General features: G+C 53.4%; 116 protein-coding genes, 1 tRNA gene and 2 pseudogenes (2 of these 119 only partly in view). 53 read left to right on the top strand and 66 right to left on the bottom strand.

Going from position 1 to position 111150, the window contains the following annotated elements:
* On the top strand, positions 1-318 hold the 3' portion of the coding sequence (locus Q3Y66_RS13180; protein ID WP_008958958.1) for a lipocalin family protein. The gene continues 219 nt to the left of window position 1, outside the view; 318 of the gene's 537 nt are visible here — the last part of the coding sequence; the start codon falls outside the window, past its left edge; its stop codon occupies positions 316-318.
* Here the strand turns inward: Q3Y66_RS13180 and Q3Y66_RS13185 are convergent, their stop codons facing one another.
* Positions 319-1245 (bottom strand): LysR family transcriptional regulator, encoded by a 927-nt coding sequence (locus Q3Y66_RS13185; protein ID WP_008958957.1) that lies wholly within the window; start codon positions 1243-1245, stop codon positions 319-321.
* A 151-nt stretch (positions 1246-1396) separates the two neighbouring features.
* Here Q3Y66_RS13185 and Q3Y66_RS13190 point away from each other — a divergent pair, with 151 nt between their 5' ends.
* Positions 1397-2470, top strand: coding sequence for a tartrate dehydrogenase (locus Q3Y66_RS13190; RefSeq protein WP_008958956.1), 1074 nt, complete (start codon positions 1397-1399; stop codon positions 2468-2470).
* Between the two features lie 159 nt (positions 2471-2629).
* Positions 2630-3658 carry an SMP-30/gluconolactonase/LRE family protein gene (locus tag Q3Y66_RS13195; RefSeq protein ID WP_008958955.1) on the top strand — a complete coding sequence of 343 codons (1029 nt, stop codon included), beginning with the start codon at positions 2630-2632 and terminating at the stop codon, positions 3656-3658.
* Positions 3659-3735: 77 nt separating this feature from the next.
* Here Q3Y66_RS13195 and wrbA read toward each other — a convergent pair whose 3' ends face one another.
* The gene (gene wrbA, locus Q3Y66_RS13200; RefSeq protein ID WP_008958954.1) at positions 3736-4335 is read right to left on the bottom strand and encodes an NAD(P)H:quinone oxidoreductase; all 600 of its coding nucleotides are present in this window, start codon (positions 4333-4335) and stop codon (positions 3736-3738) included.
* A 216-nt stretch (positions 4336-4551) separates the two neighbouring features.
* Here wrbA and Q3Y66_RS13205 point away from each other — a divergent pair, with 216 nt between their 5' ends.
* The 7 genes from Q3Y66_RS13205 (at position 4552) to Q3Y66_RS13235 (ending at position 10491) form a co-directional block, all read left to right on the top strand.
* Positions 4552-4992: a hemerythrin domain-containing protein gene (locus tag Q3Y66_RS13205; protein WP_008958953.1), complete on the top strand. Its 441-nt coding sequence runs from the start codon at positions 4552-4554 to the stop codon at positions 4990-4992.
* A gap of 199 nt (positions 4993-5191) precedes the next feature.
* Complete coding sequence (locus Q3Y66_RS13210; protein WP_008958951.1) at positions 5192-6169, top strand: succinylglutamate desuccinylase; 978 nt, start codon at positions 5192-5194, stop codon at positions 6167-6169.
* Positions 6170-6397: 228 nt separating this feature from the next.
* A complete protein-coding gene (locus Q3Y66_RS13215) occupies positions 6398-7168 on the top strand; it encodes an ABC transporter ATP-binding protein (protein ID WP_008958950.1) in 771 nt (256 codons plus the stop codon).
* A gap of 15 nt (positions 7169-7183) precedes the next feature.
* Entirely contained in the window at positions 7184-7888 is a 705-nt protein-coding gene (locus Q3Y66_RS13220; protein WP_008958949.1) for an ABC transporter permease, read from the top strand.
* Entirely contained in the window at positions 7888-8619 is a 732-nt protein-coding gene (locus Q3Y66_RS13225) for an ABC transporter permease (protein WP_008958948.1), read from the top strand. The genes Q3Y66_RS13220 and Q3Y66_RS13225 overlap by 1 nt, the downstream gene beginning before the upstream one ends.
* Before the next feature lie 162 nt (positions 8620-8781).
* A complete protein-coding gene (locus Q3Y66_RS13230) occupies positions 8782-9549 on the top strand; it encodes a transporter substrate-binding domain-containing protein (RefSeq protein ID WP_008958947.1) in 768 nt (255 codons plus the stop codon).
* Positions 9550-9687: 138 nt separating this feature from the next.
* Positions 9688-10491 (top strand): TraX family protein, encoded by an 804-nt coding sequence (locus Q3Y66_RS13235; RefSeq protein ID WP_008958946.1) that lies wholly within the window; start codon positions 9688-9690, stop codon positions 10489-10491.
* Between the two features lie 20 nt (positions 10492-10511).
* On the opposite strand, the gene Q3Y66_RS13240 is transcribed toward Q3Y66_RS13235, so the two are convergent.
* The 3 genes from Q3Y66_RS13240 to purE all read right to left on the bottom strand — a co-directional run bounded on the left by Q3Y66_RS13240 (position 10512) and on the right by purE (position 13911).
* Positions 10512-12086, bottom strand: coding sequence for a sensor domain-containing diguanylate cyclase (locus Q3Y66_RS13240; RefSeq protein WP_050805314.1), 1575 nt, complete (start codon positions 12084-12086; stop codon positions 10512-10514).
* 176 nt (positions 12087-12262) lie between these two features.
* Positions 12263-13384 (bottom strand): 5-(carboxyamino)imidazole ribonucleotide synthase, encoded by a 1122-nt coding sequence (locus Q3Y66_RS13245; protein ID WP_008958944.1) that lies wholly within the window; start codon positions 13382-13384, stop codon positions 12263-12265.
* Positions 13385-13395: 11 nt separating this feature from the next.
* A complete protein-coding gene (gene purE / locus Q3Y66_RS13250) occupies positions 13396-13911 on the bottom strand; it encodes a 5-(carboxyamino)imidazole ribonucleotide mutase (RefSeq protein ID WP_008958943.1) in 516 nt (171 codons plus the stop codon).
* 219 nt (positions 13912-14130) lie between these two features.
* On the opposite strand from purE, the gene Q3Y66_RS13255 reads away from it, so the two are divergent.
* The gene (locus Q3Y66_RS13255; RefSeq protein WP_008958942.1) at positions 14131-14403 is read left to right on the top strand and encodes an XRE family transcriptional regulator; all 273 of its coding nucleotides are present in this window, start codon (positions 14131-14133) and stop codon (positions 14401-14403) included.
* A gap of 100 nt (positions 14404-14503) precedes the next feature.
* Here Q3Y66_RS13255 and Q3Y66_RS13260 read toward each other — a convergent pair whose 3' ends face one another.
* The 5 genes from Q3Y66_RS13260 to Q3Y66_RS13280 all read right to left on the bottom strand — a co-directional run bounded on the left by Q3Y66_RS13260 (position 14504) and on the right by Q3Y66_RS13280 (position 18580).
* Complete coding sequence (locus Q3Y66_RS13260) at positions 14504-14680, bottom strand: hypothetical protein (protein WP_008958941.1); 177 nt, start codon at positions 14678-14680, stop codon at positions 14504-14506.
* Between the two features lie 43 nt (positions 14681-14723).
* The gene (locus tag Q3Y66_RS13265) at positions 14724-14957 is read right to left on the bottom strand and encodes a hypothetical protein (protein WP_083832267.1); all 234 of its coding nucleotides are present in this window, start codon (positions 14955-14957) and stop codon (positions 14724-14726) included.
* Between the two features lie 137 nt (positions 14958-15094).
* Positions 15095-16291: a chromate efflux transporter gene (gene chrA / locus Q3Y66_RS13270; RefSeq protein ID WP_008958940.1), complete on the bottom strand. Its 1197-nt coding sequence runs from the start codon at positions 16289-16291 to the stop codon at positions 15095-15097.
* 89 nt (positions 16292-16380) lie between these two features.
* Positions 16381-18063, bottom strand: a complete 1683-nt coding sequence (gene ilvD / locus Q3Y66_RS13275) for a dihydroxy-acid dehydratase (protein WP_008958939.1) — start codon at positions 18061-18063, stop codon at positions 16381-16383.
* Positions 18064-18148: 85 nt separating this feature from the next.
* Complete coding sequence (locus Q3Y66_RS13280; RefSeq protein ID WP_008958938.1) at positions 18149-18580, bottom strand: DUF2384 domain-containing protein; 432 nt, start codon at positions 18578-18580, stop codon at positions 18149-18151.
* Positions 18581-18758: 178 nt separating this feature from the next.
* Between Q3Y66_RS13280 and recC the strand changes: the two genes are divergently transcribed.
* On the top strand, positions 18759-22376 hold the full coding sequence (gene recC, locus Q3Y66_RS13285; protein WP_008958937.1) for an exodeoxyribonuclease V subunit gamma: 3618 nt from the start codon (positions 18759-18761) through the stop codon (positions 22374-22376).
* Between the two features lie 5 nt (positions 22377-22381).
* Here the strand turns inward: recC and pncB are convergent, their stop codons facing one another.
* Entirely contained in the window at positions 22382-23563 is a 1182-nt protein-coding gene (gene pncB, locus Q3Y66_RS13290; RefSeq protein WP_008958936.1) for a nicotinate phosphoribosyltransferase, read from the bottom strand.
* Between the two features lie 119 nt (positions 23564-23682).
* Between pncB and Q3Y66_RS13295 the strand changes: the two genes are divergently transcribed.
* The 5 genes from Q3Y66_RS13295 to Q3Y66_RS13315 all read left to right on the top strand — a co-directional run bounded on the left by Q3Y66_RS13295 (position 23683) and on the right by Q3Y66_RS13315 (position 32059).
* Positions 23683-23991 (top strand): nucleotidyltransferase domain-containing protein, encoded by a 309-nt coding sequence (locus Q3Y66_RS13295; protein WP_008958935.1) that lies wholly within the window; start codon positions 23683-23685, stop codon positions 23989-23991.
* Positions 23988-24515: a hypothetical protein gene (locus Q3Y66_RS13300; protein ID WP_008958934.1), complete on the top strand. Its 528-nt coding sequence runs from the start codon at positions 23988-23990 to the stop codon at positions 24513-24515. The genes Q3Y66_RS13295 and Q3Y66_RS13300 overlap by 4 nt, the downstream gene beginning before the upstream one ends.
* Positions 24512-28393 carry an exodeoxyribonuclease V subunit beta gene (recB, locus tag Q3Y66_RS13305; RefSeq protein ID WP_008958933.1) on the top strand — a complete coding sequence of 1294 codons (3882 nt, stop codon included), beginning with the start codon at positions 24512-24514 and terminating at the stop codon, positions 28391-28393. Before Q3Y66_RS13300 ends, recB begins: the two co-directional genes overlap by 4 nt.
* Positions 28394-28403: 10 nt before the next feature.
* Positions 28404-30683, top strand: a complete 2280-nt coding sequence (recD, locus tag Q3Y66_RS13310) for an exodeoxyribonuclease V subunit alpha (protein ID WP_238528568.1) — start codon at positions 28404-28406, stop codon at positions 30681-30683.
* Positions 30684-30793: 110 nt separating this feature from the next.
* Positions 30794-32059 (top strand): N-6 DNA methylase, encoded by a 1266-nt coding sequence (locus tag Q3Y66_RS13315; protein WP_008958931.1) that lies wholly within the window; start codon positions 30794-30796, stop codon positions 32057-32059.
* 12 nt (positions 32060-32071) lie between these two features.
* On the opposite strand, the gene Q3Y66_RS13320 is transcribed toward Q3Y66_RS13315, so the two are convergent.
* Positions 32072-32716: an MAE_28990/MAE_18760 family HEPN-like nuclease gene (locus Q3Y66_RS13320; RefSeq protein WP_008958930.1), complete on the bottom strand. Its 645-nt coding sequence runs from the start codon at positions 32714-32716 to the stop codon at positions 32072-32074.
* Positions 32706-33827 (bottom strand): DUF262 domain-containing protein, encoded by a 1122-nt coding sequence (locus tag Q3Y66_RS13325; RefSeq protein ID WP_008958929.1) that lies wholly within the window; start codon positions 33825-33827, stop codon positions 32706-32708. The genes Q3Y66_RS13320 and Q3Y66_RS13325 overlap by 11 nt, the downstream gene beginning before the upstream one ends.
* A 657-nt stretch (positions 33828-34484) precedes the next feature.
* Here Q3Y66_RS13325 and Q3Y66_RS13330 point away from each other — a divergent pair.
* The gene (locus Q3Y66_RS13330) at positions 34485-35501 is read left to right on the top strand and encodes an IS30 family transposase (protein WP_008958868.1); all 1017 of its coding nucleotides are present in this window, start codon (positions 34485-34487) and stop codon (positions 35499-35501) included.
* Between the two features lie 183 nt (positions 35502-35684).
* On the opposite strand, the gene Q3Y66_RS13335 is transcribed toward Q3Y66_RS13330, so the two are convergent.
* Positions 35685-35846: a hypothetical protein gene (locus Q3Y66_RS13335; RefSeq protein WP_008959955.1), complete on the bottom strand. Its 162-nt coding sequence runs from the start codon at positions 35844-35846 to the stop codon at positions 35685-35687.
* A gap of 206 nt (positions 35847-36052) precedes the next feature.
* Positions 36053-36463 (bottom strand): DMT family transporter, encoded by a 411-nt coding sequence (locus Q3Y66_RS13340; protein ID WP_083832300.1) that lies wholly within the window; start codon positions 36461-36463, stop codon positions 36053-36055.
* A gap of 37 nt (positions 36464-36500) precedes the next feature.
* Between Q3Y66_RS13340 and Q3Y66_RS13345 the strand changes: the two genes are divergently transcribed.
* Together Q3Y66_RS13345 and Q3Y66_RS13350 are read left to right on the top strand one after the other, a co-directional pair.
* Positions 36501-36815, top strand: coding sequence for a LysR family transcriptional regulator (locus Q3Y66_RS13345; protein ID WP_193365468.1), 315 nt, complete (start codon positions 36501-36503; stop codon positions 36813-36815).
* Positions 36816-36958: 143 nt separating this feature from the next.
* On the top strand, positions 36959-37852 hold the full coding sequence (locus Q3Y66_RS13350; protein ID WP_008959958.1) for a DMT family transporter: 894 nt from the start codon (positions 36959-36961) through the stop codon (positions 37850-37852).
* A 19-nt stretch (positions 37853-37871) separates the two neighbouring features.
* On the opposite strand, the gene Q3Y66_RS13355 is transcribed toward Q3Y66_RS13350, so the two are convergent.
* From Q3Y66_RS13355 to Q3Y66_RS13365, 3 genes and pseudogenes are all read right to left on the bottom strand, one after another.
* Positions 37872-38819, bottom strand: a complete 948-nt coding sequence (locus Q3Y66_RS13355) for a LysR family transcriptional regulator (RefSeq protein WP_008959959.1) — start codon at positions 38817-38819, stop codon at positions 37872-37874.
* Between the two features lie 41 nt (positions 38820-38860).
* On the bottom strand, positions 38861-39142 hold the full coding sequence (locus Q3Y66_RS13360) for a DUF427 domain-containing protein (RefSeq protein ID WP_083832302.1): 282 nt from the start codon (positions 39140-39142) through the stop codon (positions 38861-38863).
* A gap of 128 nt (positions 39143-39270) precedes the next feature.
* Positions 39271-39585, bottom strand: a pseudogene (locus Q3Y66_RS13365) (EamA family transporter); the annotation flags it as partial.
* Between the two features lie 45 nt (positions 39586-39630).
* Here Q3Y66_RS13365 and Q3Y66_RS13370 point away from each other — a divergent pair.
* A pseudogene (locus Q3Y66_RS13370) lies at positions 39631-39915 on the top strand (ATP-binding domain-containing protein); the annotation flags it as partial.
* 262 nt (positions 39916-40177) lie between these two features.
* Here Q3Y66_RS13370 and Q3Y66_RS13375 read toward each other — a convergent pair.
* The 11 genes from Q3Y66_RS13375 to Q3Y66_RS13425 all read right to left on the bottom strand — a co-directional run bounded on the left by Q3Y66_RS13375 (position 40178) and on the right by Q3Y66_RS13425 (position 47783).
* Positions 40178-41866 carry a DUF2326 domain-containing protein gene (locus tag Q3Y66_RS13375; protein ID WP_008959962.1) on the bottom strand — a complete coding sequence of 563 codons (1689 nt, stop codon included), beginning with the start codon at positions 41864-41866 and terminating at the stop codon, positions 40178-40180.
* Positions 41853-42089: an ABC-three component system middle component 6 gene (locus Q3Y66_RS13380; protein WP_008959963.1), complete on the bottom strand. Its 237-nt coding sequence runs from the start codon at positions 42087-42089 to the stop codon at positions 41853-41855. Before Q3Y66_RS13380 ends, Q3Y66_RS13375 begins: the two co-directional genes overlap by 14 nt.
* Positions 42076-42624, bottom strand: a complete 549-nt coding sequence (locus Q3Y66_RS13385) for an ABC-three component system protein (RefSeq protein WP_008959964.1) — start codon at positions 42622-42624, stop codon at positions 42076-42078. Before Q3Y66_RS13385 ends, Q3Y66_RS13380 begins: the two co-directional genes overlap by 14 nt.
* Positions 42625-42632: 8 nt before the next feature.
* Positions 42633-42971: a hypothetical protein gene (locus Q3Y66_RS13390; protein WP_008959965.1), complete on the bottom strand. Its 339-nt coding sequence runs from the start codon at positions 42969-42971 to the stop codon at positions 42633-42635.
* Positions 42972-43155: 184 nt separating this feature from the next.
* The gene (locus tag Q3Y66_RS13395) at positions 43156-43284 is read right to left on the bottom strand and encodes a hypothetical protein (RefSeq protein WP_008959966.1); all 129 of its coding nucleotides are present in this window, start codon (positions 43282-43284) and stop codon (positions 43156-43158) included.
* An 84-nt stretch (positions 43285-43368) separates the two neighbouring features.
* Positions 43369-43662, bottom strand: a complete 294-nt coding sequence (locus Q3Y66_RS13400; protein WP_238528599.1) for a hypothetical protein — start codon at positions 43660-43662, stop codon at positions 43369-43371.
* A gap of 147 nt (positions 43663-43809) precedes the next feature.
* Positions 43810-44160 carry a carbon-nitrogen hydrolase family protein gene (locus Q3Y66_RS13405; protein ID WP_238528600.1) on the bottom strand — a complete coding sequence of 117 codons (351 nt, stop codon included), beginning with the start codon at positions 44158-44160 and terminating at the stop codon, positions 43810-43812.
* Positions 44161-44414: 254 nt separating this feature from the next.
* On the bottom strand, positions 44415-45014 hold the full coding sequence (locus Q3Y66_RS13410; RefSeq protein WP_008959968.1) for a glutathione S-transferase N-terminal domain-containing protein: 600 nt from the start codon (positions 45012-45014) through the stop codon (positions 44415-44417).
* Positions 45014-45802 carry a YbfB/YjiJ family MFS transporter gene (locus Q3Y66_RS13415; RefSeq protein ID WP_303319493.1) on the bottom strand — a complete coding sequence of 263 codons (789 nt, stop codon included), beginning with the start codon at positions 45800-45802 and terminating at the stop codon, positions 45014-45016. The genes Q3Y66_RS13410 and Q3Y66_RS13415 overlap by 1 nt, the downstream gene beginning before the upstream one ends.
* The gene (locus Q3Y66_RS13420) at positions 45793-47226 is read right to left on the bottom strand and encodes an IS4 family transposase (RefSeq protein WP_368411715.1); all 1434 of its coding nucleotides are present in this window, start codon (positions 47224-47226) and stop codon (positions 45793-45795) included. Before Q3Y66_RS13420 ends, Q3Y66_RS13415 begins: the two co-directional genes overlap by 10 nt.
* On the bottom strand, positions 47223-47783 hold the full coding sequence (locus tag Q3Y66_RS13425; RefSeq protein ID WP_303319495.1) for a YbfB/YjiJ family MFS transporter: 561 nt from the start codon (positions 47781-47783) through the stop codon (positions 47223-47225). The genes Q3Y66_RS13420 and Q3Y66_RS13425 overlap by 4 nt, the downstream gene beginning before the upstream one ends.
* Positions 47784-47930: 147 nt before the next feature.
* Here Q3Y66_RS13425 and Q3Y66_RS13430 point away from each other — a divergent pair, with 147 nt between their 5' ends.
* Entirely contained in the window at positions 47931-48818 is an 888-nt protein-coding gene (locus Q3Y66_RS13430) for a LysR family transcriptional regulator (RefSeq protein WP_008959971.1), read from the top strand.
* A gap of 32 nt (positions 48819-48850) precedes the next feature.
* On the opposite strand, the gene Q3Y66_RS13435 is transcribed toward Q3Y66_RS13430, so the two are convergent.
* The 4 genes from Q3Y66_RS13435 to Q3Y66_RS13450 all read right to left on the bottom strand — a co-directional run bounded on the left by Q3Y66_RS13435 (position 48851) and on the right by Q3Y66_RS13450 (position 51232).
* Positions 48851-49138 carry a type II toxin-antitoxin system RelE/ParE family toxin gene (locus tag Q3Y66_RS13435; RefSeq protein ID WP_008959972.1) on the bottom strand — a complete coding sequence of 96 codons (288 nt, stop codon included), beginning with the start codon at positions 49136-49138 and terminating at the stop codon, positions 48851-48853.
* A complete protein-coding gene (locus Q3Y66_RS13440) occupies positions 49135-49323 on the bottom strand; it encodes a hypothetical protein (RefSeq protein ID WP_008959973.1) in 189 nt (62 codons plus the stop codon). Before Q3Y66_RS13440 ends, Q3Y66_RS13435 begins: the two co-directional genes overlap by 4 nt.
* A gap of 243 nt (positions 49324-49566) precedes the next feature.
* Positions 49567-50265 carry a haloacid dehalogenase type II gene (locus tag Q3Y66_RS13445; protein WP_008959974.1) on the bottom strand — a complete coding sequence of 233 codons (699 nt, stop codon included), beginning with the start codon at positions 50263-50265 and terminating at the stop codon, positions 49567-49569.
* Positions 50246-51232 (bottom strand): MFS transporter, encoded by a 987-nt coding sequence (locus Q3Y66_RS13450; RefSeq protein ID WP_008959975.1) that lies wholly within the window; start codon positions 51230-51232, stop codon positions 50246-50248. The genes Q3Y66_RS13445 and Q3Y66_RS13450 overlap by 20 nt, the downstream gene beginning before the upstream one ends.
* Positions 51233-51341: 109 nt before the next feature.
* Between Q3Y66_RS13450 and Q3Y66_RS13455 the strand changes: the two genes are divergently transcribed.
* Positions 51342-52268, top strand: coding sequence for a transposase DNA-binding-containing protein (locus tag Q3Y66_RS13455; protein WP_303319496.1), 927 nt, complete (start codon positions 51342-51344; stop codon positions 52266-52268).
* Positions 52172-52756 (top strand): transposase, encoded by a 585-nt coding sequence (locus Q3Y66_RS20975; RefSeq protein ID WP_368411716.1) that lies wholly within the window; start codon positions 52172-52174, stop codon positions 52754-52756. Before Q3Y66_RS13455 ends, Q3Y66_RS20975 begins: the two co-directional genes overlap by 97 nt.
* Here the strand turns inward: Q3Y66_RS20975 and Q3Y66_RS13460 are convergent.
* The 3 genes from Q3Y66_RS13460 to Q3Y66_RS13470 form a co-directional block, all read right to left on the bottom strand.
* The gene (locus Q3Y66_RS13460) at positions 52739-53020 is read right to left on the bottom strand and encodes a hypothetical protein (RefSeq protein WP_303319497.1); all 282 of its coding nucleotides are present in this window, start codon (positions 53018-53020) and stop codon (positions 52739-52741) included. The two genes, Q3Y66_RS20975 and Q3Y66_RS13460, sit on opposite strands and share 18 nt — an antisense overlap.
* A gap of 181 nt (positions 53021-53201) precedes the next feature.
* A complete protein-coding gene (locus Q3Y66_RS13465; protein WP_008958747.1) occupies positions 53202-54140 on the bottom strand; it encodes a LysR family transcriptional regulator in 939 nt (312 codons plus the stop codon).
* Positions 54141-54380: 240 nt separating this feature from the next.
* Positions 54381-54716, bottom strand: coding sequence for a zinc ribbon domain-containing protein YjdM (locus Q3Y66_RS13470; protein ID WP_008958748.1), 336 nt, complete (start codon positions 54714-54716; stop codon positions 54381-54383).
* Positions 54717-54815: 99 nt separating this feature from the next.
* On the opposite strand from Q3Y66_RS13470, the gene Q3Y66_RS13475 reads away from it, so the two are divergent.
* Positions 54816-55205, top strand: coding sequence for an ester cyclase (locus tag Q3Y66_RS13475; protein ID WP_008958749.1), 390 nt, complete (start codon positions 54816-54818; stop codon positions 55203-55205).
* Here Q3Y66_RS13475 and Q3Y66_RS13480 read toward each other — a convergent pair.
* On the bottom strand, positions 55202-55633 hold the full coding sequence (locus tag Q3Y66_RS13480; RefSeq protein WP_008958750.1) for a GNAT family N-acetyltransferase: 432 nt from the start codon (positions 55631-55633) through the stop codon (positions 55202-55204). The genes Q3Y66_RS13475 and Q3Y66_RS13480 overlap by 4 nt on opposite strands.
* A gap of 101 nt (positions 55634-55734) precedes the next feature.
* The gene (locus Q3Y66_RS13485) at positions 55735-56799 is read right to left on the bottom strand and encodes a DUF3541 domain-containing protein (protein WP_008958751.1); all 1065 of its coding nucleotides are present in this window, start codon (positions 56797-56799) and stop codon (positions 55735-55737) included.
* A gap of 139 nt (positions 56800-56938) precedes the next feature.
* On the opposite strand from Q3Y66_RS13485, the gene Q3Y66_RS13490 reads away from it, so the two are divergent.
* Entirely contained in the window at positions 56939-57769 is an 831-nt protein-coding gene (locus Q3Y66_RS13490; RefSeq protein ID WP_008958752.1) for an AraC family transcriptional regulator, read from the top strand.
* A 25-nt stretch (positions 57770-57794) separates the two neighbouring features.
* Positions 57795-58409: a LysE family translocator gene (locus Q3Y66_RS13495; protein WP_008958753.1), complete on the top strand. Its 615-nt coding sequence runs from the start codon at positions 57795-57797 to the stop codon at positions 58407-58409.
* A gap of 61 nt (positions 58410-58470) precedes the next feature.
* Here Q3Y66_RS13495 and Q3Y66_RS13500 read toward each other — a convergent pair whose 3' ends face one another.
* Complete coding sequence (locus Q3Y66_RS13500; protein ID WP_008958754.1) at positions 58471-60147, bottom strand: methyl-accepting chemotaxis protein; 1677 nt, start codon at positions 60145-60147, stop codon at positions 58471-58473.
* Between the two features lie 303 nt (positions 60148-60450).
* Between Q3Y66_RS13500 and phnC the strand changes: the two genes are divergently transcribed.
* From phnC to Q3Y66_RS13525, 5 genes are read left to right on the top strand one after another with little or no spacing between them, the layout of a single operon-like run.
* On the top strand, positions 60451-61296 hold the full coding sequence (gene phnC, locus Q3Y66_RS13505) for a phosphonate ABC transporter ATP-binding protein (RefSeq protein ID WP_008958755.1): 846 nt from the start codon (positions 60451-60453) through the stop codon (positions 61294-61296).
* Positions 61293-62162, top strand: coding sequence for a phosphate/phosphite/phosphonate ABC transporter substrate-binding protein (gene phnD, locus Q3Y66_RS13510; RefSeq protein ID WP_008958756.1), 870 nt, complete (start codon positions 61293-61295; stop codon positions 62160-62162). The genes phnC and phnD overlap by 4 nt, the downstream gene beginning before the upstream one ends.
* A 9-nt stretch (positions 62163-62171) precedes the next feature.
* On the top strand, positions 62172-63002 hold the full coding sequence (phnE, locus tag Q3Y66_RS13515; RefSeq protein ID WP_008958757.1) for a phosphonate ABC transporter, permease protein PhnE: 831 nt from the start codon (positions 62172-62174) through the stop codon (positions 63000-63002).
* Between the two features lie 9 nt (positions 63003-63011).
* Positions 63012-64022, top strand: a complete 1011-nt coding sequence (locus tag Q3Y66_RS13520; protein ID WP_008958758.1) for a phosphonate dehydrogenase — start codon at positions 63012-63014, stop codon at positions 64020-64022.
* Entirely contained in the window at positions 64016-64876 is an 861-nt protein-coding gene (locus tag Q3Y66_RS13525) for a LysR family transcriptional regulator (RefSeq protein ID WP_008958759.1), read from the top strand. Before Q3Y66_RS13520 ends, Q3Y66_RS13525 begins: the two co-directional genes overlap by 7 nt.
* Before the next feature lie 195 nt (positions 64877-65071).
* On the opposite strand, the gene Q3Y66_RS13530 is transcribed toward Q3Y66_RS13525, so the two are convergent.
* On the bottom strand, positions 65072-65446 hold the full coding sequence (locus Q3Y66_RS13530) for a helix-turn-helix domain-containing protein (RefSeq protein ID WP_008958761.1): 375 nt from the start codon (positions 65444-65446) through the stop codon (positions 65072-65074).
* 90 nt (positions 65447-65536) lie between these two features.
* On the opposite strand from Q3Y66_RS13530, the gene Q3Y66_RS13535 reads away from it, so the two are divergent.
* Both Q3Y66_RS13535 and Q3Y66_RS13540 read left to right on the top strand, forming a co-directional pair.
* A complete protein-coding gene (locus Q3Y66_RS13535; protein WP_035587106.1) occupies positions 65537-65863 on the top strand; it encodes a nuclear transport factor 2 family protein in 327 nt (108 codons plus the stop codon).
* A complete protein-coding gene (locus tag Q3Y66_RS13540; RefSeq protein ID WP_008958763.1) occupies positions 65863-66636 on the top strand; it encodes an SDR family oxidoreductase in 774 nt (257 codons plus the stop codon). The genes Q3Y66_RS13535 and Q3Y66_RS13540 overlap by 1 nt, the downstream gene beginning before the upstream one ends.
* 127 nt (positions 66637-66763) lie before the next feature.
* On the opposite strand, the gene Q3Y66_RS13545 is transcribed toward Q3Y66_RS13540, so the two are convergent.
* The 6 genes from Q3Y66_RS13545 to trpB all read right to left on the bottom strand — a co-directional run bounded on the left by Q3Y66_RS13545 (position 66764) and on the right by trpB (position 72835).
* Positions 66764-67486 carry a YrhK family protein gene (locus tag Q3Y66_RS13545; RefSeq protein ID WP_008958764.1) on the bottom strand — a complete coding sequence of 241 codons (723 nt, stop codon included), beginning with the start codon at positions 67484-67486 and terminating at the stop codon, positions 66764-66766.
* Between the two features lie 108 nt (positions 67487-67594).
* Positions 67595-67915: a hypothetical protein gene (locus Q3Y66_RS13550; RefSeq protein ID WP_008958765.1), complete on the bottom strand. Its 321-nt coding sequence runs from the start codon at positions 67913-67915 to the stop codon at positions 67595-67597.
* Positions 67916-68288: 373 nt separating this feature from the next.
* The gene (locus tag Q3Y66_RS13555; protein WP_008958766.1) at positions 68289-69338 is read right to left on the bottom strand and encodes an SDR family oxidoreductase; all 1050 of its coding nucleotides are present in this window, start codon (positions 69336-69338) and stop codon (positions 68289-68291) included.
* A 190-nt stretch (positions 69339-69528) separates the two neighbouring features.
* Positions 69529-70500 (bottom strand): IS30 family transposase, encoded by a 972-nt coding sequence (locus tag Q3Y66_RS13560; RefSeq protein WP_303319548.1) that lies wholly within the window; start codon positions 70498-70500, stop codon positions 69529-69531.
* A 245-nt stretch (positions 70501-70745) separates the two neighbouring features.
* Positions 70746-71585, bottom strand: a complete 840-nt coding sequence (gene trpA / locus Q3Y66_RS13565) for a tryptophan synthase subunit alpha (RefSeq protein ID WP_008956160.1) — start codon at positions 71583-71585, stop codon at positions 70746-70748.
* 20 nt (positions 71586-71605) lie between these two features.
* Positions 71606-72835: a tryptophan synthase subunit beta gene (gene trpB, locus Q3Y66_RS13570; RefSeq protein WP_008956161.1), complete on the bottom strand. Its 1230-nt coding sequence runs from the start codon at positions 72833-72835 to the stop codon at positions 71606-71608.
* A gap of 162 nt (positions 72836-72997) precedes the next feature.
* On the opposite strand from trpB, the gene Q3Y66_RS13575 reads away from it, so the two are divergent.
* The gene (locus tag Q3Y66_RS13575) at positions 72998-73999 is read left to right on the top strand and encodes a LysR family transcriptional regulator (protein WP_008956162.1); all 1002 of its coding nucleotides are present in this window, start codon (positions 72998-73000) and stop codon (positions 73997-73999) included.
* 123 nt (positions 74000-74122) lie between these two features.
* Here Q3Y66_RS13575 and Q3Y66_RS13580 read toward each other — a convergent pair whose 3' ends face one another.
* A complete protein-coding gene (locus tag Q3Y66_RS13580) occupies positions 74123-74722 on the bottom strand; it encodes a trans-aconitate 2-methyltransferase (protein WP_008956163.1) in 600 nt (199 codons plus the stop codon).
* A 42-nt stretch (positions 74723-74764) separates the two neighbouring features.
* Positions 74765-75706, bottom strand: a complete 942-nt coding sequence (locus Q3Y66_RS13585) for a LysR family transcriptional regulator (protein ID WP_008956164.1) — start codon at positions 75704-75706, stop codon at positions 74765-74767.
* A gap of 106 nt (positions 75707-75812) precedes the next feature.
* On the opposite strand from Q3Y66_RS13585, the gene Q3Y66_RS13590 reads away from it, so the two are divergent.
* Positions 75813-76796, top strand: coding sequence for an aldo/keto reductase (locus Q3Y66_RS13590; protein ID WP_008956165.1), 984 nt, complete (start codon positions 75813-75815; stop codon positions 76794-76796).
* 18 nt (positions 76797-76814) lie between these two features.
* On the opposite strand, the gene Q3Y66_RS13595 is transcribed toward Q3Y66_RS13590, so the two are convergent.
* Entirely contained in the window at positions 76815-77444 is a 630-nt protein-coding gene (locus tag Q3Y66_RS13595; RefSeq protein WP_008956166.1) for an SDR family oxidoreductase, read from the bottom strand.
* A 237-nt stretch (positions 77445-77681) separates the two neighbouring features.
* On the opposite strand from Q3Y66_RS13595, the gene Q3Y66_RS13600 reads away from it, so the two are divergent.
* Positions 77682-78062, top strand: a complete 381-nt coding sequence (locus Q3Y66_RS13600; RefSeq protein WP_008956167.1) for a hypothetical protein — start codon at positions 77682-77684, stop codon at positions 78060-78062.
* Positions 78063-78129: 67 nt separating this feature from the next.
* On the opposite strand, the gene Q3Y66_RS13605 is transcribed toward Q3Y66_RS13600, so the two are convergent.
* Positions 78130-78819: a VIT family protein gene (locus Q3Y66_RS13605; RefSeq protein ID WP_008956169.1), complete on the bottom strand. Its 690-nt coding sequence runs from the start codon at positions 78817-78819 to the stop codon at positions 78130-78132.
* A gap of 157 nt (positions 78820-78976) precedes the next feature.
* Here Q3Y66_RS13605 and Q3Y66_RS13610 point away from each other — a divergent pair, with 157 nt between their 5' ends.
* Both Q3Y66_RS13610 and Q3Y66_RS13615 read left to right on the top strand, forming a co-directional pair.
* Positions 78977-79519 (top strand): shikimate kinase, encoded by a 543-nt coding sequence (locus Q3Y66_RS13610; RefSeq protein WP_008956170.1) that lies wholly within the window; start codon positions 78977-78979, stop codon positions 79517-79519.
* 80 nt (positions 79520-79599) lie between these two features.
* Positions 79600-80532, top strand: coding sequence for a glycerophosphodiester phosphodiesterase family protein (locus tag Q3Y66_RS13615; RefSeq protein WP_008956171.1), 933 nt, complete (start codon positions 79600-79602; stop codon positions 80530-80532).
* 58 nt (positions 80533-80590) lie between these two features.
* Here the strand turns inward: Q3Y66_RS13615 and Q3Y66_RS13620 are convergent, their stop codons facing one another.
* Positions 80591-81499 (bottom strand): dihydrodipicolinate synthase family protein, encoded by a 909-nt coding sequence (locus tag Q3Y66_RS13620; RefSeq protein ID WP_008956172.1) that lies wholly within the window; start codon positions 81497-81499, stop codon positions 80591-80593.
* Positions 81500-81928: 429 nt separating this feature from the next.
* Between Q3Y66_RS13620 and Q3Y66_RS13625 the strand changes: the two genes are divergently transcribed.
* The 4 genes from Q3Y66_RS13625 to Q3Y66_RS13640 all read left to right on the top strand — a co-directional run bounded on the left by Q3Y66_RS13625 (position 81929) and on the right by Q3Y66_RS13640 (position 87332).
* Positions 81929-82402: a hypothetical protein gene (locus Q3Y66_RS13625; protein ID WP_008956173.1), complete on the top strand. Its 474-nt coding sequence runs from the start codon at positions 81929-81931 to the stop codon at positions 82400-82402.
* 91 nt (positions 82403-82493) lie between these two features.
* On the top strand, positions 82494-83591 hold the full coding sequence (locus Q3Y66_RS13630; RefSeq protein ID WP_008956174.1) for a hypothetical protein: 1098 nt from the start codon (positions 82494-82496) through the stop codon (positions 83589-83591).
* A 34-nt stretch (positions 83592-83625) separates the two neighbouring features.
* Positions 83626-86466 carry an EAL domain-containing protein gene (locus Q3Y66_RS13635; protein WP_008956175.1) on the top strand — a complete coding sequence of 947 codons (2841 nt, stop codon included), beginning with the start codon at positions 83626-83628 and terminating at the stop codon, positions 86464-86466.
* 47 nt (positions 86467-86513) lie between these two features.
* On the top strand, positions 86514-87332 hold the full coding sequence (locus tag Q3Y66_RS13640; RefSeq protein WP_008956176.1) for a PEP-CTERM/exosortase system-associated acyltransferase: 819 nt from the start codon (positions 86514-86516) through the stop codon (positions 87330-87332).
* A gap of 28 nt (positions 87333-87360) precedes the next feature.
* On the opposite strand, the gene Q3Y66_RS13645 is transcribed toward Q3Y66_RS13640, so the two are convergent.
* The 3 genes from Q3Y66_RS13645 to nfsA form a co-directional block, all read right to left on the bottom strand.
* Positions 87361-88020, bottom strand: a complete 660-nt coding sequence (locus Q3Y66_RS13645) for a hypothetical protein (RefSeq protein WP_008956177.1) — start codon at positions 88018-88020, stop codon at positions 87361-87363.
* 151 nt (positions 88021-88171) lie between these two features.
* Positions 88172-89137, bottom strand: a complete 966-nt coding sequence (locus tag Q3Y66_RS13650) for a putative zinc-binding metallopeptidase (RefSeq protein WP_008956178.1) — start codon at positions 89135-89137, stop codon at positions 88172-88174.
* 158 nt (positions 89138-89295) lie between these two features.
* Positions 89296-90027 carry an oxygen-insensitive NADPH nitroreductase gene (nfsA, locus tag Q3Y66_RS13655; protein WP_008956179.1) on the bottom strand — a complete coding sequence of 244 codons (732 nt, stop codon included), beginning with the start codon at positions 90025-90027 and terminating at the stop codon, positions 89296-89298.
* Between the two features lie 215 nt (positions 90028-90242).
* Between nfsA and Q3Y66_RS13660 the strand changes: the two genes are divergently transcribed.
* Positions 90243-91330, top strand: a protein-coding gene (locus Q3Y66_RS13660) for an IS3 family transposase (protein WP_085942797.1) whose coding sequence is annotated in 2 segments (ribosomal slippage) — positions 90243-90498 and positions 90498-91330 — 1089 coding nt in all. Because the reading frame shifts where the segments join, the coding sequence is not laid out codon by codon here.
* 70 nt (positions 91331-91400) lie between these two features.
* Here the strand turns inward: Q3Y66_RS13660 and Q3Y66_RS13665 are convergent.
* The 4 genes from Q3Y66_RS13665 to Q3Y66_RS13680 all read right to left on the bottom strand — a co-directional run bounded on the left by Q3Y66_RS13665 (position 91401) and on the right by Q3Y66_RS13680 (position 95006).
* Entirely contained in the window at positions 91401-92381 is a 981-nt protein-coding gene (locus tag Q3Y66_RS13665; RefSeq protein WP_008958875.1) for a lysylphosphatidylglycerol synthase domain-containing protein, read from the bottom strand.
* A 5-nt stretch (positions 92382-92386) separates the two neighbouring features.
* Positions 92387-93586, bottom strand: coding sequence for a cardiolipin synthase ClsB (gene clsB / locus Q3Y66_RS13670; RefSeq protein WP_035587152.1), 1200 nt, complete (start codon positions 93584-93586; stop codon positions 92387-92389).
* On the bottom strand, positions 93583-94371 hold the full coding sequence (locus Q3Y66_RS13675) for an endonuclease/exonuclease/phosphatase family protein (protein ID WP_008958873.1): 789 nt from the start codon (positions 94369-94371) through the stop codon (positions 93583-93585). The genes clsB and Q3Y66_RS13675 overlap by 4 nt, the downstream gene beginning before the upstream one ends.
* Positions 94372-94514: 143 nt before the next feature.
* Positions 94515-95006 carry a metallophosphoesterase gene (locus Q3Y66_RS13680; RefSeq protein WP_232774644.1) on the bottom strand — a complete coding sequence of 164 codons (492 nt, stop codon included), beginning with the start codon at positions 95004-95006 and terminating at the stop codon, positions 94515-94517.
* A 243-nt stretch (positions 95007-95249) separates the two neighbouring features.
* Between Q3Y66_RS13680 and Q3Y66_RS13685 the strand changes: the two genes are divergently transcribed.
* Positions 95250-96017 carry a class I SAM-dependent methyltransferase gene (locus Q3Y66_RS13685; protein WP_008958871.1) on the top strand — a complete coding sequence of 256 codons (768 nt, stop codon included), beginning with the start codon at positions 95250-95252 and terminating at the stop codon, positions 96015-96017.
* A 75-nt stretch (positions 96018-96092) separates the two neighbouring features.
* On the opposite strand, the gene Q3Y66_RS13690 is transcribed toward Q3Y66_RS13685, so the two are convergent.
* The 3 genes from Q3Y66_RS13690 to Q3Y66_RS13700 all read right to left on the bottom strand — a co-directional run bounded on the left by Q3Y66_RS13690 (position 96093) and on the right by Q3Y66_RS13700 (position 99404).
* Positions 96093-97772 carry a methyl-accepting chemotaxis protein gene (locus Q3Y66_RS13690; protein WP_008958870.1) on the bottom strand — a complete coding sequence of 560 codons (1680 nt, stop codon included), beginning with the start codon at positions 97770-97772 and terminating at the stop codon, positions 96093-96095.
* 128 nt (positions 97773-97900) lie between these two features.
* Positions 97901-98299, bottom strand: a complete 399-nt coding sequence (locus Q3Y66_RS13695; RefSeq protein WP_303319498.1) for a polymer-forming cytoskeletal protein — start codon at positions 98297-98299, stop codon at positions 97901-97903.
* 91 nt (positions 98300-98390) lie between these two features.
* Positions 98391-99404, bottom strand: coding sequence for an IS630 family transposase (locus tag Q3Y66_RS13700; protein ID WP_303319479.1), 1014 nt, complete (start codon positions 99402-99404; stop codon positions 98391-98393).
* 364 nt (positions 99405-99768) lie between these two features.
* Here Q3Y66_RS13700 and Q3Y66_RS13705 point away from each other — a divergent pair, with 364 nt between their 5' ends.
* Entirely contained in the window at positions 99769-100350 is a 582-nt protein-coding gene (locus tag Q3Y66_RS13705) for a polymer-forming cytoskeletal protein (RefSeq protein ID WP_008957331.1), read from the top strand.
* 34 nt (positions 100351-100384) lie between these two features.
* Here Q3Y66_RS13705 and Q3Y66_RS13710 read toward each other — a convergent pair whose 3' ends face one another.
* From Q3Y66_RS13710 to hemA, 5 genes are all read right to left on the bottom strand, one after another.
* Positions 100385-101140: a molybdopterin-synthase adenylyltransferase MoeB gene (locus Q3Y66_RS13710; RefSeq protein ID WP_008957332.1), complete on the bottom strand. Its 756-nt coding sequence runs from the start codon at positions 101138-101140 to the stop codon at positions 100385-100387.
* Positions 101141-101144: 4 nt separating this feature from the next.
* A complete protein-coding gene (locus Q3Y66_RS13715; RefSeq protein WP_035586613.1) occupies positions 101145-101645 on the bottom strand; it encodes an Lrp/AsnC ligand binding domain-containing protein in 501 nt (166 codons plus the stop codon).
* Between the two features lie 223 nt (positions 101646-101868).
* A complete protein-coding gene (prmC, locus tag Q3Y66_RS13720) occupies positions 101869-102729 on the bottom strand; it encodes a peptide chain release factor N(5)-glutamine methyltransferase (protein WP_008957334.1) in 861 nt (286 codons plus the stop codon).
* A complete protein-coding gene (gene prfA, locus Q3Y66_RS13725) occupies positions 102729-103817 on the bottom strand; it encodes a peptide chain release factor 1 (protein WP_008957335.1) in 1089 nt (362 codons plus the stop codon). Before prfA ends, prmC begins: the two co-directional genes overlap by 1 nt.
* Positions 103814-105127 carry a glutamyl-tRNA reductase gene (hemA, locus tag Q3Y66_RS13730; RefSeq protein WP_008957336.1) on the bottom strand — a complete coding sequence of 438 codons (1314 nt, stop codon included), beginning with the start codon at positions 105125-105127 and terminating at the stop codon, positions 103814-103816. Before hemA ends, prfA begins: the two co-directional genes overlap by 4 nt.
* Before the next feature lie 444 nt (positions 105128-105571).
* Between hemA and Q3Y66_RS13735 the strand changes: the two genes are divergently transcribed.
* From Q3Y66_RS13735 to pth, 7 genes are all read left to right on the top strand, one after another.
* On the top strand, positions 105572-107218 hold the full coding sequence (locus Q3Y66_RS13735) for a tetratricopeptide repeat protein (protein WP_238528483.1): 1647 nt from the start codon (positions 105572-105574) through the stop codon (positions 107216-107218).
* A 72-nt stretch (positions 107219-107290) separates the two neighbouring features.
* Complete coding sequence (gene lolB, locus Q3Y66_RS13740; protein ID WP_008957338.1) at positions 107291-107938, top strand: lipoprotein insertase outer membrane protein LolB; 648 nt, start codon at positions 107291-107293, stop codon at positions 107936-107938.
* A gap of 9 nt (positions 107939-107947) precedes the next feature.
* Positions 107948-108802: a 4-(cytidine 5'-diphospho)-2-C-methyl-D-erythritol kinase gene (ispE, locus tag Q3Y66_RS13745; RefSeq protein WP_008957339.1), complete on the top strand. Its 855-nt coding sequence runs from the start codon at positions 107948-107950 to the stop codon at positions 108800-108802.
* A 93-nt stretch (positions 108803-108895) separates the two neighbouring features.
* Positions 108896-108970: transfer RNA gene (locus Q3Y66_RS13750), tRNA-Gln, on the top strand.
* A 58-nt stretch (positions 108971-109028) separates the two neighbouring features.
* On the top strand, positions 109029-109970 hold the full coding sequence (locus Q3Y66_RS13755) for a ribose-phosphate pyrophosphokinase (RefSeq protein ID WP_008957340.1): 942 nt from the start codon (positions 109029-109031) through the stop codon (positions 109968-109970).
* A 96-nt stretch (positions 109971-110066) separates the two neighbouring features.
* Entirely contained in the window at positions 110067-110708 is a 642-nt protein-coding gene (locus tag Q3Y66_RS13760) for a 50S ribosomal protein L25/general stress protein Ctc (protein ID WP_008957342.1), read from the top strand.
* A 154-nt stretch (positions 110709-110862) separates the two neighbouring features.
* On the top strand, positions 110863-111150 hold the 5' portion of the coding sequence (pth, locus tag Q3Y66_RS13765; protein ID WP_008957343.1) for an aminoacyl-tRNA hydrolase. It continues 300 nt past the right edge of the window; 288 of the gene's 588 nt are visible here — the first part of the coding sequence; it begins with the start codon at positions 110863-110865; its stop codon lies beyond the right edge, outside the window.

Below are 111150 nucleotides of genomic sequence, written 5' to 3' on the forward strand. Positions count from 1 at the left end.
CGTGGCTACAACCTGGAAGAGCAAGCGTGGGATGAAGCCGAAGGCCGCGCCTACTTTATTGATGATAAAAATGTGGGCCGTTTGAAAGTGAGCTTTTTTGGCCCCTTTTACGGCGGCTATAACATTCTTGAACTTGACGATGACTACCAGTGGGCGTTGGTAGCGGGACCTAACCGAGACTACCTATGGATACTCTCGCGTACACCGGAAATGGATAGCGCGACGGAGTCCCGCCTGCGCCAGCGTGCAGCGGAGCTGGACTTTCCTACCGATGAACTGATCGATGTCGCCCAGGGCGAAGCCTGCCCTAATCGCTAGTCAGGAAGACTCCGGTAGCGCCGACACCCGCCCCGCCATCTCCTGCTGAACAAAGGCAATAAAAGCACGCAGCCGGGCGGGCACATGCCTGCGCTGCTCATAGACCGCATAGAAGTCCGCTCGTACACTTTGCCAGCCGGGTAGTAGCTCAACTAACGCGCCGCTGGCAAGGTGCTCGTTTACATCCCACCAAGAGCGCAGCATCACGCCATGGCCGTCCAACGCCAAACGGGTAATCACCTCACCATCATTGCTGGCTAACCGGCCACTGACTTTTACCGTTTGCTCCTTTTTGGACGGCTCGCTACGTTCAAAGCGCCATAGCGGAAAATCACTGTCGTTCTCACGAATGACTAGGCAAGCATGCTGCTGCAAATCAGCCGGTATCTGAAGGGGCGAAGAGTGAGCGATATAGCCAGGCGATGCGCAGAGTATGCGTCGATTCGCTAAAATGCGTCGCGCGACTAAACGCGACTCTGGGGGTTCACCCACACGAATGCCGATATCAAAGCCGTGATCGCTTAGGTTGAGCGGAAAGTTGGTGAGCTCTAGCCAGCCCTCCACCTCAGGATGCTCAGCACAAAAACGCGATAGTAACGGCGCAATATGGCGGCGGCCAAAGCCAAACGTCGCGTTAACACGTAACCGACCACTAAGGGCTTGGTTGGAACGTTCACCCAGCGAGCTTTCCAGCTCGGCAAGCTCATCCAAAATGAGCGTACCACGGGCAAGGTAGCGCTCGCCCTCCGCCGTCAGCGTCAACCGCCGAGTGGTACGGGCGGCCAGCTCAACCCCCAAACGCGCTTCTAAAAGCTTCAGCCGCTTACTCACGGCGGAGAGCGATAGCCCCAATTCACGGGCGGTTGCCGTTAAGCTGCCCGCCCGTGCCAGGTGTTGAAAAAACGCCAAATCATCCAGTTGTGCCATACACCCCTTAGCCACTCTTCACTTTTACGCAACAATAGCTTGAATAGTAGCCTGATTATCTCCACCAAAATAGCCGCTACACTTTACTCAGTATTTGCCAGACCCAGTACTTACCAGCAATTGTCAGCCACTAACAAGAGAAGGAAGCACCATGGCTCATCGTATCGCCATTATCGCCGGCGACGGCATTGGTACCGAAGTCATGCCTGAAGGCATTCGTGCCCTCGAGGCAACCGCCAAGCGTTTTAATATCGACCTTGAGTTCACTACTTTTGAGTTTGGTAGCTGCGACTACTACCTCGAACACGGCAAGATGCTGCCGGATGATTGGTTTGAGCAGTTAAAAGGCTTCGATGCACTGTTTTATGGCGCAGTTGGCTGGCCCGATAAAGTACCCGACCATATTTCCCTATGGGGCTCGCTGCTGCAGTTCCGCCGCCAGTTCGATCAGTACATCAACCTGCGCCCCTGCAAGCTGATGCCCGGCATTAAAAGCCCGTTGGCAGGCCGCGAACCCGGCGATATCGATTTCTATGTAGTGCGTGAGAACACCGAGGGCGAGTACTCAAGCGTTGGCGGCAAAATGTTTGAAGGCACCGACCGTGAAGTGGTGATTCAAGACACGGTTATGACCCGCACCGGCGTGGACCGCGTCCTGAAGTACGCCTTTGAACTGGCTCAAACCCGCCCGCGCAAAAAGCTTACTTCTGCCACCAAGTCCAACGGCATTTCCATCACCATGCCGTACTGGGATGAGCGCGTCGTCGAAATGGCGAAGGGCTACCCTGAGATCGCGGTGGATAAATTCCATATCGATATTCTGACCGCCAATTTCGTCCTTCACCCAGACTGGTTCGATGTGGTCGTGGGCAGCAACCTATTCGGCGATATCCTTTCCGACTTGGGCCCCGCCTGCACCGGCACAATCGGCATTGCCCCATCAGCCAACATCAACCCGGAAGGCCACTTCCCCAGCCTGTTTGAGCCGGTACACGGCAGCGCACCGGATATCGCTGGTAAAGGCATCGCCAACCCTATCGGCCAGATCTGGTCCGGCGCCATGATGCTTGAGCACCTTGGCTACAAGGAAGCCGGTGATGCGCTGGTAAGCGCCATTGAGGAAGTGTTGAGCGCAGGCGACAGCCAAGTCCTCACCCGTGACGTGGGTGGCCAAGGCACAACGGAAAGCTTAGGCAAGGCAATTGCTGACGCCATTACGCGCTGACGTTCATCTACTATAGCGATTGTCTGCCCGGCTGAGTCCAACCGGGCAGACAATGTATGTTTTTTACACGTCTATGTTCTACATTTGTCCTGAAGGTGAAGAAAACGTCAGTTTCTCTTCGCTCATAACAACATCAACAAACAAACTCAGGACAATGCTATGAAACTTGGACGCCGTCAGTTTCTCTCGGCAACGGCCGCTCTAGCCGCAGTCGGCACCACCCCCCAGCTGTTTGCCATGCAGGCCTCGCCAGGGCCCGCTCCCGCTCGCTACCCCATTGATGCCTGGAAAGTTGAGGATCAGCGCTTCAGTGACTACATGATTTTTAATAGCCCGCTGGAGCGCCACTGGAGTGGCGGACTATGGACAGAGGGGCCGGCCTGGAATGCCGTGGGCCGTTACGTTGTGTTCAGCGATATCCCCCGAGCCAAGCAGATGCGTTGGGACGAAGCGACTGGTCAGGTCAGCGTTTTAAGAGACAACGTTGGCCACTCTAACGGTAATACCTTTGATCACCAGGGCCGGCTAATTGCTTGCGAGCACTACCCTTCTCGGGTGTTACGCTACGAATGGGATGGCAGCACCACGGTGCTTGCCGAGCGCTATCAAGGCAAGCCACTCAATGCCCCCAATGACGTGGTGGCGCTCCCGTCGGGTGGTGTGATCTTTACCGATCCCGGTTACGGCGCCCACTTCGACTATGAGGGCAAGAAGCGTGATCTGGAACTTGAAACCGCTATCTATTACGTCGATGACAGCCTTGATGAACCTATCCTGCTGGCCGACGATATTTTTAAACCCAACGGTATTGTACTAACACCGGATGGCAAGGGTTTCTACGCCAGTGACAGTGCCCCCACCCATTTTGACGAGCCCGCGCGAATCATTCGCTGGTCGCTTGGCGAAGATGGCAAAAGCGTCAGTGACCGCCAAGTGGTCGTTACCAGCGAAGATACCATTTTCGACGGTATGGCCTGCGACATGGATGGCAATATCTGGTCGAGCGCCAACGGTGGCGAAGGTATTGATGGCGTCGTGGTTTTCTCGCCGGAAGGCACGCTGCTGGGGCGGGTTTTGTTGCCTGAAGTCTGTTCCAATGTATGTTTTGCTGGTGCGAATCGTAACCGGTTATTTATGACCGCCAGCCAATCCGTTTACACCATTTACACCGCTGCACGCGGCGCCTAGCGGTGTCGATATCACCCATAAAAAAAGCCTCGCTGGTCAATGCCAGCGAGGCTTTTACGTTATGAACTACCACTTCATCAGCTAGCTAGTTTAGCCGCTGTCTTGGCGACTAGCTCACCCTGGAAACGAGCAATTTTGAGTTCGCGCTCATCGGGCTGGCGAGAGCCATCGCCGCCAGCGAGGGTCGCAGCGCCGTAAGGCGTGCCGCCACTCACTTTGGAAATATCGAACTGCTCTTCAAGGCCATAACCAATCGGTACAATGATCATGCCGTGGTGAGCCAACGTGGTCCACGTAGAGGTAATGGTCATTTCATCACCACCGCCCGTACCGGTAGACGTAAACACGCTGGCAACTTTGCCGCGAAGTGCGCCGTTAGCCCATAGGCCGCCGGTTTGATCCAGGAAAGTACGCATTTGCCCGGTCATATTGCCGAAGCGGGTTGGCGTACCGAAGATAATCGCATCGTAATCAGCGAGTTCTTGCGGCGTAGCTTCCGGCGTATCGTAATCCTGCTTGCCGCCTGCGTTTTTAAAGGCTTCCGCGGGCATGGTTTCAGGTACGCGCTTAACGGTGACTTCAACGCCGCTGACGCTTTTTGCGCCCTCTGCAACGGCGTGCGCCATCGTATCGATATGACCGTACATGGAGTAATAAAGTACCAGAACCTTTGTCATGGATATCTCCTTAGCGATGTGTGGCTTATAGGTAACTTAGCAGTGCACTGGGCTTTCTCAATAAACAGTACCAACAACATAGCGCACTCAAGCGTAGATAAAAGCGAATGTTTTCGTCTGCGGGCATCGATTTCATCGACGAACGCCAGCTTGCACTTTACGCAAACCCCCACTAGCTTTGGTCTTGCCTACCTAAACGTATCCAAGGAGTCTGGAATGACGATTTTTGAAGCCCTGCGCAAGGATCATGATATTCAGCGTGATCTGCTTGCCCGCTTGATTGAGACTCATGGAGATAGCGACGAGCGCGACTCACTCTACAAGCAAGTGAAAAAAGAACTGCATGGTCATGCCGCAGCCGAAGAGCGCGCTTTCTACATCCCGCTGATGGAAATGGATTTGACCCAGGAAAAGGCTCGTCACAGCGTGGCCGAACATCATGAAATTGATGAGCTTATAGAACTTCTCGATGAAACCGACTACAGCGCCACTAACTGGTTGACCCATGCTAAACAGCTACAGCATTTAGTGACTCACCACCTTGATGAAGAAGAGCAGGAAGTGTTCCAGTTGGCTGGCCGAGGCCTACCAGAGAACCAAAAAACCTCCCTTGCCAGTGAGTATCAGCAGGAAATGGAGCGCCAGCGCTCAGCGTAACTCGACACGCAGCTTGAAAAAGCGCTCATGCATCGCATGGGCGCTTTTTTTGATGCCAGTTCCCTTATGCTTTTCACGAATACGCTGGGCTTTTACATGCGAACGACCTAGTGTCTTGTGACATACGGTTAGCATGGTAATGCTAGGCTCACTTTTTATAACGACAACGACACTAAAAACAGAGACTAAGGAGCTGACAATGCTAGGCCAATGGCTCGACTGGTCGCTTGACGGGCAGCTCCCGGACAAAAAGCAAGGCGTCTTCCCAAGCGGTAGCTACCACTTGTATGCACCGGGCGTTTTGGAGCTCACACCGAATACGGCAAGCCACGCGGCCCACGCGTGCATTTTTTCAGCGGCTATCCACGGTAATGAAACCGCGCCCGTTGAACTGATCGGTGAATGGCTCAGCCGCCTGGAAGCAGGTAGCGCCATACTTGGCGCGCCCGTGCTGGTCATCCTTGGGAACCTACCCGCGCTTAAAGCACAGCAGCGGTTTATGACCACTAACCTGAACCGGCTGTTTAAGCGTGAATTACGCGCTGAAGGCGAAGAGCCGGAACGCGCCCGAGCATTAATGGCCGCCGTGGATGACTTTTACGCCCGCCATTCAGGGCTACCCAAACTGCACTACGACCTACACACCGCCATCCGGGATAGCCGTTATCCCCGCTTCGTTGTCGAACCATTTGCCGACTCCTCTACCGACGCTGAGCAATGGGGGTGGCTCGCCGCTGCGGATATGCAGGCGGTGCTACACCAACATCAGCACAGCTGGACATTCTCCCACTACAGCAAGCACTATCACGCCGCCCAGGCCTTCACGTTTGAATTGGGCCGCGTGGCGCCCTTCGGTCAAAACGATATGGCGTTTCTAAAACCTATGTGTGCCCTGCTCACAGCGTTAAGTGAAGGGCGCTCCCCGGCCCACCAGCCAGCCTCGCAAATGCAGTTTTTTAAGGTACAGCATGAGGTGATTCGCCACTCAGATGACTTTCAGCTCTGTTTTGCCGAAGACACGGCCAACTTCAACCGTTTTGAGCCTGGCACGCTGCTGGCACAAGATGGAGAAGCTGGAGAATTCCGAGTGGGTGATACGCCCCTTTACGTGGTCTTCCCTAACGCAAATGTAGAAGTGGGTGCCCGTGCGGCACTGTTGGTGGCACCGGTTACGTAGGGTTCAGCGTTAAGGCCCTCCAAAAGATCATCCTAGTGTTAGAGAGATTGACAATAATAATGGTGAGGCGATAACAGGCTGCTCGGCGTTGGTACAACCAACGTCGAGTGTTTAATGTGATAAGTAGGGCGCGCATTATGCGTCCAGCCTGATAGAATCGCCCCTTTTTCGCGCCAGCCGCATCAAACCAACCAGTTGCTGCGGCAACTCTGTACTGGAGCCAATGTTATGGCCGCTACGCCTACTCCCCTTGAAGTGCGTAATATTAAAAAACGCTTTGGCGATACGGAAGTTCTGAAAGGTCTCTCACTGCAAGCCCAAAAGGGCGACGTGATTACCATGATTGGTGCCTCTGGGTCGGGTAAAAGTACTTTTTTGCGCTGCATGAACTTGCTTGAACAGCCCGACGATGGCGACCTCATTGTCCACGGCGACCCCATTCGCTTTAAAACCACTAAGCACGGCCGCGAGCCCGAAGATTGGAAGCAGGTGGTACAAATGCGCGCCAAGCTTTCCATGGTTTTCCAAAGCTTCAACCTGTGGGCTCACATGACGCTGCTGGAAAACATCATTGAAGCGCCGATTCACGTACTGAAAAAACCCAAAAAAGAAGCCCTGGAACACGCCCACGCACTGCTCGACCGCGTGGGATTAAGTGCCCGCGCCAATGCCTATCCGGCGCAGATGTCTGGCGGGCAGCAGCAGCGTGGCGCCATTGCGCGGGCGCTGGCGATGGACCCTGAAGTCATGCTGTTTGATGAACCCACCTCCGCCCTTGATCCTGAGTTGGTAGGCGATGTGCTGAAGGTCATGCACGGGCTGGCCGAAGAGGGCCGCACCATGGTGGTTGTCACCCACGAAATGAGTTTCGCCCGTGATGTCTCCAGCCAAGTCATCTACCTTCACCAGGGTTTGGTAGAAGAAGCGGGCCCGCCGGATCAAGTGCTAGGCAACCCGCAATCTCCGCGCCTGCAGCAATTCCTGGCTCCCAAATACTGATCCGCGAGGCTCACCATGATTGATTTGCAAGGTTATGGCCCCCGGCTGATCGAGGGGGCAGGCGTCACCATCCAATTAGCGGTGTTGTCGCTGATTTTAGCGATTATTTTAGGGCTACTGACCGCCAGCGCGAAGATGTCGCGCAACTGGTTAGCTCATCGTCTTGCCACGCTTTACACCACACTTATTCGCGGTGTGCCCGATCTGGTGTTGATGATGCTGTTTTTTTTCGGCGGCCAAATTGGCGTCAACATGATCACCGACTGGCTTTACTACTCGTTCGATATCGATATTTTTATCAATATTAATGCCTTCGTAGCGGGCGTTGTCACCATTGGGCTAATTTTCGGGGCCTATATGGGGGAAACCTTTCGCGGCGCTTTTATGGCGGTCGATAATGGGCAAATCGAAGCAGGTAAAGCCTATGGCATGAGCGATGGGCTGGTTTTTCGTCGCGTCCGTTTTCCGCAGATGATGCGCCATGCGCTGCCCGGCCTTTCCAACAACTGGATGGTATTGCTCAAAACCACAGCACTGGTCTCGGTAATCGGGCTTTCTGATATGGTGCGTGTCGCCTCAGAAGCCTCTAAAGCGACGCGCGAACCTTTCACTTTCATGATTATTGTCGCGCTTATCTATCTGCTCATCGCCAGCGTTTCGGAGTGGATCTTTGCTCGTCTGCAAAAACGCTACAACATTGGCTATGGGGAGGCAGACTAATGACCGCTTTCATGACATGGCTCGAAAATCAGCTTGCCGAGAACAGTATTTTCACGCTGCAAACGCTTTCCTACTATGGCGATGGGCTGACCACCACGGTGCAACTGGTCTTTTTATCGCTGGTCATTGGCTTAATCGCCGCCGTCCCCCTTGCCATTGGGCGTGGTTCAAAACATGCCTGGATTAAGTGGCCTATTTTTGCTTACACCTATGTTTTTCGTGGCACACCGTTACTCATCCAACTCTACCTGATTTATTACGGCGTGGTGTTTGTGGACGGAATCCAAGAAACCTGGCTATGGGTGATACTTGAAGAACCATTCGTTCCAGCACTCATTGCATTTACCCTCAACACCGCCGCCTATACGACCGAGATTTTTCGCGGCGCGATTAAGTCTACCTCGAAAGGTGAAATTGAAGCGGCTCGCGCCTATGGCATGTCACCTCAGCAAACCATGCGGCGCATTATTATCCCCAGCGCTTTTCGTCGCGCCCTACCGGCCTACGGCAACGAAGTTATTTTCATGCTACATGCCAGCGCTATTGCCAGCGTAGTGACGATTATGGATCTGACCGGCGCGGCACGCTTTGTCTATGCGCGTTTTTATGCACCTTTTGACGCATTCTTGTTTGTGGCAGCGATATACCTGTGTTTAACCTTCACCATCCTATATTTCTTTCGTTATCTAGAGAAAAAGTTGCTCGCACATCTACAGCCACAGAACTCCTAGTGTGAAACAAACGTTGGTTTACGAATCATTAAGCGCTTTTCGTCAACGCCGAGTTAGGATAAGTTATTAATGATCATCACAAAGCAACCTGTGACTAACGTGGTCAACGCCATCATTACGCGGTGCTTGCTTAGATGAACTCTGCTTCCAAGGAGATACATAATGAAAAAACTGCTGTCTGTCTCACTGCTAGGCTTAGCCGTTGCAGCAAGCGCCACCCAGGCGCAAGAAGACCAAGTACGTATCGGGGTTGATGTGCCTTACGAGCCGATGGAATATCGCACGCCGGATGGCGAGCTGACCGGCTTTGATATCGACCTGGGCAACGCCCTCTGCGAGCGTATCGGCGTTGAATGTGAATGGGTGGTACAGGGCTGGGACGGCATTATCCCGGGCCTCATGGCACGCAAATACGACGCTATTATGTCCTCCATGACGATCAATGATGACCGTCGCGAGCAAGTGCTGTTCTCTGACCCCTACATCACCCCGCCGTCCGCCTGGTTTGCTCCTGAAGGCACCGACCTTGATGCAACCAATGAAGAGTCGCTCGCCGGCATGACCATCGGCGTTCAGCGCGGCACGCTGCAGGACAATTACGTCACCGACATGTACGGAGATGTCGCCGACATCAACCGCTATTCTACCGCCGATGACATGGTGCTGGACATGGAATCCGAGCGTTTGGACATCTTGTTCCTCGACTACCCAGTCGGTAAGTCCACGTTACTGGATAGCGAAGAAGGCAACTACGTTGTTGTCGGCGAGATGCTAACCGAACCTAAAGAGTATTTTGGTGATGGCTTTGGTATCGCTTTCCGTCAACGCGACGAAGCACTCGCCGAGCAGTTCAACGAAGCCCTGGCTGAAGTGAAAGAAGACGGCACTTACGACGAGATCTACACCCGTTATTTCGGTGGGCAAGAGTAAGCATCACAGCACGCCTTAATGTCCATCACCCCGGCAATTGCCGGGGTGATGCGTTTCTAGCTAACGCTGAAAATTCAGTGAACTAGGTAAAGCTACCTCTGTCTGTGTATCATCGCGCATGTCCAACACGGAGGTTTTATGGTTCACCCGACTATCCCACATGCAGGCACGCTACCTCGCCCCTCTTCTCACTGGACAGGCTGGGGCCAGTGGCTGGCATTGTTCACCATGACCATTGACCACCTCACTCGCTACATATTGCCCGGCGACTGGGATTTGAGCTGGGCCGGGTCTTCCATTGGCCGTATCGCCTTTCCGCTGTTTGCCGCCATGGTGGCTTGGCACGGGCTGTTTAATACCCGCAATCCGCTACGCTACTCGCGGCGGATTTTGATTATCGGTTTGGTCGCCCAGCTTCCCTATATGATGATGCCGCGGACGTCAGACGCCTTCATTCTGAATGTCTGTTTTACTCTCGCCAGCGGCTTGGCTCTGGGCGCGCTCGTGCGCCAAGGTTGGCAGCACTACCAGCAGCAAACCCTCACCATGCCCTGGCTGTTAGCTGGTGCCGCACTAGGCGTTACGGTGTGGTATCTGCTGGGGTTCTGGGTCGAGTATGGCCATAATGGGCTGTTGCTGATTCCGCTATTGATGTTTGCCATGCATGCCTTGAGCCAAGCGGACAGTGACTTTCAGTCGCGCCTGTGGGCCGGGTTAGCAGCGTTTCCGGCACTTTGGATTGCCGGTCAAATGAATGCGTCTGACATGGCCAAGTCATTTACCGTAGGCACTTGTGTGGTGGTGCTGATACTTGCCGCAGGGGCCGCCCAACGCATTCCTGCCATTAACTTGGCGATGCCGCGGCGTCTATGGTTAGCGTGGTATCCCGGCCACTTTGCATTAATCGCGCTATGGCTATTGCTGAGCGGACAGATAGCGTAAAAGATTCTTTCAACGCCGCTTTAATGCATGGCATCCCGCATCCAGGGCTTATAGCGGCGTAGGCGTGCTCGCCCTTCCGTTTTGGCGCGGTACATCGCAATATCGGCCTGCTTAAGCAATTCTTCATCGTCACAATCAGCGGCCATAAAGCAGGTGTATCCCATGCTGGGCGTTACCTCCACCCAGCGGCTTTCAAGCCGATAAGGTTCAGAGAGTGCCTGCTGAACAGCGCACATATAAGCCTCAGCAGCGGCTTCCATATCTACCTCTGCCTCTTCTTCAAGCAGTGCCAGCAGGACAAACTCGTCGCCGCTAAGCCGTGCGGCCATGTCGCCTTCGCGCAAACAGCCTTCTAGGCGGCGGGCTACTTGCACCAGCAAATCATCCCCGGTGGCATGCCCCCAGGTATCGTTAATCAGCTTGAAGCGATCTAAATCTAAAAACATCAACAACCCGCCCTGCTGTTCAGTTTGCTTCTCATGGCAGAGGGCAGCTAATCGCTCAATAAACAGGCGACGATTGGGCAAATCAGTGAGTGAGTCATAGTAGGCTTGGCGGTAAATAATCGCGTCGGCGCGCTTACGCTCGGTAAAATCTTCGATAATCGCTACACCGCCAACCATCTCGTTACCCGCGCTATGTACGCCATTGAAGAAGGCGCGCAGGGGCGTTCCCGCGCTAGCCTTGGGCAGATAGTAGGTTCCTTCGTAATAGCCAGTGCCTTTGGCCAGTGCGTTGCGCACAGCCTTTGCCACTCTGCTATCCGCCGAATGGGATAACATGCGATAGCCGAGCAGCTGCGCACGGTTAACACCCAGGATATCCAGCAGTTTGCTATTACAGTCCGTTACTTGGCCATGTTCATCAAAATGCAGCACGCCCAGCGGCGAACGTTGAAAGATAGAGCGGTAGCGGTTTTCGCTTTCTTGCAACTGCACTTCGCGAGCAGACATACTCACCCGCAGGGCAATATTGTCGTGAATAATGCGACTTAGGCGTCGGCTGGTAGTAATAATCAGGCCTAAAAACAGGCTTAGCATGGCGCCAATGAGAATTGCCAGTGATGACCCTAACAACAAAAACTGCACCAGCAAGGGCAGTATAATCGGCAACACAAAGCCAAGCGAAACCCACCATACGGCAGAAAGCGTTGTGATGCCGCCAGCGGCAATACCGGCCAGGACAATCGAAAGCGCGGCTACCTGGCCATGGTTTTCGCCGGTAAACAGAAATACCCCACCAGAACCCCACACGCAGCCAGCCGCAATCGCACCAATGCTGAACCGATGTAACCAGCGGCGGCGCTGCTGTTGCTGCGCGGGTAAGCGGCTAAAATAGTAAGCCAAGGCAAGGCGAGCCAACGACACAAAGGTCAAGACGGCAAGCCAGGTCAGCAGTATCCAGCTCGCCACTACCGGCCACATGGCAGCCACTAACAACATGCCTGCCAACACACTGCTAAGCACGGGCTGCCATAAGTTATCGTACAGAAGGCGTACTTTCTCGCTGTGTAAGCGTTTTACGGTGACATGATGATCGCGCTGGAAACCACTACGCATCCCCGACGCAGTCCTCGTAGTTGAGGATTGAGACATACCGACTACCCGCCTAATGAAAAAGTGCTATTGGTTTCAGCCTAGTAAGCTGATTTTTTTGTGATTCCTTTTTAGCGCATTTAGGCAATTTTAGCGATATAAGTTGCGTACTCGGTCAACTACTGACCCATTAAGTAAGCAAAAAAGCCGCTTGCGGGGCAGGCGGCTTTGGAGCACTACTGTTTGATTGAAAAACTGAGATCTGGAGGGGGAGCATCGGGCAACAAAGCGCTACAGGCGCGAACTTTCTCAAGCAGTTCGGCATGGTTGGGTGCCAGGATATTGACGTGGGCGAGTTTGCGCCCGGCACGTTCTGCTTTGTCATAGCGATGCAGGTGCGTGTTTGTAAGCGCCAGGATCGCCGCATTATCCCCCTCACGACCAATTACATTAATCATGCACGTGGGGGCTATCGCCTGGGTATCGCCCAACGGCAAGCCCTGAATAGCACGCAGATGATTCTCAAACTGGCTGGTCACCGCGCCGTCCATCGTCCAGTGGCCGGAGTTATGTACGCGTGGGGCCATTTCATTGGCCAGCAGGCTGCCATCGCGGGTTTGAAACAGCTCAAGCGCCAGCACCCCCACGTAATCCAACTCATCCAACAACGCACGAATATAGCTATCGGCGGTTTGCTGAACGCTAGCATCCAGGTCCGGCAGTGGCGCTACGGAGTAACGCAGAATGCCATCGACATGCTGGTTTTCCGCCATGGGGTAGAACACCACTTCGCCATCACGGCCGCGTACGGCAATCATCGAGACTTCGCGCACGAAATCGACAAATGCTTCAACGACTAGCTGCGAATGGCCAATAGCGGCCCATGCATCTGCCGCCTGCTCAGGCTGTTTCAATACTGCCTGGCCTTTACCGTCGTAGCCTTCCGTGACCGATTTAGCCACTACCGGGCAGCCCAGCTCGCGGGCGGCGGCTTCAAGCTGCTCGGCACTTTCCACCACACGATAAGCAGGCGTCGGAATTCCCAAGCGATCAAATAGGGTCTTCTCTTCGACCCGGTTTTGGCACACTTCAATGGCGCGGCTACTCGGGTAAACCGGCTTATGCTGCTCAATTTCCCGTACCAGTTGCACCGGCAGGTGCTCGAACTCGTAAGTCACCACATCCACCTTGGCTAAAAACTCAGCCAGGTGCTGGTTATTAGGGTCGACAATGACATCGCCAATGCCTGCACTGGGGTTACCCGTGGTATCTAAAAAAGTGAAGCGATTGCCCAGCGGATAACCTGCTAGCGCCAACATACGGCCTAGCTGGCCTGCGCCTAGTACACCGATATTCATAGACAGCCTCCTTATTCTGCTTCTGGATCGGGACGCGGATCCGGATTATCGAGTACTTTCTGGGTCTGCTCAGCGCGAAACGCCTCGACCGCACTGCGCACAGTGGCATCTTGTAAGCCAACAATCTGCGCCGCCAGCAAGCCTGCGTTAGTGGCGCCCGCCTTACCAATCGCCAGCGTCCCCACCGCAATGCCGCCCGGCATCTGCGCAATCGAAAGCAGCGAATCCAAGCCTTTAAGCGCCTTAGACTCCACCGGCACGCCGAGCACGGGCAGCGGCGTTTGCGAGGCCACCATGCCGGGCAAGTGAGCAGCACCACCAGCACCCGCCACAATCACTTGTAAGCCGCGCTCGGCCGCACCCTTGGCATAATCGAACAGCAGGTCCGGCGTACGGTGCGCCGAGACCACGCGGGTTTCATAGGCCACGCCCAAACGCTCCAGCATGGAGACAGCGTGCTCCATGACCGGCCAGTCAGACTTAGAACCCATGATCACGCCCACCTTGGGTGTGCTGTTCGACGACATGCAAAACTCCTCGGCCCAACGGCCTATAAAAGCGAGACTAAATTGAAAAAGCGGCGTGTACCGGCCCAGGTACACAGCAAAATAGGAAGGCGCCTAGTTTACCAGAGCTAGCGCGTTTGCGGGCTTTGCAGAAATCGTGAAATTTTCATCAAAATAGGCATTGAAATGCGCACGAGTTGGCGGCATTGTGTCCTTGTCATTTCAGACTGTTGGAGCCACATGAGCACGGCACGCGCAACTGCCACTGCGGAACAGCTAGATCCTCCGCGAAGCAGCCCTGACCTCGATGTCAGGGAACTAGAAAAACGTACGCGTTTAATGCGTATTATTACACGTCTGATCGCTGTATCAGACTTAGGAAGCCGAGAAATTGCCCGCCGGGCAGGGCTTCCCGTTCAGAAAATTAGCGACCTGCTCGCCGGAAGGCTTGAGCACCTGGGAGTGGATGAACTTCACGCCCTGCGTCGCACCTTAGAGCTGGAGGCGCCATAGCCAATAGCTAATCAACGCCTCGCTCTCGCGAGGCGTTTTTATTTGCTGGGCTAGTTTTGATGGATTAGCTAGCGTTGATGGATTAGCTAGGATGGACTAGTTAGTCTTCGCGCTGCTCTAACGCCTCGGCAGCCTGAATTGCCTCTTTCTTAGAGGTGTGCTCGGAAACAACGACTTCGTTTTCAGGCACTGTTTCATCAATCACCAACCATCCGGTGATGGTTTCTTTAAGATCACTGGCTTCAATGACCGGTTCGATACGAGCTTGTCTAGACATTGTGGTCTCCTTGTCAATGTGGGCAGTTACGCTGTGTCTATGGCTAAAATTGCGCGTTACTGAATCCGTCCATTACCTCTTCACCTGCACTCTCTTCACCCTCGGCTGGGCGGTTAAGCTCACTACAGGGGCACCCTTTATGAACACAATCGCTTCCCCCAGGGTGACCAGCAGCGCAGACCTTACAACAATAGGCGCGACCTTCTGTGATGACCGCCTGCTCGCTGGAGACGTGATGCTCACAGCCAGGACAGGCACAGACTCCCATGTCCGTCATGATGCCCCCTCCCTCGTTAGCCATGATTGGCGACATATTTAGCGTAGAAGAGAATGCCGAGGTAGGGAAAATTCAGCGTTAAGGTTATCGACAAAATAGAAGTGCCGGTTACGTCACACCGCGCGCTGAAGGAGCATTTAATGCAGAGGAATAAAGATTCCCGCTATCGCTACTAGAGCAACCACCAGCCAAGCAGGCAGTTTCCATACGCTAAGCAGCAAAAAGCCCGTAAGTGCCAGAACAAACTCATAAGGGCCAATAATCGCGCTGGTCCATACCGGCTGATAAAGCGCTGCGCCTAAAATACCCACAACCGCCGCATTGGCACCGCGCATTAGCGCCTGAGCGCTGCCCCACCGACGAAATTGGTTCCAAAACGGCAGCACGCCGACCAGCAGCAAGAACCCTGGAATAAAAATTGCCAGCAGTGCCAACAAAGCCCCCACTACCCCGTTCATGCCGGGCAGAAGCGCGCCCAGATAAGCCGCAAATGTGAATAGCGGCCCTGGCACTGCCTGGGCAGCGCCATAGCCTGCCAAGAACTCATCCGGTGTTATCCAGCCCGACTGTACTACCTCGGCTTCTAACAGCGGCAGCACCACATGCCCACCACCAAATACCAGCGCACCTGAACGATAAAAAGCATCGATCACGTTAAGCCAAACAGCACCGCCCGCCATCAGTGGCAGTAGAATCAGCAACCCGCCGAATAGCCCCAACGCGACCACGCCTGCTCGGCGGGAAACCGGAAAATGCAACGGTGCGCTTTCTGCTATGGCGGCACTATTCCGGCACAGCGCCAGCCCCACTAAACCACCCAATACAATCGCGGCGACCTGTCCCAGCGGGCCGCTTACCAGCACCACCGTGGACACAGCGGCCAAGGCGATTCCTGAACGGGTTTTATCTGGGCAGAGGTTGCGTGCCATCCCCCATACTGCATGGGCCACGATCGCTACCGCGACCACTTTTAAGCCGTGGATGATACCGCTGGCGATCGGGCCATCCAGCACCGCAGCCCCCAATGCGAACAACAGCAGAATAATCGCCGAAGGCAGCGTAAAGGCCAGCCACGCCATGGCCGCGCCCCAAGGGCCAGCGCGCAGTAAGCCGAGCGCAAACCCCACCTGGCTACTCGCCGGGCCCGGCAGAAACTGGCACAGTGCCACCAAATCAGCGTAGGCACTTTCGCTTAACCACTGACGCCGCTCCACAAAGGCAGTACGAAAATACCCCAGATGTGCCACCGGTCCGCCAAAAGACGTTAATCCCAGCGCTAAGAATGCCCAAAACACCTCGCCTATGCGCCTGCTTGTCTGCGTTTGCTCCACCATCCATCCTCACCGTTTACCCAATAAAAAAGCGCAAGGCTTATATGCTAAGCCTTGCGCTTGACGTCTTGATGACACCCGCCGATAAATCGTTACTCTTGGTCTGTTACCGCACCGGTACTGGCAGAGCTAACGAGACGTGCATATTTGGCGAGCACGCCGCGGGTATAACGGGGTTCTGGCTGCTTCCACGCCTCGCGACGGCGCATCAACTCTTCGTCAGACAGATCCACCTCAATGGTATCGGCCTCCGCATCAATGGTGATGGTATCGCCATTCTCTACCAATGCCAGCGGGCCACCGTCGAACGCTTCCGGCGACACATGGCCGACCACAAAACCATGGCTGCCACCCGAGAAACGGCCGTCGGTAATCAGCGCCACGTCGTTACCCAAACCGCGGCCCATAATCGCCGAGGTAGGCGTGAGCATTTCGCGCATGCCGGGGCCGCCTTTAGGTCCTTCATAGCGAATCACCACCACATCACCCGCGACGACCGTGCCATCGTTAATGCGCGCCTGGGCTTCTTCTTCCGAGCCAAAGACCCGCGCCGAGCCTGAGAAGCGCGTGCCCTCTTTACCGGTAATTTTCGCGACTGCGCCTTCCGGTGCCAAGTTGCCGTAAAGCATGCGCAAATGGCTTTCCGTTTTGATCGGGTTACCGAGAGAAGCGATGATCGGTGGCTCGGCAGGGTAAGGAGCTACATTGGCCAGGTTCTCTTCCAACGTTTTGCCGGTAACGGTCAAGCAGTTGCCGTTGAGCAGGCCTGCGTCCAGCAGCATTTTCATCAGCGGCTGAATACCGCCAATCGCCACCAGCTCGCTCATCATGTAGTGGCCGCTAGGGCGCAAATCGGCCAGTACCGGCACGCGTTTACCAATCTCGGTAAAGTCCGCCAGGGTCAGTTCCACACCAATGGTGCGCGCCATACCAATCAAGTGCAGCACCGCATTGGTAGAACCACCCAGCGCGATGGTCACCGTAATGGCGTTCTCGAACGCCTCACGGGTCATGATATCGGAAGGCTTAATATCGTTCGCCAGCAGCGCCAGCACGGCTTCGCCTGCGGCTTTGCAGTCGTCGCGTTTCTCCTGAGAGATCGCATTCTGCGCGGAACTGCCCGGCAAGCTCATGCCCAATGCCTCAATCGCAGAGGCCATGGTGTTAGCGGTGTACATACCGCCACAGGAACCGGGGCCAGGGATCGCCGTTTCTTCGATGTTTTTAAGCTCGATCAGGTCGATATCACCGCGGGAGTGTGCGCCCATCGCCTCGAACACCGAGACGATATCGGTATGTCCTTTGCCGGGCATAATGGTGCCGCCATAGACGAACACGCTGGGGCGATTCAAGCGCGCCAGCCCCATCAGGCAACCGGGCATATTCTTATCGCAGCCACCAATGGCCACCAGGCCATCAAAGCCTTCGCAGCCCGCCACCGTCTCGATGGAGTCAGCAATCACTTCCCGCGACACCAGCGAATACTTCATACCCTCGGTGCCGTTAGCAATACCATCGGAAATCGTGATGGTATTGAAAATCACACCTTTACCACCGCCAGCATCGGCGCCATCGCGGGCAAACTCGGCCAGCTCATTAATGTGGCTGTTGCAGGGCGTCACCATGCTCCAGGTAGAGGCAATGCCCACCTGAGGCTTTTTGAAATCGGCATCCGTAAAGCCCACCGCGCGCAGCATGGCGCGGCTAGCGGCTTTACCTGGGCCATCAACCACAGGCGCAGAGTGGCGGCGGGAGTTTTGCGATGAATCTGACATTAGAAATCTCTCTTAGCGTTGTTCACGGTATCCGCATAGCTTGGCGATGCCACGGCGTTCGCGCAAGGGAAGAGGACGCAAAAAATCATCCCACGACACCTGCTTGCAGCGCCTGAACATAGCGCAGAAGATCATCTGCGCGACCTTCACTGACTAGCTGCTCGGGTGTTTTATAGTCAAATGCGCTAAGCGGCTCGTTGCGAAACCAAAACAGAGCATCATGGAAATCACCATTAATATCCGCCGCTGCACCGAGCACTCGAAGTGCATCACGCAAATAACGTTGAAGTTTTTCTGCCCCTTGGGCACGTGAGATCGTCGTACGATGAACATGCGCTTGGCTGGCCAGCGTTTGGATATCGATGCTCAATGCACTGGCAAATAACTTCGGGTTAATCAACGGGTGGCGCTCTTGTCGAGCAACACCCTTTAAGTCAGCCAAAAACCGCTCGAACGAATCAGGTACCAGATACCGGTTAGGCTCATTCAATGACTCTTTTACATTGCCCACTGCCATTGGCAACCTCCTGCTACGCTTATACAGCCGATATACAACCCATATGCATCATATTTTCATCATAGCAGCTATAAAACTGGACGCTAGGGTTTCAAGCTTAAGAACTAAACTTATGGCACCATACACTTAGCCGCTCCGCCCTGGCCGTGAAGGAAACATCCATTAAGGAACACCGTGCATGTCTGCAAACTCGCTGCTCTCACAAACGCCGTTAACGCCGGGCTTTATGGTCGTGCACGCCAATCGCCTGGAAGACCTGCGCGGTTTGGCGGTGGAGTGGATGCGCCTACACCCGCTCTCGCCGCTGGAGAACGAGACTATTCTGGTGCAGAGCAACGGCATTGGGCAGTGGCTAAAGCTGGCGCTGGCGGAAGACCCGGCCCAGGGCGGTGCGGGCATAGCGGCGGCATTGAACGTCACGCTGCCCGCGCGCTTTCTATGGCAGGCTTATCGCACGGTGTTGACGCACTTAACCCACGACGAGCACGCGGTACCGGAAACGTCGCCGTTTGATAAGTCGCGGTTGATATGGCGCTTATTGCGCCTGCTGCCCAGCCTTGCCGAGCAGGAAGCCTTTGCGCCGCTGGCGCGCTTTTTAGAGGTCGATCGCGACCAGCGTAAACACTACCAACTGGCCGAGCGATTGGCGGATCTGTTCGATCAGTATCAGGTGTATCGCGCCGATTGGCTGGACGCCTGGGCCAAGGGTAACGACGTGCTGATCACCGCCCGTGGCGAAACCCGCCCGCTGGAAGCGCACCAACTGTGGCAGCCAGCATTATGGCGCGCGCTGCGCGACGATGTGGCAATGACGCAAGGCGACGCAGGCCTTAACAGCAGCCGAGCCCAGGTACACAGCCGCTTTCTGGAAGCCGCCGAACAGCTTGAAGGCCAAGCGTGCCCAAACGGCTTGCCCCGACGGTTGATCATTTTCGGTATTTCGTCACTGCCGCAGCAAACCCTTGAAGCCCTGGCGGCGCTGTCGCGCTGCTGCCAAATTGTGCTCTGCGTGCACAACCCCTGCCAGTACTACTGGGCGGATATCATCGAGCACAAAGACCTGCTCCGCGCCAGCCGTTATCGCCAGCGGCGCAAGGCAGGCATGCCCGACGCCCTGGATGTGCTCGGCACCGGCGATGCCGACGACGCACTACACCTCCACGCACAGCCGCTGCTGGCCGCCTGGGGCAAACAGGGCCGCGACTACCTGCGCCTGCTCGACGAACACGACGACTCCGGCAACTACCAAACGCTATTCGAGCAGCAGGCGCTGCGCATCGACATGTTCGAGCCCTTCAGTGGCGAAGAGCGCCACTGCCTGCTCAGCCAACTGCAGGACGATATCCGCGAGCTGCGGCCGGTAGCGGAAACCCAAACCCACTGGCCCGCGCTAAACCCGGCCAGTGACGACTCCATCGTGTTCCATATCGCCCACGGCCCCCAGCGGGAAGTGGAGATTCTTCACGATCAGCTACTGGCAGCTTTCAGCGCCGACCCGGATCTTCGCCCGCGAGATATCATTGTCATGGTGCCGGATATCGACCGCTACGCGCCGCATATTGAAGCCGTGTTCGGCCAGTACCGCTCCGCTTTCGGTGGCTATAACGCGAACGCTAGACCCGATGACCCGCGTTACATTCCTTACACGCTTTCAGATCAGGCCAGCCGCCACCGCCTGCCAATGATGATCGCGCTGGAAAAACTGCTGCGCCTGCCGAAACTGCGCCTTTCGGTAAGCGACCTGCTGGATCTGCTTGAAGTGCCCGCGCTGCGCGCACGCTTTGGCATCGATGAATATGACCTGCCCACCCTGAGCCGCTGGATTGAGGGCGCGGGCATTCGCTGGGGGCTCAATGCAGAGCAGCGCACCCGGCTGGATCTCCCCGATGGCCTGACCCAGAACACCTGGGCCTTTGGTCTGCGTCGCCTGCTGCTGGGTTACACCGTAGGCAGTGCTGAGGCGTGGCAAGGCATCGAGCCATTCGATGATATTGGCGGGCTGGAAGCCTCCCTGGCAGGCCCCCTGGCAAATCTGCTGGAGAAGCTGGAAAGCACCTGGGAGACCTTCTGCCAGCCCACCGATACCGCCACCTGGGTGGCCCGGCTGCGCGAGCTGCTGGAAACCTACTTCCTGACCGACGACGCTCAAGAGAGCGTGATGCTCACCAAGCTGGAAACCGCGCTACAGCAGTTGCTGGACAGCACCGAAGAGGCCGCGCTTTATGATCCCCTGCCGCTCTCCATGGTGCGCGAGCACTGGCTGGGGCAAATCGACGAACACAGCCTTTCCCAGCGCTTTCTCGCGGGGGCGGTCAACTTCGCCACGTTGATGCCCATGCGGGCCATTCCCTTCAAGCACGTATGCCTGCTGGGTATGAACGACGGCGAGTACCCGCGCTCACAGCCGCCGCTGGATTTTGACCTGATGGGCAGCGACTACCGCCCCGGCGACCGCTCGCGGCGTGAAGACGACCGCTACCTGTTTCTGGAAGCACTGCTCTCCGCCCGCCAACAGCTCTATATCAGCTGGGTCGGCCGCAGCCAGATCGACAACAACCCCATGCCGCCCTCGGTGCTGGTCGGCCAGTTGCGGGACCACCTGGAAGCGGGCTGGCACACGCAAAACGGCGAGCCGCTGCTGGAAGCGTTAACCACCGAGCACCCGCTGCAGCCGTTCAGTCGCCGCTACTTCTCTTCCCAAGCCAGCGATTCCCCCGCCCAAGCACGGCTGTTTACATACGCCCACGAGTGGCACGCCCTGCACACCCCCAGTGGCGAAAGCTCCCAAGGCTCAACGTCACCAGCGCTTAAGGCGGACAGCGAACAGCAGAGCACGTTAACCCTGGCCCAGCTAGGCAGCTTTCTACGCGACCCCGCGAGGGCCTTTTTCAACACCCGCTTAGGGGTCTATTTCGAGCAGGAAGCGCTGACCCAACTGGACGTCGAGCCCTTCACGCTGGATGGGCTACAGAACTGGCAACTACAGGATCAGTTAATCGCCGCCCAGCGCCACGCCGTGGATAACGGCCAACCGCGCATGGAAGCACTGCATGCCGCGCTGGAACGCTTCAAGGGCCAGGGGGTACTGGCCGTAGGAGCGTTTGGCGAGCGGATGCGCGAAGCGCTGGCGGAGCCGATGGACGCCCTGTTTGGTGCCTACGAAGAGGCGCTGCAAGAGTGGCCACTCGTGGTAGCAACACCACAGGAAGTGCATGTCGTTGAGAGAACTGAAGAAAAGGTAGCGCTGGAGGATTGGCTGGGGGAACTGCGCCAAGATGAAGCGGGCAACCGCTGCCGCCTGTTACTGCTCAGCAGCAGCCTAGTCAGCCAGGGGCGCGGCCGTGGTCAATACCGCTGGCAGCACCTGTTACGTCCCTGGGTCGCGCATCTTGCGGGTAATAGTGAGCGCCCGATGACCACCCAACTACTCTCCAAAGCGGGCCATGTGCGGCTGGAACCACTAGAAGCCGAGAACGCCCGCTACCAGCTACAAAACCTGCTAAGCGCCTGGTGCGATGGCATGCAGGCCCCGCTACCGCTGGCGCCACAGTCCGCTTTCGCCTGGCTGGCGAAGCTAGGCACACCGGCATCCGAACCGGATAGCGATGCCTACGCCGCCGCCGAAACCGCCTACGAAGGGGGGCGCTTCCAGACCGGCGAAGTCGCGCAAAGCGCCTACCTTTCGCACCAGTGGCCGAGCTTCGAACGGCTGGTCAGCGAACAAGCGCTAGGCCACCGTTTCGCCACGCTAACCGAAACGCTCTATTCGCCGCTGCATCGTGCCATTAAAGGCTGACAAGCCTAATGGCTCTTCCAGCCCAGGGTTAACACCCGCTTCGCCAGCGAGATCATCTCCGGATCGCCGGTGTGCTTGTCCGGCACATCGGAGAGCTTGATCACCGGCAGCCACTGCTGCCCTTCCGGGCGCGCCTCGACCATCTTGATCACCATGTTCATTGGCTCGACGCCCACATCATTGGTGAAGTTGGTGCCGATGCCGAACGCCATGCCAATCCGGTCTTTGCAAAACGCGTGAATATGCTCGACCTTCTCCGGCGTCAGCGCATCGGAAAAGATGATCGTCTTGCTCAACGGATTGATGCCCAGTCGCTCGTAATGAGCGATAGTCTGGGAGGCAAAATCAATCGGGTCGCCGCTGTCATGGCGCACGCCATCGAACAGCTTGGCGAACTTCTTATCGAAGCTATCGAAGAAGGCCCGCGAGGTAAACGTATCGGTCAGGGCAATGCCCAGATCGCCGCGATACACATCCACCCAATGCTCGAGGGCAAGGCTGTTGGCCATCTTGAAACCAAAGCGGGCGCCGTGGAACATGAACCACTCATGGGCGTGGGTGCCAATCGGCTTAACCCCATGGCGCATGGCCAGCAGCACATTGCTGGTGCCGCTGAACGCCTCGCCGCCATTGTGGCAAAGTGCGCCCACCACACGGTCATGAACATCGAACGAGAAGCGCCGACGGGTGCCGAACTCGGCAATCTTCAACCCAAGACGGCGGTAGAGTTCGATCTTCTCCTGGGCGCGCTGTTCGATCATCGCATCGGCCTCATGGGTGACCGACACACCACGCAGCCGATACCAAAGCTCGCTGATCAGCGCCATCAACGGCACTTCCCACAGAATGGTGCGGTACCAGGGCCCTTCGATAATCACCGAAAGGTCACTGCCCTGCTGCTCGATGATCACCTCGGCAGGGTCGTAATGAAACCCGGCCAGGAAATCGAGGTAGGTAGGGTCGAGATAGGGGCAAGTCGTTTCGAGATAGCGCTTTTCCTCATCACTCAGGCGCAGCGTCGCCATCTGATCCACTTCGCGACGCAGCGCAGCACCGAAACCATCAGGAAATTCGTGCTCGCCACGATTGATAAACGCGTAGCGCGCCTGGGCATAGGGAAAGCGTTTGATCACGGCGTTCTGCATCGTGATCTTGTAAAAGTCATTATCCAGCAGCGATGTCAGCATGAGATCCCATCGTTAGAGTGAACCGAAGCCGCCGGTAGCGTAAACTCATTGCACCAAGAGTGGCTCGGCGACAAGATTATCAGGTGGCGGGGCTCTCATACAGTCTAGGAGCTGTCTTGATGCGTCTTACTCAATCACAGCGTGACACGATTCTTTCGAGCGTACGTGAGTTCATTAAGCCTTCTGTGCAAGTCCAGGTGTTTGGCTCGCGGCTGGATGATACCAAGCGGGGCGGCGATGTTGACCTGCTACTGATCTCCCAGACCGCAATACCACTACTTACCCGTGCCGAACTCAAAATGGCACTTGAAGAGCGCCTCCAACTGCCTGTGGATATAGTGGCCTATGCCTCGACGGCTGAACCCACGCCCTTCCAAGCAATCGCCTTGGCGCAGTCACGCCCGATTGATAGTGAGGAAGCAGCATGAGTCATGATGTTCTCAGCGAGCAGCAACGCTATCTTGCGCAACTGCTGGAAGCGATCCAACGCTGCGCTTGGTTTCTGCAACAGTCACGCAACAAAATCACTTGGCCGATTGACGGTGAGTGGTTGGCCGAACACAAAAAAGATGTCGATTATTTCGAAACTCTTGCCGCCATTAATGAGCGGTTTGCCAAGCTGCAAGACTCGATAGCATCGACTATGCGGCACAGTGCTTTGCTTGCCGGTGAATCCACTGACAGCTTTCTCAAGGTACTGGCTCTCTTTGAAAAGCAAGGCGTAATTAACGCGACAAGTGATTGGCAACGCTGCCGCGCCATCCGCAATATCGCGGCACATGACTACTCGACCGACTACGAACAGATAGCCGAACACTTCAATTTGCTGAACGAGCTTGCCGACATACTCTTAGTGACGTCTCAACGTCTTATGGCCTGGAACGCTGAGCAACTCAGTATCTACCCCGCCAGCCCTGACTTTTCAGCTGAGTTTGACAGCCTTTTCTTATGAGCCAGCCTGCACAACTCAATCCACTAAGCCTCCCGCTCCACGGCAGCCGACTGATAGAGGCAAGCGCAGGCACCGGCAAAACCTTCACCATCGCCCTGCTTTACGTGCGATTGGTACTCGGCGGCCACAGCGTTGACGACGACACCGCGTTTATCCGCCCGCTTACGCCGCCGGAAATTCTGGTCGTCACCTTCACCAACGCCGCCACTCAAGAGCTACGCGAACGGATCCGCAATCGGCTGGTAGAAGCAGCAGACGTATTTCGTGAGACTCCAGATGCTAAGGAAGCAGGTCACGAAGAGGGTCTTTTTCCAGGGATGGAAAAAGTAGCGCCCAAGGACGGGTTCACAGCGCCCTCGCAGTGGCCTGCTTCCGTGCCACTTGCTCATGATCCGCTGCTGCTCCAGCTCCGCGACCAATACGACCCAGCCACCTGGCCCGCCTGCTCCCGGCGCCTGGCGCTGGCTGCCGAATGGATGGACGAAGCCGCGGTTTCCACCATCCACAGCTGGTGCTACCGCATGCTGCGCGAACACGCCTTCGACAGCGGCAGCCTGTTCTCCCTCAACCTGGAAAACGACCAGCGCGAACTGGAACAGGAAGTGGTGCGCGACTACTGGCGCAGCTTCTACTACCCGCTGGACAGCGACGCCCTCGGAATCGTCACCCGCTACTGGAAATCACCGGACGACCTGCACGTTCCGCTACAACGGCTACTGCCAGAAAGCGAAGCGCTGGGCGACGAAAAACCCCAACCCAGCGAGACCCTGGCCGCCACTCAGGCCGAACGCAGCGCCCAACTCAGCGAACTCAAAGCCCCCTGGCCCGCCTGGCTGGACGAACTGGTGCCCGCCCTGGAAGACGCCGCCACGCGCAAAGCCTTCAAGGGCCAAAGCTTCAACGCCAAAAGCCGCGCCAACTGGTTAGGCGCACTACGCGAGTGGTGCGAAACAGAGGCCGACCGCCCCGCGCTCACCGACGCCGCCTGGAAACGCATGACGCCCGACGGCATGGCCGATATCTGGAAAGAAGGCGCACCACCCTGCCCGCAGGCCTGGGAAGCGCTGGCTCAGCTACCGCAAGCACTGGATGCCCTGCCCGAGCCACGCAACGACCTGCTGATTCACGCCGTGCAGTGGTGCCGCGCCCGGTTAGAGCGCGAACAGGAACGCCGCGCCGAGATGGGCCCCAACGATCTGCTCACCCATCTGGATCGCGCCCTGAAAGGCCCCAACAAAGAGGCCCTGGCCGCGCAGATCCAGCGCCAGTTCCCCGTGGCACTGATCGACGAGTTCCAGGATACCGACCCGATCCAGTACCGCATCTTCAACGCCGTGTATGACGTCGCCACGCCCCGCCGCGACAGCGCCATCCTACTGATTGGCGACCCCAAGCAGGCGATCTACGCCTTTCGCGGCGCGGATATCTTCACCTACCTGCAGGCCCGGTACGACACCGATGGCCGCCACGTCACGCTGGGCACCAACTTTCGCTCCAGCCAAGCCATGGTGGCAGCGGTCAACCACTGCTTCAGCTACGCCGACCAACACGATGCCGGCGCTTTCCTGTTCCGTGCCGATGGCGGCGACAACCCGCTGCCGTTCAACCCCGTCAACGCCAAAGGCACCAAGGAAACACTGGTACTCAACGGCCAACCGCTACCCGCAATGACCCTGTGGCCGCTGGAAAGTGACGACCCGCTCTCCAAAACCGCCTACCAAACCGAGATGGCCGAGCGCTGCGCATCGCACATGGCCGCGCTACTGGAAGCAGGCCGCCAACAACAAGCGGGCTTTTCAAAAGCGGCTGATGACAGCGACGATAACGGAGAGCAATCACTCACTCCGCTGGCCCCCTCGGACATGGCAGTGCTGGTCAACGGCCTGCAGGAAGCGCGGGCGATTCGACTGGCGTTGGCCAGCCGAGGCATCAAGAGCGTCTACCTTTCCGATCACGACAAGGTGTTCAGTTCCCCCATTGCCCCCCAGCTGGCCATTTGGCTGCGCGCCTGCGCCGAGCCCCAGGCCAACTCCCGCCAAGCAGAAGCCAAGCTGCGCGCCGCCCTGGCAACCCCGGTACTTGGGCTGAGCCTTGAAGCACTCGACCACCTCAACCAGAGCGAGCTGGCCTGGGAGCAACGGGTCGAGCAGTTCAGTGACTACCACCGCCTGTGGCAACGCCAGGGTGTGCTGCCGCTGGTGCGCCGATTGATGGTCGATTTTGATATCGCCGCTCGGCTGTTGGGGGAGTTCGCCGAGGGTGAGCGTTTGCTAACCGACCTGCTCCACCTGGGCGAAATGCTGCAGCACGCCAGCCAGGAACTGGATGGCGAACACGCGCTGATTCGCTTTCTAGCGGAAGCCATTGCCGACCCGGATAGCCACGGCGACAGCCACAAGCTGCGCCTGGAAAGCGACGCCGATCTGGTCAAGGTAGTGACCATTCACAAATCCAAGGGGCTGGAGTACCCGCTGGTGTTCCTGCCGTTTATCGCCAACCACCGCCCGGTCAGCGACACCGACCTGCCGCTGCGCTGGCACGATAGCGACGGTACGCTACAACTCAGCCTGAGCGCCGATGAAGCCACGCTTACCACCGCCGACCGCGAACGCCTGGGCGAAGACCTGCGCAAGCTCTACGTCGCGCTCACCCGTGCCCGTCACGCCACTTGGCTCGGGCTGGCGCCGCTGAAAGGCAGCGAGAACAGCGCCATCGGCCACCTGATCAACGGCGGCAAGGCCATTGCCCCCAGCGCGTTCACCCACGCGCTAGGCGAACTGGTGAAAGGCAGCGATATCGATTTAAGTACCGCCCCGGAACCCACCGCGCTGCGCTTCATCCCAGCGCCGGAACAGCAGGCACTGGGCCACGCCCGCACCCCGCTGCGCCCCGCCCGTGAACAGTGGTGGATTGCCAGCTACTCGGCGCTGCGCACCTCTGGGGCTATCTCAGAAGCAATTCCAGGGGCGGCGCAGCCAACGCCCGTGCCGGAACCCACCACCCCCCAGGAAGCCACCACCCTGGAAGTGCTGGATGAACCCCACGACAACGCCATTAACACCGAAGCGTTTCACCTGCACCGGTTTCCGCGAGGCCCTGGCCCCGGCACCTTCCTGCATGGATTGCTGGAGTGGGCAGGCCAGCTCGGCTTTAATAACGCGCTAAAAGACCCCGCCGCCCGGGAAGACATGCTGCGGCGGCGCGTGCAGCTGCGCGGCTGGCAGGCATGGCACGACACCCTGGCGGGCTGGCTGGAAGAACTGCTCGCCACGCCGCTTCCCCTGCCTCACTCTCTGTCACAGGCCCCGTCCCCGTCCCTGACAGAGCCCAGCGAAGGCAGCCAAGTGGCGCTATGTGAACTCGAAAGTTATCAGGTGGAACTGGAGTTCTGGTTTGCTGCGCACCAGGTACAAACGCGCAAGCTGGATGAGCTGGTCAGTGACCACTTACTGCCTGGGGTATCACGCCCCGTGCTGGATGCCGACACCCTCAACGGCATGCTCAAGGGCTTTATCGACCTCGCCTTTGAGCATGAAGGCCGCTTCTATGTGCTCGACTGGAAATCCAACTACCTGGGTAGCGACGACAGCGCCTATACCGCTGACGCCCTGCGCGATGCCATGCTCGAAAAACGCTACGACCTGCAAGCGGCGCTGTACCTGCTCGCCCTCCACCGGCTGCTGAAAGCGCGCCTCCCCGACTACGACCCGCACCAACACTTGGGCGGCTCGATGACGGTATTTCTGCGCGGCAGCCGCACCACCGCCCGCGGCGTACACGCCGTGCCTGCGCCGGTCGCGCTGATCGAAGCGCTGGATGCACTGTTTACAGGCTCAGCAACAGCGTCAGCAGCAAGTAACCAGGAGGCCCTGGTATGAGGAAACAGTTATGAGTAAGCGAGACACGGCTTCCAAGAACGAGTCCATGAACCTTGACCTGTTCGCAGATGACGCGCCGCCCGCTGCATCTGATTCAACCGCATCGGCAACACCACCGACAGAATCAGCCGCCAGTGCCACCCAGCCGCACTCCGCGCTAAGCGATACCGCCGCGCTATTCCTACTGTGTGAGCGCTGGGTTTCCCGTGGCTGGCTGCGGGATCTGGATCTGGCCCTGGTGCGCTTTCTCGACCGCGAAACCCAGAACGCACCGCCGCTGCTGTTGCTAGGCGCGGCGTTGGCCAGCCACCAGCTTGGCCGTGGCCATGTGTGCTTGGATATAGCTGCGACGCTGGAAGCGCCGGATTTTGCGCTTTCGCTGCCGCCGGAAGGTGACGACCTAAACGACCCGCCGCCGCTACCCAGCCACGTGCTGGCCACGCTAACGCTGCCCGAATGGCAGGCCGCGCTCAGCCACCCCACGCTAATCAGCGACGGCCCCGGCAATACGCCGCTGGTAGTGAGCCACAGCGTCAATACCAGTAAACTCTACCTGCGCCGCTACTGGCAGTTCGAGCAAACCCTGCACCAGGAAATAGCGCACCGGGTTAGTACTGGCAGCACGGCTGCTAGCCCACTACTTAAAAGCGCGTTAGAAACATTATTCCCCGCCAGCAACACCCTAGATTGGCAAAAAGCCGCCTGCGCCCTCGCCGCCCGCAGCCCCTTCGCGATCATCACCGGCGGCCCCGGCACCGGCAAAACCACCACCGTGGTGCGCCTGCTGGCCCTGCTGCAAACCCTACAGCTAGCAGAGCCCAACGCCCACCCGCTGCGCATTCGCCTAGCCGCCCCCACCGGCAAAGCCGCCGCACGGCTAAATGAATCCATCGCCGGGCAGGTGAAAGACCTACCCCTTAGCGGGTTGGAATCTCTATTAGATGAGCAGTCAGCCTCCTCATCAAATGCAATAGAAATTCCCACGGAAGTGACCACGATCCACAGGCTACTTGGCGCCCGCGCCGACACCCGCCACTTCCGCCATAACGCCGCCAACCCGCTGGCGTTGGATGTGCTGGTGGTGGATGAAGCCTCGATGGTGGATATCGAAATGATGACGGCGCTGCTCAGCGCCCTGCCCGCCAGCGCCAAGCTGGTGCTGCTGGGGGATAAAGACCAGCTGGCATCCGTAGAAGCAGGCGCCGTGCTGGGCGACCTATGCCGCCGCGCCGACGCCGCCCACTACACACCCACCACGGCGCAGTGGCTAGCCGAACTCACCGACCACCCGCTGCCGGAGGCATTAATCGACCCGGACGGCCAGCCGCTGGATCAAGCCATTACCATGCTGCGGGTAAGCCACCGCTTTACTGAAACAAGCGGCATCGGCCAACTCGCCCAGGCGATTAACCAGCCGCTAAGCGATGAACTAAGTGAACGGGATAAACACCAAGCCGTGCATGGCGTACTGAATAACGGCTACGCCGACCTGCACCACTTGGTACTGAAACCAGACGCACAAAACGAAGACAGCGCCCTGGAGCGCCTGGTGATCACCGGCAGCCCAGAACGTTTTCCCAATGCAGGCGAAGGGCGCACCGACCACAAAGGCAAGCCCATCGCCCCGCCCACCGGCTACCAGCACTACCTGAATACCCTAGCTAGTGAACGGCCTGATACGGCCCTGACGTTTGAAGAAAACGGCGACGCTTACGATGCCTGGGCGAAGGAAGTACTTAAGGCTTATAGCCTCTTTCAGCTGCTATGCGCGCTACGCAAAGGCCCCTGGGGAGTAGAAGGCTTAAACCTGCGCATCGCCAAAACCCTGCGCCGCGAAAAACTGCTGTTTGGCAACGACCACACGCTAGAGAAAGGCTGGTTCGAAGGCCGCCCGGTGCTGGTCACCCAAAACGACTACGGCCTGAAACTGATGAACGGCGATATCGGCATCACAATGGCGGTGCCAGATCCCCGCACGCCTGGTAGATCACTTTTACGTGTAGCCTTCGCTACCAGCGATTCAGAACACCCCATCCACTGGGTGCTGCCTTCCCGCCTGCACGCGGTAGAAACCGTATTCGCGATGACGGTACACAAATCTCAAGGCTCAGAGTTCCAGCACACCGCCCTGCTGCTACCGCAAACGCCCAACCCAATCCTCACCCGCGAGCTGGTCTACACCGGCATCACCCGCGCCCGCGACTGGCTCACGGTGATTGAGGCCAAGCGGGGGATGTTGAATGAGGCTGTAGTAAGGGAAGTGGTTAGGGTTAGTGGGGTTAAAATTTAAAACATCAAACCATAAAACTAGTACGCAGCTAAAAAAAGAAATACAATGATAGCTTTACCAGCCCTAAAACTATTTACCTCAGCCAAACAAAAGCAGCTTTAAACTACCGAATGAATCAATTCAGAAACCATAATCAAAATTTAATTAGAGCCATCGAAAACATTGTGGATAGCGGAGATTCAAACCAACTATCTGATCTAATTGACTTAGATGGTATAGATTTAATTGCTCGTCAACTGTTAACAGCTGAGGAAATGAAGAATGCTGGTAGTTTTTTCACAGGACAAGCTTTATCCAGTAGATTAATAGCTGACATAAAAAACACTATCACAGAAAACTCGGTAATACTTGACCCAACCTGTGGCACTGGAAATTTACTTATTGAAGCATCACGTCAATTAGCTATACAAAAAGGGCTCAAAGATACTCTTTCAAAATGGGGAGAGCAACTATCTGGTTATGATATAAACCCATCTTTTGTCGATGCTGCAAAACTAAGAATTATTCTTGAGGCTATCAACCGTGGTGCAAATAAAGATTGCAGCATTGACGAAGCCATGTTGTTACTTAAAAAAATATTGGCAAAAAACACATTAGAAACCACCAAAAAAGATCTAAAAAAAGTAACTCATATATTAATGAATCCTCCTTTCTCCAACTGGCAACTAGATGCTCCAGACTACTTTAGTAGTGGAAAAACTAACGCTGCAAGTGTGCTTTTGATTCATTTCATAAGAGCGATGAGGGAAGGCTGTTATATTAACGCAATTCTTCCAGATGTTATCAGATCTGGAAGTCGTTATGTAAAAACTCGACAATTTAGCAATGATAACATTGCTGCTGATTGTACTGTATGGGGAAGGTTTAACAAAAAAACGAATGTTGATGTATTTATTTTAGCAGGTAAAAAAGTTAATAAGAAGACGGGAATCAAGTGGCAGAAGGAAAGCCATGAACGCCCCGCGGTGTCTTCACGTTATTTAATAAAAATAGGACCTCTCGTTTCATATCGAGATAAAGAGGAAGGGCCGTTAGCGCCTTATATACATCAAAAAAACTCCCCGCATGGTAAAGCTATATCCTATATCTCTGAAAAGAGAAGGTTTAAGGGAAAATTATATACACCACCTTTTGTCGTAGTCAAAAGAACGTCTAGCCCAAAAGATAATCCAAGAGCTTCAGCAACATTGGTACTAGGCAAAAAACCTATCGCGGTTGAAAATCACATGGTCATAATCAAGCCTTTTAGTGGTTGTTTAGATGAGTGCTTAAAGCTACTCCATATTTTAGATAAAGAAACCACCACCGACTTCTTAAATGAGAGAATCCGTCTTAGACATTTAACAGTCAAAGCCATTGGAGAAATCCCACTTTGAAGCACCTAAACACTATTTAAGATACTCTTTATTAGAAGCGGCATTTATAACAATATTTTGAAATGTCATTATCATAGCCAGCAGGTCATCTTCAAGTTCACCGTAAATTCGCTCCAAATCATCATTACTTAGCTTTTCACCATGTGCTACTTTATTTCTATTATCAACCATCACTACATCAATAAAATTTTCTTTTAGTGAAAATGGTTTTGTATCTAATGCTAACTGATGCATTATATTAAACAAAACGCCAGTCTTTAGGTTAGACTCAGTATCAACAACTCTTTTTTCATTTATTTTTAAATTATCATTATCAGCATATATAATATATTCAAATATTTCTTTTTGCGAGGGGTGTTTTTTAAGCGAAAACCCCTTTGAAAATCTATCAGCCAAGCTTGACTGTAGAAAATTTTCTTTTAAATCTCTGTATTTAGGAGATATATGATTCAAATAACATACGTAGGCTTGTGATCCGCATTTTAAATAGCCTTCCCAATGAGAATAAAGTAACGCTACAGCTGACTTATACAATATAAGCTTTTCATTTTTACTTGCTTTCTCTATCATAAACTTAATAGTTGTAAACTCACGTTTTCGCCACGCTAAATCTTCATCTAAAGTAGACTCTAACTCATATAACGACCTAACCTTCATTAAAAACCTCAACACCTAACTGGTTCATCTTAACCATCCTATCAAGGGGTCTTACACGCCGTGTTAAGGTATTAACAAACTCCTCTTCAGCTGTAAGCTTTTTAGATTTTTCATTTACTTTGCTTATAATATATTCCTCATTTTGTCCATTTTCAAGCGCACTGGAAACCCCCTTAGTTAGCGCCTCATATACAGGTAAAGAAACAGCCCCCTCACGTTTATCCTTGGCGTGATTAAACTTTTTAAAAGAATCCTCACCTAGAGACTTATTAAATATAGCGAATGTTTTCTTAAAAATATCAGCCTCTAAATCATAATCAAAATCACTTTCTTTTTTGAACATATTATTCAACTGTTCATCTAAATACGGTCCGACATCGACATGATCGCCTCTAGTCTCAGGTGAAGAGTATCTATGTACAAAGAACCTTAAAGCAAGTTCTTCACCATAACATTCCTCTTGCTGTTTTTCTGAGATTGGAATAGTAGCCTTAAAATCATCTAATTGCGAAATACTCTGCAACCAAGAAAAGGCTTCACTATTAATCATCAGCAGCATACAGTTCCTCACTTCCTGATCTGAAAGCTTTGACCCACCAGTATTCAGCCTCTGAAATAACTCAAATTTAGTATCGCCTTCGCTTTCTTTTTTTATGATTTTTATATCTACTTTCTCTCTTTTGAATATCCGTTTTATCTCAACATGAATTTCATTATCAAGGTCTTCTTCATCACTCCATTTTTTACCTTCCAAAGCTGGAAGGTATCTTGTCTTTTTCAGCTGTAATGGAGGCAGAACTGCACCATCTTCTCCCTTTAACTTCCCTAAAAAAGAGAAGATAGTGGATAATCTTTGAAGCCCATCTACTACATCCCAAATACCATCATCCCTTTGAGCCACAAAGATAGAAGGCAAAGGTATACCAAGTAATATTGACTCGATTAATTTACTTTTTTGCTCCTCACTCCATCTATAAACACGCTGAAATTCGGGGTGTATATCTAACTCACCATCTTCATATAAATTGGCAAGCTCTCCAATAGACATCGGATAGGCATCAGTATGCACCTGTACACGAGCGACATCAATTTGACTTCTCAAATCTTCCATATTCTCTCCTTAATAATAAACAACCTTATCATACCACTGCAATATTATTTACTTCGAAAGAAAACCACTCTCCATAAAAAGGGGTTATCGTATTTTTTCGCATACCGCTTTCTCATAATTTTTGTATATAGCTATTTAACCCGTGACCAGAAGTAGCAACCCTTTTCATTTTATTAATACTAGCGACGCCAGCACTTAGATCTGTATAAAGGTAAAATTATCTATCTCTAGACTGGACGTCAACTTCTCCATCTGTCACATTATAAGCAAGGACACTGGAGTTACCATTTACATTTTTATATATTTCCATTACTTCTTTATAGCCTTATACAGTCACAACAACAACCTAACACTAGCAATAGAGTATTGTATATATTGATAGATTATTAATTTCCATTTACCTTAATTTCTACACTGGCACTGTGTATCGCATACCCATTCTTATTTATTTGTCGCTGTACATCTATTTGATCTAGGGCGATTCGGGAGTTATTTAGATCAAGAAAAATCGAAGTTTTAAAGGGGGATAATGACAAAACATCAGGATCAATGTCTTTAGGTAATTTCAAACTAGCAACATCAGTTCCGGAAGGTACAGAAAGCTTGGCCGCAGAAACTGAGTGCAACACCTAAGAATTTTAGTAAGGTGTTGGATTTATGTCCTATTCAGAACTCAGCATCGAAGAACGTGCCACCATACAGGTAAGCCTCAGGCAAGGCATGAGTCTCCGCCAGATTGCTCACATGTTGAGACGTTCTCCGTCTACCCTCAGCCGTGAAGTACGGCGCAACCAAACTCAGTCAGGTGCCTACTGTGCTCATAGTGCGCAGACGCACCGCTGCGCTCGACGCATGGTTTGTCGCCCAAAACGTAAGCTGCTGTTGGGTAGTGAACGCTTTGAGCTGGTCATTCATATGCTTCGCAACCGCTTGTCTCCAGAACAAATAGCAGGCAAGCTCAAACGCATGATGACGCCCAGTTTTGAAGATGCTTACGTCTGCCGTGAGACGGTCTACAACGCCATTTACGCCTTGCCTGTGGGCCAGCTTAAGAAAGAGTTGATTCACTGCCTGCGCCAAGGAAAATCGACCCGTAAGCCTCGCCGTGGTCAGGTCGATCGCCGTGGCCAAATACCCGACATGGTGAGCATTCACCTTCGGCCACCGGAGATAGAGAAGCGCGAAATGCCAGGCCACTGGGAGGGCGATTTAATCAAAGGTAAGAACAATGCCTCTGCAGTCGGCACGTTAGTTGAACTCAGCAGTGGCTACGTCATCCTCGCCAAATTACATGACGCCACAGCGACCTCAGCTGTTGAGGGATTTAGCGCAGCACTCAACCGAATGCCACTAGCCGCACGCAAGAGCATGACGTATGACCAAGGCCGAGAAATGGCTAAGCATGCACAGATTACCCAAGCAACGGGTGTTGCAATCTACTTTTGTGACCCTCACAGCCCATGGCAACGCGGTAGCAATGAAAACATCAATGGCTTGATACGGCAGTATTTACCGAAAGGGACGGATCTGTCGCACCACACCCAAGAGGAACTTGATGCCATTGCATTACAGCTGAATATGCGGCCTCGAAAGCGCTTTGACTTCAGGTGCCCAGTTGAAGTGCTGGGCGAAATATTGGCGAAACACCAAGAAAGCCCACCAGCCATTCATTAAGTAGCGTTGCACTCAGAGACAGCATCCACCAAGATATTTATCGCCGTTCATAGTACTTTTATAGATATCAATCTTCATCTTTAAACTCTCTTAATGTTTCGGAAGAATTTTCAATATTGGCTATTATTCAGTTCATAATACAACTTTATCACTACTTACCATCTCATCACATACATAATATGATCAAACCACTTCCACTAAGCCAAACCTCTGCACGCCTCCACGTTGAATATAGTGCCGTGGCGGGTAGCGCAGTTGGATGGAGTCAGCAAGTAGCTTGCCATCCACATGCACCCGCACGCGCTGGTTAACGGGGTGGAGCTCGATGCGAGGTGCTTGTGGCATTAGGTTGTTCCCTGCGGCGATTTTTCGCTCTAGTAAAATTAGCCTAGCAGCAAAGTTCATTGAAGCCCATGCTCGGTTCATAAAACTTTAGGATGCGGCGGTAATTTGCGTCATGCCCATACTACCCTCTATTCCATACAACCGCCCCGCTAGTGCCTTTCTTTACCAGGCATGGTGGCGCTTTGCCCATGAGCCGGTCTTGGTAGTTAGCTCTGCCTTACCCTCCCGCTTGCCTGGGTGGTGAGGAGCAAGCCGCTCACAATCAGCCCAGCCCCAATGAAATCCCCCATGCGCAACGGCTCCCCTAGTATTAGATAAGCGAGTAGTACGCCGAAGAACGGATTAAGAAGATGATAGCTTGATGCCGTCGAGGCGCCGCTGATGCGGATCAGTACTAGCCAGGACTCATTCCGCCGATCGTCATGACAAGTACAAGATATGCAATCGCTATCATCGTAGCGGTAGAAGGCACGGCAAGCGGCTGCCCAAATACCATGGCCATAGGAAGAAGCGCGATGGATTGCCAGAGATTGGCCTGCAAGACGGGAAGGCCAACTCCTTGGCCGCGGAAGAACACGGTGCCACTGGCAAAAAGCGAGCATGCCCCCAGTTGCCATAAGCACTCCCCAAATATCAACCTGCAGCCCGCTAGCAATGCCAGAGATGACACAAAGCCTGAAACGGCTGGAGGAAATACTTGGTTGTAAGTTGCTTGAATGCCATCCAGGTCACTTCTTTAGTTTGCCGACAGACGGCGAGCGTATTCTTTCCGCCGTCAATGAGATACTTGCTCGTACGTCTGAGGCGGTGAGTGCCATGCAACAACTGGAAATTGCCGGACGCCTGCTGATTGGTGTTCCCGATGATTTCAAGGTGGTGGATCTACATGGCGCTATTCCCCGGTGCGCCGAGCTAAACCGCAATCTGCGCCAGGAAGTTGTCTCTGCGCTTTCCCGAGGCTCGCAGTAGATCACTTAGTTGTTAATGAGCCGCCAATACTGCCCCTCATTCATTACGTTTCGTAAAGTGTCCCTGACCAAATCTTCATTATTCATAATCATTGTATCTCGCTAGCCTTTCCTTAGTAACAAACCCACTAAGGAGAGATTCCAATGACATCAAATACAACCACGATCCCTCGTTTTCGCCCAGGCGTGGCCGCCCTAGGGTTGCCTTTGCTTTTCATCGTTATGTGGAGTTCTGGCTACGTGGCTGGCAAAGCAGCCCTGCCATTTGTCGGCCCATACACCATGATCTTTCTGCGCTTCGCTAGTGCCGCCCTGGTTCTACTCATGGTCGCCGTTGCAACACGCGCACCGTGGCCAAAAACGTGGAAGGAGGTTGGCCACATTGCGGTTGTCGGGCTGCTGATTCAAGCAATGCAGTTCTCAGGGCTCTATACCGGGATCAATCTCGGCGTGAGTGCGGGGGTTTCGGCGCTCATCGTAGGCACAATGCCTATCTTCGTTGCACTTGGTGCCAGTGTTTTTCTTGCTGAACGTATAAAGCAACATCAATGGGTTGGGCTTCTGATTGGTCTAGCAGGTGTTGTATTGGTCGTTTCTGAAAAGTTCTCTTTTGGAGAAGCGACGCTCGGGGGATATATCGCGATTCTCTTCGCCCTGCTTGGTATCACGTTGGGCACGCTTTACCAGAAGAAATTTTGTACAAGCATGGACCTACGTACGGGTGGATTCATTCAACTGAGTGTCGCAGCAACATTTGCTTTTGCTGCAGCTCATACACTTGAAGACCTGTACTTCCAAGTCACACCTACTTTCTTATTCGCAACAAGCTGGATGAGTCTTGTGAACTCGATTGGAGCCATCAGCGTGCTTTACGTCATGATTCGTCGCGGCGAGGCAAGCAAAGTGGCCAGCCTCTTCTACCTCATACCCGGCATGACCGCCCTTATGGCCTTTGTGATACTCGGCGAAACACTTCACCCGTTAGCCATGATTGGCTTTGCAGTCACCGCCTGCGGGGTTTATCTGAATAACCGCTAGCGGCCCCCCCTTGCCCCAATCACATAGCGCATGGCACTTGGAGAGGCGCAACTCCTGCTTTCTGTTGTTCAGAAGAGTCCCAGCAGCGACGAATAAACTGAATCAGCCACTCTACTTGGTCGGACTCAACGGTGGCCGCGGTTTTAATGCTGATTCGTACATCCGGCAGCGCGGGGAGTTGTTGCAAATTTATCGGTGAGGCGAGCCCATACTGCGAAGGGATAAAAGGTAGAGCGCTCACACCCAGGCCCGCCTTGACCGCTGCTAGTAAATCGCCTAAATCACGCGCCTCGTAAACTATGCGCCATTGCAGTTGACTGTGCTTGAGCCTGTTGATTTGCAGGTCTCGTAGTATGCACGGAGGAGAAAAAGCAACTAGAGGAATCTCATTACAGGAATCTAGTAAAGAGTGTTGGGCTCCTACCCAGGAAAGGCGTCGGTCTGCCACACGTACGCCTTCTAGTAAATTCGGACGCGATGTGTCAGCAATGTCGACAGCGATGACCATATCAAGCTTTCCATCATTGAGCTTATGTTGCAGTACCGTTGAGCGTCCTAGCTGAGGAATAATACGAATTCCCTCTTGCTCAAAAGGCAAGGAGGCCAGCATGATCGGCAAGTAGTCTTGAGCAAAATATTCAGATACTCCCAAGCGAATCTCTTTTGCAACTCCACGATACTGCCCGATCTTATCGAAAGCTTCGTCGTTGAGGGCAAGAATTTGCCGCGCGTACCATAGAAAGAGTTCACCTGCCTCTGTAAGACGCCTTCGACGCCCATAGGTCTCAAAAAAAGTATTTCCAAGCTGTTCCTCAAGCCGACGCACATGGTGAGAAACAGCCGATTGAGTTAGGTGTAAGGCCTGCGCCGCTTCCGAGAAGCCACCGTAGTCGCTTATCGATACCAACGTACGCAACAGTGTTGTGTCTAAATTAGCCTTACGTGCGGTCTTTATTATGTCAGTCATGAGACCCCCTTAGCCCTCAGATACACATTCTCTTATACGCTTTAGAAAGAATTAAATACAACTAGACTCCTGAACCGACCCGGGATTCCCGGAGGCTCCAACCCTCGAGAGGATGAAGCTATGAACAAATCAAATCGATGGCAGGGGGTCGTGGTTTCAGAAAGGGTAAGCAAATTCATCCGCACGTCTTCTCGTGGGAAATATTGGCGTGCCGGGTAGCGGTGTTCGAGGGCTTGGTTGGAGTCAGCTAGCAGTTTACCATCAACATACACCTGCACTCGCTGGTTAACGTGGTGGAGCGTAATGCGAGATGCCTGTGACATTAGGTTTTCCCTGCGGCGTTATTCGCTCTAGTAAAATTAGCCTAGCAGTTGTCTCTGTTGAATCCCACGTCTTCCTCATTAAACTTTAGGCTACAGCCATGACCTGTGTCATGTTTAAGACATCAGGTCTATTTCTCTACCAGAGCCTTACCCGTTCCCTGCCTGAATTGTTTCAGGATCAGGCCAATTACAATCAGCCCAGCCCCAATGGAGTTCGCCATGCGCAACGGCTCCCCTAGTATTAGATAAGAGAGTAGTACGCCTAAGAACGGATTAAGTAGTTGATAGCTCAATCCCGTCGAGGCGCCGCTGATGCGAATCAGCACAAGCCAGAGGCTCATTCCGTCGATGGTGACCACAAGTACCAGATGAGTGATCAATATCATCGTATCGATAGAAGGCACAGCATGCGGCTGACCAAACGTCATTGCCATGGGTAGTAACTCGACAGCGACAGCAACCGATTACCAGAGAAATCGCAGAATAACCCGATTTACTGAGTGCTGCCTTCCTATCTAAACACGGTTGAAACCGTGTTCGCGATGACGGTACACTAATCTCAAGGCTCAGAGTTTCAGCACACCGCCCTGCTGCTACCGCAAACGCCCAACCCAATCATCACCCGCTAACTGGTCTACACTGGCATCACCCGCGCCCGCGATTGGCTCACGGTGGTGGAAGCCAAACGCGGGGTGTTGAATGAGGCGGTGGTGAGGAAGGTTTTGAGGGTTAGTGGTGTGTGGGGTAAGAAAAAGATACATTCCAATTTCTAATAGTGTCAGTTCTCGGACAGAAACAGTACTTTAGATGGTGTTTATAGAATACCCAAAACACTGGAAGAGCTTTACTTTTCCCGCGTGCTTCATTTTTTATGCAACGCCCTTAATTCTTGCGATTCGATCTTCTATGTATTGCACCTCAGCAACATTCCAACTGCTATGCTCGCTGCGTAAAGACTCCTGGGTAGAAGGATTAAACTAGTGTATAGCAAGCACGTTACACGTAACGTAGCGGAAAGCTTTCATTCGGCAGCGACTATACTTTAAAAAATTTATCGCGTTGGGAAAGCTCTAATATCATATGCTTTTTATATTTCTGATACTGATCATCCGGTAACTTATCTGAGAGCATTGATAAAATATGCTGTCCAGCTAACTTACAAGATTCTTCAAACAATTTTTTAATATAATTAATATGAATATCATCGATGGAATCATGAAGCACAAAATTAGGTCTATACACTTCCTCAGCAGCTACAGTTTTTATATAAGACAAATCAAAAAGCACAACTTCTAGTCTTTTCAAACCTCCCTCACTATTAGACTGTACCTCATCAACAGTAGGAGAGCATTCACCCTTAATTTCATCCACATTCAAACTGAAATTGTAACCAACTTCATAAAAGCTTTTTGTATATGCTTTAAAAGTATCAACAAAGACCTTCTCAAAACTCCTTACACTTTCCAGCTCTTTCTCTAACTGCCGGGAAATATTTTCTAACCTCTCACTTTCATCAAAATACTTTTCCTCAATTGTTTCTTTTTGTTCGACTATTGCATTAAGCTTTAAAAGTTCCTTATTCAGCTCACCTATCCTTTTGACTGTATCAGACAACTCTTCAACTTCCTTCTTAGATTTCATTTCTTTGTAAAGAAGATTTCTTCTTTCTTTCAGCCCATTCATCTCCTCTTTATATCGTCGTTTTTTTATTTGGATATCTTCGAGCCCATCTGAAACAAATTCTTTTTTTGCATTTACAAGCTGTTTATGAAAAATTAATGACTCGCTATAATCAACAAGAACGGAATCTACTTTAGCTGAAGCATAGCCATAAACCGCGCGCAGCTCTTCAATCAAATAATATTGATCTTCGCTAATAAGAAGCTCATTAGTTTTAGAAATATTTCTCAATTTCAAATCTAATTCGAGAACTTTATCTGACAACGAGTTTTGCATATCATCGACATCATTTATCTTGCTAACGATTTCAAACTTATCTATACCTCTGTCTGTAGAAAAAAATGAATTCTCGAGCTTCTCAACTTGTTTTTTAATATTATTTATAGAGCTTAGGATTTTTTGCTCAGAAATAACGCCTTTAAAAGAAATCACTTGCCGATCATATCTTTTAACAGCATTCTTTAACTTATGCCTTTTACTAAGAATCTCTGTATTACTGAAATTAAAAAGATACAAAAAAACTGTACTTACATCAGACTTAGAAACGCTTCTTCCATTATCAAACTTCACAGTATGCAACATACGATATTGATTAGTTCTAAAAAACTTGGGGGCTAGCTTTCGAATAGTTGGCTTTTCTGAGAAAACATTAAAAACAGTTTTCATAATGTGTAAGATATAATCTTTTCTATCCACTTCCACGTCATTTATATAGTAGCTTTGACAAATAGTAATAGTGGATAAACGACGCTTGATTGTGCTTAAAGACCCTTTAAGCCCTTTATACTCCAAAGAGACGTAAACGATTTTATCAGTAAGTAGCAACTCTATTTCGCTATTAGGTGTACCAAACTCTTCGTCGATATATATTGGAGCAATTGGGCCATCAAAAAGGTAATCAAGGACCCTGCCGAGCGTGGATTTTCCAACGCTATTCCCTGGAGCGCTATCTTTCAGGTTTGTAATTATATTCAAGCCATCAAGAAATGGGATTTCTCTAACCATTTCCCCGTCAACTTCTAAAACAAACTTATTCAGTCTCATTAACAATCACCTCACTACCATTGCATCTAATCGCTGATAAAATATAAAGCCAATCTAAGGTGATTATAATATAATCAACAGATATAAATAACTCACTCTCTCCAATCTCAAAAACTTTCTTTATCTCCATCCGTTTATTTTTTTGTCTTCTTATTTTTCTTAATATATATGCACCTATGTACAAAACATTAATCTCTGGATCACCTCCTTTAATTGGTAACATTAGGGCTCTCCAGAATAAGGCATTCCACAAATGCATGAGCAACAACAATATTAACACCGAGTTCAACTTGCTCTTTATATGACGGTAAGTTTGAAGATTTATAAACAAACTTCTTTAACTGACTCACCACACTATCAACAATGCAATCCGCATGCTTTCTAATTTCAACAATGTCTACATCATATGGATCAATCTCAAATTTAGTTAACGCCTTATTATACATATCGTTCAACAAGATCATTGCAGTTTGTTTGCCATTAATTATTTGCTTATCTACAACAGCATAAGCCCTTTCAATATTTGAAGAATATGACTTGTACTGTTGTACAATAATTCTTTGCCTTTTTAAATGATTATGTTCTATTTTTTTTAAAACTGTTGATGGGAAATTTCGATTTTTTAAATCCATTTCAACTGAAGCTGTAACAATATCACTAATAATAATATTAATTATTGAGTCAACCTTAGACTCTGGCGATTCAGTCGTGTTAAAATCACCTTCAACAACACCTATCGAAACTTGTGTTCCACACATAAAACCCCTTACTTCAGCTCAAGGTTAACATCGCCTTTAACCACACCTTGATTGACATTATTTTTGCCTTTTTGACTTACTTTATGGCAATCAACGCTAATCTCACTGTTTTCAATTTCAACGATTTTTTGCTCCAGGTTAGTATTTACGATACGCAATTCGCTATTAGTCAAATCAAGACTTTTATTTTCGATTTTTAAATTATTATATGAAACTTTCAGCGCAGCAAAATACTTATTTATTTTAGCGGCCTCATTTCTTTTCACTATAGAATATATAAACCCAAAAACAGTAAACACCCAGGCAACAGCTGCACCAAAAGGTGAGGAGAAAAAACTTAAATCCACGACAACCTCCAAAATCTAGCACCATAAAAAAATTAAATTAAAAAGACATGCTCAGAGTAGTTTGGCCAAGTAACTGCATATTCTCAAAGCATCCTAAACAATTATTGTCTATAGAAATATTTTATTACTATTTAGAATGCAATACGAAATTAAGTAAACCTACCAGAGTACCTTCACTAGAAAATTAGTAACGTGGCGGATAGCCGTGTTCACGTAAATGAAGCATATTCGTGGAGTCGACTGGCAAAATGCCATTTACCTGCACTTGCATACGCAGCTTGGTAAAGTGAAGCGTTATACGGGCATCCTGCATCGTATATTCCCTGCGGCGTTGTTCGCTCTAGTGCTTCGAGACTAGCAGCAAACATAAATTAAGACTACCTCGGAAGCTTGGCTTTTAGTCGATAACTGATTCTTTGTAATGAGTGTGAGTCATCACTTCCACGCTACCGCTTATGGCACCGTGATTAATTTGGCACAGCACTAAGCTGGGCTGGGTAACGTTAGACTTAATGCTTAGCTCGCCTGCTGCGTTCCAGCCGCCGCTGTTACCGCAGGTTTGCCACCCGCCCGTGGTGGAAACGTGGTTAGTGAGCAGTACCGGTAGTTGGTGGCGTTGAGCTATAGCAGCAAGTAGCTCGGCATCGTGGGTGTAACCGCCTGGGGAGATCAGCGCGCTGGCTAGGTACACGTCCGCTTGATGGGCAGCGGCGGTAGCGGCGTGGCTGGAGTGGGTGAAGTCGGCGCAAACGGCCAGGGCAATGCGGGTGCCGTTAACGTTGATAAGGCCGCTTTCGTGGCCTGGGGTGCAGTAAGCACCCTCCCCTTCGTGAAGGTGCTATTTTAGGTAGAATGTGTGTTCGCCGTTGGGGAAACAGATCACCGCTGCGATGTAGGGTTTGCCGTTGGGGTTGTGCAGCGGGCAGCCTGCGATCACTACTATGTTGGTGGCCACGGCAGCGGCGGTGAGTGCGGCAAACGTTTTATCGTTACGGGGCATGGCCAGCTGGCTGAGTAGCGCCAGCTCGTAACCGGTGAGCGAGAGTTCGGGAAAGGCCACCACGTTGGCCCCTAGCGAGGCGGCGCGTTCTATGTAGGCCAGGTGCGTTTGCAGGTTTTCGTCTACCGCCGCTTTGATGATGGGCAGTTGGGCGAGTGCGATGGTGATGGGGGCTTGGGTAGTGATCATTTTTATCGCTTTGCTGGCTGGGTGCTGGAATGGTCGCGGGCTAAAGCCACCTCCCACAGTGCTGGCTCACTCTAGGGGCGGTTCGGTCGCGGGCTTAAACCGCCTCCCACTGTGCATTTATAATGCTTTTTGCCATACAAGGTTAGTACCGCTTCTCAGCAAAAGACAAAAGCGGCTAGGTGATGTTTGACCAGACGATAACACCCCGCAGTAGCGAGGCGATACTGGCAGCCAAGGTATAAGCGCAGGCTTTGCTAAACGAATGCAGTCTGCTCAAAGCTTGCCCGTGCGATCACCCCAGAATGCCATGACTGCAACTGTGGATACTCTTCTTTCCAGCTCACCTCTGGCAACCTGAAAGCTAAGTAATCTAGCGCAACGGCTACAGCGATTTCACCGAGATTAACTGACGAGGCAAATGGTTTTTTAAGCTCGCTGTCCAGTTGCTTGAAGATTCGCTGTATGGCTCGTTGGCGCCTTAGCCCGAGTTCACTCTCTTCAACCTCATGGCCATAATGCTTTCTTGAAATCACGATCGTGAAAGCGGCATCCATCAGGTTTTGGCCCAACCCAGCCAAGTGCAACACATCACCCAAACACGTTGAGGGAATCATTGGCTTGTTGGGACTGATGCCATCCAGATAAACGGCAATCAGCATCGACTCGCTTAGCGTGGTGCCGTCCTCCGTTATCAGCGCCGGAATACGCCCCGCAGGGTTGGTCTTTAATAGAGCGGTATCGTCTACCCAGGGGTCGCACCACTTCAGCGTAACGGCCTCATCTAGCCCTTTTTCAATTAAAACGATGCGCGCCAGGCGCGCATAAGGTGACGTTGCGTTCAGGTAGAGTTCCATTATTGCCTCCTATTTTGAACAGTGAGATGGCTGTGGCGCTGTTGCTGCACACCACGGCTTCGAAGCACCAGCAAAAAGCCTCCCGCTAGCATGAGGCCGCCGATGGCAAACAGTGGTGCGTAGGTGCCCCAGAGCTCGTAGAGCGCTGACATGGCATAACCTGCAACCGCTTGGGCGGCGGCAAAGGCGGCGGTGGCTTGCCCCCAGAGCTTCTTGTGGGCGATTGGCCCTACCAACTCAGCAAGGCGGCCAGAGGTGAGAGCGACAATGCCGGGGATCATCGCCCCCACCATGAACGAGGAAACCGACTGGCTGAGCAGTGCGAGTGAGAACACCGGCAGCAAGACGGCGGCAGCCTTCGCTGCAAAGGCGATCATTAAGCCACCCTGCCAGCCCACTCGATGCGCCAGTGCACCTACCATGAACGGCCCACACAAGGCGCCCAACCCGAAGATACCCCACTGCAATGAAGCCGCTTGATTGCCCAGGGCGTTTTCCCTGGCAAGGTAGTCCACCCAGAACACGGTATGGGGCACAAAACCAATCGCATCCAGGGCGTAAGCGCCAACCACCAACATCACGATTACCTTTACACCCGCACCCCCTGAGGGGTTATTCCCCCTTGGGCTAGCCGTGATCGGTGAGGCTAAGTGTGCCACGCCCTGTTGTTGCAAAAAATAGTCGCACAAAAGGCCAGCGGCAATACACAGCAACCCAAGCGTGCCCCAGGTGACGGAGAGGCTTAACCCTAAAAGTAACGGTACGATAAAGCTTGCAATTACCCACAAGTCGATGATGCATCTGGATTGGCAGCTTGGAATCCAGCAACGAGATCTGCTAAGCGGATGAAGCCTCGCCATAGAACGGTGGATCCTGGGAGAGGATCACTTGAGCGATCCAGATAACCACCCAGGCGAGCGACAGCGGTCATATAAAAAGCTGTATCGCGTCGTGTGCCTTGTCTGTTTGACGGCATTGATCGGTCGAGAAGAGCTCTTTCAATATCAGTAAAAACAGCTGCAGGAGAGGTCGTTGAGGATTGGCGCCGCAGTATAGTCAACCATGATATTCGCCAGGACACGACACAGCAGAGCGCAATGCAGTTGGCAAGTCGATCTGCGGTAGCGAGACGTATATCCTCAATGCGGCAACCCGTTTTCAGCGTCTTGAAGAATGTCTCGATATTCCAACGCCGTGAATACCAAATAAGCTTTTGCACTGCGTCGGCGTGAGTGGCAACGGGAAGGTTAGTGGCCAACTTCCAGATTATAGGGGAACGCCCTTCGGGCGGGTTTTTCTCTTCTGCAAAAATAATACCAAGCTTCTGTTTTGGGTATTTTTTCTGTTTTCCAATCGGTGGACAAACTGTCATCTTTGCATGCTTGACCGATAGGGTCGCCTGCTGTTGATTGCCTCGCTTGTCACGAAAGTGAATATCGTGTGTTCCACTGACCTGAGTCTCGGCCATCACTTGAGAAATCGTAGTGCCTCCCTCCTCGGCGAGACGATCAACGCAACTGCGGATCAAAAAGTAAGTGCCAAGATCTTGAGCCAGACAAAAGAGTTCAAAAATGTCACTCTCGCGATCACCGATATGCACGCACCGTTCAGGTGAACCTGCAAGCTCAGTAGAACGCTGCAGGTTGTCGAGCCAACGCATGCTTTCTTTCTGCTCGATGGGTACGCGGGTCGGATTAACTTTGCGCTTGAGAGCTTCTGTGCCTTTGAATTTATTCCGCGTCCAGAATTTGGCAGCTGTCAGGCCCAAGGGCAGCCCTTCCGTTGTGATAGCCAGACTAGCGTGCATTAAAAGCCCGCAGACGGTATGTTTAAGGTGCCGTCCTTCTTTCATCTTGCGCCCGGTTGATTCATTGATGAAACCAATCTTCTCAGGTGACGAGCGCTTGAAGGAAAATTCGGTTGTATCCTGCAGGATCAATATGGGGCCATCGGTGGCTTGGATGCGCAAAGCAGAGGCGGCAAAATGTCCCTCCAAAATCTTGTCCTCGCTGACATTCTCATTCGCGAAGAAGCGATAGGCGGCCTTGGTATTGGCCCAGTCCTGGAATGCGGTGGGTAGTGATTTGTCTGGCCGATCACCGAGTGCTTCCAGCATGACAGCCAACCTTTGATTCAGTCGCGCGTCCCCCAAGTCGCAGCCAGTCATTTCCTCGTTCACCCAGTGTTGTCCCATATTGATACCTCTTATCATATCGAACGAACTGAGAAGCCAAAAAACACATCGGGCTTTACTTTATCAACGGTATGCTTATGTAGCTGATGACTTGTGGGTAATTGCAAGACGATAAAGGCCGAAAGCAGTGCGCCAAAGCCAATACCGGTAAACACCATGGCGCCGACACGCGTTCGCCTTTCAGGGGGCGTGGCCGCCAGCGCCAGCGAAGGGCCAACGACCATTAAGATGGCCCCGGCAATGCCGGAGATTAGTCGCCAGAAGAAAAACCACAGGAAACCACCCGCCCCGGCGCAGAGCACAAAACTGAGCGCGATACCCGCGAAGCTTGCGGCCATCACCATGCGAGGAGAAAAGCGCTCACTCAGCGAGTGGGCGGCGAGTGCGCCGATAAAGTAGCCCAGCAGGTTGGCGGCCCCCAGGTAGGCGCCTTGGCTCGCGGTGAACCAACCCTCTTGAATAATCGCAGGCAATAGCGGCGTATAGGCGAAGCGTGCGATGCCAATCGCCGCCAGGGTCGCCATTATGCCTGTCATCAGGGCGGGCAGATCGTGGGTAGTGAGTGTTCGCTTCATCACGCCAATTCCTTTTTGTGACACCCTTTGGTGGGGTCGGCAGCACGTTGGTACATCGTCAGACTACGCGCGAGGAATTATTTCTAGAAACGATTAGTTTTGATCGCTACTATCTTGTTTATAGATAACCTGACAGGGAGACGGCGCGTGCAACTTAAATCGCTGCGACTGCTCGTGGCCGTGGCCGACACCGGCAGCTTTGGGGCGGCGGCCAAACGGCTGCACACGGTGCAATCCAATGTGACCACCCACATTAAAAAGCTCGAGGAGGAGTTAGGCGTACAGCTGATTCACCGTGCGGGGCGGGTTCGCCCTACGAGTGCCGGGTTGGCGCTGGTGGAGTACGCCGAGCGCATGCTGACGGCCCACGATGAAGCGGTGTCGCTGTTCAAAGGCCAGGAGAAGGCGTGTGGGCGGCTACGCATAGGCGCCATGGAGACCACGACGGCGTTGCGCCTTCCGCCGATACTGGCGGCGTACCACGCAGCGCAGCCTGACGTTGATATCCAGATCAAGACCGGGCCCACGGCTGAGCTGGTTGAGTTGTTGCTTAACGGGCAGGTGGACTGTGTTTTCGTGGCCGGGCGGCTCGAGCATGGCCGCTACCACTCGCTCAAAGCGTTTAGCGAGCAGCTTGTCTTAGTCAGCTCAACGCCTATGACGAAGATGCCCTCTTCACAAGCGCTGCTGACGTCCGCTTTCTTGGCGTTTCGTCAGGGGTGCAGCTACCGCCAGCGTATTGAGCTGTTACTGGCGTCCCAAGGAGTTAATGCGGGCAGGATCTTCGAGTTTGGTTCACTGGATGCGATGCTTGGCTGCGTTGCTGCCGGGATGGGTTACACGGTGCTCCCCCGTGGCACGGTTGACGCCCATCAGCACCGGTTCGGAATTCACACGCTGGCACTGCCCACCTCCATCGCCAATATCGATACCTATTTTGTCGCCCCCGAAACCTGGACACCCGCCCTGGCAAGCTTCGCTGACACCTTGCGTGACGCGGTGGTGGTGAATGAGCCTCAGTTGACTGCGTCGTGAGGTGGGCGCCGACACTACGCTATAACGTTGCCCTATTCGCTTTTCAGTCGGTTCATAGATGCGTGTAAAACGGCGAGAACGTCAATTTGATCTGGTTTGATGTAGTAAATAATGCGATAAGCGCCACACAAGACTTCCCTTATTTGAGCGATATCGTACTCCGGCACCTTACGTCCTGAAGCGGGGAAATCACCAATCTGTTGTGACCTTCGGGTGATTTTATCAACGGTGCTCAACGCATAAGCTTCTGAGTCCTGCGCGATATAGGCATAAATCGCGTCCAAATGGGCTTCTGCTGTTGCTGTCCAAAACACATTCATTCAGGCAAGCCGTATTTCTTGCGAATATCCGCCACACTCGTAATGTTACCCGCTTGGCTATCTGCCATGCCCTTTTCGATGGTCTCCCGAACGTAGATCTCATGCATAAGGTCTTCCCAAGTGGCATTCACAGGAAGTTGCTCAATTAGCTTGTGCGCGTCGTCTTTGCTCATCGTAGCTGACATGGTGACTACCTTTTTTAGGTACGTAGAAAATACTTTTAGAGGATACCTTAGGTTACCGAGAGTGTTGCGGTTTATGCCATTTTCTGCAAATACATCGCGTGTGTCCTTTTAAATACTTTTGATTGGCTCCGCTATCTGCTTGCGCGTGTGCTTGGCAATAAACTCACTGCTCAAATACTTAATACCTATAGCTGCCACTCTTTTAACAACGGCTAACCAGCCCTAACAGCATGTATTGTTGGCTCACTCTATTAGTAGATGCTCGCTCAGCGCGACGAGGTCTTCAGCCACAAAATCCCACGCTTTTTCTGCTTCTAAATCTTTGCTCTGGTGGGGCCCATACTCTGTACGCCGGGGGATAAACGCCGTTTTCATTCCCAATGCTCGGGCAGCCCCCAGATCGTAATTGTGGGCCGCGCATAACATTACCTCTTCAGGCGGCAGGCGCAGCAGGCCGCAAGCCCCTAAATAGACCTCTGGGTCAGGTTTATAGTGTTGGAATAACTCGGCGCAAAACACCATATCCCAGGGCAGTTTGGCGTGACGGGCAATGTCCACCATTAGCGACAAATTGCCGTTGGTCAGCGTGCCGATAATATAGTGCTCTTTTAAGCGCTGTAGGCCGTTCTGAACATCCGGCCAGGGCTCTAATTGGTGCCAAAAGTGATTGACGCGATCAATGGTCGCCTCGTCTAGCATAATGCCATGTTGATTGAGTAGTTTGACGAGGCTTTCTCGGTGCAGGTCATCCAACCCCATCCAAGGCACGTCACCTTGCCGTACTCGGTTCATCGAAGGCGCATAGTGCTGACGCCATTGATCCGTTATCACTTCACTGGGTAGTTCAATCCCCAGCTCTTTCTGCAGCTCATTGAACTGATGAATCAAACTGGAGCGCCAATCAACAATAGTGCCAAATACGTCAAACACGATCGCTTTCATTATTTTCTCCTTGCCGCTGGATAGTCATTAATAGCCCCAATAACGTCATGGCGATCAGCAAACTCCAGCCAAGCATAAAACTGCCACTGATATCTAACAGCCACCCAAGGAGTGGTGGTATCGATACAATCGCCAGTTGGTTAATCGCCATGGCCAGGCCTAGTACAAAGCCGGTTTTATCAGCAGGTGCAGACTCAGCCACATACGCTACCCAAGGGCCGTACCAACCAAAACCAAAAAAGCCCAGCCAGGCCATCAAGCAACCCAGCATGAGCGTTGAGTGTAGCGGCAGCCAAACCAATACCAGCAGCCCTACGATTACCGCCACCATGCACACCATGACCGGGAAATAGCGCGAGCGACAGCGATCACTCCAGGCCGCCAGCAAAATACGCCCTGCAACCCCGGCCCCTTGGGCTACGAATAGCAACGTCGCCGCCTGAAGTACCTCCATCTGCAAACGGCTATGCAGATAGAGCACGGTAAAAATCAAAATGCCGTACTGAACCGAGATCAAACTAATACCGGACGCCATGATCTGTTTCATGGCCGGTTCACGAATCATTGCCAATCGCGATAAGACGACTTTTTTTACGCCACCTTCAGAGGCTCTTGCAACCGGCAACACGCTACCAGGGGCACGGTAAAAAAGCATAAAGACCAACGCCCCGAAGATCGCAATCAGCCCGCCCACTAGAAAAGAGGCGCGCCAACCCCAGGTGATCGCGACGGTTGGCAGTATAATCGCCGCCAGCGCCCCACCCAGCGGCAAGCCCGCCTGACGAATCCCCATGGCAAAGCCTCGCTGAGATTTATCAAACCAAGCGGCTACCGATTTGCTACCGCCGGGTTGGGCGGTACTGTAGCCTGCCCCTACGATGACCAAAAACAACAACATGGCCCAGTAACTCTCAGCCAGCACGGCAGCGCTAAGCGAAATGCCCACAACAAGGGTGCCTACTCCCACCCTTGCAATTACCCACAAGTCATCAGCTACATAAGCATACCGTTGATAAAGTAAAGCCCGATGTGTTTTTTGGCTTCTCAGTTCGTTCGATATGATAAGAGGTATCAATATGGGACAACACTGGGTGAACGAGGAAATGACTGGCTGCGACTTGGGGGACGCGCGACTGAATCAAAGGTTGGCTGTCATGCTGGAAGCACTCGGTGATCGGCCAGACAAATCACTACCCACCGCATTCCAGGACTGGGCCAATACCAAGGCCGCCTATCGCTTCTTCGCGAATGAGAATGTCAGCGAGGACAAGATTTTGGAGGGACATTTTGCCGCCTCTGCTTTGCGCATCCAAGCCACCGATGGCCCCATATTGATCCTGCAGGATACAACCGAATTTTCCTTCAAGCGCTCGTCACCTGAGAAGATTGGTTTCATCAATGAATCAACCGGGCGCAAGATGAAAGAAGGACGGCACCTTAAACATACCGTCTGCGGGCTTTTAATGCACGCTAGTCTGGCTATCACAACGGAAGGGCTGCCCTTGGGCCTGACAGCTGCCAAATTCTGGACGCGGAATAAATTCAAAGGCACAGAAGCTCTCAAGCGCAAAGTTAATCCGACCCGCGTACCCATCGAGCAGAAAGAAAGCATGCGTTGGCTCGACAACCTGCAGCGTTCTACTGAGCTTGCAGGTTCACCTGAACGGTGCGTGCATATCGGTGATCGCGAGAGTGACATTTTTGAACTCTTTTGTCTGGCTCAAGATCTTGGCACTTACTTTTTGATCCGCAGTTGCGTTGATCGTCTCGCCGAGGAGGGAGGCACTACGATTTCTCAAGTGATGGCCGAGACTCAGGTCAGTGGAACACACGATATTCACTTTCGTGACAAGCGAGGCAATCAACAGCAGGCGACCCTATCGGTCAAGCATGCAAAGATGACAGTTTGTCCACCGATTGGAAAACAGAAAAAATACCCAAAACAGAAGCTTGGTATTATTTTTGCAGAAGAGAAAAACCCGCCCGAAGGGCGTTCCCTATAATCTGGAAGTTGGCCACTAACCTTCCCGTTGCCACTCACGCCGACGCAGTGCAAAAGCTTATTTGGTATTCACGGCGTTGGAATATCGAGACATTCTTCAAGACGCTGAAAACGGGTTGCCGCATTGAGGATATACGTCTCGCTACCGCAGATCGACTTGCCAACTGCATTGCGCTCTGCTGTGTCGTGTCCTGGCGAATATCATGGTTGACTATACTGCGGCGCCAATCCTCAACGACCTCTCCTGCAGCTGTTTTTACTGATATTGAAAGAGCTCTTCTCGACCGATCAATGCCGTCAAACAGACAAGGCACACGACGCGATACAGCTTTTTATATGACCGCTGTCGCTCGCCTGGGTGGTTATCTGGATCGCTCAAGTGATCCTCTCCCAGGATCCACCGTTCTATGGCGAGGCTTCATCCGCTTAGCAGATCTCGTTGCTGGATTCCAAGCTGCCAATCCAGATGCATCATCGACTTGTGGGTAATTGCAAGACTCCCACCACCAAACGTTCACTGAACCTATCCAGCAGCTCCCCGGCAACCAACAGCCCGACCAAAGGCACCAACTGAGCCGCCGAAACCAGTACCCCAATCTGAAATGCAGAGAGTGCCATATCTGCCTGTATATAAACGCTGATGGCCCCGATACCTTGAACGAAAAAGCATGCCGCTGCTTGAGAAAGGGTGGCTATTAACAAAATGACCCAGCGGTAGTTTTGAGTAGAAGCCATCGGTAGCAGCATCGTCATAGGGGGTCTCAGCGCATTGAGCCTTTACTTAGCATTACCCATTTCTTAGCGTTAAACCATGACGATATCGCAACGCCTGTTGCCAAATCAGCAAGCACCACGACTTTTCTGGTTAGGTTGCGATACCGGATAAAAGAGACGAAAAAGTTGCCAACGTTGCAACGCAAGATCGGTATACCGTTCAAACCACGTCAGAGAAGGTTCTCACATTCTTCATTTCCAGCAGCCCATCCCATAGCCGCTGAGCTTCTGCTGCTAGGGGCGCTGTTCGTCTCAGCAGGATAATTTTTAATGGCACATCGAAAGCGCTACCTCCTGCTCGAACAAGCCGCTTAGCCCCGAGGTCTTCTCGCACTAGCGAATAGGGAAGCCACGCAACACCCAGTTTTGATAACGTCATATGACGCAAACTATCCGCAAGACCAGCATCATGGTGTTGCTGTAAATTCAACCCTTGATTCACAAGCATCGCACTCAGCGACCAGCCCAAATGGCACTCTTGGGAATAATTCAAAAATGAGAGCGGGGAGCCACCTGCAGCATGTAAATTAAACAGTGGCTGACCTGCGGCATTTGGCGCGCTAACAGGGATGAGAGACTCGGTATCCAACTCAATTGAAGTGTAACTATCACTCTCTACTCCCAAGCGCCTTGCAATAAGGTGTTCACCATCGAATAGCGCCGCTACATAGTCGGCCTCTCCCTGATCGAGAGCGGCCAGGCACTCCGGCAATGTATTGGCATCAATGCTAAATTTTGCCTGTGTGAACTGCTCTTGTAAGCGGGGCATCCAGAGGGGAAAAAATATCGCAGCCATAATGTGTGGTGAGCAAAATCGTATCCGCCTTTTCTGATCGTTAATATCATCAGCAACGGAGTGGCGAAATCGATCAAAAGCACTAAGCGCTTGTGAAGCTACCATTTGCAGGCTTTGCCCTGCTTCCGTCAGCACTAGCTCCCCTTTACGCCGCTCAAACAGCGCGCTGCCTGCCCACTCTTCAAGACCTTGAATACGACGACTCAATCCTGACACCGAAACATGCCGGTGCTCAGCCGTGCGGCTAAAACTCTTGGTTTCACAAAGGGCCAGGAAATCTCTCAGGATTATCAAATCAGTCATTGAAGGCCTTCCGGCAGATAAGCTTTAGTCTTACTTTAGCTAAATCATTCGAAAGGAAATAGCGCTTTTGAATACTTTCCAACCCCGCTGTCAAAGGCCTTAGAGCTGATTTTGTCGCCCCAGCACCAGATACCCGAACACACGCTTCGCTTAAACGCTGAGTGAAGTGGTGGTGGGTGAGCCTCAGCTTACTGCGTCGTGAGGTGGAGCGAAGAATTCCGGGAGTTATGACAGCCTTATTCAGGCTTTTTTCACAAAGTGGGCGGTCACCATCATGTCGCCGACGCCGTCGACCTTGCAGTCCAGCTGGTGATCCTTGCTATCCATGAGCCGCTTGATAACGGCTTTGGTGCCCACCTTGAGTACCAGTGAGCTGCCTTTGACCTTGAGGTCTTTGATCATCGTTACCTTGTCGCCTTCCGCTAGCAGCGTGCCATGAGCATCTTTTACCGTCACGGTGTCTTCCGCCTCAGTCTCAGCAGGGTTCCATTCGTGGGCGCATTCGGGGCAGATGAACAGGCTTTGATCTTGATAGACGAGTTCGGATTGGCAATGGGGGCAAGGTGGGCACGACATGAATGATGACTTCTGTGGTTTGGTTTAGGCTGCTTATGATACTGAGCCTGTATACCCTTGGCGAATGCCTTCACACCTGCCCAGGAAAGGAGAACCAGGATGAACAAACGTGACCTGGAAGCAACCTACCGTGATTACATCACCTGCCTCAATAATCAGGATTGGACGAGCCTTGACCAATTCGTGCATAACGATGCCCACCACAACGGTAAGCGCCTAGGCGTTGATGGCTATCGCGCCATGCTGGAGGCCGATTACGAGCAGATACCTGATCTTCACTTCAACATTGTGCTTTTGGCCGTTGACTCACCCCATGTCGCGTGCAGGCTTCGGTTCGATGTAACCCCGAAAGGTAGCTTTCTCGGCCTTGCGGTGGGTGGCAAAAAAGTGACGTTTTGCGAGAACGCGTTCTACCTCTTTAGCGATAACAAAATTAGGGAGGTCTGGTCGGTGATTGATAAAGCCGCGATTGAGGCTCAGCTTGGTTAAACGTTGTGGTTATCTCCATTAACAAACGAATAGAGCAGAATATCGGATCGGTACGCCCAGCCTTGGCTTGCCCAAAACGTCTGGGCGGCTTCGTTCTCGGGAAGAATCATCAAGTGTGATTTTTGGATACCTTCGTTCTTCAATGCTTCCAGGCAAAGGCTAACCAGCCGTGTGGCGATGCCTAACCGGCGATGGGCGTTTGATACCGACAAGTGCTGCACATAGCCGCGCTTGCCATCGTGGCCCGCCATGATCGTGCCCACCAGCTCCCCTTCTACTTCGGCCACAAAACTCAGGCCGGGATTGCGCAGCAGGTACTTCTCGATACCTTCCCGTGAATCGGCGTCTCGAATCCTCACGCCTTCACTCTCGCTCCATAGGGCAATGGCGGCGTCATAGTCGTTGATGGTCATGGTGCGGTAGTGCATTAATGGGGTCTCGCTGGGTAATCGTTAGTTAACGCGCTGGTGGCCTTGATCGCTCACTTCGCACAGAGCTCATTCGTTATTCTCCCACAGCTGATTAGCAATTATGTACAGCATTCGGCTGAGCGCCCGCCAAGCGCGTCAGAGAGGTCGGGGCCGGGATGCAGGCGGCCCGGCCAGCGCAACACCATGATCGCCAGAACGTTGCGGTGTTCACCACCCGCCAGCCCCTTTTCCCCAGAGGACGAGGGGATGATGCCGCTGGCCGGGTCCACTGCCGCCACCAGCGCCTCGCGCACCCGTCCCACCAGCGGGTGATCCTCGCGGTCGGCAAGCAGGAAGGCCAATGCCACCTCGGCTTGGATGTCGGCCGTGGCCCGAGCCAGGATGTTGGCCGTCTCCCGCTCTAGCGCTTCCAGCACCCAAGCGTGCACCTCCGGGTCCACCTTCCGCTGATAGTAGCGGCTGTCAGCGATGACGAAGTGGGTCAGGCCATAGAGCCAGTTACGGTACTCGGCGTCGTCGAGCCCGGCGACTCGATCAGGCGGGTAGTGGCGTCGGAAGGCCGACTCCACCTCCCGGCGCAGGTCCATCACGCCGAGCTGGTGCAGGAAGTACGCTTGGTTGGACACCTGAGCGGCATAGATCCCGATCACCGCGGGGTCGGTCAGGAAGGCCGCCCAGTCAACTTCTGCCTGGTAGTCCAGCGCCCGCTCTTGGTTCTCAATGGTCGGCAGCAGGCCGTGGTACTCGGCCTGGACCAGCCTGAACAGCAGCCCCCGGGCGAAGGCGATCTCCCCCCACTCACCCAGCATGGCGCGCCGGGCACGCTGCTTGGCCGTGCGCTGCGAATAGTCGGCAACGATCGCCCGGCTGCGGGCAGCCGCGTACCCGGGCTCGGCCAGGCCGACGATGTCCTCCTCGAGTCGCGCCAGTAGACGCTTGCCGTAAACGTGATTGAGGGCCCGCCAGCGCTGCTCGCCAGTCAGGCGGTAAAGCCGCTGAGCAAAGTGGCGCTGCTTGTCCTCGGACAGCGTCGGCAGCGCCTGCTCGTAGATCTCCTGGATGGCCAGACCGGCCTCGCGCTGGACGTCACGCTCCGCATGCGGCTCCATGGCGGCGCAGCCAGCCAACACCAGCACAACCACCAGCGAAAAGAGCTTTTTCATGACGGCCCCTTGGTGGTGTTCACTATCGATAGGCCATCATTGCACAGTTGATGAGCAATTATGTACAAGCATCCGTGGCGCTGACGGCCTAATCTAGGGTTGTGTTTCGAGGTGTTGGGTTTCATCAGAAGAGGTAGGCATGAGCAACGCCAGCCGGTTTGAGTTCTTCAAAAGTCATCATGTGCCGACACTGACGGTGCTGAAGGCGGCCATTGCGGATTTCAGCTACGCTCCCCACGCCCATGAGGAATATGCCTTTGGCGTGACGCTGGCCGGGCGTCAGGACTTTTTCAGCGGCGGCCAGTTTCACCGTAGCCCACCGGGCAACGTGATTCTATTCAACCCGGAAGAAGTCCACGACGGGCATTCGGGTGGCGAGCGAGCGCTGGATTATTTGATGGTGTACGCCCATCCGGAACAGGTGAAGCCGCTGTTTGCCGATGCCCTGGGGCACACGCGTGGCGCTGATTTCCGCTCCCATCAAACGCTGATTCAGGATGCGCCGCTGCGCCAGGCCATTGTCGAACTGGCACGTTTGGTGACCTCCCAGGTCGGCAGCTGCATCGATCAGGAGAACGCGCTTTATCGGGTAGTAGAGCGCACGGCGCAGCTGGGCGGCCATGTGCAACCCAGCCAGGTTACGCACCGGCCGGATGCCCTGCTGGGCTTGGCGCGGGAGTATATCCACGCGCATCTGGAAGCGGATATGTCGCTGGACGACATCAGCCAGGCCGCACACCTGTCCAAGTACCATTTCTTGCGTCTGTTCCGTCAGCATTTCGGCATGACGCCGCACCAATACGTGATGAATGGCCGGGTCAATGCGGCCCGCGCCGCGCTCGACCAGGGCACTTCGTTGACCGAGGTAGCACTCCGCTTTGGCTTTGCCGACCTGAGCCATTTCAATCGCCGCTTCAAGCGTATTTATGGTATGACGCCCCACCAATATCAGCGCGATATCGCCCGCTAGTCCCACCACGCATAGAGGTTTTACCATGTTAGCAATCATCGCCTATGCCCTGGGCGTCATGTATACCCCTGGGCCTGTGAATCTGCTCGGCCTGAACGTGGGCATCAATGGCCAGGCCAGACAGTCGGTGGGATTTTGCCTTGGCGTGGGCACGGCGATGCTGGCGTATTTATTGGTGTTAGGCTGGGCGGGCGCTGCCTGGATCAATGATGACGCACTGGTGGTCGTAAGCGCCCTGGGGTGTAGTTATATCATTTATCTGGCCTGCAAAATTGCCCGCTCCAACGCCGATTTCAGCACGCCCGCTAACGTCCCTCGGCTGGTTAGTTATCGCGATGGGTTAGTCATGCAGTTACTGAACCCCAAAGCCATTGTCGCCACCCTTCCGATTACTACACTGCAATTTCCTGCCGCTGGCATTCATGGGCTTAGCCTAGTGATGTGGGCGTTCGGGCTTGCCATGCTAGCCGCGGGCGCGCCTGGCAGTTACGTAGTGATGGGCAGTTTGGTCGGCCAGCGGATTAAAAACCCAGCCGTTGTGAGGCGCTTTAATGGGCTAATGGCCGGGCTGTTGGTCGCCGTGGCGTTTTCGATCGGGTTTGAGCATGTATGGCTGCCGCTTACCTCTTCTGCCAGTTAGGACGTTAGCTGATTGCTCAGAAAAAAAGCGCCCTGAGGGCGCTTTTCATAACGGCTAGCGGTTAGAAGGAGGTCCATTTCTCGGTGTCTTGCTTGCCACCAATCACATGAGTCGGCAAGCTTTTAGTGGCTCGAGGCTGGCTGTCACGCGGTTTTGGCGTAGCAGGTAGCGCGCGTTGGTTTTGGCCGGTGGTCGCTCCTCTAAAGAACGACACCTCGTTCAACAACGACTCTGCTTGGCTTTGCAGTGAACGCCCTGCCGCGCTGGACTCTTCCACCAAACTCGCGTTCTGCTGGGTGACACTGTCCATTTGCGAGACAGCGGTATTGACCTGATCAATGCCTTGGGCCTGCTCTCGGCTGGCGGTGGCAATCTCACCCATCAATACCGAAACACGCTTAACGCCATGAACGATACCTTCAAGCGACTTGCCTGCTTGGTTGACCAGGTTTGAGCCGGTGTCGACTTGGCCGATACTGTCCTCGACGAGTTTCTTGATGTCTTTCGCGGCATCAGCACTGCGCCCTGCCAGGTTACGTACTTCGTTGGCCACCACCGCAAAGCCACGCCCTTGCTCGCCCGCGCGGGCGGCTTCCACTGAAGCGTTCAGCGCCAGCAGATTCGTCTGGAAGGCGATTTCATCGATCAAGCCGACGATACCGGCAATCTTGCGGCTTGAGGCATTGATACCTTCCATCGCTTTGACGGCTTGACCTGCGATCTCGCCCCCGGCGTTGGCTTGCTGGCTGACTTCATGCACGAGCTTGTCTGCTTCGGAAGCATTGTCTGCATTCTGACGCACGGTCGAGGTGATTTCGTCCATCGAGGCCGCGGTCTCTTCGATATTTGAGGCCTGCTCCTGAGTACGGCGGCTGAGATCGTCGGTGCCTAGCACGATTTCATCGGCGGCGACATTCACGGACTCGGCGTTATTACGAACGGACATGACCACCTGCGAGAACTTGGTTTCCATGCTCTTTAACGCCCTAAGCATCACGCCAAACTCGTCCTTGGCTGAAGCGTCGACGTTGTTATCGAGCCTGCCTTCAGCCATGGCATTGGCGAGTGCTTGCGCCTTGCCCAGCGGCGTCATGATGCCGCGAATCAACCACATTGAGAGCAGGATGCCGAAGATGATTGCCGCCACCATAACGCCTATAACGAAGTTGCGCGTCCAAGCATAGTCACTTGCTGACTGCTGGTTATTGGCGGCGGCTTGGGTGCTGTTGTGGGTCATGAGGTCCTGGATCGCCTTAAGCACTTTGGCATATTCAGAACGTAGCGTGGTGGTGGCAATCTCTCTTGCGGCATCATAATCATTGCCGATCATTGCCGCGTTAATCTCGTCAATACCAGCGCGCAAACTGGCTAACGACACGACAAAGCTTTCGGCTATCGCACGCTCTCGATCATCAGAAACTCGCTCGGGGAAGTAATCATCCCAAGCGGCGTCGATAATGGCGTCGTTCTCCGCGACCTCTTGTTGCGTCGTGATGGCAGATGCTGGATTCCGATCACGCTGTTCGGCCGTCACTTTTACCCGGTTGCCGAGCAGTGCTTGGTTGACCTTACTAAGATTAGTCAAGGTGATCACGTTCCCCTCATAAGTCCTATTGAGGGCATCGTTGGTTTTGCTGAGACTGGAAAGACCGATAATACCGACGACGATTAACATCAGGATGCACGCGCCTAAACTTACGGCTAGCCGCAGTTTAACGCTTCGATTTAGAAGTAGCATGGGAAGGTCTCGTGAAAGCCCGCAGCGCGCTGCATTGGGTAGGTGGAAGCAATCTCAGTAACCGCATGCGCTCAGGTAAAAGCGCATATTACGAGTAACGTTGATGCATTATCGGCACGCGCAAATAAAAGTTTAATTTTTTTTAATTTATAAATCGCCAATTTCTTATGTCATTACATGCTACCCACCCCTTTGATGGTCATTAACTTATCATCTGCATGACACAGCTTTGTCACCTAGGAGCGCTAACGTTGCATTGTAAGTCACAATAAAGTGAGCTTATACATTGCAGAAGGTGATCCAATGGAGCCTGTTCAATCCTCTGACTTAATGCTCCGCATCGAGAAAATGGGGGTGACATATCCTGGGAATGTTCTCGCACTTCGACCCACCACCGTCGATTTCCACAAAGGCGAGTTTACGGTTCTACTCGGTCTTTCCGGTGCAGGTAAATCTACGTTACTGCGCTCCCTCAACCACTTGGTGCGGCCCAGCACCGGCAAAGTGATCTCGGCCGAACTAGGTGCGCTCGAAACCATTACTACGGTACGCCGCCATCGGTGCAAAACCGCCATGGTTTTCCAGCACCATCAGCTCATTGAACGCCACACTGCGCTCCAGAATGTGCTGACGGGTCGGCTTGCTTACCACAGCACCTGGCGCAGTTTGTTTCCGCTACCCAGGCAGGAACAGGAGCTTGCCCTGCACTGCCTGGATCGCGTAGGCCTGGCTGAGAAGGCGCTTACCAGGGTCGATCAGCTTTCCGGAGGGCAGCAGCAGCGCGTGGGTATTGCTCGTGCCTTGGCGCAGCAGCCCGCCATGATCTTGGCGGACGAGCCAGTGGCCAGCCTTGACCCAGCCACGTCGGAGCGAGTGCTAACGTTACTGCGAGACATATGCCGTGAAGATGGTATTACCGCCATTATTTCGCTGCACCAGTTGGAATACGCCCAGCGGTTCGCTGACCGCATTATCGGTTTAGCGAATGCCCAGATCGTTTTCGATGCGGCCCCCTCCCAGCTAAAGCAATGCCACCTTAATGAGATCTACCACGGTGCGAAAGGGACTGCGTCCGAAGCCGCTGACACCCCTGAACCCAACCTTTCATCTACACATCCTTCCCCGATAAAACTGGAGATTGCCCAATGAAACCGCTATTCAGCTTTTTCTTCGCCATCTGTCTTATGATTGGAATTGTGATGCCAGCCATGGCGGCGGACGCTGATCCAAATCCGGATCTGTTAAAAGTCGCGCTACTCCCCGATGAAAATGCCTCCGAACTGATCAAACGCAACCAGCCATTGAAAGACTATCTTGAAAGCACGCTTGGCAAAGAAATTGAGCTAATCGTCACTACAGATTATTCCTCCATGATCGAAGCCATGCGCTTTGGTCGCATCGACCTCGCCTACTTCGGGCCCCTCTCCTATGTGATGGCAAAAAGCAAAAGCGAGATCGAGCCCTTTGCGGCCATGATTGTGGATGGCAAGCCCACCTACCGCTCCATCATCATTGCCAATGTCGATTCCGGCGTTGAGTCCTATGCCGATATCGAGGGCATGAAGATGGCCTATGGCGACCGAGCCTCCACTTCAAGCCACCTGATTCCCAAAACCGTGTTGCTTGAATCGGCTGGTTTGGAAGCAGGCGAGGACTATGAAGCCCATTTCGTTGGCTCCCATGATGCCGTGGCGGTGAACGTTGCCAATGGTAATGCAGATGCTGGGGGACTATCGGAAGTAATCTTTGAACATGTGATGGACCGCGGCCTGATAGATCGCAGCAAGGTTAGGGTGTTGGGTCACAGTGGGGAGTATCCGCAGTACCCCTGGGCGATGCGTTCCAACTTGAACCCGGAACTCAAGCAGGAGATACAAGACGCTTTCATTAGCATTGATGATGAAGAAATCCTGAGCAACCTAAAAGCCGAAGGTTTCGCCGTTATCACTGACTCCGATTACGATGTGATCCGGGAAATGGGTAGTCTGCTCGACCTTGACTTCGCCAAGATGTAAGGGGGCATTATGAATCAGACCAAAACGGATCCGCCGGCCCTTTCAGCATTCTCTCCTGACGCGGTGCTGGCCGAACACGCGCGCGGCTGGCGGAGTAAGCTCTTCCAAGTGGGCTCGTTACTGGCAGTGGTTCTCCTGGCGAGTTGGTACGTGGGCTTGCTGGATTTTCGCACCCTAGCCAACGGGGTTCCTGCCATCGCCACCCTGCTGGGTGAATCGCTACCGCCCGATTTCACCAATGCCAGGGATTGGATGTCTCCGCTGGTCGATACGCTCGCCATGAGCATTGCTGGCACGGCGATAGCGGTCATCGTTTCCGTGCCCCTGGCGTTCCTGGCCGCTCGCAATACCTCGCCCCATCCCGTGGTCTTCCACGTGACCCGCACGTTACTAAACGCTCTGCGCTCGGTGCCCGAGTTGATTATGGGCATTATCTTCGTTGCGGCAGTGGGTTTTGGCGCCTTGCCGGGCGTGCTAGCGCTCGGCCTTCATTCCATCGGCATGGTGGGTAAATTCTTTGCCGAAGCGATTGAGCATGTCGACCCAGCCCCAGTGGAAGCCGCCAATGCCGCTGGCGCGACTCGCTTACAGGTTCACTGGCACGCGGTGCTGCCGCAGGTTCTTCCGCAGTTTGCCGATGTCTCCATCTATCGCTGGGAATACAATTTTCGCGCCTCGACGGTCATGGGCATGGTGGGGGCCGGCGGGATCGGCTTCGAGCTAATGGGCTCTTTACGCGTCATGCAGTACCAGGAAGTCAGCGCCATCCTGATTGTCATACTCGTTATGGTGACGATGGTGGATAGCCTTAGCGGCCATCTTCGTAAGAAATTTAAGTAAGGAAATCAGATGAAACCAAGGGTTTTCATTACCCACCGGGTACACAACAGTGTGCTGGAAAGGCTGGAACAGAGCTGTGAATTAATCACCAACCAGTCAGACACTACCTTACCCGCCGCCGAGGTAAAGGCCCGCGCGGCAACCGCAGACGGCATGATGGTGTTTATGCCGGACCAGGTCAGCGAGGAATTTCTAGCTGGCTGCCCCAAGCTGAAAGTCATTGGCGCTGCCCTGAAGGGATACGATAATTTCGATGTGGAGGCCTGTACGCGTCATGGTGTTTGGCTGACCTTCGTACCGGATTTGCTGACAGTGCCAACGGCTGAACTCACCATAGGGCTAACCATCAGCCTAATCCGACATGTTCGGGCGGCCGACGAGTATGTTCGTTCTGGCCAGTTCAGGGGGTGGCAGCCAACGTTCTATGGGCTTGGGATTGCAGACGCCACCGTGGGTATCGTCGGCATGGGGCCCATCGGCAAGGCTGTGGCAACGCGGCTCAAAGGCTGGGGGGCAACCTTGCTGTATTCTCAGCCAGACGCCTTGCCCGCTGCGGAGGAGGAAACCCTCGGCGTGGCGCGCAAGTCGCTTGAAGAGCTGCTCGGGCAAGCCGACATTGTCATTTTGGCCCTGCCGCTCAATAAACAAACCCTGCATACCATGAACTCTGCGCGCTTGGCCCTGATGAAACCAGGCGCCTTTTTGATCAACCCATGCCGGGGGTCTGTAGTGCAGGAAGCTGCCGTTTTGGAAGCACTGGAATCCGGGCAGTTAGGCGGCTACGCAGCGGATGTTTTTGAAATGGAAGATTGGGCTCGAGAGGATCGCCCGCAAGAGATTTGCCCCACCTTGCGAGCACATCCCAACACGCTATTCACGGCACACATTGGCTCTGCCGTCCAGGATGTGCGGCTGATGATTGAACAGCGTGCTGCCGACAACATTCTTCAAGCGTTACAAGGAGAACGCCCTCAGGATGCGGCTAATTCGCCCACTATCACTGAGACAACTCCATGCTGAACTTGGTCTGGCTGAAAAGTTTTACCACACTGGTTCAGCACCGACGTTTTCAGGCCGCCGCCCAAGCTCTCGGTATCGCACAACCCACGCTTTCACAGCACATTCAAAAGCTCGAAGAACAGCTAGGTGCCCTGTTGATACGCCGCAGTAAAACTGGATGCGAGCCCACCAAAGCAGCCCTGGCGCTTATGCCTCTAGCGCTTAGTATGTTGCAACTGGACGAGCGTGCTCGAGAAGTCGTTAGCGGTACGCGTTTACGCGTAGGGGCAAGTTCCAACATCGGTATTTACATGCTCCAGCCCTACGTGAGCACGTTCAAGAACATTCCGGCGGTACCTGAGCTGGATCTTGTGATTGATAATAATCCTAACATTGCTAGACAACTGACTAGCGGCGAGCTGGATATAGCGGTGATGGAGTGGTGGCACCCGAAACCTGGCTTCCAGGCAATGGATTGGCGACAGGAACCCGTGGTTTTAATTACCCGACCAGACCACCCCTATGCGGGCTGGCATGAAATAGACCGGGAAACCCTTGCCGGAATGAGCTTGCTTGGTGGTGAACCCGGAACAGGTACTGGCCGGTTGCTGGCGAATTTCTTTGGCGAGAGAGGGCCGTTCCCGAAGGTTTCAATGCAACTGGGCAGTACCGAAGCGGTTAAACAGGCTGTCAAAGCTGGCCTGGGCGTATCACTGGTGCTGGCGGCTTGCGTCGAAGCGGAGATTCACGCGGGCTCCTTGTGTGCCATCCCGGTCAGTGATGCCGCATTGGCAAAAAAACTGATGGTCATTTGCCCTGAGACTCTAGCAAGGCAGCCGCCAGTATCCACTTTCGTCAGCCATATATGTCAGTGAAAATTGAGTGACATCTTTAGAGCCAGGGAAGGCGTGTGGGTGGCTAAGAATAGGTGCCATTGAGACCCACCCCCGCAAGCTTCACTGAAGCGTTAATCGGCATCGCGCAGCCGCACGCCTTCACTTTCGCTCCACAGGGCAATGGCGGCGTCATAGTCGTTGATGGTCATGGTGCGGTCGTGCATCAGTGGGCTCTCAGAGGGCGGCGGCATCGTCTTGTTCGTTCTGCTCGGCAGGGTCGTTGAAGTGGTCTTTCTGCTCTGCCCATTTCAGCAAGGCATCCAGCGCCGGGCAGAGCGTTTGCCCCCATTCGGTCAGGCGGTACTCCACTTTCGGCGGCACCTGGGGATAGACCTTTCGGGCCACGATGCCATCCGCTTCCAGTTGGCGCAGCTGTTGGGCCAGCATTTTCTGGGAGATGTCAGGGATAAGTTTTCCAAAATCGGAGTAGCGCTGCACTTTTCCATCGAAGAGATGAAAGAGAATAATGAGCTTCCAGCGCCCTTCCAGCATTTTTAATACATTTTCCACATCGCCTGCGGCGGTAGTGGGCGTATAAATCTTTCTCATGGGTAAGCCACTTACCTTTTTGTGCGTTCTTGATAACGCGTCAGTCTAGGCAGAATATTCTCTCACATTAACTTACGAGAGATGACCATCATGAGCTTGTCACTGCCAGACGCGATCACTACTTACTTCAGCATCAGCAACGGTGCGGATGCCTCCCACATTGCGGATTGCTTCACTCAAGATGCCTGTGTGTTTGACGAAGGAGAGACGCATCGCGGGCACACCGCTATTCAAGCTTGGATGCGCGCCACCCGTGACAAGATTGAGTATAGCGTCGAGCCGGTCAGTGTTTCCCAACAAGGCAACACGATGGTGGTTACCGCCACTGTGACCGGTAACTTCCCCGGCAGCCCGGTGCAACTGGACCACAAGTTTGAGCTTGCCGAGTCGCAAATCCAGTCATTGGAGATCCACTAATGAACCTGAACTTGAACGGGCGACGCGTATTGATCACCGGGGGCAGCAAAGGGGTTGGTGCGGCCGCGGTGGCTCTCTTTCGCGAGGAAGGCGCGCAAGTGCTAACAACCGCCCGTACTCGCCCCGGCGACCTGCCCGATGAGCTGTTTGTAACTGCTGACCTGACGACAGCCGAAGGCTGTGCCACGGTGGCCGATGCGGTCAACGATCGCTTGGGCGGCGTCGATATTATCGTTCACGTACTGGGTGGTTCATCCGCCCCCGGCGGCGGGTTCGCTGCCCTTGGGGAGGAGGAGTGGCAGCGCGAGCTCGACATCAACCTGTTTCCCGCCGTGCGGCTGGATCGCGCCCTGCTGCCCGGCATGCTGGCCCAGGGCGATGGAGTGATTATCCACGTGACCTCCATTCAGCGTGAGCTCCCCCTGCCCGAATCGACCACGGCTTATGCGGCGGCCAAGGCGGCGCTCTCCACCTATAGCAAGAGCTTGTCAAAAGAGGTGTCACCCAAAGGGGTGCGTGTGGTTCGGGTGTCGCCAGGCTGGATCGAGACAGAAGCCGCCGTTGCGCTAGCCGAGCGGATTGCCCAAGAGGCAGGCACCGATTACGCAGGCGGCAAGCAGATCATCATGAATTCGCTGGGCGGCATCCCGATTGGCCGGCCATCAAAACCTGCGGAAGTGGCCAACCTGATTGGGTTTCTGGCATCACCGCTGGCAGCCACCATCACGGGCACGGAGTATGTGATCGATGGGGGTACCGTGCCTGTTGTTTGAGGGCGGTTTGAGGGCGGTTTATACCGCCCCCTTAATAGCTTCCCGGTCTGCGATGACGGCTAGCAATTGTCCGTAAGCTGCATTGCCCTACTGACGATTAGCCATTAAAACCAGTGTTCAATAAACCTTATTCGGTGAGGCACTGGTTCTTTACGTCTGGGTTTTGTTGATGGTCTTGGTGAGCCCGATAGGCTCTGTAGAAATTGACGACTCCTCCGGCGAGAAACAGCAGGCTGGCGAAAATAAACTGAGCACCCAAGTAGGTGTGCAGTGCATGGGCAAGCGGTGTCTGATAGCTCGGCCAGAGATAAGGAATCGAGGCGGCCAAAAACAGGATGGAGCCGATGACAAACGAGATGGCAACGGCATTGAGTAGCTGTAAGACCACTAAGGTTCCCGCCTGAGTGATCTGCGTCACGTTGACCGTCGCACCAATCGTGAACAGAACACTGCCAACGATAAAGCACCAGGCGCCCCCACTTTCCAAGCCTACGCTGGGCAGAAACAAGGCGCTGCCTATCAGGAACAGTACACTGCCGATGATATAGCCTGCCGACATTATAAACTCGAGCATGGTCTTCTTGCCGTGCGAGGGGTGACGGCGGTAATAGGTGATGATTTCTATGCAATCGTTTGCCGTCACCGCTAGATAGATTAACGAGCCCAAAATGAACAACCCGGCCCCCGCCGCCATGTAGTTCTCAAAGGCTGGCAGGAAAAAGACACTGCCTACCACAAAGGCAGCGGCACCCGCGATATAGGCTAAAGCATTCAGCCCTTCCCAGAAAAAACTATCTTTGGGTAACGACGTTCGATAACTGCGTTTTCGGTTAGTGATGTGATGTGGCATATCACGTCCTTACGTTTACACGAGCTAACAGAATGGCCGTTCCAGCGCTGATTTAAACACTCATTAAGCTTGCCCACGCCACTCGGCAGTTTAGTAGGCTATTGCATTTTACTGCCCGAAGCTGATGCCCAGCTGTAGTGCCTGTAGGCCATCAAATTCGACCGTGACTTCATCAGAAAACAGGGGGTGGCCCTGCACTGCCAAATCCAGCGTTGCTTGCGAGCCACGATAAGTGACCGTGACAGCGATTTCAGCTGAGGTACTAACGGGCGCCAGCACATCATACTCAACGTTATCAATGCTAACAGCGGAGAGGCCACGGTCATCCAGCTGTTCTTGGATCTCCCGCTCAACGACAACGCCGTAATAGAAGTAAATGCCAGTGTAGCCAAGCGCTACTATTACGATTAGTGAAAAGAGCTTTCCCATTATTTCTCTCTAGTTTGTAAACGCTTTAATGGTTATTGCCTGCCATTAATAGGCGGCGTAACCATTGATAAGTTCTGTTTTATATCGACTATATTTAAGCCATTTCCTGCCCATGTGACACAGCGTAAATGCTTCATATATCGTCGTGCTCTAACTGCTCCGCTTTGTCTTTTAAGTTTACGAGCATAAAGCACGATAGCACGGAATCCACGCTATCAAATATTCTTGAGAAAGAGAGAATTGGCGCCCGCCTCTATTCCAAGAACCGAGCAGCCACTGCAAGGGCCTGAAGCATTGAAGGTCAGGCCCGAAAAAAGCAGGGTAGTAAAAAAAGATTAGTAAAAGCAGATTAGTAAAAACCCGTTAGAAAAGCTTAGGGATCGCCAGCGCCACCGCCCGCGCCGTGAATATTACCGGTGGTAAAGCTGGATTCTGACGAGGCCAGTAGTACGTATGTACCGGCCAGCTCTACCGGCTGGCCGGGGCGACCAAGCGGCGTGCTTTCGCCAAACGTTTCCACGGCGTCTTGTGGCTGGCCACCGCTGGGCTGAAGCGGGGTCCAGAACGGGCCGGGTGCGACGCCGTTGACGCGAATGCCTTTCTCGGCCAGTTGCTTCGCCAGCGCTTTGGTGAACGCGACAATGGCCGCTTTGGTCATGGAGTAATCGAGTAGGATTTTAGGCGGATCGTAAGCTACCACTGAGGTGGTATTAATGATCACTGACCCAGGCTCCATATGGGGTATCGCCGCCTGGGTGATCCAATACATGGCGTAGAGGTTGGTCTTCATGGTGTCGTCGAAGGCTTCATGGCTAATATCCATAATCGACGGCTGCCACTGCTGGCGACCAGCGTTATTGACCAAAATATCTAACCCGCCTAATTGTTCAACGGCCTTTTCCACTAACTCGCTACAAAACGATGCATCACGGATATCACCTGGAATAGCCGCCGCGGCACGCCCTTCGGCTTCAATAAGCTCAATGACTTCGCGCGCGTCTGACTCTTCCGCGGGCAGGTAGTTAATCGCCACATCAGCACCTTCGCGCGCATAGGCAATAGCGGCCGCACGGCCAATGCCGGAATCTCCACCGGTAATCAGTGCCCTTCTTCCGGTTAAACGACCACTGCCGCGATAACTCTGTTCGCCGTGGTCTGGGCGCGGTGTCATGTCACTGGCAAGCCCAGGCCACTCTAGCGGCTGGCGTTCAAAGGGGGGGTTGGGGTACTTGCTTTTGGGATCCTGCATTTGGTTTAACGTGCCTCCTGACTCATTGGTGTTTGAGGTATTACCTGCACCACCGGACGGCGATGTCGAAGATGACTGGGCGAATGCGGGTGCGGCCATAGCAGCGGCCATACCGGTAGCAAGGCCGCCCACCACTTGACGGCGCGTAGGGTCAAATGTGTTGTCGGGCTTCATAATAGTTTCCCATAAGTAACCATTGCGAATAACAACTTGATGCGTGGCCTAAGCCAAGAGCTTTTCCCTGAAAAGCATGCAATAGGGAAAGGCGTCAGCTCGCTTAAAACCCTATTGACCCTAGTTGGGATAACGGCGATTACCAAGCGGAGTACCGAAAGAAGGGCGGCCTCAAGTTCCAAGTGCAACACTATTGAAGAGTGCTCGGGCCGGCGACGGATTTCTTGAGCACCTCGGCGTAGACTTCCAGTGGCGAGCGCCAATCCAGTGTCTTGCGCGGCCGTGTATTGAGTGAGTCGGCGATCTCGTCGAGTTCTTCCTGGCTGTAGACCGACAGATCCGTGCCCTTTGGCAAGTACTGTCTCAACAGCCCGTTGGTGTTCTCATTGGAACCCCGCTGCCATGGGCTATGCGGGTCGGCAAAGTAGATCGCTGTCCCCGTCTTCTGAGTGATCTCGGCATGTTTCACCATCTCTTTGCCCTGGTCATAGGTCATGGACAGGCGCAGGGAGCGCGGCACCTCATTGAGCTTGTCGCTGAAGCCGACAGCCGCCGCTGTGGCCGTGGTGCCATCCACTTTCGCCAGAATCACTAAACGCGTCGTGCGCTCCACCAATGTACCAACGGCAGAGCGATTGTTAGCGCCCATGATGAGATCCCCTTCCCAGTGGCCGGGCATCAGGCGATCTTCGATTTCAGGCGGCCGCAGATGGATGCTCACCAAGTCTGGAATCTGTTGTCGCCTATCCTTGCCACGGCTGCGAGGGCGTCGTTTACCTTTACCCTGGCGCAAACAGGCAATCAGCTCTTTCTTGAGCGAGCCGCGCGGCATGAGATAGAGCGCATTGTAGATGGCTTCGTGCGAGACGTGGCGGTCAGTATTATCAGGAAACATACGCTTTAGTGTGCGGGCTATTTGCTCTGGTGACCAGTACTTGCGCAGCAGGTAGACCACCAGTTCGAACAGCTCACCGTCGAGAGGAAGCTTCAAGCTACGGCGAGGCCGACAGCGGGTCAGTCGGGCGCGATGTCCAGCGAGGCTGGCGTCATACGCTCTGTTAGGGCTAACAGTATGACGCACCAGTTCTCGTGAAATAGTACTGGGCGAACGCCCTAACTGACGGGCGATAGCGCGAATCGAGTGGTTAGCCCGCATCAGCATGATGGCGGCTCGGTCTTCGGCAGAAAGATGGCGATAACAGTGAGTCATGGCAATACCCTACCTGATAGGTTAGGTGTTGCACTTGGTCATTGAGACCGCCAAGCCATAAACTTAAAAAATGATAGTTATAAATCCAAATTAAAGTAAGCAACTTTAAAAGTAGTACCGGATGCATAATTAAAGCAGGCGCGTTGGCCTGCTCTCATACCTGTTCTCACAACAACTCGCTCTTTACTGACCTTTTATCAACAGGCTTGCGGTTCTCTCACTTCCCGACACGCCCTGACGCTTTCTGCCAGTTCACTGACTAGGCCATGCACACGCTCTACGGCTTCATCGGGCGTATTGGCGTGTTCAATACAGTCGACCAACGCAGAACCTACCACCACGGCATCGCTATAACGGCCGATGGCGGCGGCCTGCTCGGCGGTGCGAATGCCAAAGCCCACGGCAATAGGTAGTTCGGTGTGTTCGCGCAGTTGATTTACTGCGCCTTCCAACCGCTCTGGCGTGGGCGCACTGCCGCCGGAGACGCCCGCCACGGAAACGTAGTAGATAAACCCCGAGGCGTTGGCCAGCACTTTGGGCAGGCGCTTGGCATCGGTGGTCGGCGTGGCTAGGCGAATAAAATCAATGCCGTGCTGGGCCGCTGGCGTACAGAGCTCTTCGTCATGTTCTGGAGGCAAGTCCACGACAATCAGGCCATCGACCCCGGCCTTGGCAGCATCGGTCAAGAAGCGCTCGACGCCGTAGCAGAAAATCGGGTTGTAGTAGCCCATCAGCACAATGGGCGTGGTGCTGTCTTCTTCACGGAAGCGGCGCACCATTTCCAACGTTTTGGCTTGGGTCTGGCCGTTATTCAAGGCACGCAACGCGGCTTTCTGAATGGCGGGGCCATCGGCCATGGGGTCACTGAACGGCATACCGAGTTCGATGATATCCACCCCCGCTTTTGGCAACCCGTGCAACAGGCGGCGGGATGTCTCGGCATCCGGATCGCCAGCGGTGAGGTAACTCACCAGCGCTGGGCGGTTTTGCTGTTTGAGTGCAGCAAAGCAGTGTTCAAGACGAGAGGTATGGGTCATGACGTTCTCCTGTGTCGCGCTCATAGCTGTTTAACCCCGAATTTTTCGCCAAGGTGATGGGCGACGCTCATCATGTCTTTGTCACCACGGCCGCTAAGGTTGACCACCATTAAATGCTCGCGGGGCAGGCTGGGTGCGCGCTTGGCCACTTCGGCCAGGGCATGAGCGGTCTCTAGGGCGGGGATGATACCTTCCTGTTGACAGCAAATTTGAAAGGCTTCCAGCGCTTCGTCGTCGGTGGCAGAGACGTACTCGACCCGCCCCTGCTCGTGCAACCAGGCGTGCTCTGGCCCAATGCCGGGGTAATCCAGTCCGGCGGAAATCGAGTGGGCGTCGATAATCTGGCCATCTTCGTTTTGCAGCAAGTAGGTGCGATTGCCGTGCAGCACGCCGGGGGTGCCGCCGTTCAGGCTGGCTGCATGCAGGCCGCTTTTCACGCCCTTGCCACCCGCTTCTACGCCAATCATCTTCACGTCGAGGTCATCAAGGAAGGGGTGAAACAGCCCCAAGGCGTTTGAACCGCCGCCAATGCAGGCCACCAGCGAATCCGGCAGGCGACCTTTCTTTTCCAGCATTTGGGCGCGGGTTTCATGGCCGATCACGGCCTGAAAGTCACGTACCATGGCCGGGTACGGGTGTGGCCCCGCCACGGTGCCAATGATGTAGAAGGTGTCGTCGACATTCGTTACCCAGTCGCGCAGCGCTTCGTTCATGGCGTCTTTTAGCGTGCCGGTGCCCGAGGTAACGGGGATGACTTCCGCGCCCAGCAGCTTCATGCGGAATACGTTGGGCTGCTGACGCTCGATGTCGGTGGCGCCCATGTAAATGACACAAGGCAAACCAAAGCGCGCCGCAACGGTTGCGGTGGCAACGCCGTGCATGCCCGCACCGGTTTCCGCGATGATGCGTTTTTTACCCATCTGCTTGGCCAACAACACCTGACCAATGCAGTTGTTGATCTTGTGCGCGCCAGTGTGATTCAGCTCTTCGCGCTTTAAGTAAATACTCGCACCGCCAAAGTGCTCGGTCAGCCGCTCGGCAAAGTAGAGCGGGCTTGGCCGACCCACATAATCACCCTGAAAATAGGCCAATTGGCGCTGGAATTCGGGGTCGTTCTTGGCAGTGGTGTATTCGTCTTGTAGCTCTAAAATCAGTGGCATCAGCGTTTCAGCGACAAAGCGGCCACCGAAGCTGCCAAATAGGCCATTGGCATCGGGCAGGCTCTTGGATACGTCTACAGGTTGATTCATCGCGACCTCTGAATGCGTTATCGAACTGTTCAGTTAAAACAGTTCAGTGAAAAACAGTTCAGTGAAAAACAATGAAATGAAAGTAGCGCAAGCAGGGGGAGATAAAAATCGATAAGATGTCAGCAACACGTGAGTTAAAATCAACTATCAGCAGGATAGCCCATGCAACACAGCATGCCGCCGCTTAGCGCCTTGCGCGCCTTTGAAGCCACCGCCCGTTTGGGTAGCGTGACCGCCGCTGCCGATGAGCTAAACGTGACTCACGGCGCGGTCAGCCGCCAGTTAAAGAGCCTGGATGACCATTTTGGTATCGCGCTTTTTGCCAAAGCGGGCCGAGGCATTGCGCTTACGCCACATGGCGAAAAGCTGCAAATCGGTGTGGGAGAGGCGTTCGACCGCCTCAAGGATAGTTGCGCAGCGCTCAAACGTGATGTGGAAGAAGCCCCCTTTACTCTCGCCTGCCCTGGCAGCCTGCTAGCACGCTGGTTGATTCCCCGCCTGGATCGCCTGCACCGCGAGCTGCCTGAGCTCAAGCTAAAAGTCGTGGTGAGCGAAAGCGAACAGCCGGGTACGCAAACGGATGCCAGCGCCACCCTGGCGTTTGCCGAGCCTCCCTGGCCTGCGGGTGTGGAGGTATTCGAGCTGATGGCGGAGCAGATATGTGCAGTGGCGAGCCCGCAGCTGGCGGCCCAGTGCGATGCGACCAAGCCCGAATCGCTGCTTGCCAATAAGCTTTTATATACATCTTCCCGCCCCCAGGCGTGGCCGCAGTGGGCCACTGCCAAAGGGCTGGATCTGGCACAGCTTGAAACGGCGCTAAGCAAAGGCCAGGGGTTCGATCACCTTTATTACTTGATGGAAGCGGCGGTGGCGGGCTTGGGCGTGGCGATCGCCCCCAAGTTGTTGGTAGAAGACGACCTGAAGAGTGGCAGGCTGGTGGCCCCCTGGGGGAGTATTCAGACTCCCGCGCGTCTGTGCCTGTGGTTGCCCAGCCAAGCCAACGTTCTCACTCAACCCCGCCGCAGCGAGCCGCTGGCGGAGTGGCTCAAGCGGGAGTTGATAGTGCCTAGAGCAGAAGCTGAAAAAGAAACGCTGCAAGTTCTTCAAAACCAAGATTTAATGCAGCAAATCATGGCTTCCTCCGATACTCACCATCGGGGCTAAAGCTGCCAATTTTGCTCATTAAACAGACTGTTCTACCGATGCGATGACAAAACTATTTATATTTTGCCATCGGCGGGCATGACGATCAGTCCTGATGTTATTTATTTGATAAAAAGCAACATGCTACCCCTTCTGCACTATCAAATAAGTATGCAACTCTGGATACTGGTCATACTCCAGATGTCTGCACACCGCGCCTAGCGTAATCAGCAGGGACAAGAAGCCGCTGATCCCAAGCGTAGAGTAGTAGACCTCGGGCCCCATGAAGCTATCGGTGTGCTCACCGGGTTCGTCGGTACCACCGAAAGAGAAGATCAGTACCCCACCCTTATTCAGGCTTCCGATGAGTTTGGTCATCACGCTTTCCTGCTGCGCTAGCGGAATATGCCAAATGCTGTCCCAGGCGGTGATAAAGTCGTATTTTTCCGGCGGCTGCCATTGGCAAATATCCTGGTGGTGAAAGGCCACGTCAGGGTGCTTCTGCTTCGCCAAACGTAACATTTCATCGGATATATCCACGCCTTCAGGCGTAAAACCTTCTTGTTGCAAGAAGTCGATAAAGCGGCCGGTACAGCCGCAACCGATATCCAGCGCCCTGCCCCGATTTTTTACAAACGAAAGCGCCCTTTTGTGCGCCTCTATCCCGTTAGTGAGATTGAATTTTTCGCGTTGCCAAAGGTGAGTGATCTGATCGTAGGCGCTGCCAATATCAGTAGGTGTCATGGGTGGCCTATAGGATAAAAAAGTGCAGACTTAGAGACTCTATCACCCACTCAAGCGTTCGCGGTTATTGGCCACCATTTCAGCCAGAAAGTCTGCCACGGCCCGAATGCGGCCTGACTGGGTAAGATCCGTCTGGATAACGAGATAGATGGGCTGATCTACGCCAATATCCGTAGCAACACAGACAAGCCCGGCCTCCCTGGCCAAAAAATGTGGCAATACCGCTATCCCCAGCCCCGCTTTCGCCGCCGCTAGCTGGGTCGCCAACGAGGTGGTGGTTAGCGCCGGTTCCCGCCCTTGCAGAACCCGCTCAACCCACTGGGCGGCAGGCAGGTGCGCTTGCATGTCTCCCCAGGTAATAAAGGCATCGCTGTCGTAATCGCCCGCGTCTGGATGAGCCTCACGCTGGGCCTCATAATCGGAGCTCGCATAAAGCCCAAACCCCAGCGAGCCAAGGCGCCGAAGGGTGACATTGCCTCGCTCGGGCTTGACCATTCTAAGCGCCAAGTCAGCGTCACGACGGTGCAGATTGACGGTGGTGATATCGGTCACCAGCTCAAGTGTGATGCCGGGGTACTGAGCATAAAATTGTGGCAATGCAGGCAGAATCAAAGACGTGGCCAGGTTTTCAGCGGTGGCCAAGCGCACCCTGCCGCTCAGTTCCGTAGCGAGTGCGCCCCCGCTAGAGAAGGCCGCTGCGGCGGCTTCCAGCGCTTCGGCTTTTTCGATTAGCCCGGCCCCTTCCTTGGTAAGCTGATAGCCCGACTGCTGACGAACAAACAACGGCAGCTTTAAGGCTTTTTCCAGCCGCTCAATACGCCGGGAGAGCGTCGCGATACCGAGATGGAGTTCCGCTGCCGCGCCGCTCAAAGTGCCGTGGCGGGCCACCGCCAGAAAAGTGCGCGTGTCATCCCAGACCCACCCCCGGGGCATCTGGTTTTCAAAACTGGAAAACGGCTTACCGAACTCGTTCATTTTTTTCATTATTGGATAGTGCCACGCTGTTATTGCGCGTTTCAACAAGCGCTCGATAACGGCTAACGCACACTTGATGGGCCATGGTTTAGTAAGTCATTACAGGAGACATAGCATGAAAAAACGTACACTCGGCACCGACCTGACCCTCTCTGCCATTGGCTTAGGCTGCATGGGAATGAGCGAGTTCTACGGCCCCCGAGACGATAGCGAGTCTCTTCGAGTGTTGGCCCGGGCGGTGGAGCTGGGTATCGACTTTTTTGACACGGCGGATATGTACGGGCCACACCATAACGAGGAGCTGATTGGCCGTTTTCTTGCCAGCCATAAGCCAAACGTACGTATCGCCACCAAGTTTGGCATTGTTCGTAACCCTGGTGAGTATCAGCGTCGCCTGGATAGCAGCGCCCTGTATGCTCGCAAAGCTTGCGAGGCGTCGCTGAAGCGGCTGGGCATCGAACAAATCGATCTCTACTACGTTCACCGTGTTAACCCGGCAACCCCTATCGAAGAGACCATGGAGGGCTTGGCACAACTGGTTAAAGAGGGAAAAATTGCCCATATTGGCCTCTGCGAGGTTAGCGACGAGACCCTGCGCCGCGCACACGCCGTGCACCCTGTGACGGCGGTTCAAACCGAATACTCGCTCTGGACACGGGACGTGGAGCAAGCGGTACTGCCCACCTGCAAGGAGCTCGGTATCGGCTTTGTGCCCTACTCTCCTCTCGGTCGAGGGTTTTTAACGGGCAGGTTTCAAGAGAACGCTGATTTCGGAGAAGGTGATTTTCGTTCTAACCTGCCCCGCTTCTCTGAACAGGCCATGGACACTAACCGCCGAATCGTGGAGGTGATTGGTGACATGGCAGCACTCAAAGGCTGCACCCCTGCGCAGCTCTCGCTGGCTTGGCTACTTTCCAAAGGCGACAACATCGTACCGATCCCGGGCACCAAACGGTTGCGCTACCTTGAAGAGAATGCAGCAGCTGCGTCCATCACCCTAACCGATGATGAGCAGCAACAGCTCGAAGCGGCCACTGCACGCCTTCCGGTCATCGGCGAGCGCTATACACCGGAAGGCATGAAGGGGGTGAATGCGTAAGGAGCAGCTTGGGCCTGGCTACTGAATGATCTCGCCAATCGAACGTTTGCCATCCAGCAGCAGATACTCCTGATTGACCAAATCGGGCTTTTGCACAGCGTGAAGTAGCGCATGGGCAACGTTGGCGCGGGAGATTTGATTGTCGCCTGCTTCCTCCAGTGAACTGGCGAACCGCTGACTGGCGGTTTCGTCGGTCAAACGCCCCGGCTTGAGAATGACGTAGGGAAGACCGCTGTTGCGCAGGTGGGCATCAGCAGCAAATTTCGCGGCCATGTAGGGGCGCATTTTTTCGGGCGCCTCTAGTGGTTTTTCTGCACGCATGGCGCTAATCATGATGTAGCGGGAGAGACCTTTTTCCTTGGCGATATCGGCGGTGCGTATGGCACCGTAAAGATCAATCATCAGCGTTTTGTCTGGCCCGGTGTAAGGCCCTGAACCCGCCGTAAAGACCACTTGGTCGCAGCCGTCAAAAGCGTGCTCAAATTCGCCTTCTAAATCAGCCACCACGGTATCAATGCCGTGCTCTTTGAACCAGGCTGCCTGCTCGTCACTGCGGATCATCGCCTTGATGGGCGTGCCCGCTTTTTGGGCCAGTTCGCAAAACTGTTTGCCAATCTGTCCGTTCGCGCCAATCACTAACGTTGTCATAACGGCTCCATGTGAATTAGTTACTTATTAGTAAGTGCAGGCATCTAGGCGTAATTCAACCTACTGCTGATTAATTCTCCCCTGCACCGGCACTTTAACAAGGACTAGTGGCCTCTCTAACGGCTTTTTAAACCGGCAGCGAGACGCCGACAGAATGGCTTAAGCGTGAACTTGAAGTGGTAAAGCTATAATGAATCAGTGAGCGCTTTGCGCCTAGTCGTTACCAGGAGAAGCCCTATGACTGAGGCAGAACGGAGTGCCGGTGTTGATGTGAGTAACGATGCTCATACCCGAGCACGTTATATATCGCAAATTCAGCGTATTTCTTCGACTGCTAAAGCAGACATCTCAGCAGGCAGAGCCAGTTATCTTGAAGCAGCAGAGTACTGCCATGCAATGCGCAACCAAGTCATGGAGGAGTATAGGAAACTGACAAGCGAGCAGGGGCTGGCGAGAGCAGAGCAGATAAAAAAAACACCACCTAGTCTTGCTGCTCTTTTCGAGCGATACGCGCAGCAACTGTTTGACTGTCCGTATGAAAACCTCTCAGCTGAGCAGCAGCAACGCATACACCACGAGGTTATTGAAGCTTCTGGCCGCAGTAATGCTGAACTCTGACCCAAGCACTTCAGCATCGATAATTGCCAGCTCTTCGTTGCGAACGCTAAATTCGGCGCTCACGCATTCAAGCCACGACTCCAAACACACGACCGATGGCCGAGGTTAGCGCCATTGCGAGCGCGCCCCAGAACATCACTCGTGCTGCAGCTTTCAAGATAGGTGCACCGCCGACTCGAGCCGCAACAGCGCCCAACAAAGCCAGGAAAAGCAGTGAAAACAGTGCTACCAGAGGCGTCAATAATGTTGATGGTGCCCACCAGGCGACCAACAATGGCAAAAGCGCGCCCGCGGTAAAGGTCGCTGCTGATGAGAGAGCGGCCTGGAGGGGGCGAGCCTGACCAGTATCGGTGATACCAATCTCATCTCTTGCATGAGCGCCTAGAGCGTCGTTCGTCATTAATTGCTCTGCGACTTGACGTGCCAATTCAGGCTCTAAGCCACGAGTGACGTATATGTCGGCAAGTTCTTCCTGCTCAAGTTCGTAATGTTCCGCCAGTGCTTTACGCTCAATGTTGAGATCGGCGTGCTCGGTGTCGGATTGCGAGCTCACCGACACATACTCCCCAGCGGCCATCGACATAGCGCCAGCCACCAAGCCCGCAACGCCTGCCAGCATGATATCGCTCTGCGTTGTGCTTGCCGCTGCAACGCCGAGGATGAGGCTACTGGTGGACACAATGCCGTCATTGGCGCCGAGCACTGCAGCACGAAGCCAGCCTGAACGGTGAGACCGATGATGCTCTGTATGGATCATGGAATTAATACCATCCTAGGTGTGCCTAATCGCTGACGTTTAAATGCACTTAGCTCCTTCTGAGCCTAGCAGGTATTGGACATTGGCGTTGGGCACTTGTTGTCTAACCACTCGGCAATTCATAAAATGCCTCGCCGTTCTTGAAGAGTGCTTTGTTATGAAGATTAATGTGGTCGGCACGAGTGGCAGTGGCAAGAGCACACTTGCAAAGCAGCTTGCAGACGTATTGAACACCCCATGCATTCAGCTTGATCAATTATTCTGGCGTGCTAATTGGCAAGGCTCTCCAGACGACGTATTTTTCGCCAAACTGGAAGAAGCCTTGGTTGCCTCATCTGAAGGCTGGGTACTGGATGGTAACTTTAACCGAACACGCCCTATCAAGTGGCACGATGTCGATATGGTGGTGTGGATCGACTACCCTTTTTGGCGGGTATTTACCCAAGCCATCTTTCGAGCTACCAAACGCATCATCAGCCAAGACGAGCTTTGGCCCGGCACCGGCAATCGTGAATCTCTCCGCAAAACTTTTTTAAGCCGCGAGTCTGTGTTGCTATGGTCTCTCAAGACTTGGCGACAGAATCGGCAACGTTATTTTGCCGATATGATTGATCCGCGCTATGCGCATATTCAGTTTGTCCGGCTGACTTCTAGGAAAGAGGCAAAGTCATTGGTAAAGCGCCTATCTAGGTTGGATTAGGCGACGTTGAATGCCTGTTTGGCTTTCATTATGCAATCCCTGTAGGGTTATTAACCAGGCATTCAACGAAAGGAATTCCCATGCAACGCCGTTTACTGGTTACATCAATAACCCTGGGCCTTTTCGGTGGTGCTGCCACCTCGGCGCTGGCGGAGTCCACGCCGCTGGAAAAGCAGCTCAAAGAGCTTGAGTCATTTCAGGTCATTGCTCACCGAGGCGCCAGCGGCCATGCACCGGAAAGCACAATGGCAGCCTATGAGTTGGCCCACGAATGGGACGTCGATTACTTGGAACTCGACGCTCAAATCACTTCGGACGGCGAGGTGGTGGTGTTTCATGATGACACCATCGATCGCACCAGTGACGGCGAAGGCGAGATCAATGATTACACGCTGGAAGAACTGAAAGCACTGGATACCGGCACGTGGTTCAACGAGCAAAACCCTGACAGTGCCGACACAGCCTTTGAAGGCGCTCTAATACTTACTTTGGATGAGTTATTGGAGCACTTTGGGCACGATGCACGCTACTACATAGAAACCAAGTCGCCGCAGTTGAACCCTGGCCTGGAAGAAGCGTTGGTAGCGCTGCTGGAAGAGCATGACTTGATCGAGAGTGGTCGGGTCCTGGTCCAGTCTTTCGAGCAAGATAGCCTGCTGAAAGTGCACGAATTAAACGAGAACATCCCGCTCATTCAACTGGTCTGGTATTACCCCAGCGAAGAGGAGGATGGGCGATTGGTGGAGTGGACGGACGTGACACCGGGGCCAGAAGAGATCACCGATGAGGACTTCCAGGCAGTGGCGGATTATGCGGTCGGTTTGGGCACCAATTTCATTTACGAAGGCGAGGAAGTGATTGACGCCGACTTCATCCGTCAGGCGAACGACAACGGCCTACCGGTCCATGTCTACACCATCAATGAAGCTGATGAAATGGAGCGTTTGATGGAAATGGGCGTCAACGGTCTTTTCACCAACTATCCTGATCGTCTGCTCGAACTCGTAGAGTAAGACCGCCTATAAACACTCAGCACGCCCAGCCTTGGCTGGGCGTTTTTGGTGAATCGCTTTACGCTCTGAAGTCAGCGGCCAGGTCGAGCTGCGCCACTACCTGCTCCACTCGTTTACGGTCATCCCCTTGTAGTGCTTTAAGTGGTTGAGGCAAGCAGGGTTGGCTGACCTTGCCGGTTAACTCTGCAATGGTGGCGGCTACCCGCAAGCTGCCACCATATTCACGATAAAGCGCCCATAACGGCTCAAGCGCACTGGAAAGCGCATTGGCCTGCTGGGTATCTCCCGCTTGGGCAGCCCGAGTCAGCGCCAGTGCTGTGCGGGGATAGAGCCCGCCGATAACGGAGTACCACGCATCGCAGCCGGCGTTTAGCCCTGTAGCGGCGGCCGGGTCGCCGCTGATGCCTATGGTGACCTCTGAAGGAATGAGCGCACGCAGCCGCACCACACGCTCGCGCGCTTTCTCGATATCATTCACTACTGGCGAGATCTTGATAGAGCGCACCTGTGGCAATTGAGCAATACGCCCGTGCAGCTCATCGCTGAAATCAAAATGGGTGGTGCCGGGATTGTCATACACGCATAGCGGAACGCTCAATGAACGGCTGACGGTGGCATAGAGGTCGTACACTTCATCGTCGGTCAGCTTTTGATAGGACACCGGTGCCAATAATAGCCCACTGGCACCGGCTTGCTGGGCACGTTCCGCATTAGCCAGCACATCGCGGGTACGTAATGCACCTATGCCTACGACTACAGGCACAGTCCCGGCGTTTTCGACACTAAGACTGGCCACACGGGCGCGCTCTGCAACGCTTAAATAGGCGTAGTTGCCGGTCGATCCCAGCACGCCAATGGAGTCCACACCAGCTGCGGCCAAGTGTTCCACTAAGTGAATAAACTCACGCTCTTGAATGCCGTGCTCGTTCATGGGAGTTAGCGGGAATGCACTCAGGCCGGTGAACATGGCGGATGATCCTTTTAGGATGGCAGAGGAAGATTTTCAAACGAACTTAATGCAATGAGTATCGCACAGACGCTTAGCCATTAAGTACAAGCTCTCATCAGCGACGGGAAGTATAAGCCAATCAAAATGGACAAAGTTGAATGGAAAAAAATCAAAAAACAACCGCCACCAAGAGCCCTCGCTCTTCTTTAACATAGCTACCTGTTATTTTTTTTGAATTGATGTAGTGTTTGTGTCCGTGCCGTATCGATACGGCACAGTTTTTTTGGTGCTTATCCCTTAGTTAAACAAAGGGCACTGAATATAAAAAACAACACCGATAGACCGCGAGGGAGAACACGTCATTAACTCATACACCGATAAAGTCCAAGATAGAACTGCATCGTGCATGAACCTGGCGTTCATCAATCAACCAGTAAGATACCGCCCATGCCTTCACCTGTCTTGAGCGGTTCTCTCATGCGATTGGCGTTACTGGCAATGGTCACCCTCATGTTGCTGGTGATGCTCACTTTCACATGCACAAATGCCATCGCTAGAGAAGCCCCTCTTTTTTTAGTCGCCCATCCTGACGTCGCCACCCGCTGGTTGAATCGCGATACTACCCGCGCGATTTTTGCGATGCGTCAACGCACATGGCCGGATGGCCAAGCGGTCAGGGTCTACGTTTTAAATAATAGTGATTCCGTGCATGCTCGCTTCACCAAAGAGCAGTTAGCGGTATATCCGCACCAGCTTCAGTTAGCCTGGGATCGCATGGTCTTCTCGGGAACCGGCCAAGCCCCTGACCGCGTCGCTGACCAGGCAGAGATGCGCGAGCACGTTGCCACGACACCCGGCGCCATTGGCTACCTAGAAAGGGAGTATCTGGATGATAGTATCCAAGTTATCTCAATGGAGTGAATACCGTGCTGTTGCCGCTCTGTTAGGCGTTGTTATATTAGGAGCTTCTACCCAAGCCCGTAGCGATGAAAACGTTAGGGATACTCTGCAGATGCATGGCTTTCTTAGTCAGGCGTTAGTCGTTACTGATGATAACGACTTTTTTGGCCCCAGCAGCCAAGATGAAGGTAGTTTCGAGTTCACCGAAATCGGTCTCAACGTCTCATTACGCCCTCACCAGGATGTGTTACTGGCCGCACAAATGTTAAGCCGACGTGCAGGTGGCGATAGCAGCGACGCTTATCCAGAGCTTGACTATGGCCTGATTGATTACCAAATGGTTTCCGATCAGCAGCGCACCTTTGGTATTCAGCTAGGCAGGATTAAAAATCCGTTTGGGTTCTATAATCAAACACGCGATGTGGCGTTTACACGCCCTAGCATACTGTTACCTCAATCACTTTATTTTGACCGGACACGTTCATTGGCTCTAACAGGAGATGGACTAACGTTATATCTGGAAGAACGATTGGATAACGGCGTTATAAGAGGTCAGCTTGGTTTAGGAAAACCCCAGGCAGACAAAGACTTAAATCAGACGCTTCAGTTGCATCGTATACGGGGCTCTTTCGATCCGCAGCAATCTGCTATTGCACAAGTACGCTATGAGCATGACGCAGGACGTATCGTTGCGGCTCTCAACCATGCCAATGTCAGATCCCAAATAGATACCTATTCCCCCAACGTGAGTGATGGAGATTTTTATTTCAGGCCCTGGGTTTTTTCGTTGCAGTATAATCAAGAACTCTGGAGCGTAACGGCCGAGTATGCACTGCGCCGCTCAGGGTTAAAAAATTTCAATCAACCGGCTTTAAATTTCGATACGACCGGTGAAAGTTGGTATGTGCAGTATACACGGCGCTTTTATAACGATTGGCAGTGGCTAATCCGTTACGACAGCTTAGTCAGTAACCGTGATGATGCTTCTGGAAAAGCCTTTGAAGCTAGTGGCCTGGGGCCTGCTCACGCTCAGTTTGCAGATGATTTAACCTTTGGCTTGCAGTGGACACCGCATCCTCAGGTAATGCTGGCAGGCGAATACCATCATGTGGATGGTACTGGCTGGCTGCCTGCTCAGGACAACCCGGATTCATCAGCAACCAGCCGACGCTGGAACATGTGGCTGTTCCAGTTATCGCTGCGTTTCTGATCTATTACTCGATCCTGGCTAGGATACTACTGCGATGAAGATACCCGCCCTTTTTCAAATCCCACAGCGCCTTAGCCTGACTTGGCGTGTTATCGCATTGAGTAGCCTACTGCTTTTAGCATTAGTTAGCCTATTTACTTGGTTGGGTCACGAAAATCTCACCCGCCAGTTTCAGGAAAGCCGAAGCCAACACCATGAACGTCAACAGCGTGAAATTCATTTAGCGTTAACGCGTTCCTCCGAGAATTTACGTCAATTAGCCGGATTGACCGCTGCTTCAGCAAGTTTAGGCTCACCTTTACAAGCAGGAAATACCATTGATGTGGAGCAAGCGCTGGATTCCCAGTGGCCTGCACTCCAGCTTGAGGCGGGAATCGATGAGATTCTAATCGTTAATTCACGTGGTCAAGTCTTGGGGAAATGGGGCTCCGGCAATGCAGAAGCACAGCTACCCATACTCAGTTGGGCGCAACGAGTCATGAATACAGAACGGCCACTAACCACGCTTCGCTGTGCCGTTAGCTGCCAACAATTTGCTGCAGTGCCGGTATTGGTAGAGGGAGAAAGTGTCGGTATGGTCGTGCTATCCCGCTCATTAGCGGATGTCACTCGACAGGCGAAGGAAGTCTCTGGCAGCGAAGTCGCTTTACTGGTCACAGGCGCGGCTGAAGACAGTAATGTAACCGTCCCACGACAACTGAAGGCATGGAATGGGTATCTATTAGCGCTCACCAGTGAAGAACAAAGCTTGGCACCGTTGCAGCGAGCAGCAGAAGCCGCGACAGTGGACCATTTGATAGAAGCACCGTTACGCTTTGAGCATACTGGCAGGTATTTGGAGCTTAGTGCTGTCCGCATGGAGGAGAGCAGCGAGCAAAGCAACAGTGGTTACTTCTTGCTGATATCGGATATTACCGAGCAAATTAATGCCATCCATAACGATACACGCACCCTATTGTTCGTTGGTGTGCTTGGCTGGATTGCCGCTGAATTACTACTGCTCGTCATACTGCTTGGCCCCATGGCACGGCTGCGTAGAGTCGCAGGCTTGCTACCCATACTGGCGAGTGGGCAATTTAGCGATATTCGCTCCGCCCTTCCCAATCACCGCCATCGCATTGCAGACGAGATAGATATACTCGAAGTCACCACGCTTGAGCTTTCTCATCAACTCGAAAGGTTGGAAAGCGAAGTACAAGAGCGCGGTAGCCAATTAGCTGAGCGTATTGATGAACTGGCCCAAGAGCGTGATTTCGTCAATAGCTTACTGGATACCGCTCAAGTATTTATCGTTGCCCAAGACAGCACAGGACGCATAAGCCTAGTCAATGAGTATACTCAATTGATGCTAGGAATAAGGGAGGCCTCCCTGCTAGGACGTTATTTTGTAGATGTCTTCGAGACTGGCGTCTTTACCACAGCGAATGCAATTACCCTTCCTCAACAAGAGGAGAAAACGCTGCGCACCCCCGATCATCATCTCCACACTATCGCTTGGTATCATGCGCCTTTGCATACAGGTAACGAGGAACCGGTATCGCGCATTTCCGTTGGCCTTGATATCACCGAACGCAAGGCCGCCGAAGCGCGGCTAACTTGGCTTGCCGAACGAGATCCGCTGACCGAGCTATACAACCGGCGCTACTTCCAACATGCACTGCAAATCGCCATTGAACGCTCTGCCACTGCTAAAGGGGCGGTACTGCTGCTGGACTTAGATCAGTTCAAGGAGATTAACGAGCTGAGTGGCCACCACGTGGGCGACAAATTGTTGCGTGAAGTGGCCGATACACTCTTCCATAAGCTAGGTCGGCGTGGCGTCATCGCCCGCTTAGGGGGCGATGAATTTTCACTGTTACTCGAAGATACCAGTGCCGACCAAGCAGTGACAGTCGCGCAGTATATCGTTCAGCTGCTCGACGATATCGGCTTTGTGGTCGGAGAGCGGCGGCATCGCGTGACGGCGAGTATTGGTATTGCGCTGTTCCCCACCCACGGCAATACGCCTGCCGATCTGATGGCGAGCGCCGATGTGGCTATGTACAAAGCGAAGGAGAGTGGCTTCCAGCACTGGCACCTCCTTTCTAAAGCTGAGAATGCCAAAGACGAGCTGCAGGATCGCGTCTACTGGGTTGAGCGGATACGCAGTTCGCTGGAAGAAGACAGCTTTGAGCTTATGGTTCAACCTATCATTAGATTAGAAGATCAAGATATAAAACATTACGAAGTGCTGCTACGAATGCGCAACGCAGATGGCAGCTTAGTTTCTCCCGCAAACTTTATTCCTATCGCCGAACAGAGCGGCCAAATCGTGTTGATTGATCGCTGGGTAGTGCGGCACAGTTTAAAAGCACTCAGCCAACTGCAGGATCGAGGCATTACGTTTGCAGTTAACCTTTCCGGCCAGTCCTTACATGATGAGGGGCTAAAGCAATATTTAGCCGAGGAAATAACCGCCAGCGGCGCTGACCCTCACCATTTGATACTGGAAGTGACAGAGACCGCAGCGGTTACCGATTTCTCTGCTGCACGCGGTGTATTACAAGCCGTGCGCAGCCTAGGGTGCCGCACCGCTCTGGATGACTTTGGTGTTGGTTTTAGTAGTTTTCACTACCTTGGGCAGTTACCCGTTGATTACATTAAGATAGACGGCTCTTTTATTCGCAGTTTGTTAATTAGCCCTGACAGCCGCGTTATCGTTCGCGCTATTGCGGATATAGCCAAAGGCTTTGGTAAGCAAACCATTGCCGAGTTCGTTGACCAAGAAGCATTGTTGCCTATATTAAAGGGCTATGGAATAACGTATGGGCAGGGGTACCATTTAGGCAAGCCCACCAAGCTTACCGAAGCATTTTTTGGAATCAGTTACTTATAATAGAAGCAGTTTCAATTTCATTCTTGGACTGAAAAGGATAGCGCGTGATGTCTTCACCTCGTATAGCAACAAATAGGGAAGCACCTTCAGCATTACTGGAAAGGTTTATTCAAGAATTTAAATTTAAACTGTGTATCACTGAGCAGGAAAAACATAAAGTTTATCGTTTAAGGCATGACGTTTACTGCGAAGAGCTGCAATATGAAGAACCGACTGACCCTTACAACAAGCTCGAATATGATATTCATGACCAAAATTCTATTCATTGCTTGATTGAACATCGCAGAACCGGCCTAGTGGCCGGATGTGTGCGAGTCGTCATTCCAAAGCCTTCTAGCCCTCAGCCGCTAAACCAGCTTCCTTTACAGACATATGGCAGCCAGAGCCTAACTCATCCAGAGTTCCATCCCGAAAAGCTGGCTATAAACAGTTACTATGAAATTTCTCGTCTTGCCGTTAATCCTCTCTTCAGAACCAAAGCAAAAGAAAAAGAAAAAGACATTTTAGCAAACACAAGCACTAGTACCTTTTTTTCCGTAGAGGAAAGGCAGCTATTCTCATTGCTGGCAAGCGGGCTATTCATCACAGGTTATTCATTAGGAAAACAGCTAGGTAAAATACAGGTGTTTGCCATGATGGAACCTAGCCTGCCTCGGCTACTCGCGCTAACAGGGTTTCACTTCACCAAGGTAGGAGAAACCATTAACTTTCATGGCAGAAGAAGCGCCTACTACATAGATAAGCAAAAAGCAGAAAGTGGTTTAAAGAAAACGTTGCTACCCTTATATCTGCACATACAACAAACTCTCGCCCCTCAGTTAGAAGAAATGCTGGCCCAAGAAGCCAGCATTTCTCTTACCATGTAAATAAAAATGCCTGTTATAAACATAGAGCCTAGGCTTCGGCGGTTGAGCTCCCACGATCATCCAAAGTGTTCGAACGCTTAAAATCATTAACCGTAACGCTGGTAAATTTCTCCAAGAAAAATACTAGCGTTTCGGGATATCGAAAGCGCTCTACAAAGCGCTCTTGACCTTCTTGCGAACGCCGCGTCACGCTTGCTTGATAGCCGCTGTTAGATTTTGTCACTTTAACGCTATTTTCTCGAGCACCATCACTGGTAACAGCGGTTAGGGAAGAATTACTCGTTAGTAAGGCATCAAGCTGCTGGGCAGCCGTGTGTTCTTCTTCAGTCGCCCATAGAGGTTGATCGCGATCCCCGTAGTGGAAAAGCATAATTACCAACATGACGGAAAAAATACTGCTGGTAAGCATCCAGGTTAATAAAACGCTCGATAACGGTGTGGTGAGCATTACGACTAACTGAATCACAATACCCACCGCTAGTATTCCCGCCAACGGCCTCCACATACGCGGGTTCATAAACCGCCGCTTCAGGGTATACCCCCACAGCCCAATCACTGCTATTGCGCCCACCAGCAAATACACGGGAGAGAGCAGTGTCCCGCCACCTGCTAATAAGGCGATGACACCGATGATAAGCATCACTGTGTAGAAAGCTGCTAATAGGCGGTAAGCGCGGTCTAGATTCATCAGTCAATCTCCATGCTTAATGGCCGGTGTCATGAGTGGTGTACCGGCCTTTGTTTTTATCGGCTATGGTTCTCGTCATACTTTATGCAGTATAGGCAATGTTGTGACTTCTACACGCCACGCGGCGTCAATGGCTTAATTTAAATTTGCATTAAAGTCCCTGGGCGCCACGACGCAGCCAATCATGCACAAATGCCAGCTTGCGACGAGCGTTTTCAGAAAGCACAAAGGGATAGAGGTCCGGCAAGCCCATAGAGCGGTTAACATGATTAACACCCACAGTGAGCGCCGCTGCCACGTAAATCAAGCGATCGGCATCTGGCTCCGCATACGGCTCCCACTGATGACTGGGCAGCTCTGGTGAAGAGAGATCGGATGCTGCAAAGCTATCGGCGATATCGGTTAAATGCAGCAAGTGGGCAGCCGTCTCGGCCCAATCCTCATGGGGATGGGCAGATGCGTAAGTGGTTAAATAACGCTCTTTCCAATCGGCGGGCGGTCCGTTTTGATAGTGGCGCTGGAGCGCGGCGGCATAATCCTGACGCTCGTCACCAAACATTTCCCGGAAAGCGTCAAGAAAATCTTCCCGCAGGCTAAGCCGCCACCAAAGCATATGCGATATTTCATGGCGCATGTGGCCAATCATGGTGCGATAAGGCTCTTCTAACGCTTCACGCCGCGTTGTCACCAGTACAGGATCGACCTCGGCAACGCTGATGGTAACGACACCTTCAATGTGGCCCATGGGCACGGGCTTTTTGCCTTCCGCTAGAAGATGAAAAACCGGCGGCGCGCCTGGGTCTTCGGGGCGGAACCAGTGCCAGCGGCCCAGGTTATCCAGCACCCAGCGCTTCGCCGCTTCGGTTTGGGCCCAGTTCGGAATCGCGTTAGGAAGGCTGGGATCGGGCGCCAGCGCAGTCATCGCACAAGAGCGGCAAAAAGCGCCTTGTTCGGGGGCTATCCAATTACAACCGATGATGTCTCGATTAATACAGAACGGCGGCATAGGCACAAAAGCCCGGGCCTGGGGATCATAGGCGACGGGGACACCGCCAGCCGTTGTAAGATTGTCGAACCAAAGAGAGCCGGAACCGACGGGGTTAGCAAATACGCGCATGCGGTGGAGCTCCTGAAAACGAGGAAAAGAGATCATCAAATAAACCGTTGAGCTTTCTCTTTTCCAAAATCCTAATAAAAAATGTGCTGCGCCTATTTCTTCATTGCAATACTGTTCATTTCAAAGCCATTTCATTTCAAAGCCATTTCATTTCAACGCTACTTCATTTCAAAGCCACGCTTGATCAAGAAATCACGCATATGCGGGCGCAGCTTGGTATCGAAAAGTGGCTTGAGATTGTGCGACCAATCGGTATTTTTATTACTACTGCTACGCGCTTGGTAGTAAGCCTGCATTGTGGCATCAAAACGTTTCACCTGCTCACCGTCTTCAGTGTAGTAGTCTTCTTTTAGAACCGCTTCCACTGGTAACCGCGGTTTTACTTCAGGATCATGATCCGGGTAGCCAAGACACATACCAAACACGGGATAAACATGCTCAGGCAGGCGTAATAGATCACTAATTGCTTGGGGATTATTACGTATGCCGCCGATATAGCAGATACCCAGCCCTTCAGACTCAGCCGCCACTGCAACGTTTTGCGCCATCAGCGCCGTATCTACCGTCGCTACTAACAGTTGTTCCGTCATGCCGCGCACTACGTTCGCCCCCGTCTGCTCAGATGCCTCAGTAGGCCGTTTCATATCGGCGCAAAACACTAGAAAGTCGGCACAGGTCGCAATGTATCCTTGCCCACCCGCCAGCTCCGCAATCTGTTCGCGATTAGCCTGATTTTTAACATGGATAACGGTATACGCCTGGACATGGCTGGACGTAGCAGCCCCCTGCCCGGCCTGGATAAGCTCAATGAGCAGCTCCCGTGGGATCTGGCGGTCACTGAATTTACGGATCGAACGGTGGGATTTAAGTAACTCAATAACGTCGTTCATGGTACCTCGTCTTGGCATATTGGCTGTCGCTAGTAAGCGCTAGAACCACCTAGCATAACTCCCTTATCCTATCGGCTATGCCGAAACCTCACCAGCTTCTGCCAGCATCGAATGCCAATCGCTCTTCTGCCGGTGGTTGCACCATGGTAATCCCCCCGAAAAATAATCGCGGTGATAAGTGGAATTTTGTACTCTGAACAGACAGGAGATTCCACATGCGAAAATCACGTTTTACCGACAGCCAGATCATGGCGATTCTGAAGCAAGCCGAATCTGGCGTGCCGGTTCCTGAACTTTGCCGCGAGCACGGTATGAGCAGTGCCACGTTTTATAAATGGCGTTCGAAGTATGGCGGTATGGACGCGTCCATGATGAAGCGCCTCAAGGACCTGGAAGACGAAAACCGTCGACTCAAGAAGATGTACGCCGAAGAGCGCTTGAAATCCGAGCTTCGCCAGGAGGCCCTTGAGGGAAAGTGGTAAAGCCATCTCAACGCCGAGAGATGGCAAAAAATGCAGTTGATGCCGATCGCTGCAGTGTACGGCTGGCCTGTGTGGCCTTTGGTATCAGTGAGACCTGTTATCGCTACCGGGCAAAGCTGAGCCATGAGAACGCGGTGATTGCCGACTGGCTGGTGCGTTTAACCCATAACCAGCGTAACTGGGGGTTTGGGCTGTGTTACCTGTATCTGCGCAACGTGAAGGGCTTCGGCTGGAACCATAAGCGCATCTACCGGATTTACCGGGAGCTGGAGCTTAACCTGCGGATCAAGCCCAAGAAGCGACTGGTGCGGAAAAAGCCGGAACCCTTGTCGGTACCGCAGGTTCTGAACGGCTGTTGGTCTATGGACTTCATGCACGACCAGTTGGCAGACGGCCGAACGTATCGATTGTTCAACGTGCTCGATGACTACAACCGGGAAGGTCTGATCATCGATGCAGACTTCTCGCTGCCGGCAGAGCGCGTAATACGCTCTCTCACGCAGTTGATCGAATGGCGCGGCAAGCCAAAAGCCATTCGCTGTGACAACGGCCCGGAATACATCAGCGGTAAGCTCGTTACCTGGGCAAGGCAGGAAGGCATTGAACTTCGATATATCCAGCCGGGGAATCCGCAGCAGAATGCTTATGTTGAACGCTACAACCGAACAGTCCGTTATGATTGGTTGAGCCATTATCTTTTCGACTCGATCGCTGAAGTACAGGATTTTGCCACACGCTGGCTCTGGACGTACAACCACGAGCGACCGAACATGGCATTGGGTGGGATAACACCGAAACAGAAGGTGGCCATGGCGGCCTAACCAACTCTACTTATCGCTTCGGTTATAAATGGGGGGATTACCCCATGGCTATCTTTTAAGTGCCCTCTTTTTAGTGCCGTGGCTCCGATTCTCTTTGTTGTTTTTTGCTCCAGCGCTCCAGCAGTAGATACACCATGCACGCCAGCCCCAGGGGGAACAAAAAATAGAGCGCGCGATAGCCGATCAAAGCAGCGAGAATGTCGCTCGTGGACACTTGATGTTGCAACAAAGCGATGAACACAGCTTCAAGCACACCCAGGCCCGCGGGAATATGAGTCACCACACCCGCAATACTGCTGACAAGAAGAATACCGAGGATAGTAGGGTAGAAAACGCCCTGGGGTAGCAGTAGGTAGACAAGCGCGGCCATCAAGGACCAATTAACCGCGCCAAGCAACATCTGAAGCAGAGCTAGTCGTAGCGAAGGGAGAACGATTTCATGACCCCGCCATTGCCAGGTGCGTCGCCGTGAATAACGACACGCTAACAGATAGAAAAGGCAAACAAGCAATAACCCCGCCCCAATAAACTGCAACCCTAGCGTGCCAACTTGCCAATGTTCAGGCAACTCAATCAGCCTAAGCGTAAATAGCGTTCCGGCAAGCAGCATATAGCCCAGCCAATTGGTGGTTAAGCTCACACTCAGCACACGCGTCACGGTCGCCACATTCAGGCCAAACTTTGTGTATAGCCGATAGCGCAAGGCAATGCCGCCAACCCAGGCGCCCAGATTGAGGTTAAAGGCGTAGCATACGAAGGCTAACGGCAGCACCTGCTTGATCGGCAACTCATGGCCGGTATAAAACTTGCCCAGCAGATCGTAACTGCTGAAGACGGCAAAGCTTGCGGCAGTAATGCCAAGCCCCATCATGACCAGGGCGGGACTATAGCCGCGCAGCGTTTCGATAACGGCCTGCCAGTCCATATTCTGGACCAGTGAAAATAACAAGATCGCGACCACCATAAAGAGCAGCAAAGTGACGCCGTGCTTCAGCCAACGACCCCAGGCACTGCGCAGTTTAGCGCTCGCTTTTTTGCTGTTTGACTGCATCCGGCTCACTCCTGTGCACGCTTGTGCTTCCGCGACCTAGGCGCCAACGTTTCCATTCGAGCCACATGAGCGGGTAACCACCCCATTCGCCTAGGGAAATGACGCAGGAAATGAAAACTCGCGAACATAAGCGGCGCCCGCCACCAACGACCTTTTTCCGCGGCTTCGGTTGTTATCCTCTTACAACTGCTCTCGATAAGCTCAGATAGGTGTTGATGGATCTGTTGGTTGAGCCTAGCGTCGCGAACGAACAGATTGGCTTCCAGGTTCAGTGACAGGCTGAGTGGATCGAGATTGCTTGATCCCACCGTTGACCATTCATGATCAACGATCGCGATCTTTCCATGTAAAGGATGCTCGGTATACTCAAAAATGCTAATGCCCTGCTGCAACATATAGCTGTAAAGCGAGCTGGAGAACATTCTAGCCCAGGGCATATCAGGGCGGCCCTGCAAAATCAGCGTGACGTTAACGCCCCGTCGCGCCGCGTTTCGCAATTCATGAAAGAGACGATAACTGGGAAAGAAATAGGCATTGGCAATGACTAGATGTGACTGCGCCGAACGAAATGCTTGGAGATAATGCTCTTCGATATCATTACGATGAAGGCTGTTATCACGAATAGCCAGCCTTATAGCGGCGCTGCCAGTGGGGGGAGGCAACGCCCGGATCTGCGGTAGTTCCTGTACCGCCTGATGCTCTACCAGAAGCGCTCCAGCAGCATCACGAATGTCCTTTACAATAGGGCCCCTTACTCGCAAGCCATAATCTTGCTTGCCCATGGCATATTTATCGGGCAGGTGATCGGCGCCGAAGTTGATACCGCCGATAAAAGCCACATCGCCATCTACCACGACGATCTTACGGTGAAGACGGCGAAACAGGTTAGTACGCATACCGAACAAGCGCGGTTTGGGGTCATAAACATGCAGGTGAATACCAGCGTCTGTCAGCTCTGTTATATAGTCGTTGTCCAGATCCGCTGTCCCATAGCCGTCTACCGTGACGTCTATACGTACTTGCCTAGCGGCAGCGTCGAGTAGGGCCTCCTTTAGCTCCCGCCCCACTTCATCGTTGAAAATGATGAAGGTTTCAATCAACACTTCTTCGCGAGCCGAACGAATGCAGTCAAATACGCTATTAAAATACTGACTTCCATTGATTAGCAATTCGGCTTCGTTACTTTCCGTCCATTGGAAATTCACAAGCATATCTCGGCAATGAGGGGGACATGATCCGACAGGTGAGTCCAGGGCTTTCGAGACAATGCGCGGGGGTTACGCACTGAAACGTTACGCACATAGATACGATCAAGACGCAGCAGCGGCCAGCGCGCCGGAAACGACTTCGCTGGGTGACCATAATGGTGTACGAATGCTTCAAACAGCCCACATTCCGCCAGCACATGGTCTGCCTGACGCCGCCAGTCATTGAAGTCTCCTGCCACAATAACCGGCTCGTCATTTGGTAGGGTGTCGAGCAGTTCACACAGTAGCTTCATTTGCGCTAAGCGATGCCCTTGCCGTAGACCGAGATGAACGCAAACGGCATGTACTCCACTGTGGCCGGGCACATCCAATTGGCAATGCAGCAGGCCACGTTTTTCGGTGTCCTGAATGGAGACATCCTTATTGTCGTACTGCAGTATCGGGTAGTGGGATAACAGCGCGTTGCCATGATCGCCATTAGGGTAAACAGCGTTACGACCATAGGCAAAATCTGGCCATAACGTGTCAGCGAGGTATTCGTATTGAGGCACGCTGGGCCAGTCGTGAAAGCGAACTGCATGTTTTCGGTGCTCGCCTATCACTTCCTGGAGAAAGACCAAGTCTGCGGATAGGGTCGTTACCGCCTCTCGAAGCTCCGGCAGGATATGACGTCGATTAAATACATTGAATCCCTTATGCACATTGAGCGTCATGACCTGTAACGACGCGACAGGCGTAATAAGTCGTGTCCCCTTTGTTGCAGACTGTTCCTTGGCATTCACCTAACGCTCCCTTTCCGCTCCATGACATGGCCCATTTGGCAACCCACCAAGAAAAAGCTTAGCAGGAGAGCCTTGGTCTTGCCTTTTACCGGCCTCTTCTTGGTGCCAATGGCAATCGCTGGAGAGCAACGCGACAGAACACATTACAACAAATGTATTATCGCCCCGCGTATACCGCGTTGATCAATCCATAATTTGCCTAACGTAATGGGAAGCTTAAACCGACGCTTTCCCGCCGCACCTGGATTAAAGAGCAATATTCCTGCCTGGGTTTCGTTGCGAGGTTTGTGAGAATGGCCGTGCAGAACGGCATCGCAAGGAGTCGATGGGTCAAAATCCGCTAAACGATGAACAAGGTGCAGATGATGGTCATTTACCATAATGTCCTGATGCACGGGCAAGCTCCCCGCCCATGCTGCCGTGTCGATATTTCCCTGCACGCAGTGAACCGGCGCCAGAGTTTCCAGGTGTTCCAAGATCGCTTTGTCCTCCTCTTTGTTGCCCACGTCTCCCAAGTGCAGGATTAGCTCGCATCCCTGCAGCAGGACAAGTGCTTCACCACGCAACAACCCGTGAGTATCGGCAATAATTCCGACGGGAGAAGCAATGTTGTAACTCGCCATTGATGAGTTCATTAATACGGGTTTCTCGCTTTTTTTGCACTTTGTTGTAGTAACAATTTCGTCGCTTTTATTGATAGAACGCTACGTAACATTACTCAAATAGATCATATTTTTAAATAAACAGAAATGTCGTGATGTAATTGTTTTAGATTTTCGTTATCTATCTAATAAGTTAAGCAACAGCGAGCTATACTATGCTGGCTATCATTATATGACTGCCCCTTGATGGAATAATAACGACGCCAGGAAGCCGACATGACGAATATTTCTCCAAACGCACCCGGGCAAGAGTGGAATGCCAATGGCTACGCCCAGAATGCTAATTTTGTACCTAAGCTAGGCAGCGAAGTCGTCAAACTGTTAGCGCCTCAACCTGGTGAACGCATTTTGGATCTTGGCTGTGGCGATGGCGCGTTGACAGAGCGCCTAGTGCAATTAGGGGCTGATGTACTAGGGATTGATGCTTCAGAAGAGATGGTGGAGGCCGCACGACAGCGTGGCATTACCGCGCGCGTGGTCGATGGCCATCAGTTGCCCTTTGATCATGAATTTGACGCAGTGTTTAGCAACGCGGCGCTGCACTGGATGCTTGATCCCCAGGCTGTTTTGGCAGGTGTTAAGCGGGCGTTGAAGCCAGGGGGCCGGTTTGTGGCCGAGTTTGGTGGCCATGGCAACGTAGCCGCCATTTGCACCGCGCTGGTTGCAGCCCTGCAGTTTCGGGGCATTAGCGCGCGCGGGCGCCATCCCTGGTACTTTCCTACAACGCAAGAATACGGCCGGATACTGGAAACAGTAGGCTTCAAGGTAGAAAGCATTGAGCTGATTCCTCGCCCCACTCCTTTGCCTACGGGCATGATTGGTTGGCTTGAAACGTTTGCCAGCCCGTTTTTACATGGGCTTGATGAAGATGTGCGAGAGGCCGTGCTGGAAAATACCTTATCGCTTTTAGGCCACAGCCTGCGGGATGAGCAAGGAAACTGGACAGCCGATTATGTACGTTTGCGCGTTTCAGCCCGCGCATAAAACTTAACAAGCTTCTAAACAAAAAAGCCGCCGATAGAGAACGTTAACATCGGCGGCTTTTACTTAAACCAAGACCTAGAATTCATCCCACTCGTCAGCGGTAGCCTTTTTGCTTTGCGTTGCTTGCTGGCGTGGCGCTGCTTCAATGTGACGGTTAGTGTCTTGCTCTTGCGTAACATGAGGGTGGATTAGCACACCATTGCTACTGGCACTCTCATCAATGCGGAAAGTAGCCATCAAATCGGCTAGTTCGCGGGCCTGTCCCTCTAAAGAGCTTGCGGCGGAGCTGGTTTGTTGAACGAGAGCAGCATTTTGCTGGGTCCCCGAGTCCATTTCAGTAAGTGCTGCGTTGATCTGTTCAATGCCACTATTCTGCTCTCGCGTCGCGGTCGAAATTTCACCCATCAATGTGGTGACTTGGCGAATTGCATCCACTGTTTGATGAATGGTCTGCCCACTGCGCTCCGCCTGTTCGGCGCCACCGTTAATTTTCGTGGTGGTTTGCTCAATCAAGCTACGGATCTCTTTTGCCGAGTCTGCACTGCGAGTTGCTAACGAACGCACCTCGCTGGCCACCACGGCAAAGCCACGGCCTTGCTCCCCGGCACGAGCCGCCTCAACTGAGGCATTAAGTGCCAAGATGTTAGTTTGGAAGGCAATTGAATCAATCACGCCGATAATATCGTTGACTTGGCTTGCGCTAGCGGCAATCTCACGCATTAGTTGCACTGTGCGTTCTACTTCTTCACCACCTGACTCCGCAGATTGTGATGCCGTCACCGAAAGCTTATCCGCCTCTTGGGCCGTTTCAGCATTTTTACTCACCGTCGTCGACATCTCTTCCATGCTGGAAGCGGTTTGCTGAAGAGCTGAAGCCTGCTGTTCTGTTCGTGAAGAGAGATCCTGGCTTCCCGCCGAAATATCACCCGCACCACTGAAGACACGCTCGCTGCTGCCTCGTAATGCTATCACCAGCTGTTTTAATTTCTCCTGCATAGCCGCTAACCCACTGAACAGCTGGCCAATTTCATTGCGGCCACGGTCCTCTATGTGCCCCGTTAGATCGCCATCGGCAATCCGAGCAAAATGCGCACTGGCGTCGCGTAGTGGCCTGACAACGCTACGCATCATTGCCCACCTAATGACCACCGCTGCCACGAGTGAAATCACTAGCAAGGTAATGGCAATGACACCAATAACAGTGGCTAAGTGGTTCACTTGTTGAAGGACACTAGCGCCGCGTCCTTCGGTATAGGCAATAAATCCACTCATGGCCGCATCAAGCTCAGCGCTTAAAGCCCCCAGTTCTTCTTGGCGGCGCTGAATTTGAAAAGGAGCGGCCTCGAGCAATGGGGAAATCCCCTCTGTCACAAAGGCTTCATAAGCGCTGATAATGGCATCACGATGTGGCGCCAAAGTGCCTTCAGGGTTGATTGGCACAGCACGAAACTCATTAAATCGCGCCTCTGCTTCAGCGACTGCCTCTACCGCCCTTGCAAGACTTTCCTGCCCTTTTTCGGGGTTGCCTTGCGTGCTAAAGCTCGCCGAGCGGTCTAAGAAGGTTTGCGCTCTTAATGAGTGTACTTGTGTGCGGTTGGCTAAGTTGGTGAGTCGTACGTTGGTGGCTGTCAGTTCTTCAAGTGCTTGAGAGCTGTTGTGATTCGCGTAGAACCCAAGCCCGCTGATCAACCCAATCATCAGCACCAGCAAGGCTAACGCAGCAGTCAGACTCCATTTAATAGAGAGGTGCTTCATCCGGTGATCCCTTTTTCATTTATAAGTCATTCAATTAGGTATCGGCGAAGCTCAAGACAACTGAAACGATCTGGAGTGATTTTAGACGTTTGTATAATACGTAGCATGAAAGGGAGCGGTGGTTGCCTTTAAGACACCATAGCAACTTTCGGCCGATTTCGACGGTCTTGCTCAGCGACTTCCACTTGTAGCCAAGCGCCCGGCATACACGCTAACCGAGGTGCTTCGATCACACCTTGGATGTGTGCACGTGCTAGCAGCGTGGCTTTCGTATTGGCTTTCAGTGTCCCCACCACGTGACCATCAATCTCGACACGACTGCCTTCCACATAAGACGTTACATAGCCAGTCGCCGTCACCGACACAGTGTGATTAGGCGCAATGACCGTTCCCGTTACGTGCCCTTTAATGTGCACTGGCTCGTCGGCGATTACTTTGCCTGTAATACGAGTCGCCGCTCCAATTCGGCTCCCGCCAAGGGAAGGCTCTAAGGCGGCCTCTACCCCGGTAGCGTCAGCCGTTTCCAATGGTGGTACCTCTTCAAGAGGTTCGCTAAGAGTAGGTGAAGCACTGACAGTAGATAGATGTTGCAGACGATCAGATAAACCAGCTAAGTGGTTATGCAAAAGTTATTGAGTAATCAGTGCCGTAACCATTACATACTTTTTTGACCGCTTCACAAAGCTTATCGAACGAACTGTAGGCTGTTAACGGTAGCCACCGGTATTTGATTTCGCGCCAAAGGATTTCGATCAGATTCAGCTCCGGCGAATATGGCGACAAGTAGACCAGGTGAATGCGATGTGCCATCCAATCAATAAGTTTGCGCTGGAACGCCTTGGAACGGTGCATCCTGGCATTATCCAGTATCACGACGGCGAATGCGTCAGGGTCTTTATGTGCCGCAAACTGATCAAAGGCTTCTATAACGGTTTCAGTGGTCACTGAGTCGGTGGTCATATGGTGAAAAAACTCACCTTTTCTGGTGAGAAAGCCCAGTACATTCAGCCGTTTGCTGTGTGGGTAGGCCGTGACTTCCCAGGGCTTGGCTATCGGGCTCCATGCATAAGGAAGTGACGATGATTGCGAGAAACCGGCTTCATCAAAGAAATAGAGATCGCACTCACCATCATCTTCCCACTCCTTCAATACATTGATTATCTCTTGCGTATGGCGGAAATCCGCTTCGTCACGATGTGCCCTCAATGAGCGGCGTATCCGCTTACAGCTATAGCCTTTTTTTAACGCGCGCCGCAACGTGTCCTGGCTGACGACGTTACCTGTCTGCTCCTGAAACTTGGCATGGAGGACAGGCAATTGATGGGGATACTCTTCAACCAGTTGTTCTAACACAGCAAGATCGCTCTCGCTGAGAAGGTGCGGGCGTCCTTCGCGAGGCTTGTCTTGAAGACCTTCAATACCGTCTGCTTCCCATTGGGATAACCAAGTCGATACCGTATCGCGCTTAACCCCAATAATATCGCGAATCTGGTTAATCGTATGGCCCTTGTGGTTGAGCAGAATGGCGTGGGCCCGACGACGTAGTGCTCTCTTTTCGCCGTACTGGTAGGCTTCATTTAAGATACGTTGCTGGTCAGGTGTTAAAGAAACGAAACGTAAGCGCCGAGACATGGTTCTGTATTTTACTCTGATGGATCTTTGTTCTTTATACGCGATAATTTATGCAGAATCACTTATACGCTGCGTACTCTTACCACGTTTGCCATCCAATACAATCAGCGTCATGGCACCAACGCCTAGAATAATAAACCATGCTTGAATACCCATACCGCTACCCTGTCACCTTAAATGTGGTTATCCCAGTTAACGTTATACGCGCTCTAATGAGATATCGGCAGCGCGAATAGGCACCCTCACTTGGCTTAACTCTAGGCTTTGTTAAGTGAACAAGCAGATTAAAGTGCTAGATGGAATTTTTTTTAGATTAACGTGCGCCCATAAGGCGCTCTGCCGACAATTTAACAGGAGTCAATCGATGTTTAATAAAGCTAAGAATTCCTCATCAGAGAATAAATCTGCGACGCTGATCGCGGCCAAGCCCCATTCATCGCCTCAGCACTCACCAGTCAATAATGCGCGCTCAAGCCTCTCTGTCATCGGTAGCAACACTCAAGTGGAAGGCGATATCAATAGTGACGAAGATTTGACAGTAGAAGGACGCGTCAGCGGCATTATTACCTGCAAACAGCACACTGTGACGCTGGGCGCCAATGGCTATATTAAAGGTGATGTTTTTGCCCATACCTTGCATGTGTCAGGCGAAGTAAAAGGGAATCTCGTGGTCCTCCACCGAGCAACAATCCATAAAGGCGCTCATGTTTCAGGCACCATTATCGCCCCTTGCCTAGTATTGGAAGATGGTAGCGCTTTTCACGGCACTATCGATATGAACCCTGACAACGAGATATTAAAAAGTACTTTTAATGACAGTTCAGTCAGCGCTAAAAAGTCCTCACCTCTGAGCAGTACTGACGGTGCCCCTCCTAAAAAATCAACTATCGACAAACCTGCCGCTACTAAGAGCCAAGCTGTCCAGCACGATCAAACTGAAGCGTAAACGGGTGATAGGAGCCTTGTTGTTAACTGCATTCCTAGCGGTACTGGGCACATACGCTACAAGCGGGATCACGGCGAACTTGAAAATGCCGCCATTGTCCGCTTAAACCGTCAAAAGTGGACAGCCCCTGGTGAGCAGTGCCTGCGCCGCTTAGTAGCTTGAAGGCTTCAACTGCTTGAAAGCTGCCGATCAAGCCTACCAGTGGCGCCATGACCCCACTCTCTGCGCAACTAAGAGCTTCGTCACCACTGTCATCGGGTGGATATAAGCAAGCGTAGCAAGGGCACTCGGCATTGCGAGGGTCAAAGACGGCCAGCTGGCCTGAAAAACGAATGGCTGCGCCGGAAATCAATGGAACTCCGGCCTTTTGTGACGCCGCATTGACTGCATAACGGCTTGAAAAACGGTCGGTACAGTCCAGCACCACATCCGCTGAAGCCACTACGCGCTCAAGCGCTGCGCCTTCTACATGCTGGTCTATCGCCACGATGTCACAGTACGGATTAAGCGCTTGCATGCTGGCCTGGGCGGATTGTGCTTTATTTACTCCTACGCTTGCCTGCTGATGGGCTATTTGGCGCTGAAGATTAGAAAGTTCGACGTGATCGGCATCCGCGATGGTGATCCGCCCTACCCCAGCAGCCGCTAAATAAAGCGCCGCTGGCGAGCCCAAGCCGCCTGCCCCAATAATCACGGCGTGAGCAGATAGCAGGCGCTCTTGGCCCTCGATATCCACTTCGGGCAGCATGATTTGACGGCTATAGCGCAGCAGTGCCTGATCATCCATCATCGGCTTATTTATCCTCAAATTCCTCGAAGGCGGGGATGTGCAAATTGAAGCTCTCTTTCACCTCTTCCATCACCACATAGCTTTTTGACTCTTTCACCCCAGGAAGCGTTAACACCACATCGCCCAACAGTTGGCGATAGGCCGACATTTCGGGGATACGGCACTTTAAAATGTAGTCAAACTGCCCTGACACAAGATGACACTCTTGAATCTGGGGTAGTTTCTCGACCGCGCGGCGGAATTCATCAAATACGGCGGGCGATTGTGTTTCTAAACTGATTTCGACAAAGACTAATAAATTGGCCTTCAAGGCACGCGGATCGAGAATCGCCTGATAGCCACGGATAATGCCAGCCTTCTCCAAGCGTTTAACGCGCTCAAGACAAGGGGTTGTGGATAACCCTACTTCCGAGGCCAAATCAACATACGAAATACGCGCATTGTCCTGCAAGCAGCGCAGGATTTTAAGATCGATACGGTCCAGCGTTCTATTTTTAGGTTTCATGCCAGAGTCCTTCATGCCAGTGTCCTTCATGCCAGTGTCCTTCATGCCAGAGCCCTTCATGCGAGCCCCTTGCTAAGGGTTGTACTAAATGGCGCTGAGTGGGCAGACCATTTATATACAAATTCTAATCAATCAGTTAGTTATTAAAATAGCCTCTCAACATCAGCGCTTGAGGATTTGCAGCGGTTGTTGACATTAGCGCTGTCGTTTTAACCCGCTGAGTTTAAGTGGCTGTTATTAGGCGCCCTAGGGTAACCCGATCATGCCCTCCCAGGTCTCGAACACTTTCAACGTTCTGATAGCCAGCACTGCTCAGTGCCATGCGTACCTTTTCCGCCTGTGTATAACCGTGTTCAAGAAGCAGCCAGCCGGACGCTGTCAAATAGTGCCGAGCGGACTGCGCCAAGTGCAACAAATCCGCCATGCCATCAGCGTTTGCCACCAGCGCCGAGCGAGGCTCAAAACGCACATCGCCTTCTGCAAGATGAGGATCGTCGGCCGCAATATAAGGCGGGTTACTAACGATAATATCGAAAAGCGTACCGGCCTCAGCATAGCTTTCCAGCGCGCCAAACCAATCACTCTGCAGAAAATGGGCGTTGGTAATACCCAAGGCTTTCGCGTTGCTTGCTGCCAGCTCGACCGCCTCATCGCGCACATCGACGCCTAGCACTTGCCAGTCGGGCTGCTCACTGGCAAACGCCAGCGCAATGGCGCCAGTGCCGGTTCCAAGGTCAAGCAGACGGCCAGCGGGCAAAGTTGCTCGACTAAGTGCAAGCTCAACTAACGTTTCAGTATCGGGACGGGGAATTAACGTATTGGGAGAGGTCGTTAAGCGCAGTCCCCAAAATTCACGCTCGCCGGTTAAGTAGGCCACTGGCGTGCCCTGGGCACGTGCGTCAATGAGTGCATCGAAGCGCGAATGCTCCTGGGAGGAACACATTTTATCGCCCCAGGTGTAAAGCCAGGTACGATCCCGCTCAAGCACATGGCACATCAGTGCTTCAGCATCGACACGCGGCGAGGTAGACCCCGCCGTCTGTAACCTTTGTGCCGCCTGTTTCAACAGCGCGTCAAGCGACATTAGACGTCCTGAAGGGCTGAAAGCTGTTCCGCTTGATACTCGTGAATCAGCGGATTAATCACATCGTCCAACTGCTCGCCACTGACCACTTCATTAAGTTTATACAGGGTCAAGTTAATGCGGTGATCAGTGATGCGACCTTGCGGGAAGTTGTAGGTGCGGATGCGTTCGCTGCGATCCCCCGAGCCCACCAGCGAGCGGCGGGCATCGGCTTGCTCCTGACGCTGGGAATCTACCGCATTGCGTTTGAGCTTGGCTGCCAGCAGCGACATCGCTTTGGCACGGTTTTTATGCTGGCTGCGCTCTTCCTGGCACTCCACTACCACGCCGGTAGGCAGGTGAGTAATGCGGATGGCGGAATCGGTGGTGTTAACGTGCTGACCGCCAGCACCGCTGGAACGGTAGGTATCCACACGCAAATCGGCCGAGTTGATATCGATATCACCGACATCGTCGACCTCAGGCATGACCGCGACGGTGCAGGCAGACGTGTGTATACGGCCCTGAGATTCGGTCGCCGGTACGCGCTGAACCCGGTGGGCGCCGGATTCAAATTTTAGCTGGGCGTAAACACCATCGCCCTTCACCCTGGAGATGATCTCTTTGTAACCGCCCTGCTCACCGTGGCTGGCGCTGACGATTTCGACCCGCCAACCGCGCTTTTCCGCATAGCGCGAATACATGCGGAACAGATCACCGGCAAAGATAGCAGCCTCGTCGCCGCCGGTTCCTGCGCGTACTTCTAAAAATACCCCACGCCCATCGTCAGGGTCTTTCGGCACCAGCAGACGTTTAAGCTCGATATCTAATTCTTCTAACCGCTCACGCCCTTCGCTCAGCTCCATCTCCGCCAATTCGCGCATGTCAGCGTCGCTATCGCGGCTAAGCTGCTCGGCTTCATGCATATTGGTTTCGATGTCACGATAGCGCTGCCATGCGGCCACCAGCTCCTCTAGCTCGGAGTATTCTCGTGAGTAGTCGCGAAAGCGCTGCTGGTTATTGATCACTTCCGGATCAGACAGCAGCATCGCCAGCTCTTCAAAGCGTTCTGTAAAGCTGTCTAAGCGTTGGCGCAAAGTCTCTTTCATGCGGGCGTATCATCCTTCTGGCGTTTTACCGGGGGCGCAGGCGTGGTTTCAAAGGCTGGCTTAGCAGGCAACAGTAGGCGCGGCGCGGCATTCAGCAAGTCGTGATGCTCCTCTGAGGCGGCATCACGTATGGCTTGAGTCGGCTGGTGCAGCAGGCGGTTGGTCAACTGATGCGCCAAGCGCTCAATGACTTTAGCAGGGTCTTCACCGCGCGCCAGCCGCTCTAACGCTTGATCGCGTGAAAGATCGCGCAGCGCTTCGCCATGCTGGCGATAATCACGGATTAGTTCACCACCGTTGCGAATACGTCGTGCATGCTGCCAACTGCCCACCCCGTGCTCAATCAGCGATTCCGCTTGATCTGCAGCCACCTGGCGATGACGGCGATTCTCTTGAATCACCTCTTCCAGATCGTCGACGGTATAGAGGAATACATCGGCCAACTCGCCCACTTCGGGTTCGATATCACGCGGCACGGCGATATCGACCATAAATACCGGCCGATGGCGACGCTTTTTGAGCGCCCGCTCGACCATCCCTTTACCGAGAATAGGCAGCGGAGCCGCGGTGGAAGAGATGACGATATCGGCATGCTCAAGGGCTTCGGGAATTTCTTGAAGGGTAATCGCCGTCCCCCCCAAGGGGCCTGCCACGAGCTCGGCACGTTCGCGGGTGCGGTTGGCGACAGTAAGCTGGCGAACACCGGCTTCGTGTAAATGCCGGGCGACCAGTTCGATGGTTTCACCAGCGCCAATGAGTAACGCGCGTGAACGGCTAAAATCATCAAAAATACGGCTGGCCATACTGACCGCCGCGTAGGCCACTGAGACAGGGTTTTTGCCAATACCCGTTTCGGTACGTACCTGCTTGGCCACCGCAAAGGTGTGCTGGAACAGGCGTTCAAGCTCACCGCCCAACCCTTTCGACTCACGCGCCTGTTGATAGGCATCTTTCAACTGGCCCAGAATCTGCGGCTCGCCCAACACCATGGAATCCAGGCCAACCGCTACGCGCATTAAATGGCGCGCCGCATCGTTGTCTAGATAGTGGTAGGCACAGCGGGTCAGCTCATCGACGCGTAAGTTATGAAAGCGTCCGAGCCAATTGAGTACCGCCTGCTCGCCAGCCGCATCCGTGACACAGTAAAGCTCCGTGCGGTTGCAGGTCGATAGCACCGCCGCTTCACTAATTTGTGGCAGATTTCGCAATTCAGCCAGCGCAGTGTCAAGCTGCGCAGGCGAAAAAGCCACCTGCTCACGCACGGCCACGCTGGCGGTACGATGATTTATTCCCAGGGCAAGAAGCGTCATGCGTTATGCGTCTTCGCTAGTGTGTCGGACTTTCGCCGACCGCCGATCTTAAAGCGGCCGCACCGTCAATTAGGGCTTGCTCAAACAAGTCTTTGGCGTGGTTCAAGCGCTGCCTATAAAATAGGCATAAAGATTGCTGACCACTTTTTCAAGGAGGAACATTCTATCACAGCAGGCTATCATCTGGCCCACACCACTTTGCCGCAGGCAGGCAAGCCGCTATGCTGAGCATTCGGCCACTTAATCGAGAGACGCATGCGACCTCGCTCTACACTTCTGGGCTCTACTGTTCTGAGCTTTTCATTGTTGCGCTTTGCTTTTCCAAGCTCTGCTGTACGGCGTTCGTCGCTGCTACCAGTGGCCGCCGCAGCGTTACTCCTGGGCGGCTGCCAATCGACGTCCAGCCAGCAGGATGGCCCGCTGGGCACATGGGCCGATGACCCAATGCGCGAGGCCCCGCCTATAACGCGAGGGCTAGATGCCGCAGGGCTTAGCACGCTGTTGGGGGCTGAACTGGCTGGCCAGCGAGGCGATTACCGCTCGGCAAGCCAGGGGTATCTTGAAGCGGCGCAGCGCTATCGCGAGCCAGCACTTGCCGAGCGTGCGACGTTCGCCGCCCGCTTTGGCAACGAGACCTCTTTAATAGAGGCTTCTGCGCTACGTTGGCGTGAGCTGGCCCCACAGGCAGAAGCGCCCAATCGCTTATTAGCAGCTTTTTCATTACAGCGCGGTGATTGGCTCGACAGCCTTGAGCAGCGTATTGATATTGTCGAAGCTGGCGGCCACGGAGATTTGACTGCCTTTGCAGAAATTGCGGTGGCGGAAGAAGCGCCACTTACCTTAATTGCTCAGCAGTTGCGCGCGCACCTAGCCCAGCCCAACGCTGACCAGTTAGAACATCACAGCGATGTACTGCTGGGCACAGCACTGATTGAAGCCGCCCTTGGCGATACCGCCGTTGCCCAGCGGCGGCTTGATCAAGTCGCGCTGCTGGACCCTGAATCAGCGGCGTTATGGTTGGTAAGAGCACGCCTTGCGCTAGAGACAGAAGACTACTCGGCTGCTCAGCGGGCGGCACAACAGGGCTTGGAACTCGCCCCTGATGATGTGCGATTTATTTTGCTACTGGCCCAGGCCGAGCTTCGCCTCAACAACATCAGTGCGGCCGAGACGCAAACTAACGCACTGCTGGAGAGCCATGGCGGCAACCAGGACCTGCGCTTATCTCTGGCACAGTTGTATCTGGAAGAGGGGCACCCCGAACCCGCCCAACGCCTGCTGCAGCCGCTGATTGGCCAGCCAGAGGTGCCTAATCTAGCCTATTACCTGCTCGGGGCGATTACCCAGGCCCAAGGCGATACCGACAACGCGTTACTCTATTACCGTCAAGTCAGCGAGGGGGATGAATTTGTGCCCGCTCGCGCGGCTGCGGCGCAAATGTTGATTGAAGAAGATCGCCTGCTTGATGCCCGCGCTTTTCTGCGCATCGAACGGATGCGTTTTGACAGCTACTTTACTGAGCTGGTGATGCTCGAAGTTCAGTTGTTGGACGAAACCAATCAGACCGAAGAGGCCAATGCGCTATTAGACCGTGAAATCACCCGCACACCGGATGATGCTTCACTACTTTATATGCGCGCTATGCGCAGCTGGGAAGCTGGCGAAATTGCGGGAATGGAGGCTGATTTACGTCAAGTGCTACGCACCGACCCTGACAATGCCGAAGCGCTCAATGCGCTGGGGTACACGCTGGCCGATCTCAACCTGCCTGGGCGCCTACAAGAGGCGTTTGAACTGATTGAGCGCGCCTACGAAGCCGACCCAAACAACCCTGCCGTACTCGACAGCATGGGCTGGGTCTATTTTCGCCTTGGGCAGCCAGAAGAAGCGCTTCCCTGGCTTGAAAGCGCCTATACACAGATACCCGATCAAGAGGTCGCTGCCCATTTAGCCGAGGTCTTGCAGGCACTAGGTCGTGAAGAAGAGGCGCGCCGTCTGATCGAGCAGATTATGCAGCGAACCAACCTGCATCCGCAGATTGACGATTTGCTTAAGCGCTATCCTGAACTAACACCGCAAGCGACACCCTAACGCTACACCATCCGATTGAGCGCACCGACCATGCTACTCTTGCGCCGTCATCACCTAACATGGAGCCTGTTTATGCCGACACTGACGTCCCTTCCTTTACGCTCACCCGTTGCCATTCTTTCCCCGCGACTATGGGTTGTGGGCCTTACTCTCTTGTTTCTTGCTGGGTGCGCGTCGCAAGGCCCGGTGGATGAAAGTGGCCGACAAGCAGGCCAGTGGGAGCGTCAACTGGCTGAGGTAGAGGCATTCGACACCTGGACGCTGGTGGGCAAAGCGGGCCTGCGTACCTCGCAAGAGAACGTCAGCGCCAATCTGGACTGGAATCAGACCCCTTACTATTTCCGCATGCTGATCAGCGGACCGTTTGGTGGCGGGCGCAATGTGCTTGAGGGCCGTGAAGGTCGCTTCTCACTCTCCAATAGCGATGGCCGCTTTGAAGCAGAAACGCCGGAAGCCTTAATGGATGAGCAGCTTGGCTGGTCACTGCCTGTTAGTGCCATGCCTGACTGGGTACGCGGCCTACCCGGCGAAAATGACGACTATCAGATGGAAACCGATGAACTCGGCTTCCCCAGCCACTTGGCACAAGACGGTTGGGAAATTGACTACCGTGACTGGGAACAGTTTGAAGGCATGTGGCTGCCGCGACGGTTAATCATGAACTACGACGATGTACGTATCACCCTGGTCGTTAATCAATGGCAAGCCAGCGACGAGTAAACCGTTCAAATGAATGCGCAGCTTAGATTACCCGCCCCGGCCAAGCTTAACCGCATGCTGCATATCGTGGGCCGTCGTGAAGACGGCTACCACACACTGCAAACGCTGTTTCAATTTATTGATCTTAATGATCACCTTACGCTGACAGCCCGCGATGATGGAGAGATCCATCTAACCCATGAGGTCAGCGGCGTAAGCCACGATGACAATCTGATTGTGCGTGCCGCCCGTTTATTGCAGCGCCACAGCGGCACCCGCTTAGGGGCCACCCTCACCATAGAAAAGCAGCTGCCCATGGGCGGCGGCTTAGGTGGCGGCAGTTCCAACGCGGCCACCACACTAGTGGGGCTCAATCATCTCTGGCAGCTTCATCTGTCGTTAGACGAATTAGCACGCTTAGGGCTGCAGCTGGGAGCCGACGTGCCTGTCTTTGTGCACGGCTATAGCGCCTGGGCTGAAGGGGTGGGCGAGCAGCTTACCGCGGTGACACTGGACACCCCTTGGTTCGTCATTATTCACCCCGACATTAGCGTGTCTACGCTTGACGTCTTCCAAGACCCGCAATTGACACGTGACAGCCACCCCATTACTATGGCGCGCGCACTGCAGGGGGGAGCGCCGGAGTGGCGCAACGACTGTGAAGCCGTCGTAAAGGAACGCTATCCGCCAATTGCGGAAGCCCTTCACTGGCTTGCACAGCACGCACCTAGTCGGTTGACCGGCACGGGCGCTTGTCTGTTTGCTGCTTTTGAGACGCAGCAAGCAGCACAGGCAATCGCGCAATTAGCGGGTCAACGTTGGCCGACATGGGTAGCACGCGGACTCAACACCTCTCCCCTACATGATGCTCTGGGCTTTTTATAATCCCGCTCTGGGCAGTTTATAGTCCCGCTCTGGGCTATTTACAGTCCCGCTCTGGGCAGCTAAAAGCGCCCGGTCAGCGCGTTAGGTTATTGCTGGGGTATCGCCAAGTGGTAAGGCACCGCTTTTTGGTAGCGGCATTCCCAGGTTCGAATCCTGGTACCCCAGCCAACCCAACAATGGCCTGCGTTTTTACCCCTGATTCCCAACACTGCAAAGGTGGCTGCGCGTGTCAAAATTGATGGTTTTCGCCGGGAATGCTAATCCCGCACTCGCTCAAAAAATAGCCGAGAGCTTAGACAGCCGTATGGGTAATGCTACGGTGGGTCAATTCAGCGACGGCGAAATTGCAGTCGAGATCAATGAGAACGTGCGCGGTAAGGATGTTTTCATCCTGCAATCCACCTGTGCACCGACAAACGATAATCTGATGGAGTTGATCCTGATGGTCGACGCACTGCGTCGCGCCTCGGCAACTCGTATCACTGCTGTTTTGCCCTACTTTGGCTATGCACGCCAGGATCGCCGTGTGCGCTCCGCCCGGGTGCCTATTTCCGCCAAAGTGGTTGCCGACATGATGGTCAAGGCAGGCGTTGACCGCGTGATGACCATGGATCTACACGCTGATCAAATCCAGGGCTTCTTTGATGTCCCGGTCGACAACGTTTACGGCTCACCCATTTTGCTGGATGACATCGAGCGCCAGAATTATAGCGACCTCGTCGTGGTTTCCCCCGATGTGGGTGGCGTCGTTCGTGCACGTGCCATCGCCAAACAGCTGAACGCCGATCTCGCCATTATTGATAAGCGTCGTCCCCAGGCTAATCAAGCCCAGGTGATGCACATCATCGGTGAGATTGAAGGCCGTACCTGTGTCGTGGTCGACGATATGATCGATACCGCAGGCACGCTATGTAAAGCCGGTGAAGCGCTCAAAGGCCACGGCGCCAAGCGCGTCGTGGCTTATGCAACGCACCCGATTTTATCCGGCCCAGCGGTTGATAATATTACCAACTCCGTACTGGATGAAGTGGTGGTGACCGACACCATCCCGCTCTCTGACGTTGCTCGTCGAAGCGGAAAAATTCGCCAGTTGAGCGTTGCCGGCCTTATCGCGGAAGCGATTCGTCGGGTCAGCAACGAAGAATCTGTCAGCGCGATGTTCCACTAAACGCCTGACGATATAGCCCCCTTTTGGGGCCACGGAAACGCCAACGTCTGGTCGCGGTCGGTGGCGTCTTCCTTACTTAAACTAAGAGGCAATTCCATGTCTGATTTTATCCTAAAAGCCAGCGTTCGTAGCGACCTGGGGAAAGGTGCGAGCCGCCGCCTGCGTCGTGCGAACCAGCAAGTACCTGCCGTTGTATACGGTGGCGAAAAAGGCGCGCAGTCTATCTCTGTAGAAAAAACCGCGTTCTACAAAGCGATTGAAGACGAGTCCTTCTTCTCCTCGGTCATCAAACTGATGATCGAAGGTAAAGAAGAGCAAGTGGTTGTTCGTGACCTGCAGCGTCACCCGTTCAAACCGTTGCTAACTCACGCCGACTTCCTGCGCGTTGACGCTACCCACGAAATCACCATGAATGTGCCGCTGCACGTGAACGGCGAAGAAGCGTGTGTAGGCATTAAAGACCAAGGCGGTGAACTGCACGTACTGGCCAACGAAGTTGCGATCAGCTGCTTGCCGAAAGACCTGCCTGACTATCTTGAAGTCGACATTAGCGCACTTGAACTCGGCACTACGCTGCACCTGTCTGACCTTACCCTGCCGGCTGGCGTCACCTCTGTTGACTTGTCCCACGGTGAAGAGCACGACAATGCGGTACTCAGCATCACCAAAGTGAAAGTCCGTGTTGAAGAAGATGAAGACGGTGAAAGCGAAGGCGAAGCAGATTCCAGCGCCGAGTAAATAGCCGTTAAGCATCCTATGAGGGCCATGCCTGCATGGCCCTCGTGATGCTGACATGATGTTAGAATCAAGCGCCTCGGCGCTTGATTTTTTTTAGGGCTGGCGCTGGCGCGATGTCAAAAATTTCTCCTAGAAATGGGTATGAGGTAGGAATATGAGCCAGGTAACGGCCATTATTGGATTAGGTAACCCCGGCGCGGAGTATGACGCCACTCGCCATAACGCTGGCTTCTGGTTGGTCGATGCAATTGCGCGCAGCGCCCATGCAGAGTTGCGCCCGGAAAAGAAGTTTTTTGGCCACTACGCCAAAGTCCGCCTAGGCGACCATGAGCTGCACCTACTCAACCCCGCCACCTTTATGAATCGCAGTGGTGCCGCAGTAGCGGCCTTATGCCAATTTTTCAAACTGACGCCCGACAATTTGCTGGTCGCCCACGACGAA

The organism is Halomonas sp. HAL1, assembly GCF_030544485.1.
GTDB lineage: Bacteria > Pseudomonadota > Gammaproteobacteria > Pseudomonadales > Halomonadaceae > Vreelandella > Vreelandella arctica.

Bases quoted from the DNA above. Each gene is read 5' to 3' on its own strand.
- Q3Y66_RS13185 (WP_008958957.1), bottom strand. From the start codon at position 1,245: ATGGCACAACTGGATGATTTGGCGTTTTTTCAACACCTGGCACGGGCG.
- Q3Y66_RS13190 (WP_008958956.1), top strand. From the start codon at position 1,397: ATGGCTCATCGTATCGCCATTATCGCCGGCGACGGCATTGGTACCGAA.
- Q3Y66_RS13195 (WP_008958955.1), top strand. From the start codon at position 2,630: ATGAAACTTGGACGCCGTCAGTTTCTCTCGGCAACGGCCGCTCTAGCC.
- wrbA (WP_008958954.1), bottom strand. From the start codon at position 4,335: ATGACAAAGGTTCTGGTACTTTATTACTCCATGTACGGTCATATCGAT.
- Q3Y66_RS13205 (WP_008958953.1), top strand. From the start codon at position 4,552: ATGACGATTTTTGAAGCCCTGCGCAAGGATCATGATATTCAGCGTGAT.
- Q3Y66_RS13210 (WP_008958951.1), top strand. From the start codon at position 5,192: ATGCTAGGCCAATGGCTCGACTGGTCGCTTGACGGGCAGCTCCCGGAC.
- Q3Y66_RS13215 (WP_008958950.1), top strand. From the start codon at position 6,398: ATGGCCGCTACGCCTACTCCCCTTGAAGTGCGTAATATTAAAAAACGC.
- Q3Y66_RS13220 (WP_008958949.1), top strand. From the start codon at position 7,184: ATGATTGATTTGCAAGGTTATGGCCCCCGGCTGATCGAGGGGGCAGGC.
- Q3Y66_RS13225 (WP_008958948.1), top strand. From the start codon at position 7,888: ATGACCGCTTTCATGACATGGCTCGAAAATCAGCTTGCCGAGAACAGT.
- Q3Y66_RS13230 (WP_008958947.1), top strand. From the start codon at position 8,782: ATGAAAAAACTGCTGTCTGTCTCACTGCTAGGCTTAGCCGTTGCAGCA.
- Q3Y66_RS13235 (WP_008958946.1), top strand. From the start codon at position 9,688: ATGGTTCACCCGACTATCCCACATGCAGGCACGCTACCTCGCCCCTCT.
- Q3Y66_RS13240 (WP_050805314.1), bottom strand. From the start codon at position 12,086: ATGTCTCAATCCTCAACTACGAGGACTGCGTCGGGGATGCGTAGTGGT.
- Q3Y66_RS13245 (WP_008958944.1), bottom strand. From the start codon at position 13,384: ATGAATATCGGTGTACTAGGCGCAGGCCAGCTAGGCCGTATGTTGGCG.
- purE (WP_008958943.1), bottom strand. From the start codon at position 13,911: ATGTCGTCGAACAGCACACCCAAGGTGGGCGTGATCATGGGTTCTAAG.
- Q3Y66_RS13255 (WP_008958942.1), top strand. From the start codon at position 14,131: ATGAGCACGGCACGCGCAACTGCCACTGCGGAACAGCTAGATCCTCCG.
- Q3Y66_RS13260 (WP_008958941.1), bottom strand. From the start codon at position 14,680: ATGTCTAGACAAGCTCGTATCGAACCGGTCATTGAAGCCAGTGATCTT.
- Q3Y66_RS13265 (WP_083832267.1), bottom strand. From the start codon at position 14,957: ATGACGGACATGGGAGTCTGTGCCTGTCCTGGCTGTGAGCATCACGTC.
- chrA (WP_008958940.1), bottom strand. From the start codon at position 16,291: ATGGTGGAGCAAACGCAGACAAGCAGGCGCATAGGCGAGGTGTTTTGG.
- ilvD (WP_008958939.1), bottom strand. From the start codon at position 18,063: ATGTCAGATTCATCGCAAAACTCCCGCCGCCACTCTGCGCCTGTGGTT.
- Q3Y66_RS13280 (WP_008958938.1), bottom strand. From the start codon at position 18,580: ATGGCAGTGGGCAATGTAAAAGAGTCATTGAATGAGCCTAACCGGTAT.
- recC (WP_008958937.1), top strand. From the start codon at position 18,759: ATGTCTGCAAACTCGCTGCTCTCACAAACGCCGTTAACGCCGGGCTTT.
- pncB (WP_008958936.1), bottom strand. From the start codon at position 23,563: ATGCTGACATCGCTGCTGGATAATGACTTTTACAAGATCACGATGCAG.
- Q3Y66_RS13295 (WP_008958935.1), top strand. From the start codon at position 23,683: ATGCGTCTTACTCAATCACAGCGTGACACGATTCTTTCGAGCGTACGT.
- Q3Y66_RS13300 (WP_008958934.1), top strand. From the start codon at position 23,988: ATGAGTCATGATGTTCTCAGCGAGCAGCAACGCTATCTTGCGCAACTG.
- recB (WP_008958933.1), top strand. From the start codon at position 24,512: ATGAGCCAGCCTGCACAACTCAATCCACTAAGCCTCCCGCTCCACGGC.
- recD (WP_238528568.1), top strand. From the start codon at position 28,404: ATGAGTAAGCGAGACACGGCTTCCAAGAACGAGTCCATGAACCTTGAC.
- Q3Y66_RS13315 (WP_008958931.1), top strand. From the start codon at position 30,794: ATGAATCAATTCAGAAACCATAATCAAAATTTAATTAGAGCCATCGAA.
- Q3Y66_RS13320 (WP_008958930.1), bottom strand. From the start codon at position 32,716: ATGAAGGTTAGGTCGTTATATGAGTTAGAGTCTACTTTAGATGAAGAT.
- Q3Y66_RS13325 (WP_008958929.1), bottom strand. From the start codon at position 33,827: ATGGAAGATTTGAGAAGTCAAATTGATGTCGCTCGTGTACAGGTGCAT.
- Q3Y66_RS13330 (WP_008958868.1), top strand. From the start codon at position 34,485: ATGTCCTATTCAGAACTCAGCATCGAAGAACGTGCCACCATACAGGTA.
- Q3Y66_RS13335 (WP_008959955.1), bottom strand. From the start codon at position 35,846: ATGCCACAAGCACCTCGCATCGAGCTCCACCCCGTTAACCAGCGCGTG.
- Q3Y66_RS13340 (WP_083832300.1), bottom strand. From the start codon at position 36,463: ATGGCAACTGGGGGCATGCTCGCTTTTTGCCAGTGGCACCGTGTTCTT.
- Q3Y66_RS13345 (WP_193365468.1), top strand. From the start codon at position 36,501: ATGCCAGAGATGACACAAAGCCTGAAACGGCTGGAGGAAATACTTGGT.
- Q3Y66_RS13350 (WP_008959958.1), top strand. From the start codon at position 36,959: ATGACATCAAATACAACCACGATCCCTCGTTTTCGCCCAGGCGTGGCC.
- Q3Y66_RS13355 (WP_008959959.1), bottom strand. From the start codon at position 38,819: ATGACTGACATAATAAAGACCGCACGTAAGGCTAATTTAGACACAACA.
- Q3Y66_RS13360 (WP_083832302.1), bottom strand. From the start codon at position 39,142: ATGTCACAGGCATCTCGCATTACGCTCCACCACGTTAACCAGCGAGTG.
- Q3Y66_RS13375 (WP_008959962.1), bottom strand. From the start codon at position 41,866: ATGAGACTGAATAAGTTTGTTTTAGAAGTTGACGGGGAAATGGTTAGA.
- Q3Y66_RS13380 (WP_008959963.1), bottom strand. From the start codon at position 42,089: ATGTTACCAATTAAAGGAGGTGATCCAGAGATTAATGTTTTGTACATA.
- Q3Y66_RS13385 (WP_008959964.1), bottom strand. From the start codon at position 42,624: ATGTGTGGAACACAAGTTTCGATAGGTGTTGTTGAAGGTGATTTTAAC.
- Q3Y66_RS13395 (WP_008959966.1), bottom strand. From the start codon at position 43,284: ATGCAGGATGCCCGTATAACGCTTCACTTTACCAAGCTGCGTATGCAA.
- Q3Y66_RS13405 (WP_238528600.1), bottom strand. From the start codon at position 44,160: ATGATCACTACCCAAGCCCCCATCACCATCGCACTCGCCCAACTGCCC.
- Q3Y66_RS13410 (WP_008959968.1), bottom strand. From the start codon at position 45,014: ATGGAACTCTACCTGAACGCAACGTCACCTTATGCGCGCCTGGCGCGC.
- Q3Y66_RS13420 (WP_368411715.1), bottom strand. From the start codon at position 47,226: ATGATAAGAGGTATCAATATGGGACAACACTGGGTGAACGAGGAAATG.
- Q3Y66_RS13425 (WP_303319495.1), bottom strand. From the start codon at position 47,783: ATGAAGCGAACACTCACTACCCACGATCTGCCCGCCCTGATGACAGGC.
- Q3Y66_RS13435 (WP_008959972.1), bottom strand. From the start codon at position 49,138: ATGAATGTGTTTTGGACAGCAACAGCAGAAGCCCATTTGGACGCGATT.
- Q3Y66_RS13440 (WP_008959973.1), bottom strand. From the start codon at position 49,323: ATGTCAGCTACGATGAGCAAAGACGACGCGCACAAGCTAATTGAGCAA.
- Q3Y66_RS13445 (WP_008959974.1), bottom strand. From the start codon at position 50,265: ATGAAAGCGATCGTGTTTGACGTATTTGGCACTATTGTTGATTGGCGC.
- Q3Y66_RS13455 (WP_303319496.1), top strand. From the start codon at position 51,342: ATGGGACAACACTGGGTGAACGAGGAAATGACTGGCTGCGACTTGGGG.
- Q3Y66_RS13460 (WP_303319497.1), bottom strand. From the start codon at position 53,020: ATGACGATGCTGCTACCGATGGCTTCTACTCAAAACTACCGCTGGGTC.
- Q3Y66_RS13465 (WP_008958747.1), bottom strand. From the start codon at position 54,140: ATGACTGATTTGATAATCCTGAGAGATTTCCTGGCCCTTTGTGAAACC.
- Q3Y66_RS13470 (WP_008958748.1), bottom strand. From the start codon at position 54,716: ATGTCGTGCCCACCTTGCCCCCATTGCCAATCCGAACTCGTCTATCAA.
- Q3Y66_RS13475 (WP_008958749.1), top strand. From the start codon at position 54,816: ATGAACAAACGTGACCTGGAAGCAACCTACCGTGATTACATCACCTGC.
- Q3Y66_RS13480 (WP_008958750.1), bottom strand. From the start codon at position 55,633: ATGCACTACCGCACCATGACCATCAACGACTATGACGCCGCCATTGCC.
- Q3Y66_RS13485 (WP_008958751.1), bottom strand. From the start codon at position 56,799: ATGAAAAAGCTCTTTTCGCTGGTGGTTGTGCTGGTGTTGGCTGGCTGC.
- Q3Y66_RS13490 (WP_008958752.1), top strand. From the start codon at position 56,939: ATGAGCAACGCCAGCCGGTTTGAGTTCTTCAAAAGTCATCATGTGCCG.
- Q3Y66_RS13495 (WP_008958753.1), top strand. From the start codon at position 57,795: ATGTTAGCAATCATCGCCTATGCCCTGGGCGTCATGTATACCCCTGGG.
- Q3Y66_RS13500 (WP_008958754.1), bottom strand. From the start codon at position 60,147: ATGCTACTTCTAAATCGAAGCGTTAAACTGCGGCTAGCCGTAAGTTTA.
- phnC (WP_008958755.1), top strand. From the start codon at position 60,451: ATGGAGCCTGTTCAATCCTCTGACTTAATGCTCCGCATCGAGAAAATG.
- phnD (WP_008958756.1), top strand. From the start codon at position 61,293: ATGAAACCGCTATTCAGCTTTTTCTTCGCCATCTGTCTTATGATTGGA.
- phnE (WP_008958757.1), top strand. From the start codon at position 62,172: ATGAATCAGACCAAAACGGATCCGCCGGCCCTTTCAGCATTCTCTCCT.
- Q3Y66_RS13520 (WP_008958758.1), top strand. From the start codon at position 63,012: ATGAAACCAAGGGTTTTCATTACCCACCGGGTACACAACAGTGTGCTG.
- Q3Y66_RS13525 (WP_008958759.1), top strand. From the start codon at position 64,016: ATGCTGAACTTGGTCTGGCTGAAAAGTTTTACCACACTGGTTCAGCAC.
- Q3Y66_RS13530 (WP_008958761.1), bottom strand. From the start codon at position 65,446: ATGAGAAAGATTTATACGCCCACTACCGCCGCAGGCGATGTGGAAAAT.
- Q3Y66_RS13535 (WP_035587106.1), top strand. From the start codon at position 65,537: ATGAGCTTGTCACTGCCAGACGCGATCACTACTTACTTCAGCATCAGC.
- Q3Y66_RS13540 (WP_008958763.1), top strand. From the start codon at position 65,863: ATGAACCTGAACTTGAACGGGCGACGCGTATTGATCACCGGGGGCAGC.
- Q3Y66_RS13545 (WP_008958764.1), bottom strand. From the start codon at position 67,486: ATGCCACATCACATCACTAACCGAAAACGCAGTTATCGAACGTCGTTA.
- Q3Y66_RS13550 (WP_008958765.1), bottom strand. From the start codon at position 67,915: ATGGGAAAGCTCTTTTCACTAATCGTAATAGTAGCGCTTGGCTACACT.
- Q3Y66_RS13555 (WP_008958766.1), bottom strand. From the start codon at position 69,338: ATGAAGCCCGACAACACATTTGACCCTACGCGCCGTCAAGTGGTGGGC.
- Q3Y66_RS13560 (WP_303319548.1), bottom strand. From the start codon at position 70,500: ATGCTGATGCGGGCTAACCACTCGATTCGCGCTATCGCCCGTCAGTTA.
- trpA (WP_008956160.1), bottom strand. From the start codon at position 71,585: ATGACCCATACCTCTCGTCTTGAACACTGCTTTGCTGCACTCAAACAG.
- trpB (WP_008956161.1), bottom strand. From the start codon at position 72,835: ATGAATCAACCTGTAGACGTATCCAAGAGCCTGCCCGATGCCAATGGC.
- Q3Y66_RS13575 (WP_008956162.1), top strand. From the start codon at position 72,998: ATGCAACACAGCATGCCGCCGCTTAGCGCCTTGCGCGCCTTTGAAGCC.
- Q3Y66_RS13580 (WP_008956163.1), bottom strand. From the start codon at position 74,722: ATGACACCTACTGATATTGGCAGCGCCTACGATCAGATCACTCACCTT.
- Q3Y66_RS13585 (WP_008956164.1), bottom strand. From the start codon at position 75,706: ATGAAAAAAATGAACGAGTTCGGTAAGCCGTTTTCCAGTTTTGAAAAC.
- Q3Y66_RS13590 (WP_008956165.1), top strand. From the start codon at position 75,813: ATGAAAAAACGTACACTCGGCACCGACCTGACCCTCTCTGCCATTGGC.
- Q3Y66_RS13595 (WP_008956166.1), bottom strand. From the start codon at position 77,444: ATGACAACGTTAGTGATTGGCGCGAACGGACAGATTGGCAAACAGTTT.
- Q3Y66_RS13600 (WP_008956167.1), top strand. From the start codon at position 77,682: ATGACTGAGGCAGAACGGAGTGCCGGTGTTGATGTGAGTAACGATGCT.
- Q3Y66_RS13605 (WP_008956169.1), bottom strand. From the start codon at position 78,819: ATGATCCATACAGAGCATCATCGGTCTCACCGTTCAGGCTGGCTTCGT.
- Q3Y66_RS13610 (WP_008956170.1), top strand. From the start codon at position 78,977: ATGAAGATTAATGTGGTCGGCACGAGTGGCAGTGGCAAGAGCACACTT.
- Q3Y66_RS13615 (WP_008956171.1), top strand. From the start codon at position 79,600: ATGCAACGCCGTTTACTGGTTACATCAATAACCCTGGGCCTTTTCGGT.
- Q3Y66_RS13620 (WP_008956172.1), bottom strand. From the start codon at position 81,499: ATGTTCACCGGCCTGAGTGCATTCCCGCTAACTCCCATGAACGAGCAC.
- Q3Y66_RS13625 (WP_008956173.1), top strand. From the start codon at position 81,929: ATGCCTTCACCTGTCTTGAGCGGTTCTCTCATGCGATTGGCGTTACTG.
- Q3Y66_RS13630 (WP_008956174.1), top strand. From the start codon at position 82,494: ATGCATGGCTTTCTTAGTCAGGCGTTAGTCGTTACTGATGATAACGAC.
- Q3Y66_RS13635 (WP_008956175.1), top strand. From the start codon at position 83,626: ATGAAGATACCCGCCCTTTTTCAAATCCCACAGCGCCTTAGCCTGACT.
- Q3Y66_RS13640 (WP_008956176.1), top strand. From the start codon at position 86,514: ATGTCTTCACCTCGTATAGCAACAAATAGGGAAGCACCTTCAGCATTA.
- Q3Y66_RS13645 (WP_008956177.1), bottom strand. From the start codon at position 88,020: ATGAATCTAGACCGCGCTTACCGCCTATTAGCAGCTTTCTACACAGTG.
- Q3Y66_RS13650 (WP_008956178.1), bottom strand. From the start codon at position 89,137: ATGCGCGTATTTGCTAACCCCGTCGGTTCCGGCTCTCTTTGGTTCGAC.
- nfsA (WP_008956179.1), bottom strand. From the start codon at position 90,027: ATGAACGACGTTATTGAGTTACTTAAATCCCACCGTTCGATCCGTAAA.
- Q3Y66_RS13665 (WP_008958875.1), bottom strand. From the start codon at position 92,381: ATGCAGTCAAACAGCAAAAAAGCGAGCGCTAAACTGCGCAGTGCCTGG.
- Q3Y66_RS13680 (WP_232774644.1), bottom strand. From the start codon at position 95,006: ATGAACTCATCAATGGCGAGTTACAACATTGCTTCTCCCGTCGGAATT.
- Q3Y66_RS13685 (WP_008958871.1), top strand. From the start codon at position 95,250: ATGACGAATATTTCTCCAAACGCACCCGGGCAAGAGTGGAATGCCAAT.
- Q3Y66_RS13690 (WP_008958870.1), bottom strand. From the start codon at position 97,772: ATGAAGCACCTCTCTATTAAATGGAGTCTGACTGCTGCGTTAGCCTTG.
- Q3Y66_RS13700 (WP_303319479.1), bottom strand. From the start codon at position 99,404: ATGTCTCGGCGCTTACGTTTCGTTTCTTTAACACCTGACCAGCAACGT.
- Q3Y66_RS13705 (WP_008957331.1), top strand. From the start codon at position 99,769: ATGTTTAATAAAGCTAAGAATTCCTCATCAGAGAATAAATCTGCGACG.
- Q3Y66_RS13710 (WP_008957332.1), bottom strand. From the start codon at position 101,140: ATGATGGATGATCAGGCACTGCTGCGCTATAGCCGTCAAATCATGCTG.
- Q3Y66_RS13715 (WP_035586613.1), bottom strand. From the start codon at position 101,645: ATGAAACCTAAAAATAGAACGCTGGACCGTATCGATCTTAAAATCCTG.
- prmC (WP_008957334.1), bottom strand. From the start codon at position 102,729: ATGTCGCTTGACGCGCTGTTGAAACAGGCGGCACAAAGGTTACAGACG.
- prfA (WP_008957335.1), bottom strand. From the start codon at position 103,817: ATGAAAGAGACTTTGCGCCAACGCTTAGACAGCTTTACAGAACGCTTT.
- hemA (WP_008957336.1), bottom strand. From the start codon at position 105,127: ATGACGCTTCTTGCCCTGGGAATAAATCATCGTACCGCCAGCGTGGCC.
- Q3Y66_RS13735 (WP_238528483.1), top strand. From the start codon at position 105,572: ATGCGCGAGGCCCCGCCTATAACGCGAGGGCTAGATGCCGCAGGGCTT.
- lolB (WP_008957338.1), top strand. From the start codon at position 107,291: ATGCCGACACTGACGTCCCTTCCTTTACGCTCACCCGTTGCCATTCTT.
- ispE (WP_008957339.1), top strand. From the start codon at position 107,948: ATGAATGCGCAGCTTAGATTACCCGCCCCGGCCAAGCTTAACCGCATG.
- Q3Y66_RS13760 (WP_008957342.1), top strand. From the start codon at position 110,067: ATGTCTGATTTTATCCTAAAAGCCAGCGTTCGTAGCGACCTGGGGAAA.